This is a genomic window from Sinosporangium siamense (assembly GCF_016863435.1).
In the GTDB taxonomy this organism is placed as follows: domain Bacteria; phylum Actinomycetota; class Actinomycetes; order Streptosporangiales; family Streptosporangiaceae; genus Sinosporangium; species Sinosporangium siamense.
Window position 1 is genome coordinate 57,672 of sequence record NZ_BOOW01000010.1, and the last position, 115,343, is coordinate 173,014.

Below are 115,343 nucleotides of genomic sequence, written 5' to 3' on the forward strand. Positions count from 1 at the left end.
GCCCGGGGTGACGGTGCCGAGCACGCGCGGGCCCGCAGCGCCCGTGCAGCCCGGCACCGTGCCCGGCAACCCGTGGGCGGTGAGCCAGCCGAGATAGGCGAACGCGACCGCCTCCTTCGCCCCCGCCGGCACGCCGAACTCGTCGCTCAGGACGATCTCGGCCCCCTCCGCACGATCCCGGAGCATGGCCATAAGCACCGGATTGCGGGTGCCGCCCCCGGAGGCGACCACCGTGGTGAGGCGGTGGCGGCGGATCTCCGCCGCGACGGTCTCCGCCGTCAGCGCGGTGAGCGTGGCCAGCAGGTCGGGCGAGGTGAGGCCGAAAGGCGCGGTGATCTCGGCGGCGTAGCCGGGGTGGAACAGCTCCTTGCCCGTCGTCTTCGGCGGAGCCAGCCGATAGTACGGCTCGGCCAGCAACTTGGCGAGCGCCTCCTCATGCACCCGGCCGGCGGCGGCGAGCCCGCCGCCGGCGTCATAGGGGCGGCCCGTGGCCGCCAGCATCGCCGCGTCCATCAGCGCCGACGCCGGGCCCGTGTCGTAGGCCAGCTCCAGGGCGGGCACAGTCAGGTTGGCGATGCCGCCGAGGTTGAGCGCGCCGGGGCGGCCCGGCAGCCCCGCCAGGAACGGCAGATCGAACGCCGAAACCAGCGGCGCCCCCTGCCCGCCCGCGCTCACGTCGCGCACCCGCAGGTCGCTCACCACGGGTATTCCGGTGCGCTCGGCGATCCACGCCGGCTGCCCGAGCTGCAGGGTGCCGCGCACCGTGCCGTCCTCCACCCAGTGGAACAACGTCTGGCCGTGCGAACAGATGAGATCGACGGGCGGGCACGCCGCGGCGACCTCGGCGAACGCCTGGCCGATCAACGTGTCGAGGCGGCACACCTCGCCCATGTCCACCCGGCCAGGCGGCAGGGCCGCGATCAACGCCGCCCGCAGGTCCGCGGGGTAAGGCACCGAGCCGAGGTGCCCCACCACGCCGGTCAGCCCGCCGTCGCGCGAGATCGTCCAGTCGACGACCGCGCTGTCGATGCCGTCGTGGGAGGTTCCCGACATCAGTCCGAGCACCCGCATGCCAGCTCCTTGAAGGGAGTTTTCAAAGCTCTATAGTTCTCGGGAGAATATCTACATCGGGGGTGCTCGCGACAGGCCCCCGGGGGCGCGACAGGACAAACGCGGTGAAAGAACCACAATCCCTGGTGATCGGCATCGACGGCGGCGGCACCAGCACCCGCTGCGTCGCCGCCACCCTCACCGGCGAGATCGTCGGGCGCGGCCACGGCGCCGGCGCCAACGTCCTCACCTCAGCCGATCCAGGCGGCAGCCTCCGCGCCGCCCTTCGCGCCGCCCTCGCCGGCACACCACCCGCACGCGTCGCAGGCGGCGTTTTCGCCCTCGCCGGCGCCGACAGCGTCCGCGAACGCGCCGAGGCCCTCGCCGAGGCCGCCTGGGCCGACTGCGGCCTGCCCGGGCGGCCCGCCGTCGTGTCCGACCTCGCCGCCGCCTTCAGCGGCGCCACCGAAGAACCCTCAGGCGCCGTCCTGATCGCCGGCACCGGCGCCGTCGGCGCCAAGATCGTCGACCGCGAGGTCACCCGCCGCATCGACGGACACGGCTGGATCCTCGGCGACGCCGGATCGGGCGTGTGGATCGGCCGCCACGCCGTCCAGGCCGTCCTCGCCTCCCTCGAAGGCCGCGCCGCCGGCACCGAGCTCCTCACCGCCGTCGCCACTCTCCCCGGCGCCCCCGCCGACCCCACAACCGGGCAGATCATCGCCCTCGTGCACGCCGGCCTCGACACCAGCGGCCCCGCCTGGCTCGGCCGCCTGGCCCCCGCCGTCGAAACCGCCGCCCGCGCCGGAGACACCGCCGCCCTCGGCATCGTCGAGGAGGCCGCCCGGCACCTCGTCGCCACCGCCCACGCCGTCGGCCTCGGCACCGGCCCCCTCGTGCTCGCCGGCTCCCTCCTCACCGAACCCACACTCCTAGCCGCCGAGGTCCGCGCCTACCTCCCCGACACTCCCACCCTCCCCGCCCGCGACAGCGCCGCCGGCGCGGCGGCGCTCGCCCTGCACACCTTTGGGGCCGCGGCCTCGGCACATCGGCGTCTGATCGGCTGATCTCTCCAGGGGGGTGTTCGGTGGGGCCATTACGGCTGGCGCCTTCTTGGCCCCACCGTTGCCGCCCCGGCGGCTCTGCGCGCGAGTTTCGCGCCGCACGGGCCTCTCGCCGCACATCCCGGAACCTGGCCATGCCCGATGTGTCTTCTGTGCTCAGGGATGTCCTGTCAGGACATGGCGAGGCCCACGTCGATGCGGTCGCCCGGGATCCCGGGTTTCGCCTCGCGTGGGCTCTTGCCGTACGTCTCGGTGGGGCACCGCTCAGCCGGTGGTGCTCAGGGCGGGGAGGCCGTGGGGGCAGGCGGGGCGGCGGCGGAGGTGGTAGGCCAGGGTGGCGGCGGCCAGGCCGATGCCCCAGAGGGGCCAGAAGGCAGACGGGAGCCAGGTGCCCCACATGGTGATGTCGATCTCGCCGGTAAGGGCGACGCGGACGTAGCTCATGCCCGTCACGGTGACGGCGATCGAGACGACACCCGCCGGGATGATCGCCAGCAGGGGCGGCACTCGCCTGCCGCGCAGGCCGGGCATCCAGCGCGGGAAGATCTCGCCCCACCGCTGGACGAGGCCGAGGGTGAGCACGCAGCCGACGGCCCCCGCCGTCGCCAGATACGCGCCGACCTGCCAGATTCCCGGCTCCTCCGCCTCCCCCTCGGCGAGGAACCGCTCGCTGACGCCGAGCGGGATGCCAAGGCCCCAGCTCCACCGGGTGACCGAGTAGAAGAGCGGCACGGCGACCGCGACGTAGACGGCCAGGCGTCCCCAGCGGGCCACCGCCTCCGGGCGGGTCCAGTCCGTCGCGCACCGGCAGTCGTCTCGCCGCCGATGCCTCAGGGCCGTCGCGGCGAGCAGCAGGCCGCCCGCGGCGCACAACACCTGGTTGACGACGGGCCACGGCCAGGCGTCGGCGAAGGTGAGGCCTTCGGGTGCCCACCCGAACAGAGGTCCCACCACCAGCAGCGGCGTGTAGCCGAGGCCCATCAGGATCCGCGCATCGGGCACCACGAATATCAGCACCGCCGCCAGGGGCCAGGCCGGCCACACCGGCATGGCCGACCTCGTGACGGCGAACGTGACGCCGGCCCCGATGAGACAGAAGGCCGTGATCGCCCACCCGCCGGGGCCGGGAGTCAGCCAGTTGAGCAACGAGATCTCCCCGTCGGGGTCGCCCGACCCCCAGGGGAAACCTGGAGCTCCCAGCGCCCAGGCCGCCCCGAGCGCGCCGTATAGGAGAAACCACAAGGTCGCCGCAGGACCGACCCACTTCGTCTTCGTCATGGTTCAAGTGTTGAGCCGGCAGGCTTGCCGGACCATGTGCCGTTCGGCAAGTTAGGGGGGCGAATATGCCGTGGACCCGTGCCGTTCGGCAGGGTTTCGGCTCAGCCCGAGCCGGGGTTGGCTTACTCAGGCCCGGGCCGCGTATCGTCCCTCCGGTGAATCCACGCCAAATCCTCGGCCTGGTCGCCGTGGCGCTGGGCGGCGTCGCGGGCTCGGCGGTCGCCGGGGCAAGCGCCATGCTTCCGGCGTGTGTGGTGGTGGGTGTCCTGGTCTGGGTGGCAAGCGGGGGATCGGGGGCCCGGCGGCACCTGATGTGGCTGACCGGCCTGGCCGCAGCCGTCTCGCTCGCGGTCACCGTCGCCTACCGGCTGGGAATCGCCGTTCCCGTCCGGGGTGCCGAGTTGCCGGGGCTGGCGGAGAGCGCCGGGCTTTTCCTGCTGGCCGGGATGACCGCCCGCTGGTCCCCCGTACGGCAGGCCGTGATCTCCGGGGTGGCGGCGGGTGCCGTGGCCGGCGTGTGGTCCCTGCGGTTCTTCGCCCCGGCATCCGTCCTGGAAGGGGTGGGTGTCGCCGCCTTCTGGTCGATAGGCGCGCTGATCGCCGCCGGGATTGGGATGTCCCTGCGGTTCCAGGAGGCGCGGCGGCTGCGGGCCGTGGCCGAGAGCAGAGCCGCCCTGCGCCTCCAGGTGGCCAGGGACCTGCACGACTTCGTCGCCCACGACATCAGCGAGATGCTGGCCCACGCCCAGGCGGGCCAGTTCGTCCCCACCGGCGCGGCGGACGCACTCCAACGCATCGAACAGGCCGGGCAACGGGCTATGGCGGCCTTGGACAGAACCGTGCAGATGCTGCATCACGACGAGGACGCCGCCACCGCGACCACCCCGGCCCCCAGCCTGACCGACCTCCCCGAACTCGCGGAACGCTTCTCGGCCTCCGGCCGGGCGCAGGTCCGCCTCACGATGGCGGACGCCGTCGCGGGTGCGTCGCGAGAGGCGTCCGCCATCGCCTATCGCACCGTGGTCGAGGCCCTCACCAACGTGCGCCGCCACGCTCCCGGCGCCACCCTCGTCGAGGTGACGGTCACGGCCGAACCCGAGGTCCTCGTCGTCACGGTGACCGACGACGGCGTCCCCTCACGCACGGGAGAACAGCGGGACGGGGGCGGCTTCGGCCTGCCGGCGTTGGCGGAACACCTCACGGCCTCCGGCGGCGATCTGACGGCGGGAGCCCTACCGGGCGGCTGGGAGGTAAGGGCGCGCATCCCCGTGGCGCGCCGGTAGGCGGGCCGTCCCGCTGGGATCGGCCCGGTTTACCGCACTGCGGGAGCCGGCCTCAGCCGTCGCACGCGGGCCTGCGGCCCGGTGGGGTGGGTCGCGCGTGATCTGACACGATGGCGGAATGTCCACCCGCATCCTTCTCGCCGACGATCAGGAGGGCATCCGCAGCGCCTTCCGCCTGATCCTCGACGCTCAGCCGGACATGACGGTCGTCGCCGAGGCCGCCGACGGCCTCACCGCCATCGAGACCGCCCGCAGGCTGCACCCCGACGTGGTGCTCGCCGACATCCGCATGCCGCTCGCCGACGGCATCGAGGTCACCAAGGCGCTCGCCGGGACCGATATCCGCGTGGTGGTCGTCACTACGTTCGGGCTGGAAGAGTATGTGCACGCGGCACTGCGGCATGGGGCGTCGGGGTTCGTGCTGAAACGTTCCGGACCCGCGTTGCTCGTGGAAGCCGTACGGGCCGCGATGAACGGCGACGTGCTCATCAGCCCCCAGCTCACCGTGCAACTCCTGCGCCAGACCGGCCTGCGGCCTGCCCCCGGGGAGGCCGAGGCGGTGGCGCTCACCCAGCGTGAGGACGACGTGGTCCGCCTGGTCGCCGACGGCAAGACCAACACGGAGATCGCGACCGAGCTGTTCCTGTCCCCCGGCACGGTCAAGAACCACCTCGCGAGCATCCAGCGCAAACTCGGCGTGAAGAACCGCGTGGGCATCGCCGCGTGGGCGTGGAACATCGGCAAGGTCCGCCCTTAAGCGATAAGGGCCTTAAGCGATAAGGGCCTTGCGAGATAAGGGGGCGTACGGCTCCCCGCCCGCTGGGGGAGCCGTACGCCGGAGGGGCGCGTGCCGGGCAGGTGAGCCGCGCCCCCGTTCACGGGGGTCAGTGGGCGCGGGCCTCCCGGCTGGGGGTGCTCTGGCGGCCGGCGCGGTCGATCGCCGTGACGTGGTAGCGGGCGCCGCGGGTGCCCTCGGGATCGGTGTAGCGGAGGTGCCGGCCGCCGGGGACGACCGCCACCAGGTGGGCGGCGTGGGTGAAGTCCTCGGGCGTGGCGCGGCGGTCGAGGCGGTAGATCGCGAACTGGAACGGCAGGTCGCGACCTGTGGCCACCCCCCGCACCTCGACGCCGCCGGCGTTCACGCGGGCGTGGGTGAGGGAGGGGCGGCGCGGCGGGCGGCCACCGGCGAGGCGGGGGAGCAGGGGGTTGAGGGCCGGGCGCCCGTAGTGGTCGGCGACGACCTTGGTGACCGTGCCCAGGCGGTCGTCGCGCACGTCGGAGGCGCTGAACCAGACATCGCCGCCCACCTGCGGGTGGTCGCGGTTGAGCGTGAGGTGGCGGGTCAGCTCGTCGGGCATCTGCCAGGGGGCGGGTTGCCCGGCGGCGCCCGCCTTGTAGGCGGCCTGGCCGATCCAGAGCTGCACCCCGGTGCCCGACGCCACATCCGACCACCAGGGGATCAGTTTCGCGTAGTCGGCATTGGACTGCCCGATGTACCAGTAGATCTGCGGCGCGATGTAGTCGAGCCAGCCCTTCTTCACCCATCCCCGCGTGTCGGCGTGCAGGTTGTCGTAGGACTGGCCGCCGCTCGTGTCCGAGCCCAGCGGGTCGGTGGCCTTGTTGCGCCAGATGCCCGACGGGCTGATGCCCCAGGCGACCTCGGGTTTGCTCCGACGTACTCGCTCCTGCATCTCCTGCACCAGGAGGTCCACGTTGTTGCGGCGCCAGGCGGCGAGATCGGGGAAGTCCTGGCCGTGTTTCGCGAAGGCCGCGCTGTCGTCGAAGGCGGGCGTGTTGACCGGATAGAAGTAGTCGTCGAAGTGCAGCCCGTCGATCTCATAGCGGTTGATCGCGTCCATCATCGCGTCCTGGACGAACGCCCGCACTTCTGGCATGCCCGGGTTGTAGTAGAGCTTGCCGCCGTAGGACACGATCCAGTCGGGATGCCGGCGACCCGGGTGGTCCGGGTGGAGATTGGCGGGATCGGCCTGCATCGACACCCGATAGGGGTTGAACCACGCGTGGAACGTCAGGCCCCGCTTGTGTGTCTCCTCGACGACGAAGGCCAGCGGGTCGTAACCGGGGTCCTGCCCTTGTGTGCCGGTCAGATATTGCGACCACGGTTCGTACGGCGAAGGCCAGAAGGCGTCGGCCGTGGGCCTGATCTGGACGAACACGGCGTTCAGCCTGCGGACCTGGGCGAGGTCCAGCCAGGCCAGATATTCCGCCTTCTGCTGATCGGGCGTGAGGCCGGGCCGGGACGGCCAGTTGATGTTGAGCACCGAGGCGATCCACATGCCGCGCATCTGGCGAAGCGGCGGGGTGAAACCGGCAGGGCTGAAACCGGCGGCGGTGGTGGCGACGGCGGGGTGGGGGATGGTCATGGTGGCCGCGGCGGTGGCGAGGGCGAGTCCGCGGAGCATCGTACGACGGCTGGGTGGGGTCATGCATGGCTCCAGACGCATGAAGGAGATGGCACTCGTCGCGACGATGGCAGAAAGTTACATTCAGATCAATGATGCTGAAAGAAAGTGTCATTGATGTGTAATCTGGCCGGGAGACCTCTCACCGGGAAGGCGACACCATGCCCCACAGTCCTGACCTGGCCAGACTCGCCCTGACCGTCCTCCAGCCCGGGTTCGACGGCACGGCCCCGCCGGAGTGGCTGCTCAAGGCCCTGGCCGAGGGCCTCGGCGGTGCCGTTCTTTTCGCGCGTAACATCGTGGACACCGCGCAGACGGCCGGCCTGGTCGCCGCCATGCGGGAGGAGAACCCCTCCGTCGTCGTGGCGGCCGACGAGGAGGCGGGCGTGGTCACCCGGCTTGAGGCCCGCACCGGCAGTTCGTGGCCCGGCAACCGGGCGCTCGGCGTCGTCGGCGACCCCGGCCGCACCGAACGGGTCGCGCGGGCCGTCGGCCACCTGCTGGCCTCGGTCGGCGTCACGCTCGACTACGCGCCCTCCGTCGACGTCAACGCCAATCCGGCGAACCCGGTCATCGGCATCCGGTCCTTCGGCGCCGACCCCGCTCTCGTCGCCGATCACGGCGCCGCGTGGATCAAGGGCCTGCAGAGCACCGGCGTCGCCGCGTGCGCCAAGCACTTCCCCGGCCACGGCGACACCATCACCGACTCCCACCTCGCCCTGCCGACCGTCCACGCCTCCCGCGACCTGCTGTGGGAGCGCGACCTGCCGCCCTTCCAGGCGGCGATCGCCGCCGGGGTGCGGTCGGTCATGTGCGGGCACCTCCTCGTGCCCGTCCTCGACCCCGCCTTCCCCGCGACCCTCAGCCGCCCCATCCTCACCGGCCTGCTCCGGGATGAACTCGGCTTCACCGGCATGCTCGTCACCGACGCCATCGAGATGCAGGCCGTGGCCGCCCTCCACAGTCCCGGCGAGATCGCCGTCCGGTCGCTGGCGGCCGGGGTCGACGCGATCTGCGTCGGCGTGTCGTCCGAGCATGGCGAGAGCGTCTACGCGCTGCGGGATGCGATCGTCGCCGCCGTCCACGACGGCCGCCTCGGCGAAGAGCGCCTCGCCGAGGCCGCCGCCCGTGTGCACGCCCTGGCCGCCTGGTGCGCCGAGCGGTCGCCGGGTTCGCGTGTCTGGGCCGAGCGGGACGAGGACGTGCGGCTCGGCCTGTCGACCGCCCGCGCGGCCCTGCGTTTGGCACGTTCCGGGGGCGAGCTCCAGCCGGTCGGCGAGGGCACGCCGCTCGCCTCCGCGCCGCTGGTCGTCGATATCGCCCCGCGGCTCAACCTCGCCGTCGCCCCCGGCACCCCCACGGGGTTGTACGGCGCCCTCCTCGACCTGCTCCCCGGCACCACCGGAGTGACGGTCACCGCCGAGGATCCTGAGTTGCCCGATTTGTCGGGCGATCGGCCGCTTGTGATCGTCGTCTACGAAGCCGTACGCCACGCGTGGGTGCGGGATCTGGTGGCTCGTGCCGTACGGCAACGCCCCGACGCCATCGTGGTCGAGACCGGTATCCCCGACACACCTCTCGGTGCCACCTATCTCACGACAAATGGGATTTCCAGAGCATCAGCCCAAGTTGTCGCGAGGTGGCTGGTAGATGGCCAATAATTTGGGTTCCGACGTAAGAGGGGGGCACTTGTCCTCACTGAACGAGCTCGACGGCCCCACCCCGGCCAACCCGGTGGCCACCGTACGAGCCATCCTTCCCTCACTCACCCCCGCGGCGCAGGCCATCGCGCGCTACATCCTCGACGATCCGGCCATGGTGGCGCGCAGCACGATCACCGAGTTCAGCGCGGTCTCCGGCACCAGCGAGGCCACCATCGTGCGCACCGCCCGCGCCCTCGGCTTCGCGGGATACTCGCAGCTGCGGTTCGCCCTGGCCGCCGCCGTCGCCCGCAACACCCCCGAGCGCCTCGTCCCCGGCGACCTGGCTCCCGACGACCCCCTCACCGACGTCATCGCCAAGGTCACCCGCGCCGAGTCCCAGGCCCTCGCCGACACCGCCGACGGCCTTTCCCCCGAGGTCCTCGGCTCCGTCGTCGACGCCGCGGTCAAATCACGCCGCATCGATGTGTACGGCGTGGGCGCGTCGGGCCTGATCGCGCTCGACATGGCCCAGAAGCTCATGCGCATCGGCCTGTCCAGCCACTCCTACACCGACGCGCACCTCGCCCTCACCAGCGCCGCCCTCGCCAAGGCCGGCGACCTCGCCGTCGGCGTGAGCTGCACCGGCGAGACCCCCGACGTCATCGAACCGCTCAGCCTCGCCCGCAAAGGCGGCGCCACCACCGTCGCCATCACCAACAACCCGCGCTCGGCGCTCACCGAGCACGCCGACCACGTCCTGGTCTCGGCAGGCCGCGAAACGGCCTTCAGACCCGGGGCTCTGGCGAGCAGAATCAGTCAGCTGCTGATCGTCGACTGCATTTTCGTGGGCATCGCGCAGCGCACCTTCGAAAACGCCGACACCGCATTGCGGGCCACACGCGAGGCGCTGGACGGCTATCTGGGGCGGCGTCGGGGGCGGTGAGCGGCTTATCCCAGTGGGCCTGTTCGCGGGTTCACCCGGCAGTTCGTGTGCAGATACCGGGCGGTTCCGTCGTCGAAGCCGTAGATCGCAACCGGCTGGGGGTCTTCCAGTGGATCCGCCGGCGGCATCAGGAAGTGCGTCTCGCTCACCGGGAGGAGCTCGTATCTGATGCGGTCGGGTTTCCCGAGGACGTGCGCCTGCATGGGGTCAACGGCCAAGGTCAGGTACAGCTGTCCGCCTTCGGCTGACACTTCGTACTGCGCGCCGAGGCTCCCGTAGACGCCCTCATACCGGGACAGGTCGAGGTTCAGTGTCGTGTCCGGTGTGGGCAGGTCTGGGATGGTGACGGTGCCGAGGCCGGTCAGGATCTCGTTGAACACCGTGCGGTAGAAGCTCTCCCGCGGGCCGCCGTTGGTCAGCATCACAACGGCGGTGTTCGAGCTCGGCAGCAGCCGTAGCCGGGCGTTCTGCCCGATGGTGCTGCCGTCACTCGCGTAGACGGTCTCGCCGTGCCAGTCGCACACGATGAGGCCGAGTGCCCATTCAGGCCCGAAAGTGTAGGGATCCGGTATGGGCACCCGCGATCGCATCATCTCCCGGAGGCTCTCGGGGGAGATGATGCGCTTTCCGTTGGGCGCTGTGCCCTCGTTGAGGAGGACGTGCGCCAGTGTGAGCAGATCCCGGGTCGTCGAGGTGATGTTGCCGCCGGGACCGAAGGCACGTGGCAGGTAGTCCACCGGCGTGACGAAGGGGCCCTCTCGCAGGGAACGGATCAGGTGCCCGGTCGCGGCCCGGGATTCGTCCACCTGCTCGGGCTGGCTGTTCGTGCCGGTGAGGCCCATAGGGTCGAAGAGCCGATCCCGCATGAGGTCGTCCCAGCGTTTGCCGTCGTGCACCTCCAGGATTCGCGCGAGGATCGCGCAACCCAGCGCCGCGCTGTAACCGTGGGTGCGGCCGATCGGGAAGACCTGAGGGGCGTCGGCGATGTTCTCGACCATGCGCTCGTAGACGTCGTCGTCCTCGCCGGGATCGCCGTAGGCCTCCTCGATGCCGGAGGTGTGGTAGAGCAGGTGGCGAGGGGTGACGGTGGCGCCCGCCTCGGGATCGGCCACCGTGAAACCGGGCAGATAGCTCCGGACCGGCGCGTCCAGCTCGACTTTCCCCTCGTCGACGAGCTGCATGAAGGCCAGTGCGGTCCAGGTCTTGGTCATGGAGCCGCATTGGTAGATGGTGTCCGTCGTCGCGGGTTCGCGTGTTTGCACGTTCCTGACGCCGACTGCGAATTCGGCGAACTCGCCGTCGTGGAGCACGCCGATCGCGGCGCTGGGAATCCCATATTCCACCAGGAGTTCGGCGACCCGGGCTTGAATCCGCGGCACGTCGATCCTCACCGCGGGAGACCGACCGCGTTCGCGGCGTCCGCTTCGAAGTATTCCGTCGTGGCGTAGGCGCCGGTGTGCGTCTCGAAGAAGTCCCGGACGCCGTCGAGGGAGTCGTGGGTGATGATGTTCACCGCCTTGGCCCCGTCCGTGCTCGCGACCGCCACCTTCCAGGCGGCGCCTTTGGGGAGCGTGGTGTATGCCCTCTTCAGGCCACTCCAGAACTTGTCGTGATCCGAGACGGTCGACACGGCCATCACATGCATGCTGGTTTCCTCCGTTTCAGGATGTGAAAAAGCTACGTTGCGTTTTATGAAGAGTCAACGATTTTGATGTGAAATGCCGAGCTCAATGGCAATCGTTGCAACAGGATTGTGAATGAATGCAACTGTCCTCACTGGCTCGTTGCAATGTACTGTTGATGAACGCAAAGGAGGAATGATCGGTGCCCGGAGGCAGACTGACCCAAGAGGACCGCCTGCGGATTGCGGCGTGGCTGGACGACGGGCTCGGATATGCCGAGATCGGCCGGCAACTCGGTCGGCCGACGTCCACGATCAGCCGCGAGGTCGCCCGCAACCGCACCTCAGGCGACTACCAGGCCTCCGGTGCGCAGCAGGCCGCCGACCGCCGCGCCCGCCGACGCAAGCCGGCCCGGCCCGCCGAGTCGGCGGCAGACGGGCAGCAGGCCGAAGCGGTGTGCGCCTTCGTCGACCGGCTCGCCGGCCTGCTGGCCGCCACGGGCCTGCCCAGGATGACCGCACGCGTGTTCGTCAGCCTGCTCACCGCCGACGCCGACGGCCTGAGAGCCGCCGATCTGGTCCGCCGGCTCCAGGTGAGCCCGGCGTCGATATCCAAATCCATCGGATCCCTCGAAGCCATGGACCTGGTCGTCCGCCGACCGGATCCCGGCACCCGCCGCGAGCGGTATGTGATCGACGAGGATGTCTGGCACCGCGTGTGGCGGACCGACACCGACGCACACGGCGAGGTCGCCGCCGCGGCGCGACAGGGCGCCGAGATCTTCGGCGCCGGCACGGCGGCCGGTGCCCGGCTCGGCCAGATGGGACGGTTCTTCGCCAGGCTCAGTGAGCAGATGAGCGGCAGCCCCCTCGTCGAGCCCGCCGTCCACGACGCGCTCACCGTCTTCGCGGCCCTGGTACACGCCGGTCGGCCACTCACCGCCGGAATGCTCGCCACCGCGCTCGGCTGGCCCCCCGGCCGCGCGGTCGCCGCCCTCGACGCGATCCGGCGCCAACCGGCCATCGCCGATCCGCTCGACCTGCGAGTTGTCGAGGGGCAGGCATACACCGTGACCGCGCGGCCGGACCGGCTGAGCCCGGCGCAGCGCGCGGCACTGGGCCGCCTCGACTGAATGGTCGGCTCAGTGTGGCGGATTCTTGGTCGTGGCCGGTGGACCTAGGTGCCCACGGCCCCGTCGATGCGCTCACGCAGCAGGTCGGCGTGGCCGTTGTGCCTGGCGTATTCCTCGATCATGTGGACGAGGATCCAGCGATGAGAACACTCCCGGCCCCGGTGCTGCGCGTGCCCGATCGCGTCCAGCGACAGCCCGGCCGAGATCCTCCGCGCATGGGCGATCTCCTCTCGCCAGGTGGTGAACGCCTCCTCGGTGGACGCCTCGTCCACCCTGTTGAAATCGGCGTCCGAGTCGTCGGGGGCCTTGTAGAGGCGGGGAATGTCCTCGCCGATGAGAACGATGCGGAACCACACACGCTCCACATGCGCCATGTGCCGCACCAGGCCGAGAAGCGACATGCTTGACGGCGGCGCGGACCTTTCCCGGAGTTGCTCCTCCGATAGTCCCGCGCACTTCACGGCGAGCGTTTCGCGATGCCAGTCGAGCCATTTGTCCAACATCGTGCGTTCGTCGGCGATGTAAGGGGGCGGGATCCTGGTATCGACCACGATCCCGGATTCTCCCACGCGTCGTTCGCCGAGGTCAGCGCAATTTCGGATCGGAGAACCGGGTGGCGTCGTCGACGATGGCGCCACCTAGCTCGGTCTTGGTGAGGCCGCGCACGTAGCGGAGGTCAGCCCCCTTCAGGTTCGTGCCGTTCATGCTGACGCCGGTCAGGTTGGCCTCCCGGAGATTCGCGCCGGACAGATCGGCCGAGGACAGCGACGAGCCGGAGAGATCCGCGTTGTGCAGGTCGGCGTTCCGGAGCCGGGCGCCGAAGAGGTTGGCCTCCGACAGGTCGGCGCTTGAGAGGTCGGCGTTGTCGAGGATGGTGGCGATCAGGGTGGCCTTGAGGAGGCCCCCGGTCAGATTCGCCTTCCTCAGGTCGGCGTGGGAGAGGTTGGCGTCTCGCAGGTTCGTGCTGGTCAGGTCGGCATTGGTGAGATTTGTATTGGTGAGATTGGCGCCGGACAGGTCGGCGCGAGTGAGGTCGGTTTCGCTGAGGTCGCTGGCGGACAGATTGCTTTTTGCGAGGTCGGAGTACGCAAGCCGCGCACGACTGAGGTCCAGGTTGGACAGGTCGGCCCGGGGGAACCGCACGGTGGAAAAGTCCGGACGGTCCTTGGTGGTTTTGGACAGGGAGACTGCGCTGTTGAGCGCGGCCATCACATCGGTGTCCGGGCGGATGGGGCGTTTCGGTATGAGGATTTCCTTCTGGTCATCTGTCTTCGTGGTTTCGGGCTCCGGGAAATCCCGATGCTGGACGTAAGCGCAAAGGACCTCCTGGATGGTTTCCGCATCCCGCTCGGAGTCTTTGGCTGTGCGGGTGAGTGCGTAGATGCCGCCGATCCTGGTCTCGATGGTCTTTGAGCCGAGTTGCTCGACGGCTCTGGTGTAACGGTCGGTGATCTGCGCCTCAAGTGCGGCGTCGAGGGTGCGGTTGCCGGTTTCCAGGGCGCGGGCGGTGTAGGTGAGTCCGTCGTGGGTGAAATAGATGCCGGCGAGGATGCCAATGGATGTTATGGTCTGCCAGATTCGCTCCCATAGGGGGTTGGGGGGCGCGTTGGTCCCTTCCGTGGGAGGGGGGCCGTTTCGTGAGGCTTGTCTGGACCTTCGACCTAATCGACGTAAGGCGCTTGAAGAGGCCCTCTCTGGAGGCATGCTTTTAGCGTATATGTCAGGTGGCTCAGTGGGCGGCCGAATTGTTTCACGGCGTTCGGCTACCCACGCCTATGGCCTCCCCCGTCCTCGCCGTGGCCTGCTTTGTCGTTGTATACGGTGAAATCCAAGGTGCAAAATGCGCGCTTGATCATTGCCGAGGGCGGCGAGGTCGACCTGATCGCCGAGGTTGCTCCTAGTGCGTGACGAAGTGGCCGGCACGGCCCGCGCATGTGATGCGTGCCTTCATAGGGCTCAGGGCTATCTTCGAGGGAAGCACGGGTTTTGAGGAGAGGGTGACACACCACTGGTGCCCGGCATAGTCCGCGGCTTTCTGCCACACCGAGAGCCCGGCCGGGCTGCCGTCGCTGCGCCGTACCACCATTCGCTCGATGCACAACATGCTCCACTGCCTGGGAACTTGTGCATTGGGGATGAAGCGCTGCCCGTCCGACGGGAGACACTTGCCGAGCTTATATCTGGGCGATCCGCCCACCGAGTATTCCTTGGCCCTGGCCGCGAGGGGTGTGGGAAAGGCGGCCAAGGTGATGTCCTCGGAGCGGGGAAAGCTGTTGAGGGTGCCGGTGGAGACGTTACGCACCTCTTCGCCTTTGCGTCCCATGGCCGCGAGCACTTCTGGGCTTGACACCCAGAATCGGTTGCCGTCCTCCAGGTAGTAGACGGCGTGATCGCCGAGTTCTCTGACAAGGGTGCCGTTTTTGGGGATGTTGGAGATCTTGGAAAGTGATCTTGGGGGCACTATGTGGATGTTGTTCGGGCCATATCCCAGTGCGGCCAGGTCCTCCACCCTGGTTATCCAGAGTTTTCCGCCGTTCACCAGTTGGAACACCGCTGGGTTGCCCTGCTCCTGCACCGCGGAGTTATCCGGGATCATCATGTTGCCGATTTGAATGCCATCCGCTGCGGCGGACGGCTTGCCGATGGCAATGGTTGTGCTCAGGGAAAGCAGCAGAATTGTGGCTATTCTGCCTACCTTTATGGTCGATGCCACAAGTGACTCACATTTAGGTGCGACGGCGGGGGGCAAGATCGCACATCTTCGCATGTGGCAAGCCATAGAGCAAAGCTCAAGAGAGTCCCCCAAAGGGAGCCGCCTGCCTATGGGGGTGCCGTGTCCGGTGGTGATGCCTCGGGGGGTGTCGTCTGCTGCGATGCAGGTCCTGATGAGGGGAGCAGACCGGCCCTCCGGGGTGTGGCGTGCGTGGTTATGTCGGTGGGGTCTCGTAGGGTGCCGCGCATGGGGTACGACATCCAGATCTGCATCGACGCAAAAGACCCACACGTGCTTGCCGACTGGTGGGCCGACGCCCTCGGATGGGAGGTCGAGCCACAGGACGAGGATTTCATCCGAGACATGGTCACCAAGGGCCACGCCTCCGCCGAGGAGACCGTGACCTACAACGGGAAGCTCCGCTGGAAGGCCGGCGTGGCCATCAGCAGGCCCGGTTCCCCGCGCGTCCTGTTCCAGGCGGTCCCCGAGCCCAAGACCGTCAAAAACCGCGTCCACCTCGACGTCAGGGTGGGCCCGGACAACATCGACTCCGAGGTGGCCCGCCTCGTCGCCAAGGGGGCCACGGTCCTCCACAAGGGACAGCAGGGCCCCTACTGGTGGGTGACCATCACCGACCCCGAGGGCAACGAGCTCTGCATCTCTTAGCGCCCGGCTTGCCGTGTGGGGTTCGCCCGACGAGAGCGAACTCGCCCTCTACGACAGCCGTCTCTAACTCGGCCCACCCCTGATCCCCCCGCTGCCGTAGACGTTGTGCCAGGAGGCTTTCACGGTGCGGTCGGCGGGAGTTCGTAGACCCTGCCGGGTGCCGCCGCCTCAGGCCCCCGAGTGCCCTTGGCCGGCGGTCGTCGCGAGCCGTGTCGGCCGGTGCCGCCGCCTCGTCAGGCGGCTTCGGCGGCGAAGGCCAGGACGACCAGGATTCCGTTGCTCACAGCGTGGGCCAGGATCGGCACCCAGAGGTTCCGGTGGCGGTGCAGGAGCCAGGCGAAGAGCAGGCCGGCGAAGAGCGCGCTGATGGTGTTGAAGACGCGGGGCAGGTGGACCACGGCGAAGAATCCCGCCGACAGGATGATGGCGGCGAGGGCGGGGAGCCGTGCGGCCAGCCCGTTGTAGAAGACACCGCGGTAGAGGACTTCTTCGTAGAAGGGGGAGAGGATGGCTCCGAAGGTGAACGCGAAGGCGAATTGCGCCGCCAGGCTTCCAGAGGGGTAACCGCCTTCACCTCCGCCCCCTTCGAGGAGGGCGGTTGGCAGCATCACAAGCAGGCCGAGGGTCAGTGCGGCCTTGGCCAGCCCCCAGCCGATCGCGGCGCCGACTTGACCGCGCTTCGGACGGGTCAGCATGAGAGGTCGCCTGATCGCGCCGAACCGGTGCCGGACGATCGCGAGGCCCACTGCCACCTGTGTGCCGTTGATCAGAGCCCAGGCGAAGCTCGATGAGGCCATCTCGGACATCCCCAGACGCGCGGGCCCCTGAGCGATGAAGTCCGCCACCGACGAGTTGGCCAGGCCGATCCCGACGAGGAAGACGAGGGCCATGTCGGCGTAGCCGAAGCGAGGAACGCTGCATGTAGGACTGGTGTCACCCAGGGGCGAACTGCTCATGTCGCTGAAATTACATAACTGACCTATATCGGTCAAATGACCGAACATCTAGGATCGACCTATGCCAAAGGTTGTGGATCACGCGGAGCGGCGGCGGCAGCTCGGCGCTGCCGCTTGCGTCGTGCTGGGACGTGCGGGATCCGCTGGAATGACCGTTCGTGCCGTCGCGAGTGAGGCCGGGATGGCTCTCGCGACCGCCCAGCACTACCTTCCGACCCGTGAGCGCATGGTCCGTGCCGCGATCGACCATCTGGCGGACCGGGTGGTGCAGCGGGCGCGCACGATCCCCACTGATTCGATCACTCTGGACGTCATACGGCGGGCGGTGTGGCAACTTGTCCCGCTGGACGAGGAGCGGGTCTTCGAGGCGCGCGTCTGGCTGACCCTTACAGCTGAGGCATTGGTCGACGAGCAGGTCGCGGCGATCCTGGCGGAAAGTGAAGCCGAACTTCGGGCCAACCTTGAGCGATTGCTCCGTCTCGGTAAGGCGGGAGGCGGCATCGGCTCCCAGGTGAACCCGCGAACTGAGGCCGCCGCGTTGACCACGCTGATGGACGGCATAACGGTGCGCATCCTGACCACGGCCCTGAGCCCGGCCGCCGCCCGCGACGAAGTCGACCGCCATCTCACTCGGCTCACACCGGCATGACCTGTGCACGCCGACGCTCGCCTTGGCTGGAGCGGGGTCGGGTCGGCCAATGTGCCTGGGTGGTCTCCTCGCTGTGGTCACGGCTCAAGCCGGTCGCGTAGGGCGGGAAGACCGAGCCCTCCTCCAGATATCCATCCCATTACGCCGGGAGGTCCTCGACGAGCCGGCCGTCGTGGAAATAGGGGAGGTCGTGCAGGCCGTCGATCTCCCACAGCCGACTAGAGGCCCGTGGGTCAGGTGGAACATCGCCCGCGCCCTAGCCTGCACGGCGGCCTTCGCCTGCCTGTGCTGGGCCCTCCTGTCCGCCTGACACCGATGACGCCGGCCGCCCACGGTGACCGTGATCAAGGTGTTGGGGCGGCTCTGCCGTAGCGGTCGGCGAGGAAGCGTACGTAGGTGATCAGTTCGGGCGGTGACAGCACCTCGAAGTCCACGTCGAGCATGCCGACCACCGTGGCCAGGAGGTTGACCGTGTCGCCGCGGATGGTGATCTCGCATGTGGTGTCGTCGACGGCCCGCACGGTGCCGTCGATGTGCCCGGCGATCTGGGCGGCGGGGGCGTGGACGAGGATGCGGGCCTCCAGGGGCCATATGTCCGTCCCCAGGCGCCGCTTGAGGTAGACGGCGACGTCGCCGTCCGGGGGGTCGCGGGGTTCGAACCGGGGGCCGGGCGGGGTGCGGGGGCGGATGCGGTCGACGCGGAAGGTGCGCCAGTTGTCGCGGTCGGTGTCCCAGGCCACCAGATACCACCGGCGGCCCCAGGAGACCATCCGATGGGGTTCGACCCGGCGGAGGCTCTCCTCTCCCCCGTGGCCTGTGTAGTCGAAACGCAGGGTTTCGGTGTTGCGGCAGGCCGAGGCCAGGGCCGTGAGGACGGCGGGGTCGACGTGTGGGCCTTCGGCGGCGATGGTCACGGTTGAGGAGTGGAGGGCGTCGATGCGGTGGCGGAGACGGGACGGGAGGACCTGTTCGAGTTTGGCCAGCGCCAGGGCGGAGCTCTCGTCGATGCCCTTCACCGTGCCCGCGGCGGCCATGCGCAGGCCGAGGGCCACGGCGACGACCTCGTCGTCGGAGAGGAGCAGCGGGGGCATGGCCGCCCCGGAGCCGAGGCGGTAGCCGCCGAGGCTGCCGGGGGTGGCGTGGACGGGGTAGCCGAGGTTGCGGAGGCGGTCGACGTCGCGGCGGACGGTGCGGGCGGCGACGCCGAGGCGCTCGGCGAGCTCGGGGCCGGACCACTCGCGTCGCATCTGAAGCAGGGAGAGCAGACGCAGCAGACGTGCCGAGGTCTCCACGATCTCCTCCGGTTCCTCCGAGGCGGACCCTTTCGTATATCTATTAGTACACCCGATCGCGGTCAGGATCTGTCCGCTTCAACGGCACATCCCCTTCCTACCAGGGGCTATCGGGGAACCCAGGGTGTACGTGAAGGAAAGTTGCAGAACACTCACAGCTCATGGAGATTATTGACGCGGAGTCGGAAGCGCCCATAAGGTCCGGGGCAAGTCCCCCTTTCACATCCCAGAGATAGACCCCCCACGGAGCGGTCCATGAAGCGTCTTGCAGCGGTTGCGGCGTTGCTCGGTCTTGCCGCGATGACGGCATGTAGCGGCGGCGGAAACACCGGGAACTCATCAGGCGGCGGCGTCTATACGACGATCGACGCCCTGAAGCCAGGTCTCGATGTCAACGCGCCGATCAACCCCTACAACCCCAAGGGCAACGCGTTCCGGGGCTACAACTCGATGTGGCTTGGCTGGACCAAGAACCACATGACCGACCCCAACCAGTTCTATCCGGGCATCGCCGCGAGCTGGGACATCGCTCCCGACCAGTCGTCGATCACCCTCAAGCTGCACCCGAACAACAAGTGGTCCGACGGCAAGCCGGTCACCGCCGAGGACGTGCGGGTGTCGATCGGCCTGGCCTACACGCAGGGCGGCACGGCTTACGCCCTCGACCCGAAGGCCGCGGGGGCGGCGTCGGACATCGAAGTGATCGACCCGCAGACCATTAAGATCACGCAGGCCGCGGACAACCCGAGTGTGACGTTCGTGCGCGGCATCATGGAGACGATCATCGTCCCCGCGCACATCTGGGGCAGCCTGCTGCCCGCCGATTTCTGGGACAAGGTGAAGACCGCCCGCACCGACGGCCCCGAGGCCGAGGCGGCGCGGAAGACCATTACGGACCTCGCGCCCAAGGTGCTGGCCTTCGGGCCGAAGGAGGACGTGTCGGCCGGGCCGTTCAAGCTTGAGCGGATGAACCCCGGCGAGGCGCTGCTGGTCAAGAACAAGAACTTCTACAACGCCGCCAAGGTCGCTCCCGACCAGGTGAAGATCCTCAACTACAACGGCAACGAGCAGGTCTGGGGTTACCTCACCGCCGGCAAGCTGGACAATTCGCCGTTCACCGCCGTCCCCGCGGACGTGATGAAGCGCATCGCCGCCGCCCCTGGCAACGCCGTGGTGCGGGGCTACTCCCCCGTCGGCAACTCCCTGGCGTTCAACCAGTCCAAGAAGCCCTACGACAACGTGCATGTACGGCGGGGCCTGGCTCACCTGATCAACCGTGAGCAGGTGACCAAGGTCGCCTCGCCCGAGGGCGGCACGGCCTCGGTGACGACCTCCGGCATGCACCAGAAGCCGGCGGCCGAGTGGCTGGGCGCCGCCGGTCTCAACTCGCTTGAGCCGTACAAGGGCGGCGCGGCGAAGGCCGAGGAGGAGTTCAAGAAGGCCGGCCTGAAGAAGGTCGACGGCAAGTGGAACCTCGCCGACGGCAAGCCGTGGAAGCTCACCATCAACGTGCCGGCGCCCTTCTCCGACTGGCTGGCCGGCGCCAAGGCCGTGACGAGCCAGCTCAACGACGCCGGTGTGGCGGCCGAGGTGGTCACGACCGCGGACTACCCGCTCTACCTGGAGGAGCTCGCCGCCGGGAAGTACGACGTGGGGATGTGGCTGGTGGCTCTCGGGCCCGCGCCGTACAACATCTACCAGCGGCTTTACGGCACTCAGAACGGCTGGCAGCTCCTCGCGGGGCAGCTTAAGCACGTTCCGGCGGGCAAGGAGGGCAACTGGATGGGCGGCCCGGAGACCATCGAGGTCGACGGGGAGAAGATCAACCCGGGTGAGCTGACGCACAAGCTCAACTCGGTGACCGGCGAGGAGCAGAAGAAGATCATCTCGCAGCTCGCCAAGGCCGCCAACCAGGACCTCCCGGTCATCCAGCTCTGGGACTACGTGAACACCCAGTTCGTCAACACCAACCGCTTCACCGGGTTCCCCGAGAACGAGAGCGACATGCTTCGCCTCACTTCCGGGGTCTGGATCCAGCTCGGTCTGGTCAAGAAGAAGTAAGTAGTCGCTTATGACGGTTATCGCACGCCGACTCGCGGGCCACCTGGCCCGCGGGCTCGTCATGGTCCTGGTGGTCACGACGATCAGCTTCGTGATCATCCGCAACATCCCCGGCGACCCCATCGCGGCCCGCTACGAGAAGCTGATCGAGCAGGGCATGTCGCCGGACCAGGCCGAGCGCGCCACGGCGGTGCTCTACGGCTTCATGCCCAAGGGCACCCTCTGGCAGCAATACGTCGACTACATGACGGGGCTCTTCACCCTGGACCTCGGCGAGTCGCTCATGACGCCCGGCGCGCAGGTGACCGACGTGCTCTTCGAGGCCACCAAGTGGACCGTGCTGCCGGTGCTGGTGGGCACGCTGCTGAGCTTCCTGATCGGCGTGATGATGGGCGTCTACGCGGCGATCAAGCGGTCCGGCAAGCTGGGCGACGTGCTCGCGGTGTCGGGCTCGCTGCTCCACGGCATCCCCCAATATGTGCTGGCGCTGCTGCTCGGGGCACTGTTCACGACGCTGATCCCGATCCTGCCGTCCGGCGGCACGGCGGACATCATGTTCGAACCCGGGTTCAACCTGGACTACATCGGATCGCTCATCGAGCACGCCACGCTGCCGGTGCTGACCTACGCGCTGGCGAGCTACGGCGGGTGGATCCTCGCGATGAAGTCCAGCGTGGTGACCGTCCTCGGCGACGACTTCATCCTCGCCGCCGAGCTGCGCGGCATGAAGCGGGGCATCATCTTCCGCTACATCGCCCGCAACGCGATCCTGCCGCTCTTCACGATCCTCGCGCTCTCGCTCGGGCTGCTCTTCGGCGGCGCCATCTTCATCGAGCGCATCTTCAACTATCCGGGTCTCGGCCTGATGCTGATCGACAGCATCACCAACCGTGACTTCGCGCTCATGGGTGGCGCGTTCCTGCTGATCACGGTGGCGATCATCATCGCGAACATCGTGGCGGACATGCTCTACACCGTGATCGACCCCCGGGTGCGTTCCGGCGAGGAGGTGGCCCGATGAGTGACATGAACCCGGCCGTGGCCCTCCCGGGCAACACCCGGGCCACCCTGCGGCGCAACTTCTGGCGCGGCGTGTGGCGTGTGCTCAAGCGCAAGCCGAGCCGCATGGCGGGCGCGATCATCGTGCTGGCATTCGCCTTCATGGGCGTCTTCGGGCCGATGTTCTACCCTGACCAGCTCCCGCGCGACGACAACGCGCTCTACGCGCCGCCGAGCTGGGCGCACCCCTTCGGCACCGACTTCGAGGGCACCGACGTGCTCGCGCTCGTCATCACCGGATCGCAATACGTGCTGCTCACCGGACTTGTCACGGCGGTCATCACGATCGTGCTGGGCACCGGCATCGGGCTGTTCGCCGGTTTCCGCCGGGGCCGCTGGGACAGCGTGCTCATGCGGATCACCGACATGAAGCTCACCATTCCCGGCCTGCCGCTGCTGCTGGTGCTGTCCACGATCTGGAAGTTCAGCAGCGCGTGGGAGATGGGCCTCGTGCTGGGGCTGCTCGGCTGGGGCGGCGTCGCCCGCGCCGTGCGCTCGCAGACGTTGTCGCTTCGCGAGCGGGGCTTCATCGAGGCGGCGCGCGGGCTCGGCCTGTCGACGACGCACATCATCGGCCGCGAGCTGCTGCCCAGCATGGCGCCGTTCATCGCGATGAACATGCTGATCGCGGTGACGGGCGCCGTCTACGCGCAGGTGGGCCTGTTCTTCCTCGGTGTGCTGCCGTTCGAGGCCAACAACTGGGGTGTGATGCTCAACCTGGCCGTGTTCGGCGGCGGGGCGCTCACGACCACGGCGGCTCTGCCGTACCTCTTGGCGCCGCTGCTGGCGATCCTGCTGCTCACACTGGGCATCGTGCTGGTGGTGGACGCGATGGACGAGATCTTCAACCCCCGGCTGCGGGAGGAGTAGGCGGTGACTGTGGAAACCATGCCCAAGGCCGTGCCGCCGGTGCCGTCCAAGACCGCGCCGGGGGTGCGGGTCGGCGGACTGTCGGTGGTCTACAAGACCTCGGCCGGCGAGCTTCCCGCGATCGCCGGGATCAACCTGGACCTCGTGCCGGGCACGATCACCGGTGTGGTGGGCGAGTCCGGTTCGGGCAAGTCCACGCTGGCGTTGTCGCTGCTCAACGCGGTGCAGCCGCCCGGGCGGATCGCGGCCGGCTCGGTCGAGATCGACGGTCTCGGCGATGTCGTGGCGCTCAGGGGCGAGGACCTGCGCAAGGCCCGCGGCCGGCACATCGGCTACGTGTTCCAGGCCGCTCAGAACTCCCTCAACCCCCTCAAGACGGTCGGCAAGCAGCTGCTTGACCTCGGCCGTTCCCACGGCGTCTCCGACCTGCGCGCACTGGTCAGGGAGGCCAAGGAGCTGCTCGGCCGCATGGGCATGGACGGCGCGCGGGTGCTCGACTCGCACCAGCACGAGCTGTCCGGCGGTATGCGCCAGCGGGTCGGCATCATGCTCGCGCTCGTCCTCAACGCCCACCTGGTGGTGCTCGACGAGCCGACCACGGCCCTCGACATGATCACGCAGGCCACGATCCTGCGCATCATCCGCGAGGTGCACGAGGAGCGCGGCCTCACCACGCTCGTCATCACCCACGACCTCGGTGTGGTGGCGGAGGTGGCCGACCGGCTCGCCGTGATGTACGGCGGACGCATCGTCGAGCAGGGCCCGACCCGCGAGGTGCTGGGCGGCCCGCGCCATCCCTACACACGCGGCCTGCTGCGCGCGATCCCGCGCCTGGTGGGCGACATCGACGAGGCCAGGGCGCTGCCGGGCCGGCCGCCGACCCTCGGCACCGTGCCGCGGGAGGGGTGCGTGTTCCGCGAGCGGTGCCCGCTGCGCATGGACGTGTGCGACACGGTCGAACCCCTCGCGATCGCGGACGGGCCACGCATCGTCGCGTGCCACGCCGTCGACGCCGCAGCCGCGAAGGAGACCAAGGCATGATCACCGGTACGGGCATCACCAAGACCTACAAGCAGCGCGGCAACGTGCTCAGCGGACGTGAGGTCAAGGCGCTGCGGGGCGTCGACTTCTCCATAGAGAAGGGCGGGGCCGTCTCGTTCATCGGCGAGTCCGGCTGCGGGAAGACCACCCTCGGCCGCATCATCGCCGGTCTGGAGACCCACGACGGCGGCGAGATCGTCATCGACGGCGTCCCGATGTCGTCGCTCAAGCCTCGCAAGCGCGAGCCGTACTTCCGGCGCATCCAGCTCATCCACCAGGACCCCTACTCCGCGCTCAACCCGACGCGCACCGTCCACCAGACGCTGGCCGCGCCGCTCGCGCTGCGCGCCAGGCGGACCGGCAGGCCCGGATCGTGGATGGACGAGCGGGCCGAGGAGTTGCTGGCCCTGGTGGGGCTCGACCCGGGTTATGTGCTGCCGCGCTATCCGCACCAGTTGTCGGGCGGCATGCGCCAGCGGGTCGTCATCGCCCGCGCGCTCACCGTCGACCCGGAGATGCTCGTGGCCGACGAGGCCACCTCGATGATCGACGTGTCGCTGCGCCTCGGCATCCTGTCGCTTCTGAAAGACCTGCGGGAACGGCTGGGCGTGAGCGTGTTGTTCATCACGCACGACGTGGCGACCGCGCGCTACATCGGCGAGGGCGGCGACCTCTACGTCATCTACCGCGGCCAGGTGGTCGAACGCGGCCAGGTCGAGACGATCATCGAGAACCCGGTCCATCCGTACACCCAGTCGCTGCTGTCGGCGATCCCGGTGCTGCACGGCTTGGAGAAGCCCGGTGAGCAGCCGGTCGTGCCGACTGCGGCGCTCGACGAGAGCAAGACCGACGACGGCTGCCTTTTCGCCCGCCGCTGCCCCTTCAGCACCGACCGCTGCGCGTCTGAGGTCCCTTCGCTCGCCGTCACAGGCGCGTTCCCGCAGGAGCACTCCTGCTTCTACCCCGAGCGCCGCAGCGTCGTCGCGACGCCGCTGGAGGCTGCGTGAAGATCCGTACGGCGGAGCCCGAGGATATGGCCGCGCTGCGCGCGGTCGCGGACGCGGCGCTGACGTTCGACTCGGGCGCCGCCCTGGTCGACCGGCTCGCCGCGCCGCCCGCGGGCCGCCGGTGGGCCGTGCTCGCGGCCGACGACCTGTCCGGGCTGGTCATGACCTCGATCTCCGATCGCGACCCGTCGATCGGCCATATCGACCTGCTCGCCGTACGTCCCGATGTGCAGGGATCCGGGCGGGGACGGGCGCTGGTGGAGACGGCGCAGGACTGGCTGCGCGGCGAAGGGGCGACGGTGGCGAAGTTCGCCGGCAACCCGCCGTGCTACGCGTGGCCGGGCGTCGACGTGCGTCACACGCCCGCCGCCTGCCTCGCCGAGCGGCTCGGCTACACCCTTGAGCGCACCGCCTGGAACATGACGGCCGATCTCGCGACGGCCGACCTGTCGACCGCCGGCGACGTCGCCCGCCTCGCCGCGGCGGGCGTCACCGTCGCCGCCGCCCCCGCCGGGGAGCGTGACAGGGTGGCGGACTTCGTCCGCGAGCAGTGGAACGAGACCTGGGCGTGGGAGTCGGTCAACGCCGCGGGGCTGCACTACGCCGTGCGGGACGACGGGCAGATCCTCGGCTTCGCGGCGTGGGGTTCGCGGCCCGCGTGGTTCGGCCCGATGGGCACCGCTCCGGCGGCGCGTGGGCTGGGTGCCGGACGTGTGCTGCTGCGACGCTGCCTGTCGGAGATGCGGGACGCCGGGCTCGGGGCCGCGGAGATCGGCTGGGTGGGACCGCTGCGGTTCTACTCGCGGACCGTCGGCGCGCGGACCGAGCGGGTCTTCTGGCTCTACCGGCGCGAGCTCGGCTGACGGCTGTGGTCTGGATGTCGGGGGACCTCCAACCGCGCGGGTGCGGCGTCTGCCGCACCCGGCTGGCGCGTGTCTCAGGCGTAGAGCAGCGTGCCGTCCCCGGCCCAGCCCCTTGGGTGGGCGGGCGGCGGGCACAGGTCGCCGGCGGCGCCCCCGGCCTCCACGCTGCGGCGCAGGTCCGCCGAACCCCACAGCAGGTCCACGAAGTGGGACGCGCCGCTGGTGATCTCCTCGGCTCCCTGCCAGGTGAACCTCTCCGGGGCGAGCCGGTGGGCCAGATGCAGCATCGCGGCGCCCGTGAGCACCGGGCGGAACACCTCCGGGTCGGTGACGTGCACCTGGACGCCTCGCACCGGCGTCCCCGCGTGCTTGTGGAACGCGGGGGTGAACCAGGTGTCGCGGAAGCGCACCCCCGGCAGGTCCATCGCGTTCAGGCAGCCCGCGAAGCGCTCGTCGAGCCACGGCGCGCCGACCAGCTCGAACGGCTTGGTCGTGCCGCGCCCTTCGGACAGGTTGGTCCCCTCGAACAGGGCGGTGCCCGGGTAGACGAGGGCGGTGTCCGGGGTGGGCATGTTCACCGAGGGCATCACCCACGGCAGGCCGTCCGTGCCGTCGTGGCGCCGCCAGCCCTCCAGTTCCACCACGTGAAGGTCGGCGCCGAGGTCGCGGTTCACATATCCGGCCAGCTCACCTGCCGTGAGGCCGTGCCGTACCGGGATCGGCGCGCGGCCGACGAAGCTCGCGTGGCCGGGGTCGAGCAGCGGGCCCTCGGCGATCGTGCCGCCGAGGGGGTTCGGGCGGTCGAGTACGGCGAAGCGCAGGCCGAGCCGGGCCGCGGACTCCATGAGGTCGTACATCGTCCAGACGTAGGTGTAGAAGCGGGTGCCCACGTCGGCGATGTCGAACAGCAGCGTGTCCACCCGGGCGGACGCCACCAGCGCGTCGAGGGCCGGCCCTTCCTTGAGGTAGGCGTCGAAGACCGGCAGTCCCGTCGCCGGGTCAAAGCCGCCAGGGTCGTCAGCGCCGTTAGGTCCGCCGGACTCGCCGAAGCCGGCTTGTGCCGTACCCCGCAGGCCGTGCTCGGGGCTGAACAGCGCGGTCAGCGGAAGCCCTGCGGCCAGGAGCGCCGCCGGGCCCGGTGTCAGGTCGGGAAGGACACCGGTGGGGTTGGTGATGAGCCCGATCCTGCTGCTTCCCGCGAGCAGGGTGGGCTTGGCGACAAGTCGTTCAAGTCCGGTACGCACGAGTGACATGACACCACAGTTCGAAGATAATTTGCACAAGACCCTCCTTCGATGAAAATTACCGACATGGAAAGCCATGACTGACTCACTAGCCGAACTCGCCACCGAGCAGAGCGACCCCCGCTACAGCGGGATCGACCAGCTCACCACCGAGCAGATGGCCCGGCTGATGAACTCCGCCGACAGCGCGGTGCCCACAGCCGTCGCCGAAGCCATCCCGGCGCTCTCCGCCGCGATCGACGGCGTCGTCGACCGCATGAAACGCGGCGGCCGCCTCATCTATGTGGGCGCCGGCACCTCCGGCCGCCTCGCCATCCTCGACGCCTCCGAATGCCCGCCGACCTTCGGCACCGACCCTGAGACGGTGCAGGGCGTCATCGCCGGCGGCCACGCCGCGATCACGCGCTCCGTCGAAGGGGCCGAGGACGACGCCGGGGCCGGCGCGGGCGCCGTCGCCGACCGCGAGGTCGGGCCGCTCGACACCGTCGTCGGCATCTCCGCCAGCGGACGCGCGCCTTACGTGATCGGCGCCCTCGGCGAGGCCGAGCGGCGCGGCGCCCTCACCGTGGGCGTCTCGTGCAACACCGGAACACCCCTGTCGGCCGCCGCGCGGCACGCCGTCGAAGTCATCGTCGGACCTGAGGTCGTCACCGGCTCCACCCGTCTCAAGGCGGGCACGGCGCAGAAGCTCGTGCTCAACATGATCTCGACCATCACGATGATCAGGCTGGGCCGCACGTACGGCAACAGCATGATCGAGGTCTCTCCGGTGAACTCCAAGCTCACCGACCGGGCCACCCGCCTGGTCAGCCAGATCACCGGTGTTGACCGCGCCATCGCCAGGCCCGCCCTGGAGGCGGCGGACTGGCAGGTCAAGACGGCTGTGGTGATGATTCAGCGCGGTCTGGACGTCCCGTCCGCCCGCGATCTCCTCGCCGAGCACGACGACCGGCTCGACGCGGTTTTGCTGCCTGTGGAGGCCAGAGGCGCCTGACGGGGAACGCCGGGTCCTTCGCCGACGACGCCGAAGGCCGGCCCGGTCATCGCCTGAAATAACGCATATCCGTGCAGCACGGTGTATTAATCATCAGACACCACTCAACAACCACAATGAGGGCAAGTTGACCGACGGCACCCCACGGGACTCGACACACTCCGCCGTATTGTCGGCTCTGCTGGCCGACGCCGTACCCGATGTGTGTTCGGCGGCGGTGGCGCTGATCGCCGTCGAGGGCGAGATCGTGGCCTCCGCCGCCGCCGGGGAGGTCGTGCGCTTCGCGGGAGCGTCGGAGGACCTCCTGCCCGTGCGCCCCGCCGCCGGTCGTGACGCGATCTTCGACCTGGCCTCGGTCACCAAGCTCTTCACCACCGTCGTGGTGCTCTCCCTGGTGGACGAAGGACGCCTCACGCTCGACGCCCCCGTCTCCACATGGCTGCTCAACGACTACGGCGGCCACCCGGACACCACGCTGCGCCACCTCCTCACCCACACCGCAGGTCTCCCGCCCAGCCGCCGCGCGGACCTGGAGATCCCCGGGGAAGGCCCGCGCGTGCACACCGCCCGCCTCGACCGGGTGCTCACCACTGCGCCGATCCACCCTCTCGGCGAGCAGCACCTTTACTCCGACGTGGGCATGGTCACCGTCGGCCGCATCGCGGAGATCGCCGGGAAAGCCCCGCTCGACGACCTCGTCCGCACCCGGATCAGCCGCCCCCTCGGCCTCGGCGACACCGTGTACCGCCCGAGCGCCTTCCTCCTCTCGCGCATCGTGGCCACGGAACACAAGATCGAGCGCGCCGGAAGCGGCTGTGTGCGCGGCGAGGTGCACGACGAGACCGCCTACGGCCTGGGCGGCGTCGCCGGCCACGCCGGCCTCTTCAGCACCGCCGACGACCTCCTCACCTTCGCCGAGGTCCTGCGCCGCGGCGGAGCCCCCCTGCTCCGCCCGGAAACCCACGCCGACATGGTCCGCGACCAGGGCGCCGAAGGCGCGCCCTACCGCCAGGGCCTCGGCGTCCGCCTGGGCGACCCGGCCATCGTCGGCCCCCTCACCACCGCCTACGGCCACTCGGGCTTCACGGGCACATCTGTCGTCATCGACCCCTCGCGCGGCATCACGGTGGTCCTGTTGACAAACAACGTCCACCCCCTGCGCGGCCGCCCGGGCATCCGCGAACTCCGCCACGCTCTCGCGGCAGAGGCTCTGCGCTTGTCGTGACTCCCTTCGAACGGCTCGGCCCGGGTCGCAACCCGCGGGACCTGAAGGTGGAGCGGGCAGCGCCGCCACCCACGTGTTCCGCCTCGGACACCACGCGGAGTGTCGCCAGGGTGCGGTGTAATGCGCTGCGGATATCCGGGGTTATGGGGGCGCCATGAGATTTAGCCTGCGGAACTACAATCGTGGCGCGGGGAAATGCGCGATCTCGGTGAGCGTTGATTCTCAGGAGGGGATCTCGATGTCGCAGGATTTCGTGGCTCGGCGGGTTGAGAGCTGTCGTCTCGAGGTGAGATAGGCGACGCGGTGACGACCGGTGAATCGGAGCGGTTCTTAGCCGAGCCGGCCGCGCTGCGGCCGGTGGGGGCCGGGAGCGGCAGGTGCCGGCCACGCTGGTGGAGCGGACCGGGCTGCTGCGCGAGACGATTCAGCGGATATGGGCGCGGGAGTTGCTTTCCTGGGAGGTGACCGCCGTCTATGTGCGGGCCTGTGAAGGCGACACAAGCGATTGGCTGAGCAGGTGGGAGAGGGCCGCCGAGGAACGTGGCCGGTGGAGGGCCGGCTGCGTGGCCAAGATGGCCTCCACAAAAATTCGGCGCGGGCGCCACGCCGGAGAAAGCCGAGACCGTGCACCACGCGGTGCCGGTCTTCGCCGAGGGCGTGATGCTGCTGTCCCAGCTTCCCGCGTCCGCGCAGCGGCTCCCGCTGCCGTTCATCCGGCGTTTCCACGCGGCCATCCGCGACCTCCAGCAGATCCTGGACGAGGGCATCGCGCACAGGCAGGCGCATCCCAGGGAGGACGGCAACTCCCTGATCGACTTTCTGCTCTCGGCCCGCGACGGCGAGACCGGGACGTCGATGGACACCCGGCAGATTCGCCACGAGTCCATCGGCATCTTCACCGCCGGGGTCAACTCGACCAGCGCTGTGCTCGCCATCCCGACGTCTATCCCGACCCGCTCTCCTTCGATCCGGACCGGTGGCTGCCCGAACGGGCTAGACCTCTCCCGATCGGGGCACTACACGACTTCGGCCTTGGCCGCCACCGCTGCATCGGTGAACACTTCGCCTGGGCGGAACTGATGATCGCCGCCGCGGTGGTGGTGTCGCGATGGAGATTGCGCCACAGCCCCGGTCACGACGCGGCGGCCGTCCGGGAGATGTTCAGTGCCCACCCTTACCCCGGCGGATTGACCATGACCCCTGCCCGGCGGTAGCAGCCGAAGAACTCGGGCAGGGCCGCCGCGCGGCGGCGAACGCGACTTGCCGCCGGGGAGTGGTGACGGCATGCCATACCGGGCTCGGCGTGCGACGCGGAAGCGGAGGCGAGGCGTCACGTCATGGCGAGCAGCGCCTGCCGCCCCGCCCGCCCTGCGGTGAGGGGTCAGCGCCGGTTCAGTCGCACCAGCAGCCACAGCAGGTAGGGGCCGCCCACGACGCCGGTGACGACGCCGGCGGGCAGCAGCACCCCGGGGATGGCGAACTGCGCGGCGAGGTCGGAGGAGAGCAGCAGCACTGCGCCGATCAGCGCCGACGGCAGCAGGGCGGGGGATCCGGGGCCGGCGATCCGCCGCGCGATGGGGGCGCTGACGAGGGCCACGAACGGCAGGGGCCCGACGACCGCGACCGCGGAGGCGCCGAGACCGACCGCCGCGGCGAGCAGCCACAGGCGGGAGCGGTCGACGGGGACGCCGAGCCCGGCGGCGGGTTCGTCGCCGAGTTCGAGGATCGCGAGGCGCCTGGCCAGGGCGACGGTGAGGGGGAGCAGCAGCGCGGCGCAGATCAGCAGGGGGACGAGGACGGCCCAGTCGGCGCGCCCGAGACCGCCGTTGATCCAGACGAAGAGCTGGGTCGCCTCCAGGAGGTCGGTGACGGTGAGGAGATAGGATGTGATGCCGGTGAACACGGCGGCCATGCCGATGCCGACGAGGATCAGCCGCTGTGTCGCGCCCTTGCCCCGCCAGGCGATCAGGTAGACGAGCAGCGCCCCGCCGAGGCCACCGGCGAGCACGATGAGCATGAACGGCAGGCCGCTGAGGCCGAAGACGACGAGCGCCAGCACACCCGCGGCACCGGCGCTCTGGTTGATGCCGATGATGTCCGGGCTCGCGAGGGGGTTGCGCATCGTCGACTGGAAGATCGCGCCCGACAGGCCGAGGCACAAGCCGGCGACGACGGCGGTGAGGATGCGGGGCAACCGCAGTTCGAACACCACGAACCGCGCCACGTTGTCCGCTCGGCCCAGCACGACGTCGACGACCTCGGGCAGGGTGACGGCCGCCTTGCCGAGGCCCATGCCGTACACCATGAGGGCGGCGGTGAGCGAGAAGAGCACGACGCTGATCGTGGTGTCCCGCAGAGTCGCCCGCCTGCGTGTCGTGCGCAGCGCCTTGGCGTGGGTCAGGTAGGCGCTCTTCACAGCTTCACCGCCTTGCGCGGCCGGACGACGGCGATGAACAGGGGGGCTCCGACCAGCGCCGTGACGATGCCGACCAGGAGTTCGCCGGGGCGGGCCACGACGCGCCCGCCCACGTCGCACAGGAGCAGCAGACTGGGCGCGCCGAGGGCGGAGAACGGAATGATCAACCGGTAGCTCGTTCCCACGAAGTGGCGTACGGCATGGGGCACGAGTAGCCCGATGAACGCGATGGGGCCGACCGCCGCGGTCGCTCCTCCGCAGAGCAGCACGACGCAGACGGCGGCGAGCACGCGGGTGAGCCCGACACGCTGGCCGAGGCCGCGGGCGACGTCCTCGCCGAGGGCCAGATTGTTGAGCGCGCGGCCGATGGCCAGGGCGAGCACCAGTCCGGCGGCCATGGCCGGGAGGGTCTGCCACAACACGCCGAGGTCGCGGGCCGAGAGCGAGCCGACCTGCCAGAACCTCATCGTGTCCATGGCGGTGCGGCTGGTCAGCAGCGCGGCGCTCACGAGCGAGGTGAGCACGGCGGCGGTGGCCGTTCCTGACAAGGCGAGTTTGACGGGCGTGGCCCCCTCCCGCCCGCCGGCCGCGATCGCGTAGACGAGCACGCTGACCATCGCGGCCCCGGCGAAGGCGAACCAGACATAGCCCCCGGGCTGGGTGACGCCGAAGACGGTGATGCCGAGGACGACGAACAGCGAGGCCCCGGCGTTGACCCCGAGGAGGCCGGGCTCGGCGATCGGGTTGCGGGTGAGGCCCTGCATCACGGCCCCGGCGACGGCGAAGGCCGCGCCGGCGATCAGGCCGAGCAGGGTGCGGGGCAGACGTTTCCCGACGACGACCATGTGGTCGGGGTCGCTCGGGTTGTAATTCGTGAGCGCCTCCCAAACCTTGGCCGGGGGCAGCGGATTGGCCCCCACCGCGAGGCTGAGCAGGCTCGACACGGCGAGCATGACGAGGAGGACGGCAAGCCAGAAAAGAACGCGGCGCGTGCCGCCGACCGGGCCCTGGCGTTTGCGGGACGCCTTCGGGCTCGGCCGGGGAGGTGCCGCCTGCGGCGGGGTCACAGGGTGGGGCCTGGGTTACGCGCCGGCCTTCTCGGCCACGGCGGCGAGTTCCGGGACGTACTTGTCGAGCATCCACGGGATGGCCAGCACGGTCGGGGCGCTGCTCGCCATGACGTAGGACTCGCCGACGATCGGCGCGAGGCGCTTCTCCTTGATCAGCGGGAGGGAGGCGACGAGCGGGTCCTTGAGGAAGGCGTCGGCGTCCTTCTGGGTCGAGAAGTACATGATCAGCAGGTCGGCCTTGATCTTGCTGAGGTTCTCGAAGCTGAGCTGGTAGTAGAAGGTGCCCTCGTCCGGTTTGGCGTCGAGCTCCTTGACGCTCGGGCTCACGGTCATGCCGAGCTGCGCGACCAGGTCCACCCGCGGGTCGACGGCCCGGTAGACGTTGAGCTGGTCGGCGACGTTGGAGGCGCCGTACAGGAAGGTCTTGCCCTTGAGCACCGGGTGCGCCGCGCCGAGCTTGTTGATCTTGTCGACCGTCTGGTCGTGCAGCGCCTTGGCCTCGGTGGTCTTGCCGAGCGCCTTGCCGACGATGTCGATCTGCTCCTGCCAGGACGACTGCCAGGGCTTCTGGGGATATGACACGGTCGGCGCGAGCTGGTTGAGCTTGTCGTGCTCTTCCTTGGTGATCGCGGAGTAGGGCGCGAGCACGAGGTCCGGTTTGGCGGCGATGATCTCCTCGATGGGCAGATCGAACGACTCGTTGGTCGTGAGCAGCGTGGGCGGCGTGCCGCCGAGCTCCTTGATCTTGTCCGCCGTCCACGGCAGGATGCCCTCGGCGTTGCCGCCGTATTTGAAGGTCGGCATCGCGACCGGCATCACGCCGAGCGCCAGCACGGCGTCCTGGGCCGACCAGCCCCAGGCCACGATCCGCTCGGGCTTCTTCTGGATGACCACGTCGCCGTGCGCCGTCGGGATCGTGACGGGGAAGGCCCCGCCCGCCGCGGCGGGGGCGTTCGAGGCGCTGCTCGACGTTTCCTTGGCCTCGCCGGCACATGCCGTGAGCGACAGAGCGGCGAGCGCGGCGACCGCCGCGAACACGACCCGGGATCGGGATCGGACGGCAGCGAGCATGAGGCCTCCAGGAGCGAGGTAGTGCGGTAAGGCAAGGCTTACCTTAGCCTGCCCCTGTCGGTGATGCGTGTAGGGGTATGTCGAGTCGACTTTCCGCTGGGTAGCGTGGAAAGCGCAGAAGCCCCGCCCGAGGAGACCGCCGTGACGGAGAACTCCGCATCACTCCCCCCTCCCGACGTGACACACGACCCCGTGGAGCAGGCTCACGAACATGTCGTCGAACAGGTCAGGGACATCACACGCGGCGACAAGACCGTGATCGAGGCACCCGCGGCGTTCGGCCCCGGCAGGATCGACACGGGCCTGCGCAGGCTGATCCCGATCACCTACGACATCGTCCTCCACGAACAGCAGCCGGAGGAGAGCGGCGAGGACAAATAGCCCGGCCCGGACCGATGCGCGCATCGGCCGGGCCGGTCGGTACGGCACCGCCTACGTGACGTCCACATCCGTGAGGACACCGAGGGCGTCGGGCACCAGCACGGCGGCGGACTGATAGGCCGAGACGAGGTAGGACGTGATGCCCTTGTCGTCGACCCCCGTGAACCGGACCGACACGCCGCTCTCGTACTCGTCGGCGAGACCGGTGCGGCGCAGGCCGATCACCCCCTGGTCGGCCTCGCCGGTCCGCATGACCATGATCGAGGTGAGACCGGCGGGGCTGATCGGGATCTTGTCGCACGGCAGGATCGGCACACCCCGCCAGGCGTTCACCGTGGCCCCCTCGAACTCCGCGGTGTCGAAGTAGAGCCGCGCCCTGTTGCATTGGCGGGCGAAGGCGGCGATCGCCTCCGGGTGGGCCACGAAGAAGCGGGACTTTCTTCTGCGGCAGAGGAGCTCGTCCAGGTCCTCCGGCGTCGGCGGGCCTGTCGACGTCGTGATGCGCTGCTTGACGTCGACGTTGTTCAGCAGGCCGAAATCGGGGTTGTTGACGATCTCGTGCTCCTGCCGTTCGCGCAGGGCCTCGACGGTGAGACGGAGCTGCTGCTCGGTCTGGTCCATCGGCTCGTTGTAGAGGTCGGCCACACGCGTGTGGACCCGCAGGATGGTCTGCGTGACGCCGAGGGAGTATTCCCGAGGTTTCACCTCGTAGTCCACGAACGTGCCGGGAAGCGCCGCCTCCCCGGCATGTCCGGACGACAGGGCGATCTCCGCCTCCCCGTGCCTCGTCTGCCGGGCGCCGGCGTGCTCCGCCGCCGCCCGCAGATGCTCACGCAGCGCCGGCGACCGGCCGGCCAGCTCGGTGAGCGTCTCCAGCGGGAGGCTCAGCACCGTGCACGCGGTCAGCGCCGTCGCGGTGAACCGCCACCGGCCCGGACTGTCCGCCGCGGCGAGGTTCTCCGCGCCGAGGTGGTCGCCTCCCGACAAGACGCCAAGCCGCCTGGCTGTGCCGTACTCGCCGACGGTGGTCATGCCGACGCGGCCGTGTGCGACGACGATGACGTGGTCCGCGGCGGCGCCCTCGACGGCGATCACCGTGCCGGCCGGGTGCTCGGACCGCACGAACCTGCCGGCCAGTGCGCCGAGCACCGCCAGGTCGCCGACAGCGCCGAGGCCGGGGAGTTCACGCAGGGTGGGAGGGAGGATCTCCACCCTCTGACCCGCGGACACAAAGGTGATCTGACCCGATCCGGGGCGGTGGGTGAGCCGCCGGTTCACCCGGTAGGTGCCGCCGGGCACCTCCACCCACGGCAGTGCCCGCAGCAGATAGCGCGAGGTGACGCCCTGCATCTGCGGCACGGACTTGGTCGTGGTCGCGAGGTTGCGCGCGGCGGCGGTGCCCAGGCTGAGCACCGCGGCCTCGGTGTTCATGGCTTCGGTCATCGGTTACACCGCCGAGCCGAACATCGTGGCGATCCGCGCGGCGGAGGTGCCGAGGCCGGTCGGGCCGAGCACGAGGCCGGGAGGGGCCGCCGGGGGCGCGTGCCCGCTGCGGTAGGTCGCGATCAGCTCCGCCTCGGGGTAGCGCCGGCACTCCCGATGCCAGACCTCGATGGCAGCGTTCCAGTCACGCATCTTGGCGACGTAGTCGAGGAGTGACTCCCTGGCCGCCGCGTCTAGCTCCATCTCCTCGAAGAGCACCGGCAACTCGCCCTCGGCGAGGTGCTCGAACTGCCGCATGCGCGAGTTGATCAGGTCGACGACGATGCCGACCGCCTGCTCCTTGCCGCAGTTGAAGAAGTCCTGCACCACGAGCACGCAGTTGTGCAGCTCCCCTTCGAACTCGATCTCCTTCTGATAGGAGAAGACGTCGTTCATCAGGGCGGAGTAGTCGGAGCTCGCGTTGTCCAGCCCCATGATCGTGCGGGTCTGGTAGATCTCCGGCGGCAGCGTGTCGCCGTGGCGCAGCCGTTGCAGCGCCTTGGTCAGCGGCGAGCCGAAGGTCCTGCGGCGCATCTCGACGTAGTCGACCGGATCGGGGATGCGGTTCTGGATGTGGTTGCCGATCTCCCACAGCCAGCTTTCCGTCATGTCCGTCACGGCGTCCCGGAACAGCTCCCGCCCGGCGGGCGGCAGTGGCTCGGCGGTGTCCCGCCACAGGTCGCCCAGGCCGCGTTCGACCGCGTTGGCCGGCTCCGGCGTCGGGCCGAGGTCCAGGGGCATGAACTCCTCAAGCCGCCGGTTGGCCAGCTTGGCGGCGTTGAGGTCGCGGGGGAAGACCCGGGGGTAGAAGTCGTCGGCGTAGGTGCCCCAGGTGAGCCACTTCGCCGACTTGATCAGTTCCTCCGGAGCCGCGTCGGGATCGATTCCCGCCGCGCAGAGCGCGAAGTCGAACCCCTTGTTCTGCGCCGCCGTCCACAACGCCGGGCCCGGCAGGCCCGGGATCGGGGCGTGGAAGCCCATCCGCTCCGACCAGTCGAGGCTCTCCTTGCGGGCGGTGTCGAGATGCGGGTTCACCCGCGCCTTCACCGGCAGGTAGAACTCGGGCACCTCCACCGGCCCCACCGGAGTGAAGGGCACATGGGAGTGGCTGCGCGGACCGCCCGGCGCGGTCAGGCCCGGAAGCAGGCGCAGTTGAGCCGCCGCCGTGCCGAGCCCGGTCGGACCGCCGAGCACCGGCACGAAGACAGGAGGGGATAACTCAGCCTCGCTGTTCATATAGCGGCTGGACCGCATATGCCACTCGTGCCCGCCGGACTGCCAGTCCTGCATGCCCTTCACGTAGGCGAGCACGGCCAGCCGCTCCGGCAGATCCAGCCCGTGATCGTCGAACAACGCCGGCAACTCGGTGAACACGGTGTTCTCGAACTGGTGCAACCGCGAGGTGAGCAGGTCGTTGACGGCGTCGGCGGACCGCTGGGTGTCGTATCCGAAGAACTTCTCGAAGACGAGCACCCCGTTGCTCAGCTCACCCTCGTCCATGACCTCCCGCTCGTAGGAGAAGAGGTCGTTGCGCAGGTGGATCGCGTCGGCGAAGGCGTCGCGCAACACCCGCAGCGGCCGGGTGCCGGACACCCGGTCCGGCACCGGAGCGCCGACGGCGTGCTCGATGAGGTTCGCCGACCAGGGCGCGCCGCCGACCCGGCGCCGCATCTCGATGTATTCGAGGGGGTTGGCGATCCGGTCGGCCTTGATGTTGACAAGCTCCCACATGGACTCGTCGAGTAGGTTCTTGGTGCTTTCGGTGAACCTGATCCGCCAGTCCATCGGCATGCCGGGCACCGTACGCCGCCACAGATCGGCCAGCCCCCGCTCCACCGGGTTGGTGGGCTCGGGCATGGTCGCGATCTCGTGATCGTGCAGAGGCATGTACGCCGGGAGCCGGTCGAGGTGTTCCTTGCCGGCGGCGATGTCCTTGCCGCGTTTGAAGACTTCCAGGAAATGGTCGTCGAAGTAGAACACCCAGACGTACCAGTCGGTGATGAGATTCAGCTCGTCCGCCGAGCAGTCGGGGTGGGTGTAGGCGCACAGCAGCCCGTAGTCGTGGGCCTCCAGGTCCGCCAGGTCCCAGACCGCGGGGTCGGGGTCGAGCATGCCCATCGCGCGGGCCCACTCCCGGGTGTGGGCGCGGGCCACCTCAAGATTCGGGTTCAGTCTGGCCGGATACGGCACATAGAAGTCGGGCAGCTTGAAGGGTTGCATCCTCGTCCCTAGCCGACTTCCACGCTCTCCAGGATGCCCAGCGCGTCCGGCACCAGCACGGCGGCGGAGAAGTAGGTCGTCACCAGGTAGGAGATGATCGCCTTCTCGCTGATCCCCATGAACCGCACAGAAAGACCAGGCTGGTACTCGTCGGGCAGCCCCGTGCGGTGCAGGCCGACGACGCCCTGCTCGGACTCGCCCACCCGCATCGCGAGGAACGAGCTTAGCCCGTGCTCACTGATCGGGATCTTGTTGCAGGGCAGGATCGGCACCCCGCGCCACGCCGGCACCTTGTTGCCGTGCAGCTCGGTGGGCTGCGGGTAGAGGCCGCGGCTGTTGCACTCGCGGGCGAACGCGGCGATGGCCTTCGGGTGGGCGAAGATGTAGTGCGGGGTCTTCCACACCTTGGCCAGCAGGGCGTCCAGGTCGTCCGGGGTCGGCGGGCCGGTGCGGGTGTGGATGCGCTGCCCGAAGTCGGCGTTGTGGAGCAGGCCGAAGTCGCGGCTGTTGACGATCTCGTGCTCCTGGCGCTCGCGCAGCGCCTCGACGGTCAGCCGGAGCTGCTGCTCGGTCTGGTTCATCGGCTCGTTGTAGAGGTCGGCCACCCTGCTGTGGATGCGCAGGATGGTCTGGGCGACGCTCAGCTCGTATTCGCGCGGCTTGGCCTCGTAGTCCACGAACGTGCCCGGCAGCGTCGCCTCGCCGACATGTCCGGCGGACAACGCGATCTCGGCTTCGCCGTAGGTGTTGGAGGCGCGGCCGGCGCCGGCGCGGAAGTCGGCGAGGTGCGTGGCGAGCGCGGGGGACTGGGCGGTGACCTCCTGGAACGCCGTGCGGGTGAGGATCAGCGCGGTGCCGGAGGTGATGGCCTTGGCGGTGAAGTCCCACTCGCCGTCGTCGTCGGTGAGGATCTGGTCGCCGAAGTGGTCGCCGTCGGCCAGCACCCCGAGCGTCGTCTCGTTGCCGTAGGCGCCGACCCCGACCCTGCTCACCTTGCCGTGCGCGATCAGGACCAGCTCGTCGGCCTGCTCGCCCGCGGTGACCAGGTTGTCGCCAGGCTCGAAGTCACGCTGGGTGAAACGGCCCGCCAGGGCGGCAAGGACGTCGGTGTCGTCGAAATGCCGCAACGTGGGCAGTTCGCAGAGCTCGGCCGGGATGACCTGCACGTTGGCACCCGTGTTGACGAAGGTGATGCGCCCGTCGCCCACGGCGTAGCTGAGGCGGCGGTTGACCCGGTAGACACCACCGATGGCCTGGACCCAGGGAAGCGCCCGCAGCAGGTGCCGCGTGGTGATCTCCTGCATCTGCGGCACGGACTTGGTCGTCGTCGCGAGATTCCGCGCGGCCGCCGTGCCCAGACTCAGCTGGGAGTGCCCGTTGGGGATGGTTTCCGTCATGACGAGAATGCCCTTCTTTCTCTGCGGTGCTGGGCTGAATGAGCGGAGGGGTGGTTAAAGGTGTTTGCGCAGCTCGTGCGGGAGGGAGAAGGTCAGCGTCTCCTCGGTGAGAGTCACCTGCTCGGTGTCGGTGAAGCCGCGGTCGGCGAGCCACTCCAGCAGGCCCGACACGAGGTGGTCCGGCACGGACGCGCCCGAGCTGACGCCGACCGTCGACACACCCGTGAGCCAGCTCTCGTCGGCGTGTTCCGCCCGGTCCACGAGGTAGGCGGCCTGCGCCCCGGCGCCGAGCGCCACCTCCACCAGACGCTGGGAGTTCGACGAGTTCGACGAGCCCACGACGATGACGAGCTCACAATGCGGGGCGATCCTGGCGACCGCCTCCTGCCGGTTCTGGCTGGCGTAGCAGATGTCGTCGCTCGGCGGGTCGATCAACAGGGGGAACCGTTCACGCAGCCGGCCCACCGCCGCCATCGTCTCGTCGACCGACAACGTCGTCTGCGACAACCAGCTCACGGTGGCGCCGGCCGGCAGGTCCAGCTCGTCGGGGCGGGCGGGGTCGACCACGTGGATGCGGTCCGGGGCCTCGCCGAGCGTGCCCTCGACCTCCTCGTGGTCGGCGTGGCCGATCAGTATGATCTCGTGGCCGGCCTCGGCGAACCGTACGGCCTCCTTGTGGACCTTCGTCACCAGCGGGCAGGTGGCGTCCACCGTGCGCAGCCCGCGCTCGTCGGCCCGCCGTTTGACCTCAGGGGAGACGCCGTGCGCGGAGAACACCACCAGCGCGTCGTCCGGCACCTCGTCCAGCTCTTCCACGAACACCGCCCCGCGGCGGGTCAGGTCCTCCACCACGTAGGTGTTGTGCACGATCTGTTTGCGCACGTAGATAGGTGCGCCGTGGTTGCGCAGCGCCTCCTCCACCGTGAGGATCGCGCGGTCGACACCCGCGCAATACCCGCGGGGCGCCGCCAGCAGCACACGTCCCATGACCGGTTCCCTTCTGCCTGCCTGTCTCCGCCCGATCAACGGGTGCGTCGCACGAGGCCGTCGGCGAGTACGGCGAGGCCCTCGCGGCCCTCCGGCGTGATCGGCGCGGTGCCGAGCACGTCCAGCGCCTCCCGGGCGCGTGCGGCGATCTGCTCCTCCACGTGGCCGAGCGCCCCGGTGCGCACGACGATCCGGCGCAGCTCCTCGGCGCGCTCGTCGTCGAGGGCGGGGTTGCCGTGCCATGTCCGCAGGTGTTCGGCCTCCGCCGGGGTGGCATGTTCGCGTGCGTGCGCGATGAGCACGGTGTTCTTGCCTTCGCGCAGGTCATCGAGTACGGACTTGCCGGTCTGCGCCTCGTCCCCGAACATGCCGAGGATGTCGTCGCGGAGTTGGAACGCTTCACCGAGAGGCAGCCCGAAGCGCGAGTAGGCGTCCAGGAGTGAAGGGGAGCCTCCTGCCAGCGCCGCGCCGATCTGCAGTGGACGTTCCACGGTGTATTTCGCGGTTTTGTACCTCACGACTTGGAGGGCCTGGTCGACCGTGGAGCGTTCCCGCACCTGGGCCAGGATGTCGAGGTACTGGCCGATGATGACCTCGGTGCGCATACGGTCGAAAAGCTCGCGCGCCGCGCGCAACCTGGCCGGGGGCGCGTCGGTCCCTGCCAGCAACTCGTCCGCCCAGGCCAGTGCCAGCGTGCCCATCAGGATGCCCGCCGCCCGGCCGAAGGCCGCGGCCGACGGGCCGGTGTAGAGAGCCGACAGACAGCGGTGCATCGTGGGCCGGCCGCGGCGCAGGTCGCTGCTGTCCATGATGTCGTCGTGGATGAGCAGGCCCGCGTGGCAGAGCTCGAGCGCCGACCCGGCGGCGATGACCTCGTCGCTCTCGTCGCCGCCCGCGCCTCGCCAGCCCCAGTAGCAGAGCAGGGGCCGGAAACGTTTGCCGCCTTCGAGCACGAAGTCGCGGAGTAGCCGGTAGGCGGCCGCCACCTCGGGATCGTCGACGGGGGTGGAGTGGTCGTGCAGGAAGCGGGCCAACTGTTGGTCGACGAGGGCTTTTGTCCGCTTTTCGAGCTCTAAGACCGGCGTCTGTGTGGTTTCCACGGTCATCGCGCGTCCCCCTTCAAGACCCTTGATGCGCGGAACGCTATTGATCGGCTACTGAAAGTAAAAGCGATCATTCCGGATAGTGGAACGTGCCCACGGTATGGAGGCGGGCCTCCCGTCCACGGTCGACCCATGTGTTGTCGCAGCAAACCGGATATGTCTCCGGTGTGGCCACCTGGACGAGGTGTGGACTGTACGATGACTTGGTCACTACTTAACGTAGACGGCTAATTGCCATGGGTAGTCGCGTGTTGATGATCTTTTGGGTGGTCTTTCGGCTGCCCAACGCCGGATAGGTGCGTAGGAAAGAATGTTGACGAACGGCGCTCACGAGGAAACGGTGCTCTCCACGCAGACCGTGCCTGTCCAGGCCCCCAGCAGCCTGGAGAAGGCCATCATCATCCTCACCTCTTTGAGCACGGCGGCGCGGCCCATGAGCCTCGCCGAACTCGCGAGGAACACCGGTCTCCCCAAAACCACCGCATACCGCCTGCTCAACACCCTGTGCCGCAACGGCCTCACCCGGCGGATCGGCATCGACTACACCGTCGGCGACCACCTCCACACCCTCGCGGCCCCCGCCCCCCGCGTCATCCCCGGCACCCGCCGCCTCGTCCTGCCGCACCTGCTCCGGTTGTACGAGATCACCCGCCAGACCGTGAACCTCGGCGTGGCTCGTGGCCTCGAGGTGCATTACCTGGAACGTGTCTACGGGCATGGGCGGGTCACGTCACCGTCCGACGGGGTCGACCGGGCTCCCCTTCACTGCACCGCGGTGGGGAAGGTGCTCCTCGCCTTCGACCACGACCTGAACGCGACGTTCCGCCGCAAGGGCGCCCTCGCCCGGATGACCCGGCACACCGTCACGCGCTTTCCCGTCCTTGACCGTGAACTCCATCAGGTTCGGCGTCAGGGGGCGGCTTACTCCCGGGAGGAGTTCGCGGGCGGGGTCGCGTGTGTCGCGGCTCCTGTCTTCGGGGCGGACGGCAAGATCTGCATGGCGCTTGGGTTGGCCGCCCCTTCCACGCTTTCCCTCACCGAGCTTGTCGGGGTGGCACGCCGTACGGCTAACGCGCTGTCGACCGTGGTCCTCAAGCTTGCTCCGGCGGTCGCCACCGATCCTGCGCTTAGTGGGGGGCCGGGGTTGTTCCTCTAACATCTCCGCAAGTCCTGATATCGGCTGTCCGGATGGGTTTGTCGGTGATTGCAAGATCGGTCCCCCTCAGGTGGGAGACCGGCCGGCTCCTTCTGCGGCGCCCCGGTTGAACTCCACCATGTAAGCGGCCTCACCTAGGGTCTCTCGGGCTGTGGCTGCCGCCCGGTTGACGTCGGTGCGTTCGGCTGGAGGGAGTGGCGCGGACACAGTGGTGCGGGCCGTTGTGGCGGCGCCGAGGAGGCGGGCGGCTGTGGTGGGGTTGCCGGCTAGGGCGTGGGCGGCGGCCAGGCCTTCGAGGGCCAGGGCCACGGCGCGGGGGTCGCCTGTGGTCTGGGCGGCTTTCAGGGCTTGGGTGTGGAGGTCCAGGGCGGCTTCGGCGTTGCCGCGTTGTTCCATGACGTAGCCGAGTTCGGTAAGGCCCAGGGCGGTCGCGGCGGGGGCTTCGGTGTAGGCGAGCCAGCGGCGTAGGTGGGGTTCGGCTTCGGTGAGGCGGCCCTGGCGGCGGGCGCCCATGCCCAGGCCCAGGTCGGCGAGGAGCCGGCCGAAGCGGTCGCCCTGGGCGGCGGCCAGCCGGCTTGCCCGGGTGTGGAGTTCTTCGGCTCGCGCGAGGTCGCCTTCCAGGATGGCGATTCTGCCCAACGCGGTGAGGCTGTAGGGGACTTCGGCGTTCAGGCCGAGTTCTTCGGCTAGGCGGAGTCTTTCGCTGTGGAGGCGGGTGGCCTGGGGGTAGTCGCCTGCCACTTCGGCCAGGAGGGCGGTGGCGGGGAGGGCCTGGAGCCGGCCCCAGCGGTCGCCGAGATCCTCGAACACGGCGAGGGCTTGGGCTCCGTCGGTGCCGCAGCGGCGTAGGTCGCCTCGGGCCTGGGCCTGCCAGGCTCGGGTGCTCAAGGCGGCGGCCTCGCCCCATCGGTCGCCGCGGCGGCGGAACTCCGTCAGCGCTCGTGCCAGGAGTCGTTCGCTTTCGGAGAGTTCGCCGAATGCGAGCAGTGCCGTACTCAGGAACCATTCGGCTCTGGCGCGGCCTTCGGCGTGGGGGAGTCGCTCGTAGGGGGCGAGGGCTGCCTGGGCGGTGCCGACGGGGTCGGTGGGATCGGAGGTCATCAGGGTGGCCGCGCCCAGCCAGGCCGCCGCCGCTGCATGGAGGGCGTCGGCCTGTGGGACGCGGGTGTCTAGGGCGAGGGCTTCGGTGAGGGCGCGGCGGGCCTCGCGGAGGGTGCCGCACAGGTAGTGGTGCCAGAATCGGGCGGTGGCGAGGCGCAGGGCGGAGGTCGTGTCGCACAGCAAAAGGGCGGTGTCGAAGGCCGAGCGCAGGTTGGCGGCTTCGGTGTCCAGGCGGAGCAGCCACGTTCGCTGGCCGGGGCCGCGGAGGTGTTCGTCGGCACGTTCGGCGAGGGTGGTGTAGTAGCCGAGGTGCCGGCGCTGGGTCAGGTGCGTCTCACCGGCCTCTTCGAGGCGTTCGAGGCCATATGCCCTGACTGACGCCAGCAGACGGTAACGCCGTGATCCGTCCGCGCTGTCCGTCGCGGCGATGAGTGAGCGGTCGGTCAGGCGGGCGAGCATCTCCGCCAGGTCCGCCCGGATCCCCGCGGCGAGGTCCCCCTCTGCGGTGCACACGGCTTGGGCAGCGCTCAAGGTGAACCCCTCTGCGGTGCACACGGCTTCGGCGGCCCTCAAGGTGAACCCGTCGGCGTGTACGGCGAGGCGCCGCATGACCACTTGTTCGCCCTCGGCCAGCAGGTCCCAGCTCCAGTCGATCACTGCGCGCAAGGTGCGTTGTCTGCTCGGCATCCCGCGATGGCCGGTGTCCAGGAGCCGGAATCTGTCGTCGAGGCGGGCGGAGAGTCCGTGCACTCCGAGGGAGCGGACGCGGGTCGCGGCCAGTTCGAGGGCCAGGGGGAGGCCGTCGAGCCTGCGACAGATCGCTTCGACGATGGGGGTTGTGTGGGCGTCGAGGATGAAGCCGGGGGCGCCGGCGGCGGCTCGCATGGCGAAGAGTCGCACTGCGGCCGGGTGTTCCGCCGATCCTGTCGTGCTCTTGGTCGGCAGCGGGGGCACCTCGTGGACGACCTCGCCGGGGATTCCCAGCGGTTCCCGGCTGGTGGTCAGGAAACGTACTCCGGGCGCGTTCGGCGCCAGCCTGGCCACCATTGCCGCGACAGGTTCGATCACGTGCTCGCAGTTGTCCAAGATCAGGAGCATGCGCTTGGTGCGCAGCGTGTCCACGAGGTCGGGTCCAAATGGTGGCGCGGCGTGAGGTGTTACCGCTCCCACCGGGCCGGTGGGAGCGGGAATGTCTCCCCAGAGGTTCCCGGGGTCGCCTGGGGAGTGGTGGTCGCGGATGCCTAGCGTGCCGGCGATCGCCTCGCGGATCCGGTCGAGGCCGGCCTGCGGGATGATGCTCGCGAGGTCGATCAGCCACACCCCGTCGGGATGGCCGCCGGTCTGGTCGGCTGCCGCCTCCATCGCCAGTCTCGTCTTGCCGACGCCGCCGGGGCCGGTGAGGGTGACCAGCCGGGACTCGGCGAGATGGCGGCGTACGGCGGCCAGCTCAGGTTCACGGCCGATGAGCCCGGTGAGGGGCACAGGCAGGTTGCCGGTCGCGGGGCCGGCAAGGGAGGGATCCTGGCGGAGGATCGCCGTGTGCAGGGCGACGAGTTCGGGGCCGGGGTCGACGCCCAGCTCGTCGGCGAAAAGGCGGCGGGCACGCTCGTAGACGTCGAGGGCCTCGCCTTGGCGGCCCGCGCCGTACAGCGCTTGGAGGAGGGCGGCGAGCAGGCGTTCCCGGAACGGGTGGCGGGTGACGAGGTCGGTCAGCTCGTCGGCCAGGAGGTGGTGGTCGCCTAGGGCGAGGCGGGTTTCCGCGTGTTCCTCGACGGCGGTGAGCCGCTGGTCGTGCCACCGGGCGACCGCCACCCGCGCGAACTCGTGGTCGGCGAACTCGGGCAGGGCGTGCCCGCGCCACAACGAGAGGGCCCGGTCGAGGCGGGCGGCCCTGGCCGCGGGGGAGGCGGTACGGCGGGCCCGGCCGAGCAGGTCGTGGAAGTGGGACAGGTCGGTGTCGCCGGGGGACAGCCGCAGCCGATAACCGGCCGGGTGGAGGGTGAGGCGGTCGCGGCCGGAGGGTTCGGCGTCGTCCAGCACCGCACGGAGCTGGGAGATCTTGGTGCGCAGCACGCGGGCCGGGCGGGTGGGCGGCCGGTCGCCCCACAGGTCGTCGATGAGGTGGTCGGCCGGCACGGGGCGGCCCTCGTGGAGCAGGAGGTCGGCGAGGAGGGCTCGCACCTTGGCTTCGGGGACCTTGACCTGGGCTCCGCCGGTGTCCCACACCGCGAGCGGGCCGAGCACCCCGAAACGCATAAGGCCACCGTAGCGCGGGGCTCACATCGGAATCTTTCCGGAATTCCTCTCGCGCATCCTCAAAGCTCCTTCCGATCGAAAGGAGCCGACTCGATGGCGGCCGACACGACGCCGAAGGCGGGGGCGAAGGAGTGGCTCGGCCTCGCCGTACTCGCTCTGCCGACACTGCTGCTGGCGCTCGACTTCACGGTGTTGCACCTGGCCCTGCCCCACCTGGTGGCGGATCTGCGGCCCACCGGCAGCCAGCAGTTGTGGATCGTCGACATCTACGGATTCATGATCGCCGGCTTCCTGATCACGATGGGGACCCTGGGGGACCGCATCGGGCGGCGCCGGCTGCTGATGACCGGGGCCGCGGCCTTCGGGGCCGCATCGGTGCTCGCGGCCTTCTCGGTGAACGCCCCGATGCTGATCGCGGCGCGGGCGCTCCTCGGCGTCGCGGGGGCGACGCTGATGCCGTCCACTCTCTCCTTGATCGGCAACATGTTCCGCGACCCCAGGCAGCGCGGGTTCGCTGTCGCCGTGTGGCTGAGCTGCTTCTCCGCGGGCGGGGTCGCGGGGCCGCTGGTGGGCGGGGCGGTGCTGGAGTGGTTCCGGTGGGGTGCGGTGTTCCTGCTGGGGGTGCCGGTCATGCTGTTGCTGCTGCTCGCCGGGCCGAGGCTGCTGCCGGAATATCGCGATCCGGGCGGGGGGCGGATCGACCTGATCGGTGTGGCATTGTCGCTTGCCACCGTCCTGCCGATCGTCTTCGGCCTCAAGGAGATCGCCGAAGGCGGCGCCACGCCGTGGATTGCGATCGCCGCAGGTGCGGTGTCCGGCGTGTTGTTCGTACGGCGGCAGCGCACGATCGCCGATCCCCTGATGGACGTGAGGTTGTTCCGCGATCGCGCCTTCAGCCTGGCGCTCGGCGGGCTGCTCGCGGGGGTGGCCACCCTGGGGGCGTTTGTGCTGCTCTTCGCGCAGTATTTGCAGCTCGTGCTGGCGTTGCCGCCGTTTGAGGCCGGGCTGTGGATGGCGCCCTACGCGGTGGCCAACATCGCCGGTGCCCTGGTGGCGCCCGCGCTCGCCGCCCGCCTGTCCGCGCCCGTAGCGGTGTCGGGCGGGCTGGTGGTCGCCGCCGTGGGATATCTGCTGTTCGCCCAGGTCACGGTGGGTATGGGGCCGTGGCTCGCGGTGGCGGCGAGTGTGCTGGTGACGTTCGGGCTGAGTCCGTTGATGGTGTTGAGCATCGACCTGGTTATGGCGTCGGCTCCGCCGGAGAGGGGCGGGGCGGCGTCGTCCATGTCGGAGACCGCCGGCGAGCTCGGCATGGCCTTCGGGGTGGCCACCCTCGGCGCCTTGGGCGCCGCCGTCTACCGGCTAGCCGTGGAGGTCCCGCCGGGCACGCCGTCTCACCTGGCCGAGGCAGCCCGGGACAGCGTCGCCGGTGCCGTCACGGCGGCCGGCGAGCTGCCCGCCGCCCTCGTGGACGCCGTGCGGGAGGCGTTTGTGACCGGCTTGGGGGTGGTCGGCTATGCGGGGGCCGGGGTCGTGCTGGCTCTCGCCGTACTGGTCGGGGTGGTGATGCGGCGCTGAGCGAGCTCCGTCAAGTGGCAACCCGTTTGGTGACCGACATGTCCGCCTGGGTGGACACGGTGGTCTGGACGGATGCGCTGTTGTTGCTGGTGGCGGGGTCGGTGACGCCGGTCGGGGTGGTGACGGTGGCGGTGTTGGTCACGGTGCCGGTCGCGGTGGTCGGCAGGGTCGCGGTGATCGTGAAGACGGCGGTGCCGCCTGGCGCGAGGGTGACCGTCGTGGCGATCGTGTTGCCCGTGCCGGTCGCGGTGGTGCAGGTTCCGCCGGCGCTCGCCGCGCAGGTCCAGGTGACCGGGGTGAAGACTGCGGGCACGGCGTCCTGTACGGCGGCGCCCGTCACCGTCGTCCTGCCGGGATTGGTGACCGTGACCGTGTAGACGACGGCGGCGCCCGCGAAGCCTTGGGCCGGGCCCTGTTTGGTGACGCGCAGGTCGACGGGGGACATGACGACGACGGCGGTGGCGGTGTTGTCGGCGGAGACCGGGTCCAGGGACTTGGGCCCGGTCTCCGCCGTGGCGCTCACGGCGAAGGTCGCGGTGGCGTCGGCGGCGGCGGGCACGGTCGCGGTGACCTGGAAGGTGACCGGCGTGGAGACGGCCATCGCGGTGGTCCTGGCACAGGTGCGGGTGGCGAGCACGCAGGTCCAGTCGCCGCCGCTCGCGGTGAGGGCGGTGGCGGTCAGCGCCGCGGGCCAAGTGAAGGTCGCGGTTGCGGCGTCGGCGGCGTCGGGGCCGAGGTTGGTGAGGGTGAAGCCGAGTTGCGCGGACTGGGCCGGGTCGCTCGTCACGGTGGCGGTGGTGGTCGTCATGCTCAGATCGGTGCTGAGGGGGACGACCTCGACCACCAGGGTCGCGCTGTCGTTGCCCGTGACGTCCTGGACGCCGGTCACCGCGGCGGTGGCGGTCACCTGGTATTTCGTGCCGACCGTGGCGGTGGCGGGCACCGTGAAGGTGCGTGTGACGCTGCCGGCGGTGCCGGGGGTGACGTTGCTCGCCGTGCACGAGGTGGTGGCCGAGCAGGTCCAGTTGACGGCTGTGGTCCCGGTCATGGTCACACCGGTGGGGACGGTGATGGTGAGGGTGGCGCTGGGGGCGGTCTGATGGTTCGGGTCATTGCTGGTGTTGAACGCGGCGACCGAGGTGGATTGTCCTGGTTTGATCTTTAGGGTGGTGGCCGCCGGATAGGGCGTCGTGACGGAGATGTCACTGAAGCCGAAGCTCCACCGCTGGTGATCTGTGTTGGAGCAGCCCGCCGCGACGACCGCCGTCCCGGCCGGGGGGTTGCCCGTCTGCGAGTCGGCGCAGAACAGCGTGGCGACGCTGCCGGTGTATTGGAGGCTGTTGCTCGCGGCCAGGAAGGTCCAGTTCTGGGTCAGGGAGCCGCTGCACGTGGTCACCTGCAGCTGTGACCCCGGCGAGGGGACGACGAGCGGCATCGCGAGGCAGAGGCCCGCGCCGTTGCGCAGCGTGGTGCCGCTGAAGGACCACTGCTGAGTGAGCTTGGTGGCGTCGCAGGTTTGCACGGTGACCACGCTGCCCGACGTCGTGCCGGAGTCCAGGCAGATGGTCCGCTGATTCAGCAGAGAGATCAACACTCCGCCGTTGGCACGCCGGGCCGCGCCGTCCGCAGGGGTCTGAGGCGTCAATCCCCAGACCGCCATGAGTACGGCGGCGGCTAGGAATGTCCACCGCGTTCCCACCAGCATCGTTCTGCCCTCCGAGGAGCCGTGGCGCAGAACGGCCGCTGTCCCGGCCTGCATGTGCACACACCACGAGTGACTACATAGAGTGATGTAAACACTACATATCGCGTCCGAAGGTGTGTCGCCCACCCCGGCCTGGCGTGCCCAGGCCTCCGCTCGTCAGCCCGCCGCGAACAGCTCCCGCAGATAGTGCAGCTGCCTCTCCACCTGTGCCCCGCTGCCGCCCTCGTGGTTGTTCCACGGATATACGACGATCTCCTTCGGCCCCGCCCAGTGGTTGTAGGCCGCGAACACCGTGGACGGCGGGCACACGTCGTCCATCAGCGCGACCGAGTAGAGGGCGGGGACCCGGCCGCGGGCGGCGAAGTTCAGGCCGTCGAAATACGACAGAGTGCGGAACACTCGCTCCTCCATGCCCCGCTGCGCCGACAGGAACCGCACGATCTCCCGGTAGGGGTCCGCACCGGTGATCTCCACGGCGCGGCGGAAGTGGGAGAGGAACGGCACGTCGATGAGCGCGGCCCGCACGTCGCCGCGGAGCCCGGCGACGGCCTGGGCGATGGCGCCCCCCTGGCTGCCGCCGGACACGACGATCCTTTCCGGGTCGACGGCGGGGTGCGCGGCGGCGGCGTCGACCGCGCGCACGGCGTCGGTGAACACCCGCCGGTAGTAGTAGTGCTCGGGGTCGAGGATGCCCCTCGTCATCATCCCCGGCGCCTCGGCGAACGTGCCGCCGCCCGGATCGGCGGTGCCGCCGGGACTGTCGAAGCTGCGCCCGCCCTGCCCGCGGGCGTCCACGACGAGTACGGCATAGCCGGCGGCCGGCCACACCAGATGGTGGTGGGGGAAGCCCCGTCCCGTGTTGTAGCCGACGTACTCCACGACGCAGGGAAGTCTTTCCCCGGCCCCGGCCGGAGTGATGAACCACGCGTTGACCGGGTGGCCGCCCCAGCCGGCGAAGGTGGCGTCGTGGACGTCAACGCCGGTCAGCGGGAGGTCGTGCCGCCGGAAGCCGGCCGCCACGTCGAACGCCTTCGCCTCGTCGAGCGTGCGGGACCAGAAGTCGTCGAAGTCCTCGGGCTCGGGACGCTCCGGCCGATAATCGCGCAACTCATCGAGGGGCATATCGAACAGCGGCATGGGCACTCCCGTCGCTCAGGCAAGGGTTGTTTTGGGCTAATAACGGTCTATATCAGCATTTGGGGGGCCCAGGCCACGGGTGCCCAGGGACACAGGCCACGCAGGCTCATGCCGTACGGCCTGCCGGACACGGTGGCGGGCGTGTTCGGCAGGCCGTGAGGGGGAGTGGGCCGGCGCCGGGTGGCGGGCGTGTTCGGCAGTGATTGCTCACGCTCTTTGTCCGGTCGACCACGGGGACGAGGGCTCGCTGGGCGCGTGGGCCGCGGCGCCCGCGCCGGTCACCGAGAGTACGGCGACCGCGGTCAGAGTCGTGCCGAGGAGTTGAGCGCGCAGGCGGCCTGAGCCTGAGCGATGTGCAGTCAGACGACGCGCACTGCCCATGGATCCGCCAAGTGATGCGTATAACTAAGTGGAAGTGCGATCATTCAAGGTGGGGCACAGCTTTCATGTCAAGAGGCGCGAACGTAACTCCCGGTGACGATTGACAATTCACCCACGCTTGTCCCACTGTTGGTTATGCGCATCACCTCGGGGGAGTCCGCCAAGCGAGTTATGCGCATCACTAGGAGGTACGATGAGCGCATCGCTGTCCCGCCGGCATCTGCTCGCAGCCGCCGCAGCCGTGCCCGCGGCGGCCGCTCTTGGGGCGCCCGCCTGGGCCGCCTCGGCCACGAGCCCGCCCGGACATCGCGGTGTCAACAATGTCGTGGGGCCCATGCCCCGCCCCGCCCGCATCGAGAACGACCCTGAGCTGGAGCACCAGTTCGACGTCGAGTTCGACAACTCCGTCGGCGGCGCCGTCACCCACGTCGCCCTCGACGGCACCCGCACAAAGCTCGGCAACGTGCAGCGGCCCGCCACCGCCAGTGTGAAGGCCAACGACGGCTTCTGGGCGTCGAAGTATTCCCGCGCCCTGGACGGCACACCCGGCCACGCGCTCGCGGTGTCGGTCTACGTCCTGCGCTTCAAGGTCGGCCCCGGGGCGAAGTACGACCCGCACGACCAGCGCGCCTGGACCACCAGCCTGGTCAACGTCCGCCCCGACCGCTTCCACGGCGCCGACCACGGCAAGTGGCTCGCCGACACGATCTACACCGACATCGAGGGCGGCACCAGCATCTTCGGCGGCGGCGCCTCCCCGGCGGTCGGGTCGCCGCTGAAATACCTCGACGAGGCCAGCGGCAAGTGGCGCCCCATCCACAAGTACTTCGAGGACGACTTCACCCGTCCCGTGCCCCGCCACCTGCGCATGTCGGTCTACAAGCCGGTCACGCAGTACGGTTCCCCCACCTTCGTGGAGTTCGAGAACTGGGCCGCGGGCGACGAGGTCGCCGGCCGCGTCAACGAGAACAACGGCCGCATCCTCGTCGGCTACCCAGGAGGCGTCGTGCGCCACGTCGCCGACGTCGTGCAGCGGGTGCGCGGCAGCGGCCGGTTCGGCGGCACCGAGTTCGCCGAGATCGGCCAGATGGACACCAACCACCCCGGTGCGCTGACCTTCTCCACGTCGCCCCGCACCGGCTTCAGCTGGGACCCGAACGTCCGCGGCGGCTTCCAGATCGTGCCCGCCAACCACGTGAAGTACCTCAGCAACGACCTCGGCCAGAACTCCTTCATCGACAAGCCCCAGTGGCTGATCGTCGGCCCCGTCGGCGGGACCGCCGCGACGCTGCGCGACACCCGCTACCTGATCGACGGGCAGCTGTCCTTCACCCCGGGCTGGGAGGGCGTGGCCCCCCTCTTCGGCCTCTACATGCGCACCCACATGCGCTTCGAGCTCTCCAAGGATTACGGCGCGACCTGGGAGCAGAGCCCCAACCTGGTCGGCGTGACCGAACCCCCGGCGTCACCGGTCAACACCTGGACCAACATCCGCGTCAACATGAACTACCCAGCAGGGCCATGAAGGGAACACCGATGAAGCGCCCCCACAAGCACCGCCCGTGGCGCGTTCTCGCCGCCGCCCTGACCACCGGGCTGGCGTTGTCCGCCTGCGGCGGCGGTGGCGGCGCAGGCGGCACCGCGGCGAGCGGCGGGGACAAGACCCTGCGGGTGTGGTTCCCCGGCAACCTCAGCAACGAGGTGACCTGGGTGAACGGCACGCTCGTGCCGGCCTTCGAAAAGCAGCACCCCGGCGTCGACGTCCAGGTCGAGTTCGTCGACTGGGCCAACCTGTCGACCCGCCTGTCCACGGCCTTCGCCGGCAACACCGCGCCCGACGTCTTCGGGCACGGCAACGCCGCCGCGGCGGGCTTCGCCGACGCCGGCCGCATCCAGCCGCTGGACGAGCAGGTCGCCGCGCTCCCCGAGGCCGACCGCACCGACCTCACCTTCCTGAACGACGGGAAAGTGGGCGGCAAGCAGTACATCATGCCGCTGCGTGGCTTCGGCTACCTCGTCGCATACCGGAAGGACCTGGTGAAGGAGGCGGGGCTCGACTTCGCCACGCCGCCCGCCACCTGGGAGGACCTGCGCGCCGCGGCCGGCAAGCTGGCCCAGCGCGAGGGCGGCAAGGTGACCCGGTCGGGCCTGCTCATGCCGGCCGACAACACCATCAGCATGTCCCAGGCGTTCGGCACCCTGCTCTTCCAGGCGGGTGGGAAGTTCCTCGCAGGCGACGGCAAAACCGTCACCTGGAACGCTCCGGAAGGTGTGGCCGCGCTCGAACACCTCACCGGGCTCTACCAGGGCTCCGACGCGGTGAGTTCCGGTCTCGGCGAGAAGACCGCCAGCACCGGTGCCCAGCACCCCCTGGCCACCGGCCGTGCCGCGATGGCGCTCGTGGACGACGCCACCCTGAAGACGATCCACGAGCAGTCGCCCGAGCTCGCCGAGAAGATCGGCGTGCTGAGCCCCGTCAAGAAGGCCGAGGCGGTCTCCTTCGGCGGCGCCGGCAACGGCATGTTCATCAGCGCGAAGACCAAGCTGAAGAAGGAGGCCTGGGACTTCATCTCCTTCATGCTCAAGCCGGAGAACGTCAAGGCGTACTCCCTCACCGTCGGCGGCATCCCCGCCCGCACCTCGGTCGCCAAGGACCCCGAGCTGACCAAGGTGTCCTACCTGGCGCCGTTCATGGAGGCCGCGCCGCAGTTCCGCGGCAACCCCAACGTGGCGACCTGGACCCAGTTGCGCGACGCGCTGGGCAAGGAGATCGAGAAGGCGCTGCGCGGCACCACCCCGCCGCGTAAGGCGCTCGACGACGCCGCGGCGGCCGCCGAAGAGCTGCTCAAGGGTTGATCCGGTGAAAACCACCTCCACTGCCGCGTCTCGCCGGGTCTCCCCGTCGAGACGCGGCCAGCGGTCGGCCGCGTGGGCGATGGTCCTGCCGGCCACGATCATCCTGTTCGTCGTGGTGGCCATCCCGATCGGCTACGGCTTCTACCTGAGCCTGACCTCCTACAACCCGGTCGAGACCACGGGCCCGAGGTTCCACGGCCTGGCGGGCTACGCCGAGGTGCTCACCTCGGCGGAGTTCTGGCGGGCGCTCGGGGTCACGGGAGCCTACGCCGTCGGCACGCTGATCCTCACCGTGCCCGCCGCCCTCGGCCTCGCGCTGCTCGTCAACGGCAAGTTCCCCGGCGTCGGCCTGTTCCGCGGGATGATGTACCTCCCGCGCGTCGTCTCCCTCGTCGCCGTCAGCATGATCTGGCTCTGGCTCTACTCCCGCGAGGGCTTCTTCAACTACGCGCTCGACCTGGTCGGCCTCGACCCGGTGGAGTTCCTGACCGACGAGTCCACGGCTCTGCCGTCCCTGATCGTCATGCGTGCCTGGAAGGCCCTGGGCGGAAGCATGATCATCTTCCTGGCGGGGTTGCAGACCATCCCGCAGGAGCTGATCCAGAGCGCCGCGGTCGACGGCGCGGGCCGGCTGCGCACCTTCCGGCATGTGACCCTGCCGCTGCTCATGCCCATCACGACCTACGTGGTGGTCGTCGACCTCATCTACCTGGCGCAGTCCTTCTCCGAGATCTACATCCTCACCTCGGGCGGACCCCTGGGTTCCACGACGGTGGTGAACATGCTCGTCTACAAGCAGGCGTTCGAGAACTTCCAGCTCGGCGAGGCGAGCGCCATGGCGTTCGTGCTCTTCTGCATGATTTTCGCGCTGGCCTACGCCAACGTGCGGCTGCTGGGAAGGAGCAAGAAGTGAAAGGCGCCTGGCGCTGGCGCCGCACCGCCGTAGTCGCCCTCGTCACCGCGGTGGTGATGCTTCCCTTCTGGTGGCTGCTGTCGCTGGCGTTCAAGCCCGAGACCGAGGTGTTCAGCTACCCGCCGAACCTGCTGCCGCGCGAGTGGACCCTCGACAACTTCGCCTACGTCTGGGAGACCACCAACCTGCCGGTGGCGCTCACCAACAGCGTCGTCGTCGGCGTGCTCACGGTGCTCTCGAACGTGATGGCCGCCACCGCCGCGGGCTACGCCTTCGCCCGGCTGAAGTTCGCCGGCTCGCGCCCGCTGTTCGCCGCCACCCTCGGCGCGGCCATGGTGCCCGCCGTCGTGCAGCTCATCCCGCTGTTCCTGGTCACCCAGAGGTGGCCCCTCGCGGGCGGCAACGACCTGTTCGGCGAAGGCGGCAGCGGCCTGCTCAACAGCTACGCCGGTCTGCTGCTGCCGCTGCTCGTGCAGCCGCTGAACATCTTCCTCGCCCGGCAGTTCTTCCTCGACCTGCCCGAGGAGATGGCCGAGGCGGCACGCCTCGACGGCGCCTCCGAGCTGCGCATCTTCTGGAGCGTCTACCTCCCGATCGCGCGCCCGGTCGTCGCCACCATCGGCGTGTTGTCGTTCACCGGCGCCTGGGAGGACTTCCTCTGGCCACTCGTGGTCGTCTCCTCGCCGGACATGCAGACGCTGCCGCTCGCGCTCAGCACCTACGCCGCCAGCGGCGTCGTGCAATACGGCCCGCTCATGGCCGCGACCGTCATCGCCACGATCCCCGTCGTCGGCGTGTTCCTCGCCGCTCAGCGCCACTTCGTGCGCGGACTGGCCTCCGGAGGTGTCAAGGGCTGATGACCCACGTCGTACTGCTCCCGCTCGACGACCGCCCGGTCAACACCGGCAACGTCGCCGACCTCGCCGCGGCCGCCGGCGCCACCCTCACCCTGCCGCCGCCCGGCCTGCTCGGCCCCCGCGGCGCCGCGTCCGACCTCGACGCGGTCGCCGCCTGGCTGGTGGAGGCCGCCAAGGACGCCGACGCGGTCGTGGTGTCGGTCAACCAGCTCGTCCACGGCGGCTACGTGCCGTCGCGGCGGACGGGCGAGGGGATCGCCGACTGGCTGCCGCGCCTTGAGGTGCTGCGGCGGCTGCCGGCCGAGATGCCGGTGTTCGCCTACGCGGTGCTGATGCGCACCAAGGACCAGGACGACGCGAGCACCGAACCCTCCTACTGGGACTCCCACGGACGCGCCTTCTTCCGCTTCTCACAGGAGCTCTACCGCGCCGAGCACCCCCCGGCCCCCGGCCAGGACGGTGTGTACGGCAAAGCCCCCCTGACCCGCCCCCCGATCGCGGCGCCCGCCCTGCCCGCGGGCGCCGCCGGAGGCCGCGGCGCGGGTCCGCTCACGACGGACGGGGTCGAGCGGGCCCGTGCCGTACTCCCCGAAGGAGACGCGCGCGACTGGGTGCGGCGCCGCCTCGCGCTGCACCAGCTCCACCTCGCCTGCGTCGAACTCGCCGCCGAGGGGGTTCTCGACCACTTCGCCGTGCTCGCCGAGGACACCACCCTGGAGAGCGTCTCGACCAGTGAGCGGGAGTGGCTCGACGTCTGGATCACGAGGTTCGGCGCCGGCGACCGGGTGATGTGCTACCCCGGCGCCGACGAGGCGGGCGCGGTGTTCTTCGGCCGGGCCCTCGGCCTCGGCCGCGACCTCACCGCCGCCGTCGTCTGCGAGGTGCCGGTCGGCCTCTCCGCCGTGGCCGTCTACGAGGACGTGCCGGTGGGGGAGACCGTCGCCGCGCAGGTGCGGGCCGCGGGCCTGCGCCAGGTGCCGGAAGCGGAGGCGGCCGACCTGGTCGTCGCCGTACACCCCCCGATGGGCACAGGCGACGGCGAGATGGCCGACCGCTACTTCGACGCCTGCACCCCCGCCTCGCCCGAGCGGCTGTCCGCCGCCCGGCGGCTCGCCGACCGGGTCGCCGGGCTCGTCGCGGCCGGCCGCCGCGTCGTGGTGGCCGACGTCGCCGACGCCAACGGCTCCGACCCGGCCCTCGTGGATGCCCTGCGCGAGCGGATCGCCCTCACCGATCTGGCCGGCTACGCCGGGTGGAACACCGCGGGCAACTCCATCGGCAGCGCCGTCGCCCAGGGGTGCGCCGCCCTCGCCGGCGGCCCCGGCTCCACCGCGAAAGCCGTGGCGCACCGCTTTCTTGACGACTTCGCATACCAAGCGGGGGTGCGCCGTGCTGTGATCAACGGTGATCCGGACGCGCTTGCCGGATTGGAGGAGCGTTTCGCGGCCTTCCCGGAGTTCGCAGGTGCCTACCGGGTGCGGCCCGGCAGCGTGTGTCTGCCCTGGGGCCGTCCCTTCGAGGTCGACTTCGCGCTTGAGGACGTGGGGGACCGCGACGTGGAGGACAAGGACCTGGAGGGCAGCCAATCATGACCATCCACATCGCCGTCACGGAGACGGGCCCATGAGCGAGCGGAACTGGCGCCGGCCCCGGCAGGCCGACATCGCCAAGGAGGCGGGGGTCTCCCAGGCGACGGTCTCCTACGTCATCAGCGGGCGGACCGACGGACCGGAGATCCCCGAGGGCACCCGCGCCCGGGTGCTCGCCGCCGCCCGCCGGCTCGGCTATGTCGTCAACCCGGTGGCCCGCAACCTCGCCGGCGGCTCGACCAGGCTGATCGGGGTCTACACCTTCGAGTCTGTGTTCCCCCTCGACCACCACGACTTCTACCACCCGTTCCTGGTCGGCATCGAGGCCGCGGCGGAGGCGCACGGCTACGACCTGGTGCTGTTCACCAGCGCCACCGGCGCAGACGGCCGCCGCTCCATCTACCGCGACAACGTCAACCGGCTGGCCCTCACCGACGGGTGCGTCCTGATCGGCAAGAACGCCGACCGGGACGAGCTCGCGCGGCTGCGCGACGACGGCTTCCCCTTCACCTACGTCGGACGCCGCGAGGTGCCCGGCGACCCCATCGGCTACTCCGCCGCCGACTACGCCTCGGCGACCGCCGAGGTCGTCGACCACCTCGCGGACCTCGGCCACCGCCGCGTCGCCTACCTCGGCTCGACCACCCCCGGCGAATACACCGCCGACCGTGACACCGGCTTCTGGGAGGCGGCGCGCCGCCACGACCTCGACACCGGCGGCCTGCTGCGGCCCGTCGGCCCGGAGGGCCTGACCCCCGCCGACGTCGCCGACCTCTACGAGCGCGGCGCGACCGCCTTCGTGGTGCACGACGCCGCCGAGGCGCTGCGCGTGGTCGACATCCTCGGCACGCTCGGTCTGCGCGTGCCGTACGACTGCTCGGTCGCCGCACTCAACGACCCGCCGGACGGTACGGCGGGAGCCGCCGAGCTGACCTGTTTCCACATCCCGAGGCGGGAGATGGGGGTCGAGGCCGTCAACCTCCTCATGGAACGGCTGCGGCAGGGGCCGGGCGCCCAGCCCGCGACCACCACCTTGAAATGCACGTTCGTAGCTGGCCGGACCAGCGGACCAGCGCCTGAGAGCAGGCGGAAAGGAATAGGAAGCCGATGACCGGCATGCAGGTCGACGTCCTCGTCGTCGGGGGTGGTCTTGGCGGTGTCGCCGCGGCCCTCGCCGCGCTGCGCGGCGGCGCCAGGGTCACACTCACCGAGTCGACCGCCTGGCTCGGCGGCCAGTTGACCAGCCAGGCGGTGCCGCCGGACGAGCACCCGTGGGTGGAGCGGTTCGGCTCCAGCACGAGCTACCGCGCGCTGCGCGAGGGCATCCGCGAGTACTACCGCCGCTGGTATCCCCTGCGGCCGGGCTCCGCAGCCGACCCCCAGCTGAATCCCGGGGCGGGGCGCGTCAGCCGCCTGTGCGTCGAGCCCCGCGCCGCAGTGGCGGTGCTCGACGCGATGGTCGCGCCCTGGGAGGCGGCCGGGAGGCTGACCGTGCTCCGCGAGCACGAACCGGTCGCCGCCGGGGTGAACGGCGACCGCGTCGAGTCGGTCACCCTGCGCGACCTGCGCGGCGGCGGCGAGACGACGATCGACGCGCGTTATGTGCTCGACGCCACCGAGACCGGCGACCTGCTGCCGCTGACCGGCACCGAATACGTCACCGGGTTCGAGTCGCGCCACGACACCGGCGAGCCCAGCGCCCCCGAGGCCGCCCAGCCGCTCAACATGCAGGCCGTCTCGGTGTGCTTCGCCCTCGAACACCGCGAGGGGGAGGACCACACCGTCGACAAGCCCGACACCTACGCCCACTGGCGCAACCACCGGCCCGAGTTCTGGCCCGGCGCCCAGCTCGGCTGGGTCGCCCCCCACCCGCACACCCTCGCGCCCCGCACCTACGCCTTCAGCCCCAACCCCGACGACGACCCGGGCGCGATCGTCGCGGACCAGAGCCGCGACCCTGGCTCCGACGAGCTGTGGACGTTCCGCCGAATCCTCGCCAGGAACCACTTCCGGCCCGGTGTGTTCGCCAGCGACGTCACCCTGGTCAACTGGCCGCAGATCGACTACCTCGGCGGGCCCGTCTTCGAGGTGCCGGCCGACGAGGCGGCCCGCCACGTCGAGGCCGCCCGGCAGCAGAGCCTCAGCATGCTCTACTGGATGCAGACCGAGGCCCCCCGCCCGGACGGCGGCACCGGCTGGCCCGGGCTGCGGCTGCGCCCCGACATCATGGGCACCGCCGACGGCCTCGCCATGGCGCCCTACATCCGCGAGTCCCGCCGCATCCTCGCGGAATATCGCGTCGTCGAGCAGGACCTCGCGGTCTCCGTGCGCGGGCGGCACGGCGCGGTCGCCTACCCCGACTCGGTCGGCGTCGGCTCCTACCGCATCGACCTGCACCCCTCCACCGGCGGCGACAACTACATCGACGTGGCCGCCTGGCCCTTCGAGATCCCGCTGCGCAGCCTCGTGCCGCAGCGGATGCGCAACCTTCTCGCCGCGGGCAAGAACATCGGCACCACCCACATCACCAACGGCAGCTACCGCCTGCACCCCGTCGAATGGGCCATCGGGGAGGCAGCAGGCGCCCTCGCCGCGCACTGCCTGGCCGGCTCGGCCGAACCCCAGCAGGTCACCGCCGATGAACGGCGGCGGGAGGAGTTCCGCGCCGGCCTCGCCGCCGACGGCGTCGAGCTGACCTGGCCGAAGATCCAGCCCTACTAGAACCTCCGGCATACGAAGGACCACCAGCATGCGACTGCCATCCGACAGGATCGGCGTACTCGTCAGCCTGCCCGGCAACGACCCCGCCCTGGCCGAGGCCGCCGCCTCCGCCGGAGCCGACGGTCTCAAGGTGCACATCAACATCGAGCACCGCGCCTCGGGCACCGCCTTCGGCTCCCTCGACCAGGAAGCCGACCGGCTCCGCGCCGTCCTCGCCGTCGGCCTGCCCACCGGCCTGGTCGTCGGCGGCGCGGGCACGGTGTCCCCCGGCGAGACCCGCAGTGCCTCCGTCATGGGCTTCGACTACTTCGACGTCTACGCCTCCCACGCCCCCGCGGGTTATGTCGCCGACTGCGGCGAGGTCACCCCCATGGTGGCCCTCGGCCCCGCCGACGGCCCCGCGGACGCCGCCGCTCTCGTGGCGGCCGGGGTGCGGGCGCTGGAGATGTCGACGCTCGACCCCGCGTTGTACGGCACAGCCCTGTCGCTCGGCACCCTCGCACGTGTGTCGGCCGTCCGCGGCGCCGTCGGCGTGCCGCTCGTCGTCCCGGCTCAGCATCGGCTGACCCCGGCCGACCTTCCGGCGCTCGTCGAAGCCGGGGCTTCCGCCGTACTCCTCGGTGCGGTCGTCACCGGGCCGACGCCGGAGGGCATCGCGGCGGCGGTCAAGGCCTTTCGCGGGGCGCTCTGACTCGGGAAACAACATCGGCTCCACCCCGGAAGTACGGGGTGGAGCCGGTGGTTTCGCCGCTCCGCCTGATCGCCGGGGCCACACTATTGGCGGGGGGCGCGCTATTGGCGGGGCCTCTCTATCGCCGGGGCCACGCAATTGGCGGCGCCTCTCTACCGCCGGGGGCCGCGCTGGTGGCGGGCCGTTCTACAGCCGGGCCGGAGCCTCAGCCGAGGAAGATGTAGTCCGAGCCGTAGGGCACGCGGACGGTCTTGCCGGCGGAGCACTTGCCGCCGGGGGCGACACCGCCGGTGGTGTTGACGCGGAGGATCTGCGTCGCGTGGGCGAGCAGGCCGCGGTTCGGGCCGGTCTGGGTGGCATCGAGCACGAGCTCGGGGATGTTGCGGTCGCCGTTCGGAATGCGGGTGACGACCGCGCCGGTGACCATGCTGTGGTCGGGCGCCATCCACCGCGGCGGACCGGCGACCGGCCGCTTGAAGGTGTGGTCGATGCCGCGGGCGAGCTTGGCGGAGACGTCCTTCTGGGTGAAGGCGAAGGACCCGTTGGCCTGCTTGGTGCAGGAGTAGATCTGCACGCCGGTCTTGACCAGGGCGGTCACGGCGTTGCCGTGCTTGGCACCCTTTTCGATCTGGCCGCGTACGGCGCCGCCGTCGAACTCGACCGTGTGCATGTTGGTGTAGTAGGCGGTCGGGTTGTTCTTGAGGCCCCTGATGACCTCGGCGGGCGCCGCCGTCTCGCCGGCGATGCCGGTGAGGTTGGCGGGCAGGCCGTTCGCGTCGGCGAAGAGCTCGGTCGCGACCGGGCCGTTGACGCCGGGGTTGCCCTTGTGGATGTGGCCGAGGACGGGCGGCGCGATCTTCTTCCAGGTGGCGGTGTAGGCGATCGAGTCGCTCTTCACGCGGATCCACCAGGTGTCGGAGCCGTCGCGGTCACCGCGGCGCTTGCCGTCGTCGGCCTGGACCTCCTGGGCGCCGTCGCCCTTGGCGGAGAGGGTGGCCTGGTTGCTCCCGTGGAGCACGCCGTTGAGGTTGACGGCCTTGTTCAGCTTGAGGAGCTGGGCGCGAAGGGCGCCCTGCGGGTGGGCGGCGTTGTGGATGTTGACGTAGAGGCTGCCGGGGTTCTGCTTGAGGGCGCTCAGGGTGGCGGCGTCGGACACCGTGACCGTGCCGGTGACGCCGAGCGCGCCGCCCGGCAGGGCCTCGGCGAAGAGAGCGACCTTCACCGCCCCGTTGACGCCCTTGTCGCCGGCGTGGATGTGCGCGGCAGTGGGGGTGTCGATGCTGTTCCACCGCAGGGCGAAGGTCAGCTTGTCGCCACTGATCTTGAGGGCGGCGGTGGCCCGGCCGTCGGCGTCGCCGAGGGTGCCCACCTCGTTGGCGCCGCGCAGACCGGCGGCGAGATATATCTCCGACGGGCTTTGTGCCGGGGATTGAGCCTGCGCGGCGTCCGCGTTCACAAGGGGAATCAGGCCTGCGGCGGCGAGCCCGGTGCAGCAGTAAAGACCGTTGATCGCGAGCGAGCGAATAGACATTACAACCTCGTGATTGGGATTTCCAATGGTATGCCCAGTCGTACGGAGTGCCCGCCGCGCAGAGTTCAACCGTCGAATGTGTAAAAATACTCTTCCCGGTGGACAGGGGGACGGCCTGTGGATATGGAGTCGGCACACCAAAAAGGGAGGCCCTTTCCACTTAAGGAACAGGCCTCCCGGCTTTTGGCCGTGCGAATGTCACACGGGAACCGATAGCAGGGTCTCGCCGCCGATCACCTGTACTTCAAACTTGGCGATTTCGTCCCGGTAGAAAGCCGTGCCGCCGTGGAAGTAGTACGGTGCTTCCGAGCCCGTCGCGCCGTAACCCTCTGGCGGGATCGACCATCCGCTCAGCACGCGCCGTTCACCCGTCTTGGAGATCGCCACGAGTTCGCATTTGAGGGGACCGCGAGCCCCCTTGAGCTGGACGGTCGCGTGGGTGCCCCACGGTTTGCTCTCCACGGCAACGCTCCCGGTGACACCGCCGGCGCCCACACCCTCGAACTTCTGCCCTTGTTTCCACAGCTCTTGGGCGAAACCACCCGCCGGCCTACTGGGGATGGCGGACCCCGCCAGGTGGTGATCCCCGGGGTGGCCGCCCGCGGCGCTCCCCAGCGGGCCGCCGACGGTGAGCCAGGCGACCACGGCCACCGCCGCCGCGGTGCTCACCAAGGCGAACAACCCGCGCTGAGCCCGGCGTCTGGCGCGGCCCGACCGCCGCACCAGGTCGATCACCTCACCCGGTGCCCCACCTGTCTCCCGGTCCGCGGGCCCGGCGGGGAAACGACCGCCTGTGACTTCGCCTGGCGGGTCGCCGACCGGCTCGACACCGGTCAGCAACCCGGCGAGCCCGGACATCTCCGCGAGCTCCGCCGTACACGGCGGGCAGTTCGCCAGGTGACTTTCAAACGCGTCCTGGTCCCGCTTTTCGAGCAGCCCCAGGGCGTAGGCGGCTACATCGGTGTGCTGAACTGGGGAACTCACGCCTTCACCCCTCTCTCCTCAAGTGCTAGGCGCAGCGCACGCACTGCGTAGTAGACGCGGGATTTCACCGTGCCCACGGGAATTCCAAGCTTCTCGGCGGCGTTGTTCACCGACTGGTCGCGCAAGATCGTCTCGTTGAGGATCTCGCGGTGAGCCGGGGAGAGCGACTTCAGCGCTTCCGCCACGACCACCTGGCGCAGGAGGTCCTCCGTCTCGTCGGGGAGAGGCACATTGTCAAGGGGTGCTTCGCCCGCCTCCTGAGGCCGTGCCTCTTTTCGGCGTCGATCGTCGATCACGATACGACGCGCCACTGTGGCCAGCCAAGGCATCAAGGACGTCGCGTCCGGGTCCAGCTGATCCGCGTTGCGCCATGCGCGGATCATGGTCTCCTGCACCACATCCTCCGCCCACTGCCGGTCTCCGAAGGTAAGACGAAGCACGAACGCGAGCAGCGGCCGGTGATATTCGCGATAGAGCCCGGCGACGACCGTCTCGTCGTCGGGCTCCTTGACGGGCCGCAGACGGGAGGGCCGGCTCCGTCGTTCACCACTGGTCGCCATGTTCGGACGTCTCCGGAGGGTAGATGTGCTGCCCGGCGTGGCGGCGGACGCCGTCACGGCCGATACAGGCTGGTCCTGTAGAAACACGTTGATCCTTCGAATGCCGAGTCCACACCGTTGTACGAGGAGGTTTCGGGGAAGGTTCAACACTTATGCGGGCTTTATTGGTGACTGCTGGGGTTTCGCGGGACATAGTGTCCCGGACGTCCTTGAGAACACCAGGTCAGAAGGCACATTCGTATGCCCTGCGGGGAGAGAGTTAGGTGCCGAAGTCCTGCGGATCGAAGGACCTTTGGCCATGTCGCCCACCCGCCCTTCTGAGGTGCGATGGAGATCCGCAGGAGGGAGAGCAACGTGATCGTGGTCGGAGTGGACGGGTCGAAGGCCGGTCTGGAGGCCGTCACCTGGGCGGCCCGCGAGGCGGCACTGCGCGGCGGCGACGCCGTACGCGTGGTCCACACGATGGCCGAATGGCCGCTGGAGATGGACGACGCCGCCCCGCACGCCGAGGTGGGCCGCTGGATGCGTGACAGCGCCGCCGCCGTGCTGGAGGAGGCCGCGCAGCATGTCAAGAACGAGGTGCCCGGCATCGACGTGGAGACGCGCCTGCTCGCCGGCGACCCCCGCGCCACACTGATCGAGACCTCGCGCGACGCCGACCTGCTGGTGGTCGGCAGCCACGGCCTCGGCGGCTTCCGCGGCCTGCTCCTCGGCTCGGTCGCCCTCGGCGTGTCCGGCCAGGCCGTGTGCCCCGTGGCCGTCGTCCGCGCCCGGCCGGAACCCTCGCACAACGTCGTGGTCGTCGGGGTCGACGGCTCACCCGGCAACGCCGAGGTGATCGAACTCGCCTTCGCCGAGGCCACCCTTCGCGGCGCCGAACTCCACGCCATCCACGCCTGGAACTCCGCCATCATCGGCTACGGCCCCGAAACTCTGGCCGACGCTCTCGACGCCGCCACGACCGAACGCCGCCTCCTCGCCGACCTGGTCTCCGGCTGCGCCGCCCGCCATCCGGACGTCACCGTCGTCGAACGCAGCCGGCACGGCCACCCGGCCGAGGTCCTCCGCGAGGCATCCCAGGGCGCCGAACTCCTGGTCGTCGGCTCCCGCGGCAGAGGCCCCTTCGCCGGCCTCATGCTGGGCTCCGTCAGCCACGCCCTCCTCCACCACGCCACCTGCCCGGTCATCGTGCTCCCTACGGCACAGCCTTAGCACGTGCACCCGAGCCAGCCCCTTTGCATGATCACGGAAGAGCGACTCGCCACTACCGACGACCTGCCGGCCCGTCCTTTTCCGAGTGAAGAACAACGAGCGGTGCAGCCAGGTGGGGCGGTGGAGAGATATCGCTCCAGTGGGCAGCGCCACCACATGTGCATTCCCTTGCCGTGCATCCCCGGGCCGCCGGCGGTCACCGTACTCGGTGGCGTTCGTCTACGGCCATGTGCACCCGGCGACCGGGTCACACGGTGACGACGACTTTGCCGGCGGCGTGGCCCTGTTCCTGGTAGGCGACCGCCGCGGGGATCTCGTGGAAGGGGAAGCAGCGGTCGATGACCGGGCGGACTTGGTCGTTCTCGATGAGTTCGGTGAGGGTCAGTAGGTTCTGCCGGGTCGCGGTGGAGCTGATCACGTTGGCTATCGCGAAATGCTGGGGGAAGAGGGGACCGGTGGCGAGGGCGCCGATCATCCGGCCCATGGGGCTCAGCCATCGGCCGCCCGGGCCGCCGATCAGGATGTACCTGCCGTGGCGGGTCAGCATGCGGCGGCCGGCCGAGACGGGGCGGCTGCCGGCGATGTCCAGGAACAGGTCGAAGCGCCGGCCGCCGTGGGTGAAGTCCTCCTTGCTGTAGTCGATGACCTCGTCGGCCCCCAGTGAGCGGACCAGGCCGGTGTTGCGCGGTCCGCACACACCCGTCACCTCCGCGCCGAACGCCTTGGCGAGTTGCACGGCGAACGTGCCCACGCCTCCCGACGCGCCGTTGACCAAGACCCGCTCGCCTGCCTTGAGCCGGCCGTCGTCGCGCAGCGCCAGCAGGGCGGTGAGTGCGGCCAGCGGCACGGCGGCGGCCTGCTCGAACGACAGACCGGCCGGTTTGGGCGCCAGCTCGTTCACGGCGACGCATGCGTATTCCCCGAAGCCCCCCTGTTTCGGCATCGCGTACACCTCGTCGCCGGGCCGCACCCCCACCACGCCCGGCCCCACGGCCTCGACCTGCCCGGCCACGTCGGCCCCCAGGACGGTGATCTTCGGACGGCGCAGCCCCGGTCCGTCGCCCGTCAGCCGGGCGAAGTACGGCTCGCCCCGCATCAGATGCCAGTCGTAGGGCTGGACCGACGTGGCCCGCACCTTGACCAGCACCTCGCCCTCGGAAGGTGTGGGGGTCTCGATGTCCTCTAGGGCGAGTGCCTCGGGCGGGCCGAACGAACGCAGAATGTAAGCCTTCATCGCAGTCTCCTCATCCGCTGTGGCGTCGGGAACGCCAGTGTCGCCACAGCGGAGGGGTCGGCGTAACGGCCGAAAGACGAGGCGGTGGAACGGCCGAAAGTACGACGGCCGGGCCCGCCGATCGGCGGATCGCAGTCCGGCCTCCGCGCCGATGAGCCGGCTACTTTCCGCCGTCACCATCGGGGCATGACTCATGCGACGACCACGCATCGCCGTACGACAGGCCGGCTCGTGCCCGCCGGACTGATCCTGCTGGGCGCCGCACCCCTGGCCGCCGGAACGGTCAGCCTCTCCGTCTCCGCCGCGCCGCCCTCACCGGCGGTGCTGCTGCACGCTCTCGCGGCGGCGCCGTACACGCTGCTCGGCGGGTTGCAGTTCGCGCCGGGACTGCGTGCCCGCAGGCCCGGACTGCATCGCGCGGCGGGGCGGCTGCTCGTGGTGTGCGGGCTGGTCGTGGCGCTCACCGGACTCTGGCTGGCGGTCGCGAACGCATGGCATGACGGGCCGCTGCCCACAGGTTTCCGGATCGCGGCCGGCACGCTCATGGCCGGCTCGATCGTGCTGGGCTACGCCGCGATACGGCGCCGGGACATCGCCCGGCATCGCGCCTGGATGGCTCGCGGATATGCGCTCGGGCTCGGCGCGGGCACCCAGCTGGTCCTGTTGGCGTTCGCGAGCGTAATCTCCGGTCCGCCCGGCCCGCTGTCCACGACCCTGCTGATGGGGCTCGCCTGGGCGGGCAACCTGGCCGTGGCCGAATGGGGGGTACGGCGGCGGCCTCAGCGCTTGAGGCGGTCGGTCTCGTAGGCCCACATGGCGATCTCCACCCGGTTGCGCACGCCCAGCTTGGCCATGAGGCTCGCGATGTGACTCTTCACCGTGCTGAGCGAGATGTGCAGCTCCTCGGCGATCTCGGTGTTGGTCCGGCCGCGCGCCACGGTGGCCAGCACCTCCTCCTCGCGCTCGGTGAGCGGGTCGATCGGCTGCGCGGGGGGAGCGGCGCGGCCGCCGCCGGCGAAGGCGCGCAGCAGCCGGGCGGTGATGCTCGGCGCGATGAGCGCGTCGCCGGCGGCGGCCGCGCGCACAGCCTGGGCGAGCATGCCGGGGCCGGCGTCCTTGAGCAGGAACCCGCGGGCCCCGGCGCGCAGGGCGGCATAAACGTGTTCGTCGAGGTCGAAAGTGGTGATGACGACCACGGCGACGGGGTCGGGAACGCCGGGGCCGGCGAGGACACGGGTGGCCTCGATGCCGTCGAAGCGCGGCATACGGATGTCGAACAGGCACACGTCGGGGCGCAGCCGGCGGGCCAGCTCGACGGCGCGCCGCCCGTCGGCGGCCTCGCCGATCACCTCGATGCCCGGCTGGGCGTCAAGAATCATCCGCAGTCCGGTGCGGGCGATCTCCTGGTCGTCGGCGACGACGACGCGGATGCTCACGACGCCTTCCGCGGCAGTTCGGCGGTGACGGTCCAGCCGCCGCCGGGGTCGGGTCCGGCCTGGCAGGTGCCGCCCAGCAGTCCCGCCCGCTCGGCCATGCCGACGATGCCGTATCCGGAGGACGCGGTGCGGGGGACATGTTCGCCGTCGTCGCTCACCCGCAGGCGGACCGCCGTGGCGCCGGCCTCGGCCCGCACCTCGATCCGGGTGGCGTTGCGCGCGTGCCGCCGGGCGTTGGTGACCGATTCCTGGGCGATGCGGTAAATCGCCGCCTCCACCGACGTGGGCAGGCCGTCGAGGTCGCCGGTGACCTCCACCTCGACCGCCGGACCTGAGCGGCCGTGGTCGGCGAGCTCCCGCAGGTCGGCGAATGGAATGCCGGGCGCCGGCTCGGCAGGTCCTTCGTAGCGCAGCAGGTGCACCATGGCGCGCATCTCGGCGAGCGCACGCGACGCCTCGGCCTCGATCACCCGCAGCGCGTCGGTGGCGGCCCCGGGGATCTCGGCCATGGCCAGACCGGCCTGCGCCCGGATCGCCATGGCCGAGACGTGGTGGGCCACCGTGTCGTGCAGGTCGCGGGCCAGTTGTTCGCGTTCGAGCAGCTTGATCTGCTCGATCTCGCGCAGCCGCGCCCGGGCCCGGTAGCGGAACGCCACGCCCAGCGCCATGACCGCGAACACCACGGTGAACACGCCCGCCACCTCGGACGGCGCGATCCGGCCGAGCCCGAGCGAAAGCAGGAGCGAGCCGGCCACGACGGCCACGCCGATCGCCGCCTCGCGCCCGGAGCCCCATCTGAGCAGCGCGTATACAACGATGAGCAGATATGCCATCGTCCACGTCTCGACCTGCGCGCCGCCCGCGAACAGGTTGACCACCGCATTGACGGCGAACGGCGCCGCCAGCGCGAGCAGCGGCCGGGACCGGCGCCACAGCAGCGCGGGCATCAGCGCGATCGTGATCGCCGTCGAGAGGGCGGGCCAGGGCAGGTCGGGCCGGAACAGCCCTTCGAGCAACGCGGCCGGCACGAGCACGGCCACAAGCGCCCAGTCGCGCCACACCCGCTTCGGCGGGTTGGGGGGAGCGGGTTCGGACCACACGGAGCGGGCGAGGCCGTGCACGCGTTCATCGTACGGCAGAGCACCCTTTCGCTGAATCTCGTCCGCATTTGTCGGCGTCCTAGAGGCCAGGCATTGACCGCGCATCGGCAAGGTGCGCTGTACGGCGAAGCCGGGGCCGTTTGGCCTGCCTGCCGGGGGCCATGGGTGTGGCTTCGCCGTACGTGGAGGGTGTATGTCGCATGGGTTCCCATTTGACGGAAACATACCCTAGGGGGGTAGGGTGTGAGTCGTACGCGAGGAGGAGGGGAAATGCAACGGTTGGTGGCGTTGGAGCCAGACGCGGCTCCTGGCAAGTCTCGTGAGTTGCTTGGGGAGATTCTGGAGAGAAGGGGCAGCGTAGGGCGGATGGTCTCCACCATGGCCCACTCGCCGGCGTTGCTCCAGGGCTATCTGGACCTGTCCCGCGCGATGAAGCGCACCAAGTTGCCCAGGGCGCTGAGCGAGAAGATTTCGCTCGCGCTTCAGGAGTGGATCGGGTGCGAGCTCTGCCGTCAGGCCCATGCCGCGGGGGCCAGGGCCGCCGGGTTGAGTGAGGACGACATCGCCCTCGCCCGTCAGGGCACCTCCACCGATGCCCGGGAGGCGGCGCTGATCGGTGTGGCGGTGCGGGTGCTGGCCGAGCCTTCGTCCCTGACCGACGACGATGTCGCGGGCCTGCGGGCGCACGGCTGGAGTGACCGTGTGATCGCGGAGATCGTCGGGCTCGCCGCGCTCAATCTGCTGACGGGGGCCTTCAACCTCCTCGCGGGACTGGAGCCCGCCGACGAGACCTCCAGGTAGAGGGAATACGGTAGGGGGGTATGGTGTTAATGCCGGTGCGAGCGAGCGAAAGGGGCGGGGTGATGGCCGGATACGCCGACACCAAAGACGATCACTTGCGGCGGTTGCGCCGGATCGAGGGCCAGGCCAGGGGCCTCCAGCGCATGGTTGAAAACGACAAATACTGCATCGACATCCTCACTCAGGTGTCGGCCGCGACCAGCGCCCTGCAGTCGTTCGCCCTGTCCCTCCTTGAAGAACACCTCGCCCACTGTGTGGCGGAAGCCGCCGCCAAGGGCGGGCCTGAGGCGCAGGCCAAGATCCAAGAGGCCAGTGACGCCATCGCACGACTAGTCCGTTCCTAAAGGAGTGATTTCATATGGCCACCACGACCACCTACACCGTTACGGGCATGACCTGCGGTCACTGCGTCAGTTCGGTCAAGGAGGAGGTCGGCGAGGTCGCCGGTGTGACAGGCGTCGAGGTGGATCTGGCCACCGGCCTGCTGACCGTGCGGAGTGACGACCCCGTTGAGTCCGGCCACATCGTCGCCGCCGTCAAGGCGGCGGGCTACGACGTGGCAGGTCAGTCGTGAACACACCAGTCAAGCTAGGCGCATATGCCGCAGTCCTGGCCGTGGTTTTCGCCGCGGCATTGGGCGTGGGCAGCGCGGTCGGCGATGTCGGCGGCGCGCCGCCACCCGCCGACCACAGCGCCGCAAAAGGGCACACCGGTGGCGCGAAGCCGAGCGCCACGCCGGAGGCAGCGGCGCCGAAGAATACCCCTGGGGGGCTCCAAGTGTCAGAGAACGGCTACACCCTCACCCCGATCACCACGACGGTCAAGCCCGATGTCCCGACCGACTTCCGGTTCACGGTGACCGGCCCGGACGGCGAAGCCGTCACCGACTACCAGGTGCAGCACGAGAAGAAGCTCCACCTCATCCTGGTCTCCCGGGACCTCGGCACCTTCCAGCACCTGCACCCGGCCGAGACCGGCGACGGCGTCTGGTCGGTGAAGGTGACCCTGCCCGACCCCGGCGCCTACCGGGTGTTCGCCGACTTCGCCCCCACCGGGGGCTCGCCCCTCACGCTCGGCGCCGATCTGCTCGTCGCGGGCGACTACACGCCGAAACCCCTGCCCGCCGTCGAGCGCAAGGCCGAGGTCGACGGTTACACGGTCGAGCTCGCCGGCGACGTCACCCCCGGCCGGTCCGCCAAGCTCACCCTCACCGTGAGCAAGGACGGCAAGCCGGTCACCGACCTTCAGCCCTACCTCGGCGCCTACGGCCACCTCGTCGCCCTGCGCGGCTCGGACCTCGCCTACCTCCACGTGCACCCCGACGGAGAGCCTGGCGACGGCAAGACCCAGCCGGGGCCGGAGATCGTGTTCCACACCGAGGTGCCCAGCAGAGGCGACTACCGCCTCTTCCTGGACTTCCAACATGACGGTAAGGTCCGCACCGCCGACTTCACGGTCAACGCCGGCGGATCGGCCGCCACCCCCGCCGAGACTCCGGCCGAGACCTCCGGTGAGTCCGGCGGGCACGACGACGACCACAAGCACTGAGCTGTAGGACGCTGAGAAAGGAGAGGTGATGTCCACCATCACCGACAAGACCGCGCAAAGCGCCGTCGAACTGTCGATCGGCGGCATGACCTGCGCGTCCTGCGCCAACCGCATCGAGCGCAAGCTCAACAAGATGGACGGCGTGACCGCCACGGTCAACTACGCGACCGAGAAGGCGAAGGTCACCTTCCCCGCAGGTCTCGACCCGCAGCAGCTCGTCAGCGAGGTCGAGAAGGCCGGTTACTCGGCGGCTCTGCCCGCGCCGCCCCGCGCCGACTCAGAGACGGCCGGCCCCGGCGGCGCGGGCGAGCCGGCCGACGAGATGCGGCCCCTGCGGACCCGGCTGATCGTCTCCCTGGTGCTGAGCGTCCCGATCATCGCCATGGCGATGATCCCGCCGCTCCAGTTCATGCACTGGCAGTGGTTGTCGCTGGTGCTGGGCGCCCCGGTCGTGGTCTACGGCGGCCTGCCGTTCCACAAGGCCGCCTGGACCAACCTGCGCCACGGCGCGGCGACCATGGACACGCTGGTCTCCCTCGGCACGCTGGCCGCGCTCGGCTGGTCGCTCTGGGCACTCTTCTTCGGCACGGCGGGCACGCCCGGCATGACCCACCCGTTCGAGTTCACGATCGCGCGGACCGACGGCTCGGGCAACATCTATCTCGAAGCCGCCGCGGGAGTGACGGCGTTCATCCTGGCCGGGCGTTACTTCGAGGCGCGCTCCAAGCGCAAGGCGGGCGCCGCCCTGCGGGCGCTGCTCGAACTCGGCGCCAAGGAAGTCGCGGTGCTCCGCGACGGCACCGAGGTGCGCATCCCCACCGACCAGCTCGCCACCGGCGACCGGTTCGTGGTGCGGCCCGGCGAGAAGATCGCCACCGACGGCGTCGTGGAGGAGGGCACCTCGGCGGTCGACGCCTCCATGCTGACCGGCGAGTCGGTGCCGGTGGAGGTGCGGCCGGGCGACGCGGTCACCGGCGCCACCGTCAACGCGGGCGGACGCCTGATCGTGCGCGCCACCCGCATCGGCGCCGACACGCAGCTCGCGCAGATGGCCAGACTGGTCGAGGAGGCTCAGACCGGCAAGGCCGAGGTGCAGCGCCTCGCCGACCGGATCTCCGGCATCTTCGTGCCGATCGTCATCGCCCTCGCCCTCGGCACGCTGGGCTTCTGGCTCGGCACCGGCGCGGGCGCCGCCGCGGCCTTCACGGCGGCGGTGGCCGTGCTCATCATCGCCTGCCCCTGCGCCCTCGGCCTGGCCACCCCCACCGCGCTGCTCGTCGGCACCGGCAGGGGAGCCCAGCTCGGCATCCTGATCAAGGGGCCCGAGGTGCTGGAGTCCACCCGCAAGGTCGACACCGTCGTGCTGGACAAGACCGGCACGGTCACCGAAGGCAAGATGACCCTCGTCGAGACGCACGTCGCCGACGGCGAGGACGAAGGCGAGGTGCTGCGCCTCGCCGGCGCCCTTGAGCACGCCTCCGAGCACCCGATCGCCCAGGCCGTCGCCCGCGGGGCGGCCGACAGGGTCGGCACCCTGCCGCCCGTCGAGGACTTCACCAACGTCGAAGGACTCGGCGTGCAGGGCATCGTCGACGGCCACGCCGTGCTTGTCGGGCGGCCCAAGCTGCTCGCCGAGTGGTCCCAGCACCTGCCGGTCGACCTGGAGCGCGACTTCGCGGCGGCTCAAGCCGCGGGTCGTACGGCTGTCGCCGTCGGCTGGGACGGCAAGGCCCGCGCGATCCTCGTCGTCGCGGACGTCGTCAAGGCCACCTCAGCCGAGGCCATCCGCGACCTGCGGGCCCTCGGGCTCACCCCGGTGCTGCTCACCGGCGACAACGAGGCGGTCGCCAAGACGGTGGCGGCGGAGGTCGGCATCGACGAGGTGATCGCGGAGGTCCTGCCGAAGGACAAGGTCGACGTGGTCAAGAGGCTCCAGGCCGAAGGCCGTGCGGTCGCCATGGTGGGTGACGGTGTCAACGACGCCGCCGCGCTCGCCCAGGCCGACCTCGGCCTGGCCATGGGCACCGGCACCGACGCCGCGATCGAGGCGTCCGACCTCACCCTGGTCCGCGGCGACCTGCGGGTGGCGGCGGACGCGATCCGGCTCTCCCGCCGGACGCTCCGCACGATCAAGGGCAACCTGTTCTGGGCCTTCGCCTACAACGTGGCCGCCCTGCCGCTGGCGGCGATGGGCCTGCTCAACCCGATGATCGCCGGCGCCGCGATGGCGTTCTCCAGCGTCTTCGTGGTGAGCAACAGCCTGAGGCTGCGCGGCTTCAAGTAAACAACCGGAGCCAGAGGTGGCCGGGGACAACGGCGTCCCCGGCCACCTCGGCCTATGTCTGGGGCTGGGGCAGGCCACGGGGTGGTGGCGGTCGACGGTCGCGGGACACCGTCGCCCGCTGCCTGACTCGACGGGGCGCACGGCAAACCGCATGGACGAGGAGACGGAGGGTCATCGGTCGGTGCGCGGGCGGCGGGCCGCACGCACGAGGAGGATCAGCGCAAGCAGGCCGAACGCCACCGGCACCGCACGCTTGAGCACGGGCGGCCCCACAATGGCGATCAGGTTCATGGACTCCGGAGCCGCCGCGTTGACCTGGCCCGTCGGCGGCTGGGCCGCCGGCTCAACCAGGGTGGCGGCAAGGCGGTCGGCGAACTGGCTCAACAGCCGGTCTCCCACCTCGGCGATCATGTTTCGGCCGAACTGCGCCGGCCGGCCGGTGATCTCAAGATCGGTGACTACCCGCACTCGGGTGGTCTTCGCGTCCTCGGCCGTCAGGGTCGCCGAGACCGTCGCGCTCGCGGTGCCGGCACCGCGTTCCTCTTTGCCCCTTGCGGAGATGACGATGCGGAAGTCGTCCGGGGCCTTCTCGATGAATCGCGCGGAGCCGCGGTAGACCATGGCGATCGGGCCCAGCTTGACCTTCACCCGGCCGGTGAACTCGTCGTCGTTCCGGCTCTCCAGCGAGGCGCCGGGCATGCAGGCGGCGACCTTCTCGATGTCCAGCAGGCGCTGCCAGGCCGTGTCGATGTCGGTCGGCAGAACAAATGCGTGTTCGAAATTCATGCGTGTCTCTCGTGCTTCGGTTCGTGCCTGTGCCGATCGGATCGGTGTGTCAGAACGACGGCGGCGTCATCGCGGTGATGGAGACCACGTCCTCGTCGAAGGTGCGGTACCAGTGCTTGGTGACTGACGCGAAGCGCATCGAATCCCCCTGCTCCAGCACCCGCACCAGGTTCCCGACGTGCACCTCCATCCTTCCCTGAAGGATGAAGACGACCTCCTCCCCGCTGTGGCTGAAGGGGGCGTGCTCGTTGGAGAAGTGGGCCGGCACCTCGATGTAGAGCATGGACAGCGCACCCTGCAGGTCGGGCACGAGTAGTTGGTAGGTGAGGTTCTGGTCGGCCAGCACCAGTCGCGCCCTTGTGTGCGGGTGGACCACGCCATCGGCATCGTCGTCGTTGGTGCCGAGAAAGAACGAACCGATCGAGAGGCCTAGCGCGCGGGCGATGTTGGACAGCGTGTCGATCGAGGGGTTGCCGATGCCGCGTTCCAACTGGCTGAGCAGCCCGTTTGAGATGCCTGCGCGCCCCGCCAGTTCCTCGATGCTGAACCCGCGACTGGCCCGCTCAGTGGCGATGATCGCGCCTAGACGGCCGACCAGGTGATCGTCGCCGGGGGCGTTCCCTTTCAACGCAGGCACTCCTCGTCACTCATCCAAAATTCCAGTGAAACGACGTTCAATATATTGACAGCGGGATCCGTTCGTGTCTAGTGTCCGGGCAACGAGACCGTGACTACGTTCTCCTCGACCAGTCTCGACAACCACTTCTGAGGCAGGCCTGCCCGCCGGCCGGATGAAGCCGGCTCCGGCCCGCATCACCACTCCAGCGGGAGTGCCGTGTCAGATCAGCGACGTTTCCCATGATCCCTATACCTGGCGACCCATCCCACTGAACGAGAGCGGCGGCTGCAACGCTGCGGACGAATAGGTGAGTCAGTGAAACCCGCGGCATTCGAATACCACGATCCACCGACTATTGCTGAAGCTTGCGCACTGCTCACTCAACTCGGCGATGAGGCGAAAGTATTGGCGGGCGGGCAGAGCCTGGTTCCTCTGATGAACATGCGCTTGGCGACGCCTCGACACCTCATCGACCTGAAAAACGTGGCCGGGCTGTCAGATATCGCGATGTCCGAGACTTCGGTGACCATCGGCTCGATGGCGAGGCAGCGACAGATCGAATTGTCGCCCGCCATCCGTAGGGCCTGCCCTATCCTCGCCGAGGCGACCACGCATATTGCGCACTTCCAGATACGGCAGCGGGGGACAATCGGCGGGTCGATCGCGCACGCCGACCCAGCCGCAGAACTGCCCCTCATCGCCCTGCTCCTCGACGCTCGGATCGTCGTCCGTGCCGCCGATCGCAAAAGGTCCATACCGGCCCGGGACTTCTTCGTCTCGACGTTCGTCACGGCCTTGGACGAGAGCGAGGTCATCGAGACGGTCGTGCTGCCTCGCCTGTCCAGCGGCGAGGGCTGGGCCTTTGAGGAGTTCGCCCGCAGGCACGGGGACTTCGCCCTGGCCGGTGTCGCGGCCACCGTCACACTGACCGGCGGAAGATACTCCGGCGCCCGGCTGGCCATGAGTGGAGTGGCGGCGACCCCGGTGGTCCTGCCCATGGCCGAGCGTCTCCTCGGCGAGGAACCGAGCCGGGCGCTCTACCGCGCGGTGGCCGCGGCGGCGACGGCGGACCTCACCCCGGAGTCCGATATACACGCCACCGGTGAGGACCGGCGGGACATCGCCTGCCATCTGACGGAGATCGCGCTCGCCGCGGCGACCGAAAGAGCCCTCCATTCGACAGATCGCTCGGCAGGCTAACAGTGACCGCAATGCGCCGCGTACGCTTTCAAATCAACGGACAGAGCGTGGAGCAGGACGTAGCGCCGAGGCTGCTGCTGTCCGATTTTCTCCGGGACGTTCTCGGATTCACCGGCACCCACGTGGGTTGCGAGCAGGGGGCCTGCGGGGCGTGCACCATTCTTTTGAACGGCGAGGCGGTCCGTTCGTGTCTGATGTTCGCGGTCCAGGTGAACGGCGCAACAGTGCTGACCATTGAGGGCGTCTCCCCCGACGGGACGTCACTGCACCCGATCCAGCGGGCCTTTCATGAGAACCACGGGCTGCAATGCGGCTTTTGCACGCCCGGTTTCGTGATGAGTGCCTGTGCTCTGCTGAAAGAGAATCCCGCGCCCACCGAGTCCGAGATTCGCACTCAATTGTCGGGCAATCTGTGTCGATGCACGGGATATGAGTCGATAGTCCAGTCGGTACTGCAGGCCGCCCGCGACCTGGAGTCCGCCGGCGGACAGAGCGCAGGGAAAGCGGACAGCCATGCCGGGTAGCATTCTGGCCCCCTCCTCCGGGCCAATCACGAAACAACGTCGTCAGGGATTCGGAGCGCCGGTGCGGCGCTCTGAGGACTACCGGCTGCTGCTGGGTGCCGGGACGTTCACGGATGACCTGCAAATTCCCCGCACCCTCCACGCGGCCTTCGTGCGCAGCCCGTACGCGCACGCGCGGATCACCGCCATCGACGTCGAGCGGGCACTCGCGCTTCCCGGCGTCGTCGCGGTTTTCACCGGTGAGGACCTGGCAAAACTCACCGAACCAGGAGTCACGGCCCAGGCCGGAGCCGAACCGATGGTCATGGAGACCCTGCCGACCCGGAAGGTCCGATTCAACGGCGATCCCGTCGCGTGCGTGGTGGCCGTCGACCGGTACGTCGCGGAGGACGCGATCGAACTCGTCGAGGTGGACTATGAGCCGCTCGCGCCGGTCCTCAGCATGGAGTCGGCCGCCGCGCCCGATGCGCCCCTGGTGGATGAGGATCTTTCGAGTAACCTGCACACCCGGCAGACCCGCACCTTCGGTGACGTCGTATCGGCTTTCGCCGAGGCCGACGAGATCGTCGAGGTCCGCTTCAGCACCCAGCGGATGACGCACGTCCCCATCGAGACCCGCGGCGTCCTCGCCGTGTGGGACGCCGGCCGCATGGAGCTGACCTTCTACAGCGGCCAGCAGACGGCTCACCTGCTGCGGACAAACCTGGCCCGCCGGCTCAGGCTGGATGAGAACCAGGTGCGGGTGATCTCGCCGGACGTGGGAGGTGCTTTCGGGCAGAAGATTCCGCTCTTTCGTGAAGAACTGACGGTGGCCGCCCTGGCCATCAAGCTGCGCCGGCCGATCAAGTGGATCGAGGATCGGCTCGAGAACCTCACGGTGGCGAACCATGCGCGAGACGATTCCGCCTGGATCCGGGCCGCGGTGACCAAGGACGGGCGCATTCTCGGGATCAAAGCCGAACTCTGGGCTGACTACGGCGCGTATGCCTTCTTCACCCCGAAGTACCCGATCGACTCCGTCGGCTGGCTTCTTCCCGGCCCGTACAAACTCCAGAATTACGAATACTCCATCAACGTCGTGATCACGAACAAGTGCCCGGCCGGCACCCTTCGCGCGCCTATGGCTCTCGTGACGTGGGCGACCGAAGGGATGGTCGAGCGCATCGCCCGCCAATTGAAGATCGATCCGGTCGAGGTGCGCCGCCGGAACATGATCACGAGCCGGGACCAGCCGTATGTGTCCGCGACCGGGTACAGCTACGAGGCACTCACCCCGTGGGAGGGCTACGAGCAGATGCTGCGGGACTTCGATCTGACGGGATTCCGGGCCGAACAGCGGGCAGCCCGAGCGAACGATCGGTACCTCGGCGTCGGGATAGCGAGCGTCCTGGAACCGACCACGTATGGATCGGCGTGGTACAAGAAGAGCGGCAGGGGAAGCGGCCACGAGGCGGCCACCGTCAAGGTGGAGCCGAGTGGCGCGGTCAACGTGAGTGTCGGCATCGTGCCGACCGGCCAGGGATACGAGACAACGATCGCCCAAGTGGTCGCCGAAGCACTCGGAACCCGGGTCGGGAACGTGAACGTGCTGCTTGGGGACACCTCCATCGCCCCCTACGGGATGGGGACCCGAGGCTCCCGGGGCGCCGCCGCCGGCAACGCGGTGGCGTATCTAGCCGCGACGGAGGCCCGCGCGAAGGTGCTGCGCATCGCGGCGCACCTCGTGGGAGAGCCGATTGACAACCTGGAGATCAGGGACGATCAAATCTACGTGCTGGGGGAGCCCGAGCCCCGCCTGCCGCTGTCCCAGGCATCGTGGACGGCGTACATGGACCCCTCCGCACTGCCGGCCGGTGAGCTGCCCGGCCTTGAGATCCACCGGACCTACGACCCGCCGGCCATGACCTTCTCCAATGCCACCCACCTGTGCGTCGCCGAGGTCGAGCGGCGCACAGGCCGGGTGGAGATCCTGGACTACCGGGTGATCGAAGACGCGGGCACGCTCATCAACCCGGCGATCGTCGACGGTCAGATCCGCGGCGGCGTCTCCTTGGGGATCGGGCAGGCGCTGCTCGAAGAGGTCGTCTACGACGAGTTGGGCAACAACCAGACTGCCACCTTCCTTGACTATTTGATCCCGACCATCGACACGGTGCCCAACATCCAGATATCGCATGTGCAGACACCGAATCCGCACACCGTCCTCGGCTTGAAGGGAATGGCCGAGGGGCCGGTCCAAGGAGGCCTCGCCGCCGTGATGATCGCCGTCCAGGACGCCCTGGACGGCAAGGGCATCACCATCGACCGGAGCCCGGCGAGCCCGAGCCGGATCAGAGCTCTGTTCCGAGCAGTGGAGGGTGACCTCGATGAATAGGACAAGCCGGACTTCGATCGCCTTCATCGGGCTGGGCACGATGGGGTTCCCCATGGCCCGCCAACTCGTCCGGTCCGGACATCCGGTCACCGTGGTGCCGCACATCTCCATGACCGCGGCATACCGGCTGGCCGAGGAGGGGGCTGTGATTGCCACCACGCCGGCCGACGCCGCGCGGGACGCCGACGTCGTCATCACCATGCTCACGTCGGCCACCGAGGTCTCCACCGTGCTGTTCGGAGAGTCGGGGGTGACCGGCACGGCGCGCCCCGGGACGCTCGTGATGGACATGTCGACAATCGGGCCGAAGGCGGCCCGGTCGATCGCACGCCGGCTGCGGGACGCGGACCTGGTGTTCTTGGACTCGCCGGTGAGCGGCGGACCGGCCAGGGCCGAGGACGGCACGCTGACCGCCATCGTGGGCGCCGACGAGGGCACCCTGGAGGCGGCTCGGCCGATTCTGGCCCGCATGGCCGGCACCGTCTTCCACGCCGGCCCGGTCGGTGCCGGCCAGGCCGCGAAGATCTGCAACAACATTCTCGTCGCCGCCTGCATGCTCGCCAACGCGGAAGCCCTGGCGCTCGGCACGGCGGTCGGCGTCGACCCGCACACGCTACGGGAGATCATTCTCGCCAGCTCGGGCGCGAACTGGCAGCTGGAGAACATCGTTCCCCAAACGATCCTGGCGAACGACTTCGCCCCGCGGTTCGCCCTCTCCCTCTTGCTGAAGGACCTGGACATCGCGGGAGAGGCCGCCGATGACGCCGGCTCGCCGTTCCACGTCGGCGGACTGGCGAGACAGATGTTCGGCCAGGCCGAGGCGTCGTTCGGCGGGCGAACCGACTTCAGCGCGGTCGTGAAGCTCTACCGGGAAGCACTGGGGGACGACCTGCGGGACCGGGCCGCCGAGGCGGCCACCGGATCCTCGCCCGACGAATGATCACGCCCCATCGCCAGAACATGGAGCACCGATGAACGACCCGATCACCGAACCGCTTCCTCGACCGATCGTCGGCTTTCTGCCCACAGCCTTCACACCGGAGGGGGCGGTGGACTCCGGCAAGATGAAGGACCTGGCCGACCTGCTCGCCCGCCACGGGATCAGGCCCGCGGTCCTCGGCGGGATGGGAGAGTTCTACGCCCTGCGCCGGGACGAGGCGCGGCTCTGCATGGAGGCCGCGGTGGCAGGGGCGGTCGGCCGGGTTCCGGTCGTGGCCGGCATAGGGTCCTCGACGAGGGAGGCCACCGAGTTGGCCACCGACGCACGGGACGCCGGTGTGTCGGTGCTGGTGCTCAATCCGCACTACTTCGCCGTTCCCACGCCCGACGGCGCCGCCGAGCACGTCCGGCGAATCACCGGAGAGTCCGGACTCCCCGCGATCGTTTACAGCAGCAAGACCCAGCCGGCCACCGAGGACCACCTTGAGCGGCTGACCGCGGTGACGGGCTTCCATGGCGTCAAGGAGACCGCCTTCGGACCAGATGAGGTGAGGCGGCGAGTCGCGCGCTGGGGCGACCGGATCGAGTGGTGGGGGGTCGGCGAGATCGGCGGGACCGAGTACGCCCGCGCCGGCGGCAAGGTCGTCACCTCGTCACTCGCCAACTTCAGCCCGGCCACGTCGGCCGCCTACGTCCGGGCGGCGCTGAACGGTGAATCCGTCGATCCGGAGCTGGCCGAGTGCTGCGCCGCATGGGACGCGTTGCTGCGCGCGCCGGAGGGTTATCTGGGCGTGCTCAAGGCCGTCATGCGGGAGCTCTATGGATGGCATCCCGCCGTACGACTGCCTATGACCGAGGCGGGCGCCGCCAGCCGTGAGTCCGTGGCCCGGTTCTTGGAACGTTTCAGGCATCTGTCCGCCCGGTCCGCCCCTTAGCTGGGGCCGGGCACGCGCACGACGAAAGGAGTCCCCCCGAGACCCATGTCCTGCCCTCCATGACTTCGTGACGACGTGATTCCGGTCGTTTCTCAATCCGATTGGTTGGTTGGTATGAATACTCGTGCTCGCATGGCACTCGCCGGGTTCGTGTGCCTCGCGGCGACGGGGTGCGGCGGCGGTGCCCCAGCGGCCGGTCCAGGGTCCAACGGCCCCCTGACCCTGGTCGACTACGGAGGCGCGACCTCCCAGGTCTCCAAGGAGATCTGGATGGACCCCTTCACCAAGCAGACGAACATCAAAATGCGACATGACGCCCCGAACGACTATGCGAAGGTCAAGGCGCAGATCGATTCCGGGAAGATCGCCTGGGACGTCATGTTCGTCCAGCCCTACCGGGCGATCGTCGACTGCGGCACCTACTTCGAGAAGCTCGACAAGAGCAAGATCACGACCGTCGACAGGCTACCCCCGCTGATCGGTGAATGCGGGGTGCCGATCGACAACTTCGCCTACATCCTCGTGTACGACTCCAAGAAGTTCGGGCAGAACCCGCCGACGTCATGGAAGGACTTCTTCGACCTGACGAAATACCCGGGCAAGCGCGGGCTCTCGACGGCCGTCGCGGGCGGCGTGCTGGAAGCGGCACTGCTCGGCGACGGGGTGAAGCCCGAGGAACTGTACCCGCTCGACATCGACCGGGCGATCAGGAAGTACGACAGCATCAAGGACAACATCTCCTTCTTCGAGTCAGGCGCCCGGCAGATGGAGCAGATCGAGAGCGGCGATGTCGTCATGTCGCTCGCCTGGCACGGCCGGGTGCAGTTGTCGGTGCGCAATGGTGCGGAGTTCAAGCCGGTGTGGAACCAGCACATCCGGACGCACGACACCGTGGCCATGATCAAGGGCACTCCCCGGAAGGAGGAGGCCTACAAGTTCCTGAGCTTCATCACAGACGTGCAACAGCAGAAACTCTGGGCCGAGAAGACGTCCTACGGGGCGGCCAACAAGGACGCCCAGCCGACGCTGGACCAGGTAGGCAAGGAATTCGACTCGAACGATCCGGCACACGCGGAACTGGCGGTGCAGTTGGACCTGAACTGGTGGGCGCAGCACTACGAGGAGGCCATCGACCGCTACACGAAGTGGTCCGCCCAGTGAGTGGTGAGGCCGGCCGACGGATTCTCGCAAGCAGCGAGAACCTCGCCTGGGCGTGGCAGCGCCCAGGCGAGGTCCATCGGGTATGGTGCGCGGACTCTGACGCGAGCATCCGTATGTGTGGCAGCGAGGAGGATTAGATGGCTCCAACGCACACCGTGAAGCGCGTAGACGATGTCCGCGACCGGTTCCGCCGGTTGAAGCGCCCGCGGACAAGGCTACCGATGGGCCTGCTGCTGACCGCCCCCGTCGTGATCTTCCTCGTCGTCTTCTTCGTATATCCGGTCGCAGAGATCTTCCGGATGTCCTTCATCGGCGACGGCGGAACACTGTCGCTGGAGCACTACACCGATTTCGCGGGCACAGAGGTCTACGTCGCCATCCTGCTGCGCACCATCTACACCGCGATCATCGTCACGGCGTTGTGCGCCCTCATCGCCTACCCGTACGCATATCTCATGACCCTGGTCGGCGGCAAGACACGCGCCCTCATGCTCGGGCTGGTGCTCATCCCACTGTGGACCAGCCTGCTCGCGCGGACTTACGCCTGGATCATTCTGCTCTCGGATGTCGGTCCGATCGTCTCGTTCCTGTCGGTCCTGGGCATGGAGGTGAAGGTGCTGGGCACGTCCGGCGGAGTTCTGATCGGCATGGTGCAGGTCCTGCTGCCCTTCATAACCCTCCCGCTGTACAACAACATGCGCACCGTCGACCGCCGGCTGGTCATGGCGGCCCAGTCGCTCGGAGCCACGCCTAGAGCGGCATTCCGGCAGGTCTTCCTGCCGCTGACGGCTCCGGGCCTGATCACCGGCAGCGTCATGGTGTTCGTGCTCGGCCTTGGCTTCTACGTCACGCCAGCGCTGCTCGGCTCACCCTCGCAATCCATGCTGGCCCAATTGGCCGCCCAGGAGATCTCCCTGAAGCTCGCGTGGGGAAGCGCAGGAGCGATGTCGGTCTTCCTCTCGCTGCTGACCCTCATCGTGCTGATGGTCGCGGCCCGGTTCGGGATGACCTCGATGCTCAGCCGCGTGGGAGGCAAGAATGCCCGTTAGACGGCCGTACGGCCTAGCCGCGTTCGCGGTGATAGTAGGAGCGGTGCTCATTCTCCCGGGCCTGATCGTGTTCCCTATGAGCCTCAGCGACCGGCGGTCCTTCGTCTTCCCGCCGAAGGAGTGGAGTTTCCGGTGGTACGAGAACTTTTTCGCGGACCCCGGCTGGACCGAGACCCTCATGAACTCGATCCAGACCGCGCTGATCGTCGCGGTCATCTCCACCATCGCCGGAACGGTCGCGGTTTTCGGCGTCGTACGGCACAGCTTCCGGGGCAAGAGCGCCGTCGTCGGCCTGCTACTCGCGCCGATGGTCACCCCGATCATCATTCTCGGGGTCGGCGAGTATGCGCTCTTCCTGAAGTGGCAGCTCGTCGGGACCGGCCTCGGCTTCATCCTCGCCCACACCGTGCATGCCATCCCGTACGTGGTGCTCACGGTCTCCGGCGTGCTGGTGACGATGGACCGTCAACTGGAGCGCGCCGCGGCGAGCCTCGGCGCTCCCCCTCATGAGGTCCTCCGGACCATCACGCTGCCGATCATCGCGCCCGGAATCCTGGCCGGCTTCGTCTTCGCCTTCATCTCCTCGTTCGACGAGACGGTGATCGCGCTGTTCCTGTCGGATCCCAACTTCCGCACGATGCCCGTACAGATGTACGCGAGCATGACGCAGGAGGTGGACCCGACCATCGCGGTCGGCGCATCACTGATGATGCTCCTTTCGACCCTCCTCATCCTGTTGTCCGCTCTCATGTTCAGGAGGCGTTATGCCAAGGCCCACCGCTGACCGCTCCCGGGGTGCGGCTGTCCGACTGCGGGGAATCGTCAAGCAGTACGGTGCCGGCAGACCCGCCGTCAACGCGGTCTCGCTGGACATAGAGGCGGGTGAGTTCATCACATTCCTCGGCCCGAGCGGATCAGGCAAGACGACGACGCTGAACGCCATCGCCGGGTTCATCGACACCGACGCGGGTGAGATCGAACTGGGTGGAGTGGCCGTCGCCGCGATGCGCCCCCACTTGCGGAACATCGGCATGGTGTTCCAGCATTTCACGCTCTTCCCGCATATGACCGTGGCCGAGAACGTCGCCTATCCGCTGCGCCAGCGCAAGGTCCCGGCGAAAGAGCGTGCGCGGCGGGTTCAGGCCGCACTGGAGAGGGTGCAGCTGGGCGAATATGGGAACCGCCGCCCAGATCAACTGTCCGGCGGGCAGCAGCAGCGCGTGGCGGTGGCGAGAGCGGTCGTCTTCGAGCCCCGGGTCCTGTTGATGGACGAACCCTTCGGCGCATTGGACCGGAAGTTGCGTGAGGAGTTGCAGATCCAGCTCAAGGGGCTGCACCGGGATCTGGGCATCACCATCATCTTCGTGACGCACGATCAGGAAGAGGCGTTGGTCCTCTCCGATCGCATCGCCGTCTTCAACAACGGCTCGATCGATCAGATCGGCACGCCGGCGGAGTTGTACGACCGGCCCGAGAACCGGTTCGTCGCGCAGTTCCTCGGCGAGTCGAACATTTTCGATGGAACGGTCCAGGAGGTGGAAGGCGTCCGCGTGCTGGCGTGCCCCGAAGGCCGGTTCATCCTTCCCGCGCCGGCTGCGGACCCGGGGACGGAGATCCACGCGATGGTCCGTCCGGAGAAGTGCCGCATCACACCCCTCGACCCGGATGGTGCTGGGCTGACAAACGCCCTGAAGGGCGAGGTCGAGGAGGAGATCTTCCTCGGCTCGTCGCGAAAACTACTAGTCCGCACCCCGACCGACCGAGTGGTGACCGTGCGCTCGACCGCCGGAGCCAACCGTGACGTTTCCGTGGGGTCCAAGGTGTTCGTCACTTGGGACTCGGCCGATCTGCTGGTGATGCGCTGACGACGGCGTCTCCGGCCCCCGGCTTTAATCCACCGGCTTGGGGTAAAAGCGAGTCGGTGGGGGTGGTCCGCGCTTTCACTGTCGCCGTTAATCGGTGGTCCTGATGGGGGGCTCGGGTTTCCGCTCATTTCAACCCGGCGGGGCCTTGCGTGGCTTTCGCCGTACGCAGTCACGGGTGAACACGGGCGGTGCGGGGGCGGGATGGTGTGGTGGCGGCGTTTGGTGCGTCTGTGGTCGACGAGAGCGGCGTGGGCCGGCTGCGTGCCGGAGGGGGGCTGGGGTGGTGCCGCGAGCCCCGACCGGCCGGAGCGACGGGGGATCGTGCTCCGGGTCCGGTCTGACCGGGGCTTTTGCGGATCAAGCCCCTTCAGCTTGCGCGCCCTGCAGGATTCGAACCTGCGACCGTTGGATTAGAAGTCCAATGCTCTGTCCAGCTGAGCTAAGGGCGCCGATTTGGCTCTATGACCAGCGGTTTTGCCGACCATGTGCGAAGCTATCATAGCCGCACACCGATGAGACAGCATCGGATTTGGAGCACATCCATGGCCAGACGCCAGTCCCGACCATCGCCCCAGTTGGGCGACCTGATCCCCTCCTGGCGACTAGCTTTAGCGGCTAAAGGCCTTTCCGAGGGCACGGTAATCAGCTATCTGGGGACCGCCCGATATCTCACCGATTACCTCCCCGCACACGATATGCCCTGTGGTGTCGCCGAGATCCTACCGGCGCACGTGAGAACTTTCCTCTCGGCCCGTCTCCACGGCTGCTGGGCCGACGCGGCACGGAGGCAGCCCTGCGTGTGCGGCCTCGCGGCCCGCAGTGCGGGAGACACCCATAAACACTGGCGCAACCTGCGGGTGCTCTTCAACTGGCTGATCGCCGAACGCGAGATCTCCTGCTCTCCCATGGACGGCGTAGAGGCCCCCAAAGTCATCCCTCACCTGGTCAGACCCCTCAGCGACGACACGCTCAAGGCCATGCTCGACGTCTGCCGGGGGGAGGCCGAGGGCACGTGCTTCGCCGGGCGGCGCGACGAGGCGATCATCCGGATCCTGCTCGACAACGGCATGAGGGTGAGCGGCCTCACCGGCCTGCGTTTCCACCCCGACGACCCCGAGCGGAGCGACGTGCGCCTGCCGCAGGGGCTGCTGCGCGTCGTCCTCAAGGGCGGCCGGGAGCATCTCGCGCCGATCAGCGCCACGACCGCCTGCGCGATCGACCGCTACGTCCGCGTCCGTGTGCACCACCGAGAGGCCCACAGCCCCTACCTTTTCCTGTCTGAGCGCGGCAGAGCCGCCGCCGACTGCCGGTTCACCTCCACCGGCGTGCTCCAGATGCTCAAGCGCCGGGCCAAGCAGGCGGGGGTGCAGGAGAGGGTCCACACCCACCTGCTGCGCCAGACCATGGCGACCGAATACCTCGACGGGGGAGGCGACCCCCTGGACCTCCAGCGCATCGGGGGCTGGCGGAGCCTCGCCATGGTGATCCGCTACCACGACCTGATCGCCGACGCCCCCGCACATGCACGCCTGGCCATGGGTGAGCGACGCTGAATCCGCCGCCGCAAACGCGCAGGGCGCCCACCGCGGTGGACGCCCTGGGGTGAGTGAGGTTCCTAGGATCCGGCCTTCGCCGAGCCGCACACCGTGCCGGCGGCGGGCACCTTGCCGTCGAGCAGGTAGGAATCCACAGTGCCGGCGACACACTTGTCACCGCTGAGGTAGGCGCCGTGGCCGTTGCCCTTGTAGGTCACCAGCACACCCGACTTGAGCTTCTTCGCCAGGCTCACCGACCCCTCGTACGGCGTGGCCGGGTCACCGGTGCCGCCGATCACGACGATGGGGGGCGCCCCCACCGGGTTGACGGCGCGTCCGGTGCCGTCGCCCTTGTGCGGCCACATGCTGCAGAGGGGGGTCGAGCCGCCGAACATCGGTGAGATCTTGAGGAACTCGGCCTCCTCCTTGATCAGCTGCTTCAGACCGGGCCGGGCCGGATCGTCGAAGCACGCGACGCCGAAGGCGCCGGTCATCAGGTCGTTGTAGGAGCCGTCGGGCCGGCGGCCGGTGAAGGCGTCCGCCATCTGGAGGAGCTCGGCTCCGTCGCCCTTGCCCGCCTTCACCAGGGCGGTCTCCAGGGGCTTCCACATCTGCTCGGCATAGAGCGCGGCCATGACGGCGGTGACGGCTAGGCCGTCGGTGAGCTTGCGGCCCTTCACACCGAGCGGCTTGCGGTCGAGCTTGCCGACGAGCCGCTTCACGGTCCTGTCGGCGGCCTTGGCGTCGCGCCCGAGTGAGCAGCCGCGCTTGACGCAGTCGGCGAGGAACGTCTCATAGGCCTTCTGAGAGGCGCGGAGCCGGTTGATCGCCATTTTGCGGGTCGACTGCGTGGGGTCGAGGGCCGCGTCGAGCACCATGCGGCCGGTGTTCTTGGGGAACAGGGTGGCGTAGACGGCCCCGAGCTGCGTGCCGTACGAGAAGCCGAGGTAGTCGAGCTTGTCCTCACCGAGCGCGGCGCGCAGGGCGTCCATGTCGCGGGCCGCGCTGTCGGTGCCCATGTGCGGGAGGATCTTGCCGGAGTTCTTCTCGCACCCCTTGATGAAGGCGCGGGTGGCCTTCAGCGCGACCTCGCGCTCGGCGGGCACCCCCAGCCGCGCCCGCAGTCCGAGGAAACGCTCGATGGTCTTGCTGTTGCCGCAGTCCACGCCTGAGCTGCGCCCGATGCCGCGCGGGGCGAAACTGACCAGGTCGTAGCGCTCGCCCAGCGCGCCGAACATCGAGCCGAAGGAGCCCAGGGAGTCGACGCCGTCGTCGCCGGGGCCGCCGAAGTTGAACACCAGGGAGCCCTGCTTGGTGCCCTTGGCCTTGATGCGGATCACCGCGACGTCGAGGCTTTCGCCGTTCGGCTTGCCATGGTCGAGTGGCACCGTCAGGGTGCCGCACTCAGGGGTGTTCCAGAACGCGGGCACCCCGGGAATCGACGGAAGCTTCGAACACGCGCCCCACGAGATCGCCGGGGCGGTGCCGAGAGACGATGTCTCGCCGGCCGACGCGGGAGTGGCGGTCAACGTGAGCGCGGACAGGGTCACAGCTGCCGCGAGGGAGGTCAGGCGGGGATTTCGCATGCTCAGGAGGCTAACCAAAGCTGATCTACGCCCGGTAGTAGCATTCGTACACGTGATCGGTTGACATTTGTCAACCCCCCACGCGCGTCGGCTCGCTCCGGTAATCTGCGGTTGCATGGTCAGCGCGACACTGCAACCCGATCTCCGTTCCCTGGGTCGCGACCTCTGGGCGGAGATCCCCTTGACCGGCGGAGACGTGACAGACGGCGTGGTCCGCGCGGGTGACACCGTGCGCCGGCCCGCCCGAGCCTCCACCCTCACCGTGCACGCTCTGCTGCGCCACCTGGCCGCCGAGGGCTTCACCGCCGCGCCGAGCGCGCTCGGTTTCGACGAGCGGGGACGCGAGGTGCTGACCTATATCCCGGGTGAGATCGTGCCGCGCCCACTCCCCGCCTATGCGCTGGGGGAGGAGTCGCTGGTCGCGCTCGCGGAGATGGTGCGGCGGCTGCACGACACCACGGCGACGTTCGTGCCGGCGCGCGACGCGGTGTGGGAGCGTGGGTCCAACGACGACGCGGCACCGGAGATCATCGGTCACTGCGACATCACCCCCGAGAACGTGATTTTTCGCGATCGGCGGCCATACGCGCTGATCGACTTTGATATGGCGAGACCCACGACACGGCTGTTCGACATCGTCACCACGCTCAGACATTGGGCCCCCTTCGCCGACCCCGTCGACCGCGATGCGCGCCAGCGTTCCCTCGACGTCGCCGCCCGCACCCGGTTGTTCTGCGATGTTTACGGCGTGAACAGACGTGAGCGGCGCCGGCTCGTCGAGGTCGCCCGCCTGCGCTTCACCCGCGCATATGCCGAGATGCGCGACCGCGCCACCTCCCAGGGGGGCGGGTGGGCCCGGCTCTGGGCGGGCGGCGCCGGCGAGCGCATCCGGCGGGCGGCGGCCTGGCTCGACACCCACGAGGACGAGATCCAGTCGGCCTTGATCTGAGGCGCCGGTGGGAAGCGATGGCCACCCTCGGGGTGTCCGCTATCAGATCGCTAAACCGGTTCCGGCCCCGTAAGTAGCACAATCCGGTTCTCCGGTACTCTCACGTCATATGTCCGACGCGACCGCGCCTCAGCAGCCACGCACCCCGCCGGGCCATGAGCGTCTCGCAGCCGCCCGCGCCCTGGGGCTGCTCGCCGGGGTCGCCCTCGACGCCGTCTTCGCCGACCCCGAGCGAGGCCACCCCGTCGCCCTCTTCGGCCGCGCCGCCGCCGCCCTCGAAAAACGTGTGTACGGCGACGCCAAGCCGTACGGCATAGCCCACGTGGCCTTATGCGTCGGCGCGACGGCGGCGCTCGGTGTGGCGGCCGAGCGTCTCACCCGGCGCAGCCCGCTCGCCCGCGCCGCCGCCACGGCGGCGGCCACCTGGGCGGTGCTCGGCGGCACCTCCCTCGGGCGGGAAGGCATCGCCATGGCGGGCACGCTGGAGGCCGGCGACCTGACGCGCGCCCGCGACCGGCTGCCCCACCTGTGCGGGCGCGACCCGGCCGGGCTCGGCGCCCCCGGACTGGCGCGGGCCACGGTGGAGTCCGTCGCCGAGAACACCTCCGACGCCGTCGTCGCCCCTCTCCTGTGGGGGGCGGTCGCCGGTGTGCCGGGGCTGCTGGCGTATCGGGCGGTCAACACCCTGGACGCCATGGTGGGCTACCGTTCACCGCGTTATGCCAGATTCGGGTGGGCGGCCGCCCGGCTCGACGACGTGGCCAACCTGGTGCCCGCTCGGGTCACGGGGGCTCTCGCCGTACTCTCCGCGCCCGTCGTCGGCGGGTCGCCGCGCACGGCGGCGCGCACGCTGGCCAGGGACGGACACCGGCACCCGAGCCCCAACGCGGGCCGTTGCGAGGCGGCGTTCGCCGGGGCGCTGGGGGTCACACTGGGGGGTGTCAACGTCTATGGCACGCGGGTCGAAAGCCGCCCCAAGCTTGGTGACGGCCCTGATCCCGATGTGCCGGACATCCGGAGGTCCGTACGGCTGGCGCGTGCCACATCCCTGGCCGCGGCAGGTGTGGCGGCGCTCGTCGCGATGGGGCGGCGCCGTGCCGCACGCTGAGGCGTGGCATGTGGCACGACGATCGAGGGAGGGCTGAGGCACGATGCTCAAGGGTGCGCTTCTGGTCGCGGGCACCACGTCCGACGCGGGCAAGAGTGTGGTGACGGCGGGCATATGCCGCTGGCTGGCCCGGCAGGGGGTGCGTGTCGCGCCGTACAAGGCGCAGAACATGTCGCTCAACTCCTATGTCACCGCCGACGGCGCGGAGATCGGCCGCGCCCAGGCGATGCAGGCCCGAGCCGCTTATGTCGAACCGTCCTCCGACATGAACCCGATCCTCCTCAAGCCCGGCAGCGACCGGCGCAGCCAGGTCGTCGTGCTCGGCAGGCCGCTGGCCGACGTCGACGCGATGGAATACTACGAGCTCAAGGATCGGCTGCGGGAGATCGCCCTAGAGTCGCTGACCCGGCTGCGCGGCGCCTATGACGTGGTCGTCTGCGAGGGCGCCGGCAGCCCCACCGAGATCAACCTGCGCAAGGGCGACATCGCCAACATGGGGCTGGCCCGCGCCGCCGACCTTCCGGTCCTCGTCGTGGGCGACATCGACCGGGGCGGTGTCTTCGCCGCGCTCCACGGCACCGTCGCCCTGCTTGAACCCGCCGACCAGGCGTTGATCAGCGGTTTCGTGATCAACAAGTTCCGCGGTGCGCTTGAGCTGCTCCAGCCCGGTCTCGACATGATCCGCGGCGCCACCGGCCGCGAGGTCTACGGCGTGCTTCCCTGGCTCGACGGCCTGTGGCTCGACGTCGAGGACTCACTCGCCCTCGACAACCGGCCCGCCTCCGCCGGGCTCATGCCGTATGGCAGGCAGACGTTGCGGGTCGCCGTCGTGCGGGTGCCACGGGTCTCCAACTTCACCGACCTCGACGCCCTGGCGAGCGAACCCGGCGTCGTGGTGCGTTTCATCACCTCGCCCGCCGAGCTCGACGACGCCGACCTGGTCGTCCTGCCGGGCTCCCGCGCGACCGTGTCCGACCTCGCGTGGCTCCGCCGTACCGGGCTCGCGGACGCGCTGCTCGCCCGGGCGGCGGCGAACCGGCCGATTCTCGGGATCTGCGGGGGATATCAGATGCTCTCGCGCAGCATCCACGACACCGTCGAATCACCCGACACGCCGGACCACGTCCCCGGCCTCGGCCTGCTCCCGGCCGATGTGGTGTTCAAGCCGGGCAAGACGCTGGGGCGTCCGGAGGGCAGCGCGTACGGTCACCCGGTGGCGGCCTATGAGATCAGGCACGGCGTCGTGACCGTGGAGGGGGAGGCCGAGCCGTTCCTCGACGGGTGCCGTGCCGGCGCCACCTGGGGCACCACCTGGCACGGCGCCTTGGAGAACAACGCGTTCCGCCGTGCCTTTCTCGCCGATGTGGCGGGGGTCGCCGGGCGGGACTTCGCTCCCGCCCCGGATGTCGACTTCGCCGCCGAGCGTGAACGCCGCCTCGACGCGCTGGGCGACCTCGTGGCCCGGCATATGGACACCGGGGCGCTGATGCGGCTCATCGAGAAGGGTGCTCCGCCCGACCTTCCGGTGCTTCCGCCCGCCGGGGTCTAACCCGCCTGTTCCGCTTCGACGGCCTCGATCAGCGCCGGGCCCGCGACGTCCACCGCCACCGCGGCGAGCGCGAGCACCGGCATGATTGCCTTGGGCTGTACGCGGTAGACCCCGCGCTCCGGCTGGTCGACGAATCCGGCGGCGGTCAGCGTTTTGAGATGGTGGTAGATCTGCCCTGGGGAAGAGAGTCCGAGTTCGTCCTGGAGTTCGGTGACCGGCAGCGGCCCCTTCAGCAGGATCCGGAGAATCTGGAAACGCGCCGGATGTCCTGCCGCCGCCAGCACCGCCGCGAGCGGCCCCGCAGGCACACTGAGCAGTGCGGAGGGGCTGCGGTACATCTGCCAGCTCCACTCATAACCCGCGATCTTTACTTCACCGCCATAACCCACCACGCCTGAATCGTCTGGCGCGGTGGGTTTCACGGCTTGGCCGCGCGCCGTGGCCTCAAGTGCCGCGACACGGGCTTCCAGCGCCTGCAGTTGTTCTTCCAGCGTGGGCAGGGCAGACCTCACTTCAGATCGCCGTGGACCCCGGGTGAGGCGGAGGGGTCCGCAGGCAAGCCAATCACGAACTGTTGGTGAGCTTAGCCGCACCTCGGGTAGGGATGCAGCGCACCGTCCGTGGTGGACCCTAACCGCAATTCTCCGAACATAACTACATCAACTCAAGAAATGGGATTTATGGGAGATGTCGGTATTCCTGTAGGTCGGCGCAACTGGTGGGAGAGTATGAGCCTCGCTATCATCGGCATAGGGGAGGACATGGTGAAGCCTGTGCACCGCGCCGATCATTCTCTAGCCGTTTTACTCAGTTTTTGATTTGTGGATATAGGCATTGTGAGGGCATATGAAATCAGTGGGGAAAGGGCCGGTCTCGCAGGCGGCGGTCGCGATCAAACTGCTGCTCGCCTTCACCGTCCTGCCCGGCTGCGGGTCCTCCGGGGCCAACACCTGGGACTGCGAGGCGCTGGAGCGGGAGATCTCCGTGCTTGAGAAGGCCGTGGTCCCGATAATGTCCCACCGGGTGCGCACAATTTCCACGACGAACGACTGCGATTCCGGTGGCGGGGCCTGGCTGACGATTGAGCTCACCTCGTCCCAGGCCGCGGGTGCGGTGCTCGCCGACTTCAGGACACTTTCCTGGGAGGAGGCGGCGGCCGAGGAGATGCGAGGCATGATGGCGGGCAACGGCAAAGGCGTGAAGAAAAAGATCGACGGACGTTATGTGGTGGTCGCCATAGGAAACGAGCGCACCGGGCTCACCACGTCGGGGCTCGTCTATTATCTCGACGAAAAACCCTGACCCCGGAATCATGTGTGTGACGCCGCCGCACGGACGACCTCTCCACACGTCCACCGGCGAGATTTGTCCCGGTGCGCCGAAACCCGATCGAGGCGCTAAAACGGGCGCCTCGCCCGGTCGAGCACCTCCTCGGCGGTGAGCGGGCTCGCCGGGTGATGGCTCAGACACATCGGCGACCGCATGTGGACGAACGGCGTGCCTTCCCCCGCCGCGTAGAAATGCCCAGTGGCCAGCCGGGAGATGTGGGGGATGTCACCGCCTTTGGCGGCTGCCATCTCACGGGCGGCGCCGATCTGCGCGGGGCTGTTGAGCAGGCCGAAGAACTGCGTGGAGGCGTTGCCGGGGATCTGATTGTGCAGGCCCTTCGGAGCCTGCGTCGCGAAAACCAGTCCCAGGCCGTATTTCCTGGCCTGGGAGGCGAGCACCAGCGTGCTCCGGGTGGAGGGCGTCATGGCCCCGGCCGGGGCGAAGGTCTGCGCCTCGTCCATCACGAACAGCCCGCCGAGGGGACGGTGGCCCGCCGGATGACGTTTGATCCAGGTGAATAACGCCATCTGCAACTGGTTGACGAAACTCTGCCGCTGCTCGTCGCTCGGTAGCCCGGCCAGGTTGATGACGGAGACCCGGGCCTTCTTGCCCGGCGAGGGGGTCAGCAGAAGCGCCGGGTCGACGGGGGCGCCGTCACCCCCGAAAAGCGGGTCGTTGACCATAGCGGCGGTCAGCGTCTGGGCGAGGTCGGCGGCGATGTTTCCGGCGTTGCCAAGCTCGCTCACGTCGTACGGCAGAGCCGAGAGAACGGCGATGAGCTCCTTGAGGCTGCTCTTGCCGCGTGTCCCGCAATAGCGGAGGGTTTCCCTGAGCACGGCCTGGGCGATTTCCGCTTTGGTGGTCCTGCCGTTGAGTTTGGCCCTCGGCGCGATGGAGGCGACGGCGACCTCCACGGCCTCGCTGAACTCGTCTATGTCGCCGGCGACACTCGCGAAGTCGGGCAGGGGCTGGAAACTGAGCGGCCGGCCGGTGGCGCGGCGGGGGGTCCAGACGACGACGTCGGTGCCCGCGAGGTAGCGCGCGGCTCGTGCCTCGTCGTCGGGGGACCAGCCGGTGGGTGGTTCCGGCCAGGGATCGCCGAGACGCGCCAGGTCGTTGTTGGGGTCGAGCACGATGGCGGAGACGCCGAGGAGGGCGCACTCCTCGATGAGGCGGCGGATCAGCACTGTCTTGCCCGACCCGGAGCCGGCGAAGATGGCGATGTGCCGGCGGAGGGCGGCGAGTTCGATGGTGACCGACGTGCCGCCGATGATGGTCCGGCCGATGGTGATGGAGGGGGCGGTCCGTCCGCCGGGCAGGGTGACGGTCCCCGGGCGGGGCCACGGCGGGTCGCCGGGCACCGCGACAGGCGTGTCGCGGTTGTGCGTGCCGCCGTCACGGTTGTGCGTGCCGCCTCCAGAGCCGTCGTTCCCGCCTGAGGGGGACGGTGTGTCGGTGGGCGCTGTGTCGGCAGGACAGGTGTCTTCAGCGGGTGTGTCGGCGGGGTCGCAGAGCAGGCCGGGCACGATGCGGGCGTCTCGCAGTGCCTCCCTGAAGATCGTGATCTCGCTCGCGTGCCGCCGGGCGACGAGCCAGGCGGAAAGCTGCGGCGGGTTCTCCGCGAGGATGTCGCGGAGGGCCGCCAGCACCCTCACGTCGGATTCGCCGAGGGGAAGCACCCGGCCGCCCGCGTGTTCGAAGGCGGTGAGCACCTCCTGGGTGCGCGGCCCCTTCGACCACGCCACGCTGCGCAGCAGGAAGAGGCGCCTTTTGGTGACGCCGGCGTTGAGGCCCGCCGCCACGGAGGCGGCGCGCAGCCGGTGAAGCGCGGCGTTGGCGCTTTCTGTGCCGATGGCGCGGAAGGCCCAATGGGCTTCGTCCTCGGTGGCCTCGTGCAGGCTTCGCCGCAGGCGCGCGTGGAGGGGCGGTTTGCTGCTCGGCGCGGGATCCTGACTGAAGACGTGGCCCGCCTCGCCCTGCTCCACGACCCACGCGGAGAGCCCCGCGGCGAGCAGCGAAGGCATGACGGTGTCCTCGGTGGCGGGGTTCAGCGCCGCGGTCACATCCGCCGTCTCACAGAGCTTCACGAACAGCGCGTCGAGGTGGGCGAAGTCGGAAATATCCGGATCGGTGACCTTTGGCGGGGCGGGATGTGCATCGGGAAGTGCCCGCCCGTCGCCGACCTCGCCCTGCGCCTTGGACGCCATGCCGTGCGCTTCGGACGCTGTGCCGTTTTCGGATGCTTTGCCGTGAAGAGCTGTGCCGTTTTCGGGCCTTGTGTCCTGTGCTGGGGACGTTGTGCTCTGCGCCTCGGACACCGCGCGCTGCCGGTCGGACACCGGTGCTGGAACGGCTCCGGTCAGCCGTTCGAGCTCGGTGACCTCGCCCGCGGTCAAGCAGGCCTGGATGTGGCTGTCGATCTTGATGAGAAGCTGGCGGGGCGTGAAACCGGGAGCGTCCTCGAAGGCGGAGGGCTTCACCGGCCAGGTGGGATAGGGCGGCGTCACGCCGAGCTCCCTGAAGCGCACCGCGAACCGCTTCTCGATGAGCTTCCTGCCGCTCTCGGCGTCGGCGATGGTCATGAGCTGTGCCGCCTGACGGAACCGGTCGACGACGGTGTCGGTGGCGTGCCGCTCGATGAGGGTCCACGAGACCGGCAGGCAGGTGACGACCAGCAGCGTCCTGCGGGTGACCTCCCGCAGCGTCATCAGGCCGCCCGCGACCTGCTCGACGAGGAGGGCCTCCGCCGGGGGGACGGGGAGCGTCACGTCGGTGGAGATGGAGGACTGGGCGAGCAGCGTGTCGATCTGGTCGACCGCGACGACCGAGGGACCGGTCATCGCCAGGAGGCGGGAGACGTCCCGCACGATCTCCTGGGGGGACTTGTTCGCCGGCCTGATGCCCCAGCGGGCGCGCTCCTCCGGCTCCTCGTCGGGCGTGCAGGTGAGGAAGGCGTTCCCGATGTCGTAGAGGGAGATGTCGTCGGCCGCCAGCAGCACCAGCGATCGGGCGGTGTGCTGGATGTCGGGGCCCGTGCGCCGGTCGAAGCGGCGAAGGGCCTCGGCGAAGGTGTCGAGCGCCTCCCGGGTCAGGGCCGAGGCGCCGATGACGGCCCGCCGCACCATCCGCGGCACGCCGATGAGCGACGACAGGCGCTCAAGGAAGACCACGAGCTGGCTTTTGCCGTCCTCCCACTCGCGGGCCAGGCCGTCGAGCATCGCCACGGCGACGCTCTCCCAGAAGTGCCTGGCGTCGAGCAGCCCCACCAGGAAGAAGTAGCCGCCCGCCTCCTGGACCTCCTGGCGCGCCCAGCCGAGCAGGTGGGTCTTGCCGGTGCCGCGCTGGCCCTGCACCACGACGCCGATGGGATCGGCGTCGTGGCTGTCGCGCGCCTCCGCCACGCCGCTGCGGAGCAGGCGGCTCGTGTGCCGCTGGAGTTCCGCCACATGGAACGGCGAAGGCCGCCATACGTCGTCGGGAGCCTCGGCCCAGTTGAGCTGGAGGGATGCGAGCGTCTCCAGATCCGCCGGGGGCGCGCACTCCGGGGTTTCCTCACCGCCCGGCAGGCTCGGCGGAGGGACGCGGTGCGGGGGAGGGGGAAGGTTCACCGCGATCCGATCCACAGCAGATGTTTGTCCTGGTCGCCGATGTTCACCGCGGCCTCTCGGGCGAGCGGGGTGAGGGCCTTCTGGTTCGACTCGGGCACGAGGTTGACGTCGGGGGCACGTTCCATGCGGATGAGCACCTCGTCCACCTGGGCCCTGGCCACGTTTCCGAGCAGGGGGCGGAGTGCGCCGAGCCCCACCCATCGGCCGTGGCCGCCGGCCAGCTCCAGGTAGGCGCTGCGGATCGTCGCCTCGATATCCGGCTCCGCCGTTCGATCCGCGCCCTTCTCCGCACCGGCCGCGGCGGGAGAGGACGACGTGCCGGCGGGCGGTGGCTCAGCTGCGGCGGGAGTGGGGGACGCGCCGGTGACCGGCTGTTCGGTCGCGGCGGGGGCGGGCGATTCCAGACCGCCGGCGGCGGGCTCCGCCTCGGGGGCGGACGCGACCTGGAAGTACTCGGCGAGGGTGAGGTCGGCTCCGGTGAGATAGCGGCGCAGGCCGGTGAGCAACGCCCGCGTCATCGTGCCGCCCGAGCCGGTCGCCACCGGCAGGCTGCCGTCGCGGATCTCCCTGGCCATGCGGGCCCACCCCGCGTCGGAGAGGCTGTGGACGTAGGCGCGGCCCTCCTTGCGGCTGTCGACGAGCTTCATCGCGGCTAGCCGCTTGCGGCTCTCGCCGGTGAGCGTCAGCCCGTATTCCCGCTTGAGCTGGGGATTGGAGACCTCCCGACCCTCCACCATCAGTGCCACTAGAACCGCGGCCTCAGGGAGCCGCAGTGTGCTCTCGGGCATGCCCGTCCTTCCGATCGTCCAAGGCGGCGGTGCGGCCGGAGCCGCGAAGGATCGGCGAGGGGGAGGGGGCGGCGAGCAGTGGTTCCGCCGGGAATGCGAGAACGGTGTCACGGAGGCGCATGAAAGGGCCTCTCGGGAGTTCCGTCAACGACTGTGCCACGCCGTACCCCAGTTATCGAGTCCTTCGCCGTAGCTGAGGTTATACGGGCGTGCGGGAAGAATGCAGGTGTTTTGCAGAAAGCCATGAGGTTTGTCCGGAGCTGAGTGCTCTCAGGGGTTGAGTGGGTGTTTCACCTGCGCTTTCGTGAATTGCCTAGCAAAAAAGCAAGGACTATTCAAGATGTGGCCGACCGTATGGAGAACGGCCGGCCACACCGATGAATCACTGGCCGAGAGTGGCCTTGACCTTGTCCCGATACGCGGGGTCCAGCGCAACGCGGATCATGAACGCCTGGTGGGCGTAGCTCGTGAGAGCCGACGCCCAGGTGGTCGGCGGCATGTTGTTCATGGCCAGCACCATGGTGCGCACATCGCCCTCAGGGGTGATGTAGTAGGCCGCCTCGGTCAGCACGCCGGCGAGCGCCCCGCCCTTGCCGCCATACACCTTGAGCTGCGGAGGCAGGGGAGCCTCCTGGCGCATCGGCCATTCCAGGTGCTTGCGGGCGAGCTCGGACGCCTTCTCCGACACGTACTTCTTCTTGGCGATGGCGTTGATCAGCTTGTTCAGCGTCTCCGGAGTGGTGCGGGTGAGCTTGTGGAACAGCGCGGCCTGCTCCTCCCAGCGGGCAAGCGTCGGCGTCGTGCTGCTGCCGCCCTTGGCCACATAGCGCTTGAGGCACACGTCGGGGCTCTGCTTGCATCCGGCGAGGCGCAGGACGTTGCCGTTGACGCTGTCGACACGCCTCGGAGCCGGGCCGCCGGCGGCCTTCGCCGCGGCGATCAGGGCGCGTTCACCGAGGCGGGCCCGCAGGTAGTCGGCGGCGGCATTGTCGCTCTCGGTGATCATCGCGGACACCATCTCGTCGATGGTCACCGTCGTGCCGGCCTTGAGGCGCTTGAGGGCGGCCTCGTGGGCTCCGCCGTCCGTGCCGGGGATGTGATAGGCGTTCCAGGTTTTGACGGGCACCTTCTCATTCGGGTTGATCTTGCCCTTGTCGACCGCCGTCACGTAGGCCGCCAGGTGGAAGATCTTGAAGGTGGACGCGAAGGAGAACCACCGGTCCTCGTTGTGGTCGAGGTGGGGCAGGTGCAGCAGGGCCGTGTCGTCCTTGTTGGCGGCGAGGTAGGCGAGCACGTCGTCGGGCGTCTTAAGCTCCGGGGCCGCCGTGCCGGTGGGAGCCGGCGTGGGGGCGGCGGTCGCCCTGGCTTGCTGTCCGCGCTGGATGAAGACCAGGAACGCGGTGGCGAGCAGGGCGAACGCCGCGATGGTGGAGAGAGTCATGGCAACAGATCGCGACATGCCATGACTCTACTCACTATTCCGGAATTCCGGAAAATTTAACTAGGATTGGGGTCACAGCTTTCCGTGCCGGAACCCCCCATCGGAGTTGATCACCTGGCCGGTGATCCATCTCGCCTCGTCCGACACCAGCCACAGCACGAGCCGGGCCACGTCGTCCGGCTGTCCCCAGCGCTTGAGCGGGAAGGCGTCCGCCACCGCCCGGTGGAACTCGCCCTCGGCGTATCCGGTGTCGACCGGTCCGGGATTGATGGTGTTGACGGTGATGCCCCGGTCCATCAGGGTGGCGGAAAGGCTGAGGGTCATCTGGTGGATCGCGCCTTTGCTGATGGCATAGGGCAATTCACCGCTCATCGGGCTCAGATGCTGACCTGAGGTGAACAAGACCACACGCCCGCCCGGCCGCCCGTCGTGCTGCGCCGCGAACGCCTGCGTCAACAGCACACTCGCCCGCCCGTTCACCGCCCACGCGAGATCCAGGTCGGCGGCGGTCACCTCGTCGAGCGTGCCCAGCGCACTGCGCGCGTGATTCACCACCAGCGCATCGACATGCCCGAAACGTTCCACGGCCTGTTTGACCACCTGTGCCGGGGCCTCGGGGTCGGCGAAATCCGCCTCCACGTGGGCGAGCCTGTCACTTTCCCCGCCGAGCTCCCCGATCGCCCCCGCGGCGCCGTCGGGATCGGCGCCCCACGGGTGCTCGTCGTCGTGCGGGGCCCACGACTGGGCGAACACCTTCGCTCCGGCATCCAGCAGCGTGCGCGCCAGGGTGAACCCGATGCCGATACGCCTGCTGACCCCCGTCACCAGAACAACGCGATCATTCAACGACTTTTCCATAGAAACAGTCTTATCCAGGAATCAGAAGGAGCTTGCCGGTCGTACGCCGCGCCTCCAGGTCCTCGTGCGCCCGCCCGGCATCGGCGAGGGGATAACGGTGGGAGATGTTGATATGCAGCCGGCCCGAGGCGATCCAGCCGAAGACGTCCGACGCGCGCCAGAGCAGCTCCTCGCGGGTGGCGATGTAGTTCGCGAGCGTCGGGCGGGTGAGGAACAACGAGCCGCGGGAGGTGAGCACCATCGGGTCGACCGGGGGCACGGCTCCGCTGGCCGCGCCGTACAACGCCAGCAGGCCCCTCGGGCGCAGCGACGCGAGACTGCCCTCGAAGGTCGCCGCCCCCACGCCGTCGTAGACCACCTGCACCCCGTCGCCGCCGGTCGACTCGCGCACGGCCTCCGCGAACCCGTCGTAGCGGAGCACCTCGTCGGCGCCCGCCGCCCTGGCGAGTCGCTCCTTCTCCTCCGTCGAGACGGTGCCGATGACCCGCGCCCCGCGGAGCTTGGCGATCTGCGTCAGCAGCAGGCCCATCCCGCCGGCCGCCGCGTGGATCAGCACGTCGTCGCCGGCTTCCACCTTGTAGGTCGAATGGGTGAGATAGTGCGCGGTCATGCCCTGGAGCGTGGCCGCCGCGGCGATGTCGAGCTCAACCCCGTCGGGTACGGCGAGAGCCTGCACGGCCGGGACCACAGCCAGCTCGGCGTAACCGCCCATCGGGCCGGCCCAGGCGACGCGGTCACCGGCGGAGAAGTCCTCCACCCCCTCACCTACCGCTACGACTATGCCCGCTCCCTCGGAACCCGGGGTGAAAGGCCGGGAGAGTGGATATCTGCCCTCTCGGTGGTAGATGTCGAGGAAGTTCACCCCGGCCGCGGCGATCTTGACGAGCAACGTGCCCGGGCCGGGGACCGGATCGGGAATCTCACGTATTTCCAGGGCCTTGGGACCACCTGGCGTGGAGACGACGATGGCACGCATGTTGGACGAGCTCCTTCCAACGGGGACGTGGCAGCGAGCGTAGTCGCCAGTTGGTGATCTTCCCGCGAGCGCCCTGCGGGGGCGGCCGCGTTTCGTTCCGGGCCTAGACATCAGGGCCGGTCAGGAGGCTGCCTTGGGGCCGTGCATGGTGAAGTTGTCGAAGGACGCCTTCATCGCGGACGTGGTTTGCTCCCCTACCCGGGCAAGGATGCCCACTTCGCCGGCGGCCAGGGGACTGTCGTCGGTGACCTGTTGGGCGAGGGTGCCGTTCACCCACAGGGACAGGCGCAGAGCGCCGTCCACCTCGGCGCATTCGGCCTGGAGGCGTGTCCGGCCGTCGCTCGTCATCGAGACGGGCACCGCGGAGGTCAGGTCGACGCCGCGGTCCTCCACGACGCGGCGTATTCGTGCGTGGCCCCCCGTGTCCAGGAGGAACTCGTATCGTGTGGCCTTGTAACCCTCGGCGGCCCGGCAGAACAGGCCGTATTCGCCCTTGCCCGAGGGGGCTCCGCGCAACGAGGTGTCGATGCTGAGGAGCAGATCTGTGGGAAGTGTGGGGAGAGGCTTGTCATAGGGCTTGGGAGTGGCCGGCTGTTTGGGCAGGAAGGCGATGGGGGCGCTTTCCGAACGTGAAGGACTCTCGCCGTTGACGTCGATGGCGTAGAAACCCTCCGGCGCATAGCCGTATGTCAAGCCGTCCGTAGCGTTGTATCTGGTTCCACCCCACCCGGTGCCGGTCTGGGTGAAGTCATCGTGAAACAGAAGCTGGAGGTTCTCCGGTGGCCCATCGGAGGCCAGGACGGTGTAGGTGGTCGCCGCGATCGCGAGGACGGCCGCGACACCGGCGGCCGCCAGGACCGGCCGCCGCACCCGCCGCCTCGCCCTCGCCGGCGGCGTGAGGGTCGGCGCGGGCTCCGGCGGAGCGGGCATGCCGAGAGTCTGCGGTCCGTGCGGGGCGGTGGGGGCCCAGGTCGGGTGGGAGGCGTGGGTCAGGCTCTCGGCGGGGGAGGTGCGGCCCACCAGGTGGTCGAGGAGCTGCTGCGCGGTGGGGCGCCGCGCGGGGTCCTTGGACAGTGCCCGCCGCACGGCGTCGAGCAGGGCGGGTTCCATGCCCTCCAGCGCGGGTTCGGCGTTGAGCACCTGGTAGACGATGGCCGGCATGCCCTCGCCGTTGAACACGTGCCGGCCGGAGGAGGCGTAGGCCACCAGGCAGCCCCAGGAGAACACGTCACAGGCCGGGGAGGTCGGCTCGCCCCGCAACACCTCGGGCGCCATGTAACGGGGAGTGCCGAGGATCTCGCCGGTGGTGGTGACGCCGCCGAGGGTGTCGAGCGCGCGGGCGATGCCGAAGTCGATCACCCGGGGGCCGATCGGCGACAGGAGCACGTTGGACGGCTTCAGATCGCGGTGGACGACGCCCGCGCCGTGGATGGCGGTCAGAGCCGTCGCCACGCCGACCGCGAGAGCCGACAGGTTGGAGCCGTGGAGCGGGCCGAACTGCTTGATGGACTCTTCGAGGTTCAGCCCCGGCACATATTCGGTCACGACGTACAACTGGTCGCCGTCGAGCGCCGCCTCCAGCACGGCGGCCGTGCAGAAGGGCCGCACGCGGCGCGCGGCGTCGGCCTCGCGCCGGAAACGGCTGCGGAATCGCTCATTCTGGCTGTAGCCAGGATTGATCACTTTGACGGCGACCCGCTGCCCCGAGTTGTCTTCGCCCAGATAGACCGTCCCCATGCCGCCTCGGCCGAGACGGCCGAGCAACCGGTAATGTCCAATAGCGGATGGATCACCGGGCCCGAGGTTATGCACCAGTTTCGCCTTTACGCCTCGCCTTTACCTGTACTTCGAAGGCATTAGCCTACCCAGGTCCCTCTGCGGCGAGTCGACGCAGTCTGAGTGGGCTCAGGTCCTCCAGGCTGTGGGTGACCGACACGGCTTCCATCTCGGGAGGCCGGAACCCGTGCCGCGCGACCATCACGACCCTGCACCCCGCGGCCACCGCCGCCGCCACCCCCGTCGGGCTGTCCTCGACCACCACACACCGCCGGGGATCGACTCCGAGCCGGGAGGCGGCCAGAAGGTAGGGATCCGGGTCGGGTTTGTTGCGCGGGCTGTCCTCGGCCGCAACCACCGGGCCGAACCTGTGCCGCCCGAGCGAGGGCATGACAAGGTCGACGATGCGCCGCGGCGACGCCGTGACCAGCGCCGTCGGCACCCGCGCCGCCAGGAGGGCGTCGAGCAGCGCAAGCGCCCCCGGCAGCACGCGCACCTCGCGGGCCACCCGGTCGGCGAAGTCGTCGAGGAGCATGTCCGACACCACGGCCGTGCCGTACGCCGTGGGCGTGCGGGCGTGTGCCAGCAGGTAGGCCGCGGTGTCCTCGATCGCGCGGCCCAGCACGTGGGGGTGGTCCGACGGCGCGAGCGCGCAGCCGAGGTCGCGGGCGGCGACGTGGACGACGGCCTCCCACCAGAGGCCCTCGGTGTCGACGAGGGTGCCGTCCATGTCCAGCAGGACGGCCTGGAGGGAAAGCCCCGCGTTCCCTTCCTTATGGCCGTTCGGCCGGTCAAGCGCCTGCCTGGACGGGATCCGGCCTCGCCTCACAGGTCGCTCCGTAGGGTGGTGGGAAGGTGCAGCGGGGCTGAACGCAGGGTGATTTCCGCGGCGGCTGCCGCCCTTTGTGGCCACCGTAGTGGATGCCATCACCCCGAGCCAGACAGCGGGATTGCTCAGCAGAAGCGGGTCTTTTTCCCTTCCCATCCGCTGGATATTCCGCGATCAGGACGGTACATAATCCGGCGGCACGCCCATCCACCTCAACCACTCCCGCATTCCCGGCACACCCGACGGGTCGTCGACGATTTGCGCGGCGAATTCCACGACCGCAACCTCCTCGCCGGTGTCGAACAGCAGCCTGGCCGGCCCCGACCACGACAACGTCCATTTGGCCTGCCCGTGCCGGATCAGCACCGCCTCCAGCGCCTGCGCCAGCACCCCGGTCAGCAGGGTGTCCGACTCGTGCCAGCCGAGCTCCAGCAACTGCTCCTCCAGCGCCGCCCGCTGACCGTCGGCCAGCGCCTGGAAGGCCGTGTCGAGGTACGGCAGTGCCGTACCCCTGACCCGCTGACCGGCCACGGCGAGGTCGTGCAGCGCCTCGGCGTTGCGCACGGCGTACATGCCGGAGGCGACGAGCTCCTCCCACGACACGGCCTTGAGCTCGGTCAGCGCCTGCGGGGACCACATGTGGTCCTCGACGGCGCGGATCGCCCGCCCGGGGTCCCTCAGCAGGCTGAGCGCCGGCCTCGGGTCGGGCCTGAGCCCCGGGTCGGGGAGATCGGCCAGCATCGCGAGCCGGTCGTGGAGCGCCGGGTGGGAGTCGTAGCGGGAGGTCTTCTCCGGCACCCGGGCCGCCTCGACAAGCCGGCTTCGCCGTTCGGGATCGTGGAGAAGCGCCTGAAAACCAGCCATGACGTCGCGGGGCCTGCGGCCTCCGGCGCCTGCCATGCTCAGATACCTGTCGGTGAAGACCTCCCAGGCCAGCGCGGTCACGTGGATCGTGCGCAGGGCCCCGGCCATCGCCTCCCGGCCGGCGATGGCGACCGCGAAGCGGTCGGCCTCCAGCTCCTGGCGGCGGGAGACCGCCTGGGACACGAGCAGATAGAGGCGGGCGTAACCCGAGAAGACCATCCGCACGATGGCGAAATCGGAAAGACCGCGCACCGCCGCGATCAGGGCCACCCGGCCCCGGTAGATCGGCGCGCCGAGACGGGTGTGGGCCCCGCTGTAATGCCCGAGTTCGTGCCCTAGCACGGCCCGCATCTGGTCGCGGGTGAGCGCGAGCATCAGCGGCACGCCGATGTACATACGGCGCCGCACGGCGCGCAGGCCGAGGAGGCGGGTGTCCTCGGCCACGGCCGCGTTGACCTCGGCGACCAGGCGGATCTCGTCCGGGGGCGCCGTTTGCACCTGCCGGGCGAGATCCTCCACCGTGTGCCACAGCTCGGGCTCCTGCTCCCGGGACACCTCGATGCCGGGCTCTTCTGCCTGCTTTCTCCGGCTGACCACCCAGAGCGCGTGGATGAGCGCGCCCGCCGCCAGGGTGTAGCCCACGGCGCCCTGCAGGCTGCGCAGGCCGAATCCGAAGATCAGGCTGAGGTCGAAGAAGAGCGCGGCCCCCACCAGAGTTGCGACCAGCAGGTAGAAACCGCTGAGCAGGGTGATGGCGAGCACGGCCCGTAGCGCGACGGTCATGGGAATCGGCTCCACGAGGGGGGATGTGGCCGCGCCCGACCTTAGTGGAGCCTCCGCGCCGTTCGTACTGATTTATGGATCTTTGAAGGACCGGTAGCGCTGAGTGTTCAGATCCGCCGGGCCGCCCTGCCTCCAAGGAGGAGAAGTTCCACGTCACCGCCCTCGCCGCGAAGGAAGCGGCCCACGGCCTTGCCCGGGTCCGCCGCCGGCGCCAGCGCGTCGGGCAGCGGCCCCGCCACGGGCGTCAGCACCGAGTCCGGCGGTGCCTGGAAGCCCTCGTCGAGCAGCGCCTGGCGGACGGCCCACGCGATCCGCAGCGCCGTGCCCTCGGCCGTGACCCTGAAGGTCCACAGTCCCGCGTCGTAGTCGCCCGCGTATTCCGCGAGCCGCTCGGCCCCCACCTCCGCCGGGGCGTACGGCGGAGCCTCGGGAACCACGCCCAGCAGGTTCCGGAGGCACCACTCGGTGACCTTCGCGCCGAGCGTCTTGCCCGGCATGGCGTTGGTGAGGGTGGTGACGGCGAAGCCGTGCCGGGGCGACAACACGAACGTCGAAAGCGCCATATTGCCGATATTGCCGCCGTGGGTGACGAGCCGTACGTCGCCGTGATCCTCAAGCAGCCACGGCATACCTACGGCGTTCCACGGCGTGGTGCCCTCGACTTGCGCCTTCTGCATGAGCGCACGGGTCTCCGCGCCGATCGGGGCCTGCCCCGGACTCTCCCCGGACAGATGGAAACGCGCGTATTTAAGCTGGTCGACGGCCGACGACAACAACCCGCCCTCCGGCAGGGAGCCGCCCGACAACCCCCAGACGCGGCCGGGTGCGGGCCGCCCGTCCTCAAGGGTGATGTGGCCGACGGCGTGCGGGCGAAGCGCCGCCTCCCACGGGTGGAAGAAGCTCGACTCCATGCCGAGCGGGCCGAGCACGATCCGCGTGATCGCGGCGGCGTAGGGCTCGCCCGTCACCACCTCGACCAGCCTGCCCAGGATCCTCATGCCGGCGTTGCTGTACGACGACGTCGTCCCCGGAGCGAAGAGCTGCGGCAGGTCGTGGAAGGTCGCGACGGCCCGGGCGAGCGCGTCCTCGCCCCACGACCCGCTGTCGTCCACGTCGCCGCGGAAACCACCGGTGTGCGTGAGCAGATGGCGTACAGTGACCACCCGCGCCGCCGCCTCGTCCGCCAGGCGCAGATCCGGCAGATAATCGCGGACCGGGCGGTCGAGCACCACCAGCCCGCGCTCCACCAGATGCATGACGGCGGTCGCGGTCACCGTCTTGGTGGTGGACCCGATCTGGAAAAGGGTGTCCTCGGTCACGGGGGCGGGTGACGCCACATTCGTGACTCCGGTGGTCAGCACGTGCTCCTCGCCGTCGGCGATCACACCGACGGCGGCGCCGGGGATGCCCAGGCTCTTCGCCTCGTCCTCGATGAGATTGCGGAGATCATCCAAGTCAGCCATATGCCTCATCGTCGTCGCCGGCCCGCAATATCGGATGGGCGGATCGGCCAACACATCGGCGGCGGGTTGTCCGGCGGCACAAGGCCTCCGCGGAAGTGATCACTGAGGCCGGAGTGGCTGACTTGCGTTCATGAGGGCTAAGAACATATGTTCGAGATATCGCCCGAACTTCCCCCGGGTGGCCCATGAAGCACCACGCCACAAGGGGGAGCGCAAGCCTTGAGCAGACTTTACGGTGACCCGATCGAGGTCTGGACCAGAGATGGGGAGCCCGCCCAGTTCGTCTGGCGCGACCGGCTCTACTCGGTCCGTGCTGTCGTCGATCACTGGGTCGTCGCCCGGGAGTGGTGGAAGACCACCGAGACCGACCCCGGCGAGCGCAGGTTCTGGCGGGTCCAGGCCAGCCCCCATCGCCAGGTCGGCACTTATGAGTTGAGGTTCGACACCGCGAGTGCGGGGTGGCTCCTCCTGCGGGCGTGGGACTGATGGCTCCGCCGTTCTCTCACCTGCACGTGAGCTCGGCCTTCTCCCTGCGCTACGGCACGGCTTTCCCCGCGGCGCTGGTGGAGCGGGCCGTCGAGCACGACATGGACATCCTCGCCCTGACCGACCGCGACGGCCTCTACGGCGCGATCAAGCACGCCAAGGCGTGCCTCGCCGCCGGGGTGCGCCCGGTGCTCGGTGTGGACCTCGCCCTTGAGCCCGCCCTCGTGGCGGGCCCGGGGCGGGGCCGCCGCCGCGCGCCCGACAACGAGACGTGCGACCGGATCGTGGTGCTCGCCCGGGGCGCGGCGGGATGGCCGGCGTTGAGCCGCCTGGTCACCGCCGCCCACTACGCGGGGGATCGGGGTGTGCCGAGGGTGACGCCCGAGCTTGTCGCGTCGTTCGGCGGGGGCGGCGGCCTCGCCGTGCTTCTCGGCCCCCGCTCCGACGTCGGCCGCGCGGTGGCCGAGCGCCGCGACGGTCTCGCCGTGTCGCTGCTGGCCGCCTGGCGGGCGCTGCTGCCGGGCGTCGTGATCGAGGTGGTCGACCGCCAAGGCTACCGCGAGACGGCGGACGCCGCCCGCATGCTGGCCCTGGCCGACTCCGCCGGGGTGCCCGCCGTGCTGACCAACGCGGTGCGCCACCTCGACCCGTCGGATTACCAGGTCGGCGACGTGCTGGACGCCGCCCGGCGGCTCGTCCCGCTGCACCCGCGCCACCTGGAGCGCTCCGCCTCCCACGCCTACTTCAAGAGCCCGAAGGAGATGCTGCCGATCGCCGAGGGGGTGTGCGGGGGCGACCAGGGGCGCACGGTGCGGCTGCTCACCACGACCCGGCGGCTCGCGGAGGAGTGCGCCATGGATCCCCGCACGCTGCTCGCGCTGGAGAACGACCCGCCGCGGCTGCATCTGCCCGAGATCGACGGGGAGCCGGTGGGGATGCTCCGGCGGCGCTGCGCCGACGGGCTGCTCAAGCATGGTTTGGAGCGTTCCAGAGAGGCATGTGAACGGCTGGACATGGAGCTGGCGATCATCGAGCGCAAGCAACTGTCCGGATATTTCATTGCCGTCTCCGACATCACCCGTCTGATCCGGCAGATGGGTGTGCGCTGCTCGATCCGCGGCTCCGGCGCGGGCAGCCTCGTCAACCACATCATCGGCATCAGCGCCGTCAACCCCCTCGAACACGGCCTGCTGATGGAACGTTTCCTGTCCGAAGGCCGCATCGGCCTCCCCGACATCGACGTGGACGTTGAGTCCGCGCGCCGCCTCGACTGCTACCGCGCCATCTACGAGCGATACGGTGAAGCCCGCGTGGCCTGCGTCTCGATGATGGAGACCTACCGCGCCCGCAGCGCCATCCGCGACGTCGGCGCCGCCATGGGCCTGCCGCCCCACGAGATCGACGCCATCGCCAAGGCGTTCCCCCACATCCGCGCCAGGCAGATCCGGGCCGCCCTGAGCGACCTGCCCGAACTCGCCGGCAGCGGCCTCGGCGACGGCACCCTGGAACGTGTCTTCCTCCTCGCGGAACGCCTCGACGGGCTGCCCCGGCACATCGCCCTGCACCCGTGCGGCGTGCTGATCGGCAACTCCACCCTGCGCGACCGCACCCCGGTCGAACGCAGCATGCTGGAGTTCCCGATGTCGCAGTTCGACAAGGACGACGTCGAGGAGGCCGGGCTGCTCAAGCTCGACGTGCTCGGCGTGCGCATGCAGTCGGCCATCGCCTACGCCCTGGCCGAGGTGGAACGGGTCGACGGGGAGAAGATCGACCTCGACGAGGTGCCGCACGACGACCAGACGACCTACGACATGATCTGCGCCAGCCGTACTCTCGGGTGCTTTCAGATCGAATCCCCCGGGCAGCGCGAACTCATCGCCAAACTCGAACCCCGCACCATCCACGACCTGATCGTGGACATCTCCCTGTTCCGCCCTGGACCGGTGAACTCCGACATGGTCACCCCTTATCTGGAGGCCCGCCACGGATGGCGTGAGCCGCACTACCCCTCACCGAAGCTGCGGGGAGCACTCCTGGAGACCCACGGCGTGGTCGTCTTCCACGAGCAGGTGCTCAAAGTGGTCGACGTCATGACCGAATGCGGCCTGTCAGAGGCGGAGAAGATCCGCCGCACGCTCAGCACGCCGCAGGGGCGCGAGGTGGTGCGGACCTGGTGGGAGGCGAAGGTGCTGCCGGAGTTCGACCGGAAGACGGCGCAGAAGGCGTGGCAGGTGCTGGACGCCTTCGGCGCGTTCGGCTTCTGCAAGGCCCACGCCGCAGCCTTCGCCATGCCGACCTATCAGTCGGCCTGGCTCAAACGCCACCACACCGCTGCCTTCTTCGCCGGAGTGCTCACCCACGAACCCGGCATGTATCCCCAGCGGGTCATCGTCGACGAGGCCCGGCAGTGCGGCGTCACCATCCTGCCCCTGGACATCAACCACTCGGGCACCAACTGGCAGGTCGAACGGCTCGGCCCGCGCGGCGACCCCGTCACCGGCGCCGGCCTCGACGTCGGGGAGATCGGCCGCGGCTACGGCTTGCGCGTGCCGTTCTCCGCCGTCAAAGGCATCAGCGAGGCCGAGGTGGAACGCGCCGTCGCGGGCCGGCCGTATTCCTCCCTCGCCGACTTCTGGGACCGGGCCCGCCCCTCCCGCCCGATCGTCGAGCGCATTGTGCAGACCGGCGGCCTCGACGCGGTATACGGCTTGCGCCCCGGCACCGGCTCCCGCTGGCGCCCCGGCCACCTCACCCGGCGCGACCTCATCGCCCAGGTCGGCGCGCTCGAACGCGGCTCCACCACCGGCACGATCGTGATGGGCGCCGCCAAGACGGCTGATGCCGTACAACTCCCTCTGGGCTTTGTCGAACACATCACACCCGGCGAGCTCCCCGAAATGACGGAAAGCGAGATGGTCGAGGCCGAGCTTGACATCCTCGGCATCGACATCAGCCACCACATCATGGACTTCCACCACGACCTGCTCGACGCCATCGGCGTCGTGCGCTCCACCGATCTGCTCGCCCAGCGCAACGGCGCCGAGATCCTCGTCGCCGGGGTCAAGGTCGCCACCCAGACCCCCGCCGTGCGGTCCGGCCAGCGTGTCATCTTCACCACACTCGACGACTCCACCGGGCCGGTCGACCTCACCTTCTTCGAGTCCGTGCAACCCTGGTGCGCCGCCACCGTCTTCGGGTCATGGCTTCTCGTCGCCCGGGGCGCCGTCCGCCGCACCGGCGCCCGCGCCGTCACCCTGCGCGCCCTCGACTGCTGGAACCTCCTCGACCTCGACGCCACCTGGCGCACCGGCGGCCTTCCCGCCGTCCGCGCCCTGCTCAACGCCTCCCACGACCGCGGTGCCGGCCGCGGCGTCGGCGGAAAGCCGATCGAATACGCCAACGGCTACACCCTGTCGCCTTACGCCGACATCGGCCCCACACCTGGCACCACCACCCCGCCGCGTCGCCTCTGGCACGCCAGCCCCGGCAGCTCCGGACCCACCAGAGCCGCTTAGAGTTGCCCAATGGGTGCACAGTTGTATGGCTCCCGCCTGAGATGGCGAGAAATACGCCGCTACCTGAATCGACACCGCCACGAACTCGTCCGCTCGGCGGCCGGGCTGTATCCGGACGTGCCGAAAGTCGGCGCGACCCACCTGCTCACGCGCCCCGAATGGTTGCCCGACCGGCCCCTTCCCCTTCTCGACACCGCCCTCGTCTGGACCGACCCCTGCCCCGCACCCTCGGCGACCGGCGGGGAGCCCGAGGCCAGAGGAGGGTTGCCGGAGGACATCCCCACCTACTCCCAGGCGATGGAGGCACTGGACCGGCCGCTCCTGTTCGAGAACAGGAGCTGCTACAGGCTGCTCGAAGTCGACCTGCCCCGGCTGACCTTCGGCCGGGGCACCTACTTCGACGGCCTGAACGTCACCGAGACCGTCGCCCACGAATACACCGCCGCCCACCTGCTCGGGGAGAACTCCCTGGAGTTCCGCGGCCTCATCGGCGACCCCACCGACCTGAGCCGCCGCTCCACCACCATCGGGCTGTGCATGCTCACCTTGCGGCGGGACCGGCGCACCGGCGACCTCACCTTCGTCCTGCACTTCCGGGACGCCGCCCGCGTCGCCCAGAACGGCGGGATGTTCCAGGTCATCCCCGTCGGGGTCTTCCAGCCGTCGGAGGAGACGCCGCGCGCCGAGGCCGCCGACTTCGACCTGTGGAAATGCGCGATACGCGAGTATTCCGAGGAGTTCCTCGGCGGCTCAGAACACTACGGGGACGGCTTCGCCTACGACGACTGGCCGTTCTACCGGCGCATGGAGGACGCCCGCGCCGCCGGGCAGGTGCACTCCCACATCCTCGGCGTCGGCGTGGACCCGCTCAGCTTCTCCACCGACGTTCTCGCCGTGACCGTCTTCGACTCGGAGATCTTCGACAAACTCTTCAGCGGCATGGCCGCCACCAATGCCGAAGGGACCCTGATCGGCGCGGGCGGCATCCGCTTCGACGCCGGCCCGGTCGAGCGTTACATCCACCGGGAGCCCATGCAGGCGGCGGGCGCCGCCGCCCTCGACCTCGCGTGGAAACACCGCGATCTGCTGACCTCTTGACCCGATGGTGAGGCTCTCCCGGTCCCCGGCCGCCCTCGAACCGGCTCCCGACACCCGCCGCCGGTCGTGGCCGTCCACCGTCATCCCCGCTGTGCTCGCCGCCGTCGCCGGGCTGATCGGCGTCACCGGGCCGTCCCTCTGGCGCGACGAATCCGTCAGCGCCATGGCGGCCCGCATGCCGCTGCCCGGCCTCTGGCGCCTGCTCGGCGAGATGGACGCCGTCCACGGCCTCTACTACCTGCTTCTCCGGCCCTTCGCCCACTTTGAGCCGGTCGAGCTGTGGCTCCGGCTCCTCTCGGTGCTCGCCACAGCGGCGGCGGCCTGCGGCGTAGCCGCCCTGGCCCGGCGCCTCGCGGGCGCCGCGGCCGGACTGTCCGCGGGCACGATCTACGCGCTGCTGCCGATGGTCTCGCGCTACGCGCAGGAGGCCAGGGGTTACGCGCTCGTGTCGGCCGTCGCCGTGCTCGCCACCTGGCTGCTCGTCGAGTATGCCGAGCGCGGCGGTCGCCGCTGGGTGGGCTATGCGGCGAGTGTGGCGCTGCTCGGGTGGCTGCACTTGTACGCCCTTCTCCTGCTTCCCGCCCACGCGGTCGCGGCGAGATGGCGGGTGCTGCTCCCGTGGGCGGTCGCAGGTGCCGCCCTCCTGCCGCTTGCCGCCGTGGCGGCGGGGCAACGTGGTGTCCAGGTGTTCTGGCTGAAGACACCCGGTGTGGCCGAGCTGGCCGGCTTCCCGGTCGAGGTGGCGGGCGGGGCCGGCGGCGCCGTACTCGTGTTCGGCCTCGCCGCGGTGGGGGCGTGGGCGGCCCGGCGCACCCCGCTTGTGGCGGCGTGGGCGTTCCTTCCTGTGGTGTTGTCGTTTGTGATCTCGCAGGTGCAGCCGGTGTACCACCCGAGGTACGTCATGTTCGTCGTGCCCGGCCTCGCCCTGGCGGCAGGCATCGGAGCGGCACACCTCGCGAGCCTGGTTGCCCGGCGCTTCGCCGTACACGCCGGGGTGAGTGCACGAGGGGGCCGCGGCCGGGCTGTGTCGGCCGGAGTGCTTGTGGGGCTGATGGCCCTCACCGCCGGACCGCACCTGGACCTTCGTCGGCCCGGGAGCCGGCCCGACGATCTCCGCTCCCTCACCGCCGCCCTCGCCGCGGACGTCCGTCCCGGCGACCGTGTGCTGTTCGTGCCGGAGCGCTATCGGCTCTTCACCGCCGTGTACGGCGGAGCCTTCGACACATTGGCCGACCTGACCCACGCCCCCGGGGCCGCCGCCCCGCGCACCGGTCCCGAACTCGGCGCCGCCCTCCGGGGTGTGGACCGTGTCTGGCTGGTCTCTCCCAGAATCGGCAAACGGTACGCCAAAGACGAACGCCTCCTCGTCCTCCGCGAGCTCTACCGCCCCGCCCCCACCCGCACATACGGCGACGTCCACCTCACCCTCTTCACGCCTGTGAAGCCGTAAAACACCGAAGGCGGCACCGTCGCGCACGGTGCCGCCTTCGCGGAATCACACCCCGATGTCCGATCCAGGGCCTAACGGCGCTTCACATCCGGACGACTCTTGCTGCCGACCGCGTCGAAGCGGAGCGACGAGCCCCCGGTCACCACGTTGGCCTCGTCGGAGCCGCCACCCTTGGCGATCACCCGCACGCTGACCGCGGTGCCGCGCCGCGGCTGGACGGTGAAGACCCGGCTCTTGCCGCGGTTCACGTCGCGGCAGGTGCCGCCGAGGATGTCGGTGACGCAGACGGTCGCGTTGTAGTTGCCCTTGACCGTGACCCGGACGTTCACGGTCTGCGCGGCGTCGGCGCTCGCCGCAGGAGCGATCCCTAGGCCAAGCGTTCCGGCCACACCGAGGATCGCGGTCGCACCGGCGATACGGGACTTGAGGGTCATGCTGCTCTCCTGTTTTCCGAGGTCGTGGTGACAACCGGGAGTACGGGAGGGTTTCTCGCGAAGGTTCACGTTCCGAATGTGCACAATTACCGATTAGCTGGCTGCGCGGTTTCGGGCTGCCCGCAATAGGATGTCCGATCGCTCGCCAGGCGGGCCGAGGTTGGCAGGCCGGGTCTGAAGAACCCCGTCCGGAATGCCACTGAATGCCTATACTTGGCCGGGTGGTGAGGGCGCGATCGGCGGTGAAGTGGTCACCTGTGGTTGATTCGCCGCGCAAAAGAGCGTGTGGCGGCATTCGTCGTCGTTGATGCCACACCCTTTGCTGATTGGTGAGGGACTAAGGTGCCCGAACACTTCCTGCTGGTTTTCGCCGCCGCGCTGAGCACTTATCTCCTCGTTCCACCGGTGCGCCGGCTCGCCTTGGGCATCGGCGCCACTCCCGAGGTGCGCGACCGCGACGTGCACACGACGCCCATTCCCCGGCTGGGCGGGCTCGCGATGTATGCGGGGTTGTTGTGCGGGCTCTATCTGGCCGTCTCCGTGCCGATGATCGAGGCGAAAATCGGCGCAGTGCCCTTGGTGACCGCCTTCGCGGTCGCCGGTGGGGTGATCGTCGTGGTGGGGTTCTTCGACGACCTGTGGGGCGTCGACGCGTTTCTCAAGCTCGGCGGGCAGGCGATGGGCGCCGGGATCCTGGTGCATTTTGATATCCGGCTGAAATGGATCCCATGGCTGGACGGCACCTCATACACGCTTGACACCACCCTGAGCGCGATCGTGACCGTCGGGCTTGTGGTCATCGTGATCAACGCGGTGAACTTCATCGACGGTCTCGACGGCCTGGCGGCGGGAGTCGTAGCGATCAGCGCGGCCTGCATTTGGCTGTATTCGATAATTTTGCAGCAGTCGCTGACCGGCAGAGGAATCGTCGTGGCCGCCGTCATCGCCGCCGCACTACTCGGCGTGTGCCTGGGATTTCTCCCGCACAATTTCCACCCGTCCCGGATATTCATGGGCGACACAGGCTCGATGCTGATCGGCTTGACGCTGGCGGCGGCGATGATCTCCGTGACCTCGGACATCCCCCCGGAGGCCATCAAGGAGATGAACCGGTTCCCCATCGTCCTGCCCGTTCTCCTCCCCATCGCGGTCATGGCCCTCCCCCTCCTCGACCTCCTGAGCGCCGTCATCCGCCGCACCTCCTACGGCCGCTCCCCCTTCGCCCCCGACCGCGCCCACCTGCACCACCGCCTCCTGGACATCGGCAACTCCCACCGCCGCACCGTCGTCATCATGTACGCCTGGACGGCCCTCCTCGGCATCTCCACCGTCACCCTGGCCGCCGGCGGCGTCCCCGTCGTGGTCTTCCCCATCACCGTGTTGATCGCCATCACCATCCTCGCCCTCATGGCCGCCCCCCGCTGGAACCGAACCGGCCGCCACGCCGCCCCCACCCGCCCCCGCTAACCAGGCATGCGTGCCGCCCCACCTCCGCCACGGACGCAGCCCGACATATCCGCACTTCCTGGAATCAGGTGCGATTCAGCCCGCGAGACGTGGCGAACGCAGGGCTGAGGCAACTGATCAGACAGTAATTGCCGCCCCGGATTCAGGGTTGTGAAGGGGCTAGGCGACCTCGTCGGTCAGCTCAAGCCAATCGGGCCGCGAGTTCGTCGAGGCCGACAATAAGGGTGTTTGTCATGTTTGCAATTCGTCTCAAAGGGATGCACAGGGCTGCCGTGTGACTTGACATGGAAGTTTCGTCCGCTGGCTAGAACTATGCGCGTTCCGCTGGGGAGTTGAACGCCGTCAAACCGTATGTGGCCCCGCTTCCCGGGGAAGTGGGAGCGGGGCTGGGAGGGGTTTGTGGGGTTAGCAGCCGTGGGCGGCGAAGGCGAGGAAGTGGGTGGTTTCGCGGGGGTCGAAGTTGTCGTCGGAGCCTATGACGAGGGTGCATTCGCCGGTCAGGAGGCGGGGGCCGAAGGCCAGGCTTTCGAGGTTTTGGGTGGGAAAGGGGAGCGCGCTGAAGTCGTAGACGAGGCGTTTGGTGACGGGGCGGTAAGGGGTGCCGTCGGTCAGGGAGTCGCGGGTCAGGATGTTTGTGGCGCCGCGCAGGTCGATCTCGTAGAGCTTGGCCTTGTAATTGACGCCTTCGATCCAGGAGCGTTCCAGGGCGAGGTAGCGGTGGTCGTCGAGGGCGAGGATCTCCGAGACGCCGCTGTCGGTGACGCCGGTCGGCGGGATGGGGGCGGCGGGCAGGGGGTCGATGGGGTAGGCGTGCTGGGCGCGGACGCGGCCGTCGCGGTGCCAGACGGTGATGCGGGCGGGGGCGCCGCGCTCGACGCTCGGGATGGGGCCGTCTTCGAAGCGGGGACCTTCGACGACGGCGGCGATCCCGGTGGGGGTGAAGGTCAGGCCTTCGAAGGCGAAGTTGCGGCGGGGGCCGCGGTCGGTGTCGGTGTATTTCAGGTTGTCGGGGGACTGGAGCTCGCTGACGTGTTTGCCGTCGCGGCCGGTCCAGCGGATGCGGGGGTCGGAGATGGGGAGCGTGGGCCGGGAGGCGTCGGGGCGGTCGCCCTCGTCGCCCCAGAGGAGCCGGCGGGTCCACCGGTCGAAGCGGATCGTCTCCGGGT

At 69.5% G+C, this 115,343-nt stretch carries 98 protein-coding genes and 1 tRNA gene (2 of these 99 cut by a window edge); 55 read left to right on the forward strand and 44 right to left on the reverse strand.

The window, feature by feature from the left end; all coding sequences use genetic code 11:
- Positions 1-1,071: the 5' portion of an anhydro-N-acetylmuramic acid kinase gene (locus tag Ssi02_RS08610; protein WP_204023163.1), read on the reverse strand. The gene continues 69 nt to the left of window position 1, outside the view; the window shows 1,071 of its 1,140 coding nt (coding positions 1-1,071); the start codon lies at positions 1,069-1,071; its stop codon lies off the left edge, out of view.
- A 104-nt stretch (positions 1,072-1,175) separates the two neighbouring features.
- On the opposite strand from Ssi02_RS08610, the gene Ssi02_RS08615 reads away from it, so the two are divergent.
- Positions 1,176-2,117, forward strand: a complete 942-nt coding sequence (locus Ssi02_RS08615; protein WP_239128721.1) for an N-acetylglucosamine kinase — start codon at positions 1,176-1,178, stop codon at positions 2,115-2,117.
- A 261-nt stretch (positions 2,118-2,378) separates the two neighbouring features.
- On the opposite strand, the gene Ssi02_RS08620 is transcribed toward Ssi02_RS08615, so the two are convergent.
- Positions 2,379-3,392, reverse strand: coding sequence for a hypothetical protein (locus tag Ssi02_RS08620; RefSeq protein ID WP_204023166.1), 1,014 nt, complete (start codon positions 3,390-3,392; stop codon positions 2,379-2,381).
- 155 nt (positions 3,393-3,547) lie between these two features.
- On the opposite strand from Ssi02_RS08620, the gene Ssi02_RS08625 reads away from it, so the two are divergent.
- Together Ssi02_RS08625 and Ssi02_RS08630 are read left to right on the forward strand one after the other, a co-directional pair.
- Positions 3,548-4,675, forward strand: coding sequence for a sensor histidine kinase (locus Ssi02_RS08625; protein WP_204023169.1), 1,128 nt, complete (start codon positions 3,548-3,550; stop codon positions 4,673-4,675).
- Positions 4,676-4,793: 118 nt separating this feature from the next.
- Positions 4,794-5,432 (forward strand): response regulator, encoded by a 639-nt coding sequence (locus Ssi02_RS08630; RefSeq protein ID WP_204023172.1) that lies wholly within the window; start codon positions 4,794-4,796, stop codon positions 5,430-5,432.
- Between the two features lie 127 nt (positions 5,433-5,559).
- Here the strand turns inward: Ssi02_RS08630 and Ssi02_RS08635 are convergent, their stop codons facing one another.
- On the reverse strand, positions 5,560-7,122 hold the full coding sequence (locus tag Ssi02_RS08635) for a glycoside hydrolase family 10-like protein (protein ID WP_204023176.1): 1,563 nt from the start codon (positions 7,120-7,122) through the stop codon (positions 5,560-5,562).
- A gap of 137 nt (positions 7,123-7,259) precedes the next feature.
- Here Ssi02_RS08635 and Ssi02_RS08640 point away from each other — a divergent pair, with 137 nt between their 5' ends.
- Positions 7,260-8,759: a glycoside hydrolase family 3 protein gene (locus Ssi02_RS08640; protein WP_204023178.1), complete on the forward strand. Its 1,500-nt coding sequence runs from the start codon at positions 7,260-7,262 to the stop codon at positions 8,757-8,759.
- A gap of 28 nt (positions 8,760-8,787) precedes the next feature.
- On the forward strand, positions 8,788-9,684 hold the full coding sequence (locus Ssi02_RS08645) for a MurR/RpiR family transcriptional regulator (RefSeq protein WP_239128722.1): 897 nt from the start codon (positions 8,788-8,790) through the stop codon (positions 9,682-9,684).
- A 5-nt stretch (positions 9,685-9,689) separates the two neighbouring features.
- Here Ssi02_RS08645 and Ssi02_RS08650 read toward each other — a convergent pair whose 3' ends face one another.
- A complete protein-coding gene (locus tag Ssi02_RS08650) occupies positions 9,690-11,063 on the reverse strand; it encodes a serine hydrolase domain-containing protein (protein ID WP_239128723.1) in 1,374 nt (457 codons plus the stop codon).
- 8 nt (positions 11,064-11,071) lie between these two features.
- Positions 11,072-11,329, reverse strand: coding sequence for a hypothetical protein (locus Ssi02_RS08655; RefSeq protein ID WP_204023183.1), 258 nt, complete (start codon positions 11,327-11,329; stop codon positions 11,072-11,074).
- 179 nt (positions 11,330-11,508) lie between these two features.
- Between Ssi02_RS08655 and Ssi02_RS08660 the strand changes: the two genes are divergently transcribed.
- Positions 11,509-12,438, forward strand: coding sequence for a GbsR/MarR family transcriptional regulator (locus Ssi02_RS08660; RefSeq protein WP_204023185.1), 930 nt, complete (start codon positions 11,509-11,511; stop codon positions 12,436-12,438).
- Positions 12,439-12,482: 44 nt separating this feature from the next.
- Here the strand turns inward: Ssi02_RS08660 and Ssi02_RS08665 are convergent, their stop codons facing one another.
- From Ssi02_RS08665 to Ssi02_RS08675, 3 genes are all read right to left on the reverse strand, one after another.
- Complete coding sequence (locus tag Ssi02_RS08665; RefSeq protein ID WP_239128724.1) at positions 12,483-12,989, reverse strand: DinB family protein; 507 nt, start codon at positions 12,987-12,989, stop codon at positions 12,483-12,485.
- Between the two features lie 34 nt (positions 12,990-13,023).
- Positions 13,024-14,142: a pentapeptide repeat-containing protein gene (locus tag Ssi02_RS08670; protein WP_204023186.1), complete on the reverse strand. Its 1,119-nt coding sequence runs from the start codon at positions 14,140-14,142 to the stop codon at positions 13,024-13,026.
- A gap of 193 nt (positions 14,143-14,335) precedes the next feature.
- The gene (locus tag Ssi02_RS08675) at positions 14,336-15,037 is read right to left on the reverse strand and encodes a hypothetical protein (protein WP_204023187.1); all 702 of its coding nucleotides are present in this window, start codon (positions 15,035-15,037) and stop codon (positions 14,336-14,338) included.
- A gap of 360 nt (positions 15,038-15,397) precedes the next feature.
- Here Ssi02_RS08675 and Ssi02_RS08680 point away from each other — a divergent pair, with 360 nt between their 5' ends.
- Positions 15,398-15,817, forward strand: a complete 420-nt coding sequence (locus Ssi02_RS08680; protein ID WP_204023189.1) for a VOC family protein — start codon at positions 15,398-15,400, stop codon at positions 15,815-15,817.
- A 233-nt stretch (positions 15,818-16,050) separates the two neighbouring features.
- On the opposite strand, the gene Ssi02_RS08685 is transcribed toward Ssi02_RS08680, so the two are convergent.
- Positions 16,051-16,773: a CPBP family intramembrane glutamic endopeptidase gene (locus Ssi02_RS08685; protein ID WP_204023190.1), complete on the reverse strand. Its 723-nt coding sequence runs from the start codon at positions 16,771-16,773 to the stop codon at positions 16,051-16,053.
- Positions 16,774-16,834: 61 nt separating this feature from the next.
- On the opposite strand from Ssi02_RS08685, the gene Ssi02_RS08690 reads away from it, so the two are divergent.
- Entirely contained in the window at positions 16,835-17,422 is a 588-nt protein-coding gene (locus Ssi02_RS08690; RefSeq protein WP_204023191.1) for a TetR/AcrR family transcriptional regulator, read from the forward strand.
- Between the two features lie 344 nt (positions 17,423-17,766).
- On the opposite strand, the gene Ssi02_RS08695 is transcribed toward Ssi02_RS08690, so the two are convergent.
- Positions 17,767-18,717, reverse strand: a complete 951-nt coding sequence (locus tag Ssi02_RS08695) for a helix-turn-helix transcriptional regulator (RefSeq protein ID WP_204023599.1) — start codon at positions 18,715-18,717, stop codon at positions 17,767-17,769.
- Between the two features lie 252 nt (positions 18,718-18,969).
- On the opposite strand from Ssi02_RS08695, the gene Ssi02_RS08700 reads away from it, so the two are divergent.
- The 6 genes from Ssi02_RS08700 to Ssi02_RS08725 are packed head-to-tail and all read left to right on the forward strand — an operon-like array spanning position 18,970 to position 25,615.
- The gene (locus tag Ssi02_RS08700) at positions 18,970-20,775 is read left to right on the forward strand and encodes an ABC transporter substrate-binding protein (protein ID WP_204023199.1); all 1,806 of its coding nucleotides are present in this window, start codon (positions 18,970-18,972) and stop codon (positions 20,773-20,775) included.
- A 10-nt stretch (positions 20,776-20,785) separates the two neighbouring features.
- Positions 20,786-21,796: an ABC transporter permease gene (locus Ssi02_RS08705; protein ID WP_204023202.1), complete on the forward strand. Its 1,011-nt coding sequence runs from the start codon at positions 20,786-20,788 to the stop codon at positions 21,794-21,796.
- Positions 21,793-22,704, forward strand: a complete 912-nt coding sequence (locus tag Ssi02_RS08710; RefSeq protein ID WP_239128725.1) for an ABC transporter permease — start codon at positions 21,793-21,795, stop codon at positions 22,702-22,704. The genes Ssi02_RS08705 and Ssi02_RS08710 overlap by 4 nt, the downstream gene beginning before the upstream one ends.
- A gap of 3 nt (positions 22,705-22,707) precedes the next feature.
- Positions 22,708-23,745 carry an ABC transporter ATP-binding protein gene (locus Ssi02_RS08715; protein ID WP_239128726.1) on the forward strand — a complete coding sequence of 346 codons (1,038 nt, stop codon included), beginning with the start codon at positions 22,708-22,710 and terminating at the stop codon, positions 23,743-23,745.
- Positions 23,742-24,752, forward strand: a complete 1,011-nt coding sequence (locus tag Ssi02_RS08720; protein WP_204023204.1) for an ABC transporter ATP-binding protein — start codon at positions 23,742-23,744, stop codon at positions 24,750-24,752. Before Ssi02_RS08715 ends, Ssi02_RS08720 begins: the two co-directional genes overlap by 4 nt.
- Complete coding sequence (locus Ssi02_RS08725) at positions 24,749-25,615, forward strand: GNAT family N-acetyltransferase (protein ID WP_239128727.1); 867 nt, start codon at positions 24,749-24,751, stop codon at positions 25,613-25,615. The genes Ssi02_RS08720 and Ssi02_RS08725 overlap by 4 nt, the downstream gene beginning before the upstream one ends.
- Positions 25,616-25,689: 74 nt before the next feature.
- Here the strand turns inward: Ssi02_RS08725 and Ssi02_RS08730 are convergent, their stop codons facing one another.
- Positions 25,690-26,868, reverse strand: a complete 1,179-nt coding sequence (locus Ssi02_RS08730) for an exo-beta-N-acetylmuramidase NamZ family protein (protein WP_204023207.1) — start codon at positions 26,866-26,868, stop codon at positions 25,690-25,692.
- Between the two features lie 67 nt (positions 26,869-26,935).
- Between Ssi02_RS08730 and murQ the strand changes: the two genes are divergently transcribed.
- The 4 genes from murQ to Ssi02_RS39765 all read left to right on the forward strand — a co-directional run bounded on the left by murQ (position 26,936) and on the right by Ssi02_RS39765 (position 30,292).
- Positions 26,936-27,853: an N-acetylmuramic acid 6-phosphate etherase gene (gene murQ / locus Ssi02_RS08735; RefSeq protein WP_204023220.1), complete on the forward strand. Its 918-nt coding sequence runs from the start codon at positions 26,936-26,938 to the stop codon at positions 27,851-27,853.
- Positions 27,854-27,980: 127 nt separating this feature from the next.
- On the forward strand, positions 27,981-29,078 hold the full coding sequence (locus Ssi02_RS08740; RefSeq protein ID WP_239128728.1) for a serine hydrolase domain-containing protein: 1,098 nt from the start codon (positions 27,981-27,983) through the stop codon (positions 29,076-29,078).
- A gap of 624 nt (positions 29,079-29,702) precedes the next feature.
- Complete coding sequence (locus Ssi02_RS08745) at positions 29,703-30,158, forward strand: cytochrome P450 (RefSeq protein ID WP_204023227.1); 456 nt, start codon at positions 29,703-29,705, stop codon at positions 30,156-30,158.
- The gene (locus Ssi02_RS39765) at positions 30,059-30,292 is read left to right on the forward strand and encodes a cytochrome P450 (RefSeq protein WP_373870106.1); all 234 of its coding nucleotides are present in this window, start codon (positions 30,059-30,061) and stop codon (positions 30,290-30,292) included. The genes Ssi02_RS08745 and Ssi02_RS39765 overlap by 100 nt, the downstream gene beginning before the upstream one ends.
- A gap of 167 nt (positions 30,293-30,459) precedes the next feature.
- Here the strand turns inward: Ssi02_RS39765 and Ssi02_RS08750 are convergent, their stop codons facing one another.
- The 3 genes from Ssi02_RS08750 to Ssi02_RS08760 are packed head-to-tail and all read right to left on the reverse strand — an operon-like array spanning position 30,460 to position 33,635.
- Positions 30,460-31,494, reverse strand: coding sequence for a FecCD family ABC transporter permease (locus Ssi02_RS08750; RefSeq protein ID WP_204023239.1), 1,035 nt, complete (start codon positions 31,492-31,494; stop codon positions 30,460-30,462).
- Positions 31,491-32,561, reverse strand: a complete 1,071-nt coding sequence (locus Ssi02_RS08755; RefSeq protein ID WP_239128729.1) for a FecCD family ABC transporter permease — start codon at positions 32,559-32,561, stop codon at positions 31,491-31,493. The genes Ssi02_RS08750 and Ssi02_RS08755 overlap by 4 nt, the downstream gene beginning before the upstream one ends.
- Before the next feature lie 15 nt (positions 32,562-32,576).
- Complete coding sequence (locus tag Ssi02_RS08760; RefSeq protein ID WP_204023242.1) at positions 32,577-33,635, reverse strand: iron-siderophore ABC transporter substrate-binding protein; 1,059 nt, start codon at positions 33,633-33,635, stop codon at positions 32,577-32,579.
- A gap of 141 nt (positions 33,636-33,776) precedes the next feature.
- On the opposite strand from Ssi02_RS08760, the gene Ssi02_RS08765 reads away from it, so the two are divergent.
- Positions 33,777-34,016, forward strand: a complete 240-nt coding sequence (locus tag Ssi02_RS08765; RefSeq protein WP_204023245.1) for a hypothetical protein — start codon at positions 33,777-33,779, stop codon at positions 34,014-34,016.
- Positions 34,017-34,067: 51 nt separating this feature from the next.
- On the opposite strand, the gene Ssi02_RS08770 is transcribed toward Ssi02_RS08765, so the two are convergent.
- The 5 genes from Ssi02_RS08770 to Ssi02_RS08790 are packed head-to-tail and all read right to left on the reverse strand — an operon-like array spanning position 34,068 to position 41,208.
- On the reverse strand, positions 34,068-35,459 hold the full coding sequence (locus Ssi02_RS08770; RefSeq protein ID WP_204023248.1) for a family 2B encapsulin nanocompartment shell protein: 1,392 nt from the start codon (positions 35,457-35,459) through the stop codon (positions 34,068-34,070).
- A gap of 3 nt (positions 35,460-35,462) precedes the next feature.
- Positions 35,463-37,718: a terpene synthase family protein gene (locus Ssi02_RS08775; protein ID WP_204023251.1), complete on the reverse strand. Its 2,256-nt coding sequence runs from the start codon at positions 37,716-37,718 to the stop codon at positions 35,463-35,465.
- A gap of 8 nt (positions 37,719-37,726) precedes the next feature.
- The gene (locus Ssi02_RS08780) at positions 37,727-39,115 is read right to left on the reverse strand and encodes a family 2B encapsulin nanocompartment shell protein (RefSeq protein WP_204023254.1); all 1,389 of its coding nucleotides are present in this window, start codon (positions 39,113-39,115) and stop codon (positions 37,727-37,729) included.
- 54 nt (positions 39,116-39,169) lie between these two features.
- A complete protein-coding gene (locus Ssi02_RS08785; protein ID WP_204023257.1) occupies positions 39,170-40,102 on the reverse strand; it encodes a 4-hydroxy-3-methylbut-2-enyl diphosphate reductase in 933 nt (310 codons plus the stop codon).
- A gap of 35 nt (positions 40,103-40,137) precedes the next feature.
- Positions 40,138-41,208: a polyprenyl synthetase family protein gene (locus Ssi02_RS08790; RefSeq protein WP_204023260.1), complete on the reverse strand. Its 1,071-nt coding sequence runs from the start codon at positions 41,206-41,208 to the stop codon at positions 40,138-40,140.
- Between the two features lie 310 nt (positions 41,209-41,518).
- Here Ssi02_RS08790 and Ssi02_RS08795 point away from each other — a divergent pair, with 310 nt between their 5' ends.
- Positions 41,519-42,361, forward strand: coding sequence for an IclR family transcriptional regulator (locus Ssi02_RS08795; RefSeq protein ID WP_204023263.1), 843 nt, complete (start codon positions 41,519-41,521; stop codon positions 42,359-42,361).
- Positions 42,362-42,427: 66 nt separating this feature from the next.
- On the opposite strand, the gene Ssi02_RS08800 is transcribed toward Ssi02_RS08795, so the two are convergent.
- Positions 42,428-45,718, reverse strand: coding sequence for an AfsR/SARP family transcriptional regulator (locus Ssi02_RS08800; protein WP_204023275.1), 3,291 nt, complete (start codon positions 45,716-45,718; stop codon positions 42,428-42,430).
- 93 nt (positions 45,719-45,811) lie between these two features.
- On the opposite strand from Ssi02_RS08800, the gene Ssi02_RS08805 reads away from it, so the two are divergent.
- A complete protein-coding gene (locus Ssi02_RS08805; RefSeq protein ID WP_204023277.1) occupies positions 45,812-47,293 on the forward strand; it encodes an MFS transporter in 1,482 nt (493 codons plus the stop codon).
- Positions 47,294-47,303: 10 nt separating this feature from the next.
- Here Ssi02_RS08805 and Ssi02_RS08810 read toward each other — a convergent pair whose 3' ends face one another.
- Both Ssi02_RS08810 and Ssi02_RS08815 read right to left on the reverse strand, forming a co-directional pair.
- On the reverse strand, positions 47,304-49,052 hold the full coding sequence (locus tag Ssi02_RS08810) for a ricin-type beta-trefoil lectin domain protein (RefSeq protein WP_204023280.1): 1,749 nt from the start codon (positions 49,050-49,052) through the stop codon (positions 47,304-47,306).
- Positions 49,053-49,154: 102 nt separating this feature from the next.
- Positions 49,155-50,135 carry an acetylxylan esterase gene (locus tag Ssi02_RS08815; RefSeq protein ID WP_204023282.1) on the reverse strand — a complete coding sequence of 327 codons (981 nt, stop codon included), beginning with the start codon at positions 50,133-50,135 and terminating at the stop codon, positions 49,155-49,157.
- Positions 50,136-50,709: 574 nt separating this feature from the next.
- On the opposite strand from Ssi02_RS08815, the gene Ssi02_RS08820 reads away from it, so the two are divergent.
- From Ssi02_RS08820 to Ssi02_RS08855, 8 genes are read left to right on the forward strand one after another with little or no spacing between them, the layout of a single operon-like run.
- On the forward strand, positions 50,710-52,041 hold the full coding sequence (locus tag Ssi02_RS08820; protein ID WP_204023284.1) for a hypothetical protein: 1,332 nt from the start codon (positions 50,710-50,712) through the stop codon (positions 52,039-52,041).
- An 11-nt stretch (positions 52,042-52,052) separates the two neighbouring features.
- Positions 52,053-53,372 carry an ABC transporter substrate-binding protein gene (locus Ssi02_RS08825; protein WP_204023286.1) on the forward strand — a complete coding sequence of 440 codons (1,320 nt, stop codon included), beginning with the start codon at positions 52,053-52,055 and terminating at the stop codon, positions 53,370-53,372.
- 4 nt (positions 53,373-53,376) lie between these two features.
- The gene (locus Ssi02_RS08830) at positions 53,377-54,285 is read left to right on the forward strand and encodes a carbohydrate ABC transporter permease (protein WP_204023289.1); all 909 of its coding nucleotides are present in this window, start codon (positions 53,377-53,379) and stop codon (positions 54,283-54,285) included.
- Positions 54,282-55,142, forward strand: a complete 861-nt coding sequence (locus Ssi02_RS08835; RefSeq protein ID WP_204023291.1) for a carbohydrate ABC transporter permease — start codon at positions 54,282-54,284, stop codon at positions 55,140-55,142. The genes Ssi02_RS08830 and Ssi02_RS08835 overlap by 4 nt, the downstream gene beginning before the upstream one ends.
- Positions 55,142-56,734, forward strand: a complete 1,593-nt coding sequence (locus Ssi02_RS08840) for a DUF4127 family protein (RefSeq protein ID WP_204023293.1) — start codon at positions 55,142-55,144, stop codon at positions 56,732-56,734. The genes Ssi02_RS08835 and Ssi02_RS08840 overlap by 1 nt, the downstream gene beginning before the upstream one ends.
- Before the next feature lie 31 nt (positions 56,735-56,765).
- Positions 56,766-57,842 (forward strand): LacI family DNA-binding transcriptional regulator, encoded by a 1,077-nt coding sequence (locus tag Ssi02_RS08845; protein ID WP_204023295.1) that lies wholly within the window; start codon positions 56,766-56,768, stop codon positions 57,840-57,842.
- On the forward strand, positions 57,839-59,452 hold the full coding sequence (locus Ssi02_RS08850; RefSeq protein ID WP_204023297.1) for an FAD-dependent oxidoreductase: 1,614 nt from the start codon (positions 57,839-57,841) through the stop codon (positions 59,450-59,452). Before Ssi02_RS08845 ends, Ssi02_RS08850 begins: the two co-directional genes overlap by 4 nt.
- Positions 59,453-59,480: 28 nt before the next feature.
- Positions 59,481-60,143 carry a hypothetical protein gene (locus Ssi02_RS08855; RefSeq protein WP_204023300.1) on the forward strand — a complete coding sequence of 221 codons (663 nt, stop codon included), beginning with the start codon at positions 59,481-59,483 and terminating at the stop codon, positions 60,141-60,143.
- A gap of 205 nt (positions 60,144-60,348) precedes the next feature.
- Here the strand turns inward: Ssi02_RS08855 and Ssi02_RS08860 are convergent, their stop codons facing one another.
- The 3 genes from Ssi02_RS08860 to Ssi02_RS08870 form a co-directional block, all read right to left on the reverse strand.
- Positions 60,349-61,674, reverse strand: coding sequence for a CHRD domain-containing protein (locus Ssi02_RS08860; protein ID WP_204023302.1), 1,326 nt, complete (start codon positions 61,672-61,674; stop codon positions 60,349-60,351).
- A 198-nt stretch (positions 61,675-61,872) separates the two neighbouring features.
- A complete protein-coding gene (locus Ssi02_RS08865; protein WP_204023304.1) occupies positions 61,873-62,658 on the reverse strand; it encodes an anti-sigma factor family protein in 786 nt (261 codons plus the stop codon).
- Positions 62,655-63,218 carry a sigma-70 family RNA polymerase sigma factor gene (locus Ssi02_RS08870; protein WP_204023306.1) on the reverse strand — a complete coding sequence of 188 codons (564 nt, stop codon included), beginning with the start codon at positions 63,216-63,218 and terminating at the stop codon, positions 62,655-62,657. Before Ssi02_RS08870 ends, Ssi02_RS08865 begins: the two co-directional genes overlap by 4 nt.
- Positions 63,219-63,545: 327 nt before the next feature.
- On the opposite strand from Ssi02_RS08870, the gene Ssi02_RS08875 reads away from it, so the two are divergent.
- Positions 63,546-64,430, forward strand: coding sequence for a universal stress protein (locus tag Ssi02_RS08875; protein ID WP_239128730.1), 885 nt, complete (start codon positions 63,546-63,548; stop codon positions 64,428-64,430).
- Between the two features lie 247 nt (positions 64,431-64,677).
- Here Ssi02_RS08875 and Ssi02_RS08880 read toward each other — a convergent pair whose 3' ends face one another.
- On the reverse strand, positions 64,678-65,664 hold the full coding sequence (locus Ssi02_RS08880) for an NAD(P)-dependent alcohol dehydrogenase (protein WP_204023308.1): 987 nt from the start codon (positions 65,662-65,664) through the stop codon (positions 64,678-64,680).
- A 186-nt stretch (positions 65,665-65,850) separates the two neighbouring features.
- On the opposite strand from Ssi02_RS08880, the gene Ssi02_RS08885 reads away from it, so the two are divergent.
- Positions 65,851-66,471: a DUF2306 domain-containing protein gene (locus Ssi02_RS08885; RefSeq protein ID WP_204023310.1), complete on the forward strand. Its 621-nt coding sequence runs from the start codon at positions 65,851-65,853 to the stop codon at positions 66,469-66,471.
- On the opposite strand, the gene Ssi02_RS08890 is transcribed toward Ssi02_RS08885, so the two are convergent.
- Together Ssi02_RS08890 and Ssi02_RS08895 are read right to left on the reverse strand one after the other, a co-directional pair.
- On the reverse strand, positions 66,444-67,100 hold the full coding sequence (locus tag Ssi02_RS08890; RefSeq protein WP_204023312.1) for a response regulator: 657 nt from the start codon (positions 67,098-67,100) through the stop codon (positions 66,444-66,446). The two genes, Ssi02_RS08885 and Ssi02_RS08890, sit on opposite strands and share 28 nt — an antisense overlap.
- The gene (locus tag Ssi02_RS08895) at positions 67,097-68,221 is read right to left on the reverse strand and encodes a sensor histidine kinase (protein ID WP_239128731.1); all 1,125 of its coding nucleotides are present in this window, start codon (positions 68,219-68,221) and stop codon (positions 67,097-67,099) included. The genes Ssi02_RS08890 and Ssi02_RS08895 overlap by 4 nt, the downstream gene beginning before the upstream one ends.
- Before the next feature lie 249 nt (positions 68,222-68,470).
- On the opposite strand from Ssi02_RS08895, the gene Ssi02_RS08900 reads away from it, so the two are divergent.
- The 5 genes from Ssi02_RS08900 (at position 68,471) to Ssi02_RS08920 (ending at position 72,833) form a co-directional block, all read left to right on the forward strand.
- Complete coding sequence (locus tag Ssi02_RS08900; RefSeq protein WP_204023317.1) at positions 68,471-69,001, forward strand: carboxymuconolactone decarboxylase family protein; 531 nt, start codon at positions 68,471-68,473, stop codon at positions 68,999-69,001.
- A 62-nt stretch (positions 69,002-69,063) separates the two neighbouring features.
- Positions 69,064-69,345: a metal-sensitive transcriptional regulator gene (locus Ssi02_RS08905; RefSeq protein ID WP_204023616.1), complete on the forward strand. Its 282-nt coding sequence runs from the start codon at positions 69,064-69,066 to the stop codon at positions 69,343-69,345.
- A 14-nt stretch (positions 69,346-69,359) separates the two neighbouring features.
- Positions 69,360-69,575 (forward strand): heavy-metal-associated domain-containing protein, encoded by a 216-nt coding sequence (locus tag Ssi02_RS08910; RefSeq protein WP_204023319.1) that lies wholly within the window; start codon positions 69,360-69,362, stop codon positions 69,573-69,575.
- A complete protein-coding gene (locus Ssi02_RS08915; protein ID WP_204023322.1) occupies positions 69,572-70,549 on the forward strand; it encodes a DUF8832 domain-containing protein in 978 nt (325 codons plus the stop codon). The genes Ssi02_RS08910 and Ssi02_RS08915 overlap by 4 nt, the downstream gene beginning before the upstream one ends.
- A 28-nt stretch (positions 70,550-70,577) precedes the next feature.
- A complete protein-coding gene (locus Ssi02_RS08920) occupies positions 70,578-72,833 on the forward strand; it encodes a heavy metal translocating P-type ATPase (protein ID WP_204023325.1) in 2,256 nt (751 codons plus the stop codon).
- Positions 72,834-73,004: 171 nt separating this feature from the next.
- Here the strand turns inward: Ssi02_RS08920 and Ssi02_RS08925 are convergent, their stop codons facing one another.
- Positions 73,005-73,619, reverse strand: coding sequence for an SRPBCC family protein (locus tag Ssi02_RS08925; RefSeq protein WP_204023328.1), 615 nt, complete (start codon positions 73,617-73,619; stop codon positions 73,005-73,007).
- A 49-nt stretch (positions 73,620-73,668) separates the two neighbouring features.
- Positions 73,669-74,247, reverse strand: coding sequence for a helix-turn-helix domain-containing protein (locus Ssi02_RS08930; protein ID WP_204023331.1), 579 nt, complete (start codon positions 74,245-74,247; stop codon positions 73,669-73,671).
- 306 nt (positions 74,248-74,553) lie between these two features.
- Here Ssi02_RS08930 and Ssi02_RS08935 point away from each other — a divergent pair, with 306 nt between their 5' ends.
- The 9 genes from Ssi02_RS08935 (at position 74,554) to Ssi02_RS08975 (ending at position 84,285) form a co-directional block, all read left to right on the forward strand.
- Positions 74,554-75,438: an FAD binding domain-containing protein gene (locus tag Ssi02_RS08935; protein WP_204023333.1), complete on the forward strand. Its 885-nt coding sequence runs from the start codon at positions 74,554-74,556 to the stop codon at positions 75,436-75,438.
- Positions 75,439-75,449: 11 nt separating this feature from the next.
- On the forward strand, positions 75,450-75,962 hold the full coding sequence (locus tag Ssi02_RS08940) for a (2Fe-2S)-binding protein (protein WP_204023618.1): 513 nt from the start codon (positions 75,450-75,452) through the stop codon (positions 75,960-75,962).
- A gap of 61 nt (positions 75,963-76,023) precedes the next feature.
- Positions 76,024-78,336 carry a xanthine dehydrogenase family protein molybdopterin-binding subunit gene (locus Ssi02_RS08945; protein ID WP_204023335.1) on the forward strand — a complete coding sequence of 771 codons (2,313 nt, stop codon included), beginning with the start codon at positions 76,024-76,026 and terminating at the stop codon, positions 78,334-78,336.
- The gene (locus Ssi02_RS08950) at positions 78,329-79,276 is read left to right on the forward strand and encodes an NAD(P)-dependent oxidoreductase (RefSeq protein ID WP_204023337.1); all 948 of its coding nucleotides are present in this window, start codon (positions 78,329-78,331) and stop codon (positions 79,274-79,276) included. Before Ssi02_RS08945 ends, Ssi02_RS08950 begins: the two co-directional genes overlap by 8 nt.
- Before the next feature lie 31 nt (positions 79,277-79,307).
- A complete protein-coding gene (locus Ssi02_RS08955; RefSeq protein ID WP_204023339.1) occupies positions 79,308-80,210 on the forward strand; it encodes a dihydrodipicolinate synthase family protein in 903 nt (300 codons plus the stop codon).
- A 114-nt stretch (positions 80,211-80,324) separates the two neighbouring features.
- Positions 80,325-81,371, forward strand: coding sequence for an ABC transporter substrate-binding protein (locus tag Ssi02_RS08960; protein WP_204023341.1), 1,047 nt, complete (start codon positions 80,325-80,327; stop codon positions 81,369-81,371).
- 137 nt (positions 81,372-81,508) lie between these two features.
- Positions 81,509-82,420, forward strand: a complete 912-nt coding sequence (locus Ssi02_RS08965) for an ABC transporter permease (protein WP_204023343.1) — start codon at positions 81,509-81,511, stop codon at positions 82,418-82,420.
- Positions 82,410-83,204, forward strand: a complete 795-nt coding sequence (locus Ssi02_RS08970; protein ID WP_204023345.1) for an ABC transporter permease — start codon at positions 82,410-82,412, stop codon at positions 83,202-83,204. Before Ssi02_RS08965 ends, Ssi02_RS08970 begins: the two co-directional genes overlap by 11 nt.
- Complete coding sequence (locus Ssi02_RS08975) at positions 83,185-84,285, forward strand: ABC transporter ATP-binding protein (RefSeq protein ID WP_204023348.1); 1,101 nt, start codon at positions 83,185-83,187, stop codon at positions 84,283-84,285. The genes Ssi02_RS08970 and Ssi02_RS08975 overlap by 20 nt, the downstream gene beginning before the upstream one ends.
- Positions 84,286-84,660: 375 nt before the next feature.
- On the opposite strand, the gene Ssi02_RS08980 is transcribed toward Ssi02_RS08975, so the two are convergent.
- Positions 84,661-84,734, reverse strand: a tRNA-Arg gene (locus Ssi02_RS08980).
- 348 nt (positions 84,735-85,082) lie between these two features.
- Between Ssi02_RS08980 and Ssi02_RS08985 the strand changes: the two genes are divergently transcribed.
- On the forward strand, positions 85,083-85,838 hold the full coding sequence (locus Ssi02_RS08985) for a tyrosine-type recombinase/integrase (protein WP_204023354.1): 756 nt from the start codon (positions 85,083-85,085) through the stop codon (positions 85,836-85,838).
- A gap of 62 nt (positions 85,839-85,900) precedes the next feature.
- On the opposite strand, the gene Ssi02_RS08990 is transcribed toward Ssi02_RS08985, so the two are convergent.
- Positions 85,901-87,406, reverse strand: coding sequence for an alpha/beta hydrolase (locus tag Ssi02_RS08990; RefSeq protein WP_204023368.1), 1,506 nt, complete (start codon positions 87,404-87,406; stop codon positions 85,901-85,903).
- Positions 87,407-87,521: 115 nt separating this feature from the next.
- Here Ssi02_RS08990 and Ssi02_RS08995 point away from each other — a divergent pair, with 115 nt between their 5' ends.
- From Ssi02_RS08995 to Ssi02_RS09005, 3 genes are all read left to right on the forward strand, one after another.
- A complete protein-coding gene (locus Ssi02_RS08995; RefSeq protein ID WP_204023377.1) occupies positions 87,522-88,355 on the forward strand; it encodes a phosphotransferase in 834 nt (277 codons plus the stop codon).
- 109 nt (positions 88,356-88,464) lie between these two features.
- Positions 88,465-89,463 carry a cobalamin biosynthesis protein gene (locus Ssi02_RS09000; RefSeq protein WP_204023379.1) on the forward strand — a complete coding sequence of 333 codons (999 nt, stop codon included), beginning with the start codon at positions 88,465-88,467 and terminating at the stop codon, positions 89,461-89,463.
- A gap of 43 nt (positions 89,464-89,506) precedes the next feature.
- Positions 89,507-91,012, forward strand: a complete 1,506-nt coding sequence (locus tag Ssi02_RS09005) for a cobyric acid synthase (RefSeq protein ID WP_204023381.1) — start codon at positions 89,507-89,509, stop codon at positions 91,010-91,012.
- On the opposite strand, the gene Ssi02_RS09010 is transcribed toward Ssi02_RS09005, so the two are convergent.
- Positions 91,009-91,524: an ArsR/SmtB family transcription factor gene (locus tag Ssi02_RS09010; RefSeq protein ID WP_204023384.1), complete on the reverse strand. Its 516-nt coding sequence runs from the start codon at positions 91,522-91,524 to the stop codon at positions 91,009-91,011. The two genes, Ssi02_RS09005 and Ssi02_RS09010, sit on opposite strands and share 4 nt — an antisense overlap.
- A 334-nt stretch (positions 91,525-91,858) precedes the next feature.
- Here Ssi02_RS09010 and Ssi02_RS09015 point away from each other — a divergent pair, with 334 nt between their 5' ends.
- A complete protein-coding gene (locus tag Ssi02_RS09015; RefSeq protein ID WP_204023386.1) occupies positions 91,859-92,314 on the forward strand; it encodes a hypothetical protein in 456 nt (151 codons plus the stop codon).
- A gap of 95 nt (positions 92,315-92,409) precedes the next feature.
- Here Ssi02_RS09015 and Ssi02_RS09020 read toward each other — a convergent pair whose 3' ends face one another.
- The 9 genes from Ssi02_RS09020 to Ssi02_RS09060 form a co-directional block, all read right to left on the reverse strand.
- Entirely contained in the window at positions 92,410-95,949 is a 3,540-nt protein-coding gene (locus Ssi02_RS09020; RefSeq protein ID WP_239128732.1) for an ATP-binding protein, read from the reverse strand.
- A complete protein-coding gene (locus Ssi02_RS09025; RefSeq protein WP_204023389.1) occupies positions 95,946-96,737 on the reverse strand; it encodes a hypothetical protein in 792 nt (263 codons plus the stop codon). The genes Ssi02_RS09020 and Ssi02_RS09025 overlap by 4 nt, the downstream gene beginning before the upstream one ends.
- A gap of 382 nt (positions 96,738-97,119) precedes the next feature.
- Positions 97,120-98,196: a serine hydrolase gene (locus tag Ssi02_RS09030; RefSeq protein WP_204023391.1), complete on the reverse strand. Its 1,077-nt coding sequence runs from the start codon at positions 98,194-98,196 to the stop codon at positions 97,120-97,122.
- A 54-nt stretch (positions 98,197-98,250) separates the two neighbouring features.
- Positions 98,251-99,024, reverse strand: a complete 774-nt coding sequence (locus Ssi02_RS09035) for an SDR family oxidoreductase (RefSeq protein WP_204023393.1) — start codon at positions 99,022-99,024, stop codon at positions 98,251-98,253.
- Between the two features lie 22 nt (positions 99,025-99,046).
- Complete coding sequence (locus Ssi02_RS09040; RefSeq protein WP_204023395.1) at positions 99,047-100,012, reverse strand: quinone oxidoreductase family protein; 966 nt, start codon at positions 100,010-100,012, stop codon at positions 99,047-99,049.
- A 120-nt stretch (positions 100,013-100,132) separates the two neighbouring features.
- Entirely contained in the window at positions 100,133-101,749 is a 1,617-nt protein-coding gene (locus Ssi02_RS09045) for a serine/threonine-protein kinase (protein ID WP_204023397.1), read from the reverse strand.
- A gap of 124 nt (positions 101,750-101,873) precedes the next feature.
- Positions 101,874-102,617, reverse strand: coding sequence for an HAD family hydrolase (locus tag Ssi02_RS09050; protein ID WP_239128733.1), 744 nt, complete (start codon positions 102,615-102,617; stop codon positions 101,874-101,876).
- Between the two features lie 174 nt (positions 102,618-102,791).
- Entirely contained in the window at positions 102,792-104,264 is a 1,473-nt protein-coding gene (locus Ssi02_RS09055) for a M48 family metallopeptidase (protein WP_204023399.1), read from the reverse strand.
- Positions 104,265-104,371: 107 nt separating this feature from the next.
- Entirely contained in the window at positions 104,372-105,727 is a 1,356-nt protein-coding gene (locus Ssi02_RS09060; protein WP_204023401.1) for a serine hydrolase domain-containing protein, read from the reverse strand.
- A gap of 219 nt (positions 105,728-105,946) precedes the next feature.
- Here Ssi02_RS09060 and Ssi02_RS09065 point away from each other — a divergent pair, with 219 nt between their 5' ends.
- Genes Ssi02_RS09065 through Ssi02_RS09080 form a run of 4 tightly spaced genes read left to right on the forward strand, consistent with a single transcriptional unit; the run spans position 105,947 to position 112,276 of the window.
- Entirely contained in the window at positions 105,947-106,213 is a 267-nt protein-coding gene (locus Ssi02_RS09065; RefSeq protein WP_204023404.1) for a DUF6504 family protein, read from the forward strand.
- Positions 106,213-109,728, forward strand: coding sequence for a DNA polymerase III subunit alpha (locus Ssi02_RS09070; protein WP_204023406.1), 3,516 nt, complete (start codon positions 106,213-106,215; stop codon positions 109,726-109,728). Before Ssi02_RS09065 ends, Ssi02_RS09070 begins: the two co-directional genes overlap by 1 nt.
- A gap of 9 nt (positions 109,729-109,737) precedes the next feature.
- Positions 109,738-110,826, forward strand: coding sequence for a hypothetical protein (locus Ssi02_RS09075; protein ID WP_204023409.1), 1,089 nt, complete (start codon positions 109,738-109,740; stop codon positions 110,824-110,826).
- Between the two features lie 7 nt (positions 110,827-110,833).
- Positions 110,834-112,276, forward strand: coding sequence for a glycosyltransferase family protein (locus tag Ssi02_RS09080; protein ID WP_204023411.1), 1,443 nt, complete (start codon positions 110,834-110,836; stop codon positions 112,274-112,276).
- Positions 112,277-112,347: 71 nt separating this feature from the next.
- Here the strand turns inward: Ssi02_RS09080 and Ssi02_RS09085 are convergent, their stop codons facing one another.
- Entirely contained in the window at positions 112,348-112,710 is a 363-nt protein-coding gene (locus tag Ssi02_RS09085) for a hypothetical protein (RefSeq protein ID WP_204023413.1), read from the reverse strand.
- 342 nt (positions 112,711-113,052) lie between these two features.
- Between Ssi02_RS09085 and Ssi02_RS09090 the strand changes: the two genes are divergently transcribed.
- Positions 113,053-114,177: an MraY family glycosyltransferase gene (locus Ssi02_RS09090; RefSeq protein WP_204023415.1), complete on the forward strand. Its 1,125-nt coding sequence runs from the start codon at positions 113,053-113,055 to the stop codon at positions 114,175-114,177.
- 405 nt (positions 114,178-114,582) lie between these two features.
- Here the strand turns inward: Ssi02_RS09090 and Ssi02_RS09095 are convergent, their stop codons facing one another.
- A protein-coding gene (locus Ssi02_RS09095; protein WP_204023417.1) for an esterase-like activity of phytase family protein crosses the window boundary here: on the reverse strand, positions 114,583-115,343 show its 3' portion. 391 nt of this gene lie beyond the right edge of the window; only the last 761 of its 1,152 coding nucleotides appear in the window; its start codon lies beyond the right edge, outside the window; the stop codon is at positions 114,583-114,585.

Bases quoted from the DNA above. Each gene is read 5' to 3' on its own strand.
- Ssi02_RS09060 (WP_204023401.1), bottom strand. From the start codon at position 105,727: ATGGCTGACTTGGATGATCTCCGCAATCTCATCGAGGACGAGGCGAAG.
- Ssi02_RS08775 (WP_204023251.1), bottom strand. From the start codon at position 37,718: ATGCAACCCTTCAAGCTGCCCGACTTCTATGTGCCGTATCCGGCCAGA.
- Ssi02_RS08880 (WP_204023308.1), bottom strand. From the start codon at position 65,664: ATGAAGGCTTACATTCTGCGTTCGTTCGGCCCGCCCGAGGCACTCGCC.
- Ssi02_RS08780 (WP_204023254.1), bottom strand. From the start codon at position 39,115: ATGACGGAAACCATCCCCAACGGGCACTCCCAGCTGAGTCTGGGCACG.
- Ssi02_RS09030 (WP_204023391.1), bottom strand. From the start codon at position 98,196: ATGTCGCGATCTGTTGCCATGACTCTCTCCACCATCGCGGCGTTCGCC.
- Ssi02_RS08655 (WP_204023183.1), bottom strand. From the start codon at position 11,329: ATGCATGTGATGGCCGTGTCGACCGTCTCGGATCACGACAAGTTCTGG.
- Ssi02_RS08785 (WP_204023257.1), bottom strand. From the start codon at position 40,102: ATGGGACGTGTGCTGCTGGCGGCGCCCCGCGGGTATTGCGCGGGTGTC.
- Ssi02_RS09055 (WP_204023399.1), bottom strand. From the start codon at position 104,264: ATGACCGTCGCGCTACGGGCCGTGCTCGCCATCACCCTGCTCAGCGGT.
- Ssi02_RS08640 (WP_204023178.1), top strand. From the start codon at position 7,260: ATGCCCCACAGTCCTGACCTGGCCAGACTCGCCCTGACCGTCCTCCAG.
- Ssi02_RS08705 (WP_204023202.1), top strand. From the start codon at position 20,786: ATGACGGTTATCGCACGCCGACTCGCGGGCCACCTGGCCCGCGGGCTC.
- Ssi02_RS08905 (WP_204023616.1), top strand. From the start codon at position 69,064: ATGGCCGGATACGCCGACACCAAAGACGATCACTTGCGGCGGTTGCGC.
- Ssi02_RS09005 (WP_204023381.1), top strand. From the start codon at position 89,507: ATGCTCAAGGGTGCGCTTCTGGTCGCGGGCACCACGTCCGACGCGGGC.
- Ssi02_RS08825 (WP_204023286.1), top strand. From the start codon at position 52,053: ATGAAGCGCCCCCACAAGCACCGCCCGTGGCGCGTTCTCGCCGCCGCC.
- Ssi02_RS08900 (WP_204023317.1), top strand. From the start codon at position 68,471: ATGCAACGGTTGGTGGCGTTGGAGCCAGACGCGGCTCCTGGCAAGTCT.
- Ssi02_RS08805 (WP_204023277.1), top strand. From the start codon at position 45,812: ATGGCGGCCGACACGACGCCGAAGGCGGGGGCGAAGGAGTGGCTCGGC.
- Ssi02_RS08820 (WP_204023284.1), top strand. From the start codon at position 50,710: ATGAGCGCATCGCTGTCCCGCCGGCATCTGCTCGCAGCCGCCGCAGCC.
- Ssi02_RS08950 (WP_204023337.1), top strand. From the start codon at position 78,329: ATGAATAGGACAAGCCGGACTTCGATCGCCTTCATCGGGCTGGGCACG.
- Ssi02_RS09045 (WP_204023397.1), bottom strand. From the start codon at position 101,749: ATGGGGACGGTCTATCTGGGCGAAGACAACTCGGGGCAGCGGGTCGCC.
- Ssi02_RS08885 (WP_204023310.1), top strand. From the start codon at position 65,851: ATGACTCATGCGACGACCACGCATCGCCGTACGACAGGCCGGCTCGTG.
- Ssi02_RS08815 (WP_204023282.1), bottom strand. From the start codon at position 50,135: ATGCCGCTGTTCGATATGCCCCTCGATGAGTTGCGCGATTATCGGCCG.
- Ssi02_RS08620 (WP_204023166.1), bottom strand. From the start codon at position 3,392: ATGACGAAGACGAAGTGGGTCGGTCCTGCGGCGACCTTGTGGTTTCTC.
- Ssi02_RS08690 (WP_204023191.1), top strand. From the start codon at position 16,835: ATGCCAAAGGTTGTGGATCACGCGGAGCGGCGGCGGCAGCTCGGCGCT.
- Ssi02_RS08790 (WP_204023260.1), bottom strand. From the start codon at position 41,208: ATGACCGTGGAAACCACACAGACGCCGGTCTTAGAGCTCGAAAAGCGG.
- Ssi02_RS08960 (WP_204023341.1), top strand. From the start codon at position 80,325: ATGAATACTCGTGCTCGCATGGCACTCGCCGGGTTCGTGTGCCTCGCG.
- Ssi02_RS08955 (WP_204023339.1), top strand. From the start codon at position 79,308: ATGAACGACCCGATCACCGAACCGCTTCCTCGACCGATCGTCGGCTTT.
- Ssi02_RS09040 (WP_204023395.1), bottom strand. From the start codon at position 100,012: ATGCGTGCCATCGTCGTCTCCACGCCAGGTGGTCCCAAGGCCCTGGAA.
- Ssi02_RS08710 (WP_239128725.1), top strand. From the start codon at position 21,793: ATGAGTGACATGAACCCGGCCGTGGCCCTCCCGGGCAACACCCGGGCC.
- Ssi02_RS08940 (WP_204023618.1), top strand. From the start codon at position 75,450: ATGCGCCGCGTACGCTTTCAAATCAACGGACAGAGCGTGGAGCAGGAC.
- Ssi02_RS08925 (WP_204023328.1), bottom strand. From the start codon at position 73,619: ATGAATTTCGAACACGCATTTGTTCTGCCGACCGACATCGACACGGCC.
- Ssi02_RS08850 (WP_204023297.1), top strand. From the start codon at position 57,839: ATGACCGGCATGCAGGTCGACGTCCTCGTCGTCGGGGGTGGTCTTGGC.
- Ssi02_RS08675 (WP_204023187.1), bottom strand. From the start codon at position 15,037: ATGATGATCCCGGATAACTCCGCGGTGCAGGAGCAGGGCAACCCAGCG.
- Ssi02_RS08630 (WP_204023172.1), top strand. From the start codon at position 4,794: ATGTCCACCCGCATCCTTCTCGCCGACGATCAGGAGGGCATCCGCAGC.
- Ssi02_RS09025 (WP_204023389.1), bottom strand. From the start codon at position 96,737: ATGCCCGAGAGCACACTGCGGCTCCCTGAGGCCGCGGTTCTAGTGGCA.
- Ssi02_RS08975 (WP_204023348.1), top strand. From the start codon at position 83,185: ATGCCAAGGCCCACCGCTGACCGCTCCCGGGGTGCGGCTGTCCGACTG.
- Ssi02_RS08720 (WP_204023204.1), top strand. From the start codon at position 23,742: ATGATCACCGGTACGGGCATCACCAAGACCTACAAGCAGCGCGGCAAC.
- Ssi02_RS08700 (WP_204023199.1), top strand. From the start codon at position 18,970: ATGAAGCGTCTTGCAGCGGTTGCGGCGTTGCTCGGTCTTGCCGCGATG.
- Ssi02_RS08870 (WP_204023306.1), bottom strand. From the start codon at position 63,218: ATGGCGACCAGTGGTGAACGACGGAGCCGGCCCTCCCGTCTGCGGCCC.
- Ssi02_RS08840 (WP_204023293.1), top strand. From the start codon at position 55,142: ATGACCCACGTCGTACTGCTCCCGCTCGACGACCGCCCGGTCAACACC.
- Ssi02_RS08920 (WP_204023325.1), top strand. From the start codon at position 70,578: ATGTCCACCATCACCGACAAGACCGCGCAAAGCGCCGTCGAACTGTCG.
- Ssi02_RS08770 (WP_204023248.1), bottom strand. From the start codon at position 35,459: ATGACCGAAGCCATGAACACCGAGGCCGCGGTGCTCAGCCTGGGCACC.
- Ssi02_RS08875 (WP_239128730.1), top strand. From the start codon at position 63,546: ATGGAGATCCGCAGGAGGGAGAGCAACGTGATCGTGGTCGGAGTGGAC.
- Ssi02_RS09070 (WP_204023406.1), top strand. From the start codon at position 106,213: ATGGCTCCGCCGTTCTCTCACCTGCACGTGAGCTCGGCCTTCTCCCTG.
- Ssi02_RS08845 (WP_204023295.1), top strand. From the start codon at position 56,766: ATGAGCGAGCGGAACTGGCGCCGGCCCCGGCAGGCCGACATCGCCAAG.
- Ssi02_RS08810 (WP_204023280.1), bottom strand. From the start codon at position 49,052: ATGCAGGCCGGGACAGCGGCCGTTCTGCGCCACGGCTCCTCGGAGGGC.
- Ssi02_RS08670 (WP_204023186.1), bottom strand. From the start codon at position 14,142: ATGCCTCCAGAGAGGGCCTCTTCAAGCGCCTTACGTCGATTAGGTCGA.
- Ssi02_RS08760 (WP_204023242.1), bottom strand. From the start codon at position 33,635: ATGCTCGCTGCCGTCCGATCCCGATCCCGGGTCGTGTTCGCGGCGGTC.
- Ssi02_RS09000 (WP_204023379.1), top strand. From the start codon at position 88,465: ATGTCCGACGCGACCGCGCCTCAGCAGCCACGCACCCCGCCGGGCCAT.
- Ssi02_RS08860 (WP_204023302.1), bottom strand. From the start codon at position 61,674: ATGTCTATTCGCTCGCTCGCGATCAACGGTCTTTACTGCTGCACCGGG.
- Ssi02_RS08680 (WP_204023189.1), top strand. From the start codon at position 15,398: ATGGGGTACGACATCCAGATCTGCATCGACGCAAAAGACCCACACGTG.
- Ssi02_RS09085 (WP_204023413.1), bottom strand. From the start codon at position 112,710: ATGACCCTCAAGTCCCGTATCGCCGGTGCGACCGCGATCCTCGGTGTG.
- Ssi02_RS08800 (WP_204023275.1), bottom strand. From the start codon at position 45,718: ATGCGTTTCGGGGTGCTCGGCCCGCTCGCGGTGTGGGACACCGGCGGA.
- Ssi02_RS08910 (WP_204023319.1), top strand. From the start codon at position 69,360: ATGGCCACCACGACCACCTACACCGTTACGGGCATGACCTGCGGTCAC.
- Ssi02_RS09075 (WP_204023409.1), top strand. From the start codon at position 109,738: ATGGGTGCACAGTTGTATGGCTCCCGCCTGAGATGGCGAGAAATACGC.
- Ssi02_RS08855 (WP_204023300.1), top strand. From the start codon at position 59,481: ATGCGACTGCCATCCGACAGGATCGGCGTACTCGTCAGCCTGCCCGGC.
- Ssi02_RS08990 (WP_204023368.1), bottom strand. From the start codon at position 87,406: ATGCGAAATCCCCGCCTGACCTCCCTCGCGGCAGCTGTGACCCTGTCC.
- Ssi02_RS08970 (WP_204023345.1), top strand. From the start codon at position 82,410: ATGCCCGTTAGACGGCCGTACGGCCTAGCCGCGTTCGCGGTGATAGTA.
- Ssi02_RS08685 (WP_204023190.1), bottom strand. From the start codon at position 16,773: ATGAGCAGTTCGCCCCTGGGTGACACCAGTCCTACATGCAGCGTTCCT.
- Ssi02_RS08965 (WP_204023343.1), top strand. From the start codon at position 81,509: ATGGCTCCAACGCACACCGTGAAGCGCGTAGACGATGTCCGCGACCGG.
- murQ (WP_204023220.1), top strand. From the start codon at position 26,936: ATGACTGACTCACTAGCCGAACTCGCCACCGAGCAGAGCGACCCCCGC.
- Ssi02_RS09015 (WP_204023386.1), top strand. From the start codon at position 91,859: ATGAAATCAGTGGGGAAAGGGCCGGTCTCGCAGGCGGCGGTCGCGATC.
- Ssi02_RS08635 (WP_204023176.1), bottom strand. From the start codon at position 7,122: ATGACCCCACCCAGCCGTCGTACGATGCTCCGCGGACTCGCCCTCGCC.
- Ssi02_RS08995 (WP_204023377.1), top strand. From the start codon at position 87,522: ATGGTCAGCGCGACACTGCAACCCGATCTCCGTTCCCTGGGTCGCGAC.
- Ssi02_RS08730 (WP_204023207.1), bottom strand. From the start codon at position 26,868: ATGTCACTCGTGCGTACCGGACTTGAACGACTTGTCGCCAAGCCCACC.